Source organism: Nocardia sp. CWNU-33, from assembly GCF_046764895.1.
GTDB lineage: Bacteria > Actinomycetota > Actinomycetes > Mycobacteriales > Mycobacteriaceae > Nocardia.
Window position 1 is genome coordinate 57672 of the sequence record NZ_JBKOQN010000021.1, and the last position, 91547, is coordinate 149218.

88 protein-coding genes and 1 pseudogene are annotated in these 91547 nt (G+C 66.1%); 40 read left to right on the forward strand and 49 right to left on the reverse strand.

Annotation, left to right across the window (positions count from 1 at the left end):
- Positions 1-95: 95 nt before the first annotated feature.
- On the forward strand, positions 96-809 hold the full coding sequence (locus tag ACLMAL_RS25745) for a methyltransferase domain-containing protein (RefSeq protein ID WP_412001500.1): 714 nt from the start codon (positions 96-98) through the stop codon (positions 807-809).
- Here the strand turns inward: ACLMAL_RS25745 and ACLMAL_RS25750 are convergent.
- Complete coding sequence (locus tag ACLMAL_RS25750; protein ID WP_412001424.1) at positions 806-1114, reverse strand: hypothetical protein; 309 nt, start codon at positions 1112-1114, stop codon at positions 806-808. The two genes, ACLMAL_RS25745 and ACLMAL_RS25750, sit on opposite strands and share 4 nt — an antisense overlap.
- A 208-nt stretch (positions 1115-1322) precedes the next feature.
- On the opposite strand from ACLMAL_RS25750, the gene ACLMAL_RS25755 reads away from it, so the two are divergent.
- Complete coding sequence (locus ACLMAL_RS25755) at positions 1323-2768, forward strand: aldehyde dehydrogenase (protein ID WP_412001425.1); 1446 nt, start codon at positions 1323-1325, stop codon at positions 2766-2768.
- Here the strand turns inward: ACLMAL_RS25755 and ACLMAL_RS25760 are convergent, their stop codons facing one another.
- Together ACLMAL_RS25760 and ACLMAL_RS25765 are read right to left on the reverse strand one after the other, a co-directional pair.
- Positions 2769-2969 (reverse strand): hypothetical protein, encoded by a 201-nt coding sequence (locus ACLMAL_RS25760; protein ID WP_412001426.1) that lies wholly within the window; start codon positions 2967-2969, stop codon positions 2769-2771. It abuts the gene before it with no gap.
- A gap of 316 nt (positions 2970-3285) precedes the next feature.
- Positions 3286-4236 (reverse strand): GlxA family transcriptional regulator, encoded by a 951-nt coding sequence (locus tag ACLMAL_RS25765; RefSeq protein ID WP_412001427.1) that lies wholly within the window; start codon positions 4234-4236, stop codon positions 3286-3288.
- 68 nt (positions 4237-4304) lie between these two features.
- Between ACLMAL_RS25765 and ACLMAL_RS25770 the strand changes: the two genes are divergently transcribed.
- The 3 genes from ACLMAL_RS25770 (at position 4305) to ACLMAL_RS25780 (ending at position 6056) form a co-directional block, all read left to right on the forward strand.
- Positions 4305-4445: a hypothetical protein gene (locus ACLMAL_RS25770; protein ID WP_412001428.1), complete on the forward strand. Its 141-nt coding sequence runs from the start codon at positions 4305-4307 to the stop codon at positions 4443-4445.
- Positions 4446-4512: 67 nt separating this feature from the next.
- A complete protein-coding gene (locus ACLMAL_RS25775; protein ID WP_412001429.1) occupies positions 4513-4956 on the forward strand; it encodes an SRPBCC family protein in 444 nt (147 codons plus the stop codon).
- 266 nt (positions 4957-5222) lie between these two features.
- The gene (locus ACLMAL_RS25780; RefSeq protein ID WP_412001501.1) at positions 5223-6056 is read left to right on the forward strand and encodes an HD domain-containing protein; all 834 of its coding nucleotides are present in this window, start codon (positions 5223-5225) and stop codon (positions 6054-6056) included.
- A gap of 70 nt (positions 6057-6126) precedes the next feature.
- Here ACLMAL_RS25780 and ACLMAL_RS25785 read toward each other — a convergent pair whose 3' ends face one another.
- The 4 genes from ACLMAL_RS25785 to ACLMAL_RS25800 form a co-directional block, all read right to left on the reverse strand.
- Positions 6127-7959 (reverse strand): phosphoenolpyruvate carboxykinase (GTP), encoded by a 1833-nt coding sequence (locus ACLMAL_RS25785; RefSeq protein ID WP_328407262.1) that lies wholly within the window; start codon positions 7957-7959, stop codon positions 6127-6129.
- Positions 7960-8214: 255 nt separating this feature from the next.
- Complete coding sequence (locus ACLMAL_RS25790) at positions 8215-9771, reverse strand: hypothetical protein (protein WP_412001430.1); 1557 nt, start codon at positions 9769-9771, stop codon at positions 8215-8217.
- Entirely contained in the window at positions 9758-10897 is a 1140-nt protein-coding gene (locus ACLMAL_RS25795) for a hypothetical protein (protein WP_412001431.1), read from the reverse strand. Before ACLMAL_RS25795 ends, ACLMAL_RS25790 begins: the two co-directional genes overlap by 14 nt.
- A 66-nt stretch (positions 10898-10963) precedes the next feature.
- Positions 10964-11746 (reverse strand): SDR family oxidoreductase, encoded by a 783-nt coding sequence (locus tag ACLMAL_RS25800; protein ID WP_412001432.1) that lies wholly within the window; start codon positions 11744-11746, stop codon positions 10964-10966.
- A gap of 174 nt (positions 11747-11920) precedes the next feature.
- Between ACLMAL_RS25800 and ACLMAL_RS25805 the strand changes: the two genes are divergently transcribed.
- The 5 genes from ACLMAL_RS25805 to ACLMAL_RS25825 all read left to right on the forward strand — a co-directional run bounded on the left by ACLMAL_RS25805 (position 11921) and on the right by ACLMAL_RS25825 (position 18358).
- Complete coding sequence (locus tag ACLMAL_RS25805; RefSeq protein WP_412001433.1) at positions 11921-13267, forward strand: lipase family protein; 1347 nt, start codon at positions 11921-11923, stop codon at positions 13265-13267.
- A 154-nt stretch (positions 13268-13421) separates the two neighbouring features.
- A complete protein-coding gene (gene trmB / locus ACLMAL_RS25810) occupies positions 13422-14231 on the forward strand; it encodes a tRNA (guanosine(46)-N7)-methyltransferase TrmB (RefSeq protein WP_412001434.1) in 810 nt (269 codons plus the stop codon).
- Positions 14232-14343: 112 nt separating this feature from the next.
- Positions 14344-15024 (forward strand): NYN domain-containing protein, encoded by a 681-nt coding sequence (locus ACLMAL_RS25815; RefSeq protein WP_328412511.1) that lies wholly within the window; start codon positions 14344-14346, stop codon positions 15022-15024.
- Positions 15024-18020, forward strand: a complete 2997-nt coding sequence (locus tag ACLMAL_RS25820; RefSeq protein ID WP_412001435.1) for an MMPL family transporter — start codon at positions 15024-15026, stop codon at positions 18018-18020. Before ACLMAL_RS25815 ends, ACLMAL_RS25820 begins: the two co-directional genes overlap by 1 nt.
- 23 nt (positions 18021-18043) lie before the next feature.
- Positions 18044-18358, forward strand: a complete 315-nt coding sequence (locus ACLMAL_RS25825; protein ID WP_412001436.1) for a putative quinol monooxygenase — start codon at positions 18044-18046, stop codon at positions 18356-18358.
- Positions 18359-18407: 49 nt separating this feature from the next.
- On the opposite strand, the gene ACLMAL_RS25830 is transcribed toward ACLMAL_RS25825, so the two are convergent.
- Both ACLMAL_RS25830 and ACLMAL_RS25835 read right to left on the reverse strand, forming a co-directional pair.
- The gene (locus ACLMAL_RS25830) at positions 18408-20027 is read right to left on the reverse strand and encodes a DUF2339 domain-containing protein (RefSeq protein ID WP_412001437.1); all 1620 of its coding nucleotides are present in this window, start codon (positions 20025-20027) and stop codon (positions 18408-18410) included.
- Between the two features lie 1300 nt (positions 20028-21327).
- Positions 21328-21786 (reverse strand): hypothetical protein, encoded by a 459-nt coding sequence (locus ACLMAL_RS25835; protein WP_328407283.1) that lies wholly within the window; start codon positions 21784-21786, stop codon positions 21328-21330.
- Between the two features lie 346 nt (positions 21787-22132).
- Here ACLMAL_RS25835 and ACLMAL_RS25840 point away from each other — a divergent pair, with 346 nt between their 5' ends.
- Positions 22133-23323, forward strand: a complete 1191-nt coding sequence (locus ACLMAL_RS25840) for a helix-turn-helix domain-containing protein (protein WP_412001438.1) — start codon at positions 22133-22135, stop codon at positions 23321-23323.
- Positions 23324-23373: 50 nt separating this feature from the next.
- Here the strand turns inward: ACLMAL_RS25840 and ACLMAL_RS25845 are convergent, their stop codons facing one another.
- The gene (locus ACLMAL_RS25845) at positions 23374-23760 is read right to left on the reverse strand and encodes a MerR family transcriptional regulator (RefSeq protein WP_406234495.1); all 387 of its coding nucleotides are present in this window, start codon (positions 23758-23760) and stop codon (positions 23374-23376) included.
- A gap of 152 nt (positions 23761-23912) precedes the next feature.
- On the opposite strand from ACLMAL_RS25845, the pseudogene ACLMAL_RS25850 reads away from it, so the two are divergent.
- Positions 23913-24575: pseudogene (locus ACLMAL_RS25850) on the forward strand (alkene reductase); the annotation flags it as partial.
- 303 nt (positions 24576-24878) lie between these two features.
- On the opposite strand, the gene ACLMAL_RS25855 reads toward ACLMAL_RS25850, so the two are convergent.
- The 4 genes from ACLMAL_RS25855 to ACLMAL_RS25870 form a co-directional block, all read right to left on the reverse strand.
- A complete protein-coding gene (locus tag ACLMAL_RS25855; RefSeq protein ID WP_412001502.1) occupies positions 24879-25553 on the reverse strand; it encodes a DUF1707 domain-containing protein in 675 nt (224 codons plus the stop codon).
- A gap of 288 nt (positions 25554-25841) precedes the next feature.
- A complete protein-coding gene (locus ACLMAL_RS25860) occupies positions 25842-26474 on the reverse strand; it encodes a response regulator transcription factor (RefSeq protein WP_328412515.1) in 633 nt (210 codons plus the stop codon).
- 65 nt (positions 26475-26539) lie between these two features.
- Positions 26540-27715, reverse strand: coding sequence for a MacS family sensor histidine kinase (macS, locus tag ACLMAL_RS25865; RefSeq protein ID WP_412001503.1), 1176 nt, complete (start codon positions 27713-27715; stop codon positions 26540-26542).
- Positions 27696-28916: an AI-2E family transporter gene (locus ACLMAL_RS25870; RefSeq protein ID WP_412001504.1), complete on the reverse strand. Its 1221-nt coding sequence runs from the start codon at positions 28914-28916 to the stop codon at positions 27696-27698. Before ACLMAL_RS25870 ends, macS begins: the two co-directional genes overlap by 20 nt.
- A gap of 306 nt (positions 28917-29222) precedes the next feature.
- On the opposite strand from ACLMAL_RS25870, the gene ACLMAL_RS25875 reads away from it, so the two are divergent.
- Both ACLMAL_RS25875 and ACLMAL_RS25880 read left to right on the forward strand, forming a co-directional pair.
- Positions 29223-30785, forward strand: a complete 1563-nt coding sequence (locus tag ACLMAL_RS25875) for an adenylate/guanylate cyclase domain-containing protein (protein WP_412001505.1) — start codon at positions 29223-29225, stop codon at positions 30783-30785.
- 114 nt (positions 30786-30899) lie between these two features.
- The gene (locus tag ACLMAL_RS25880) at positions 30900-31313 is read left to right on the forward strand and encodes a DUF3054 domain-containing protein (RefSeq protein WP_412001439.1); all 414 of its coding nucleotides are present in this window, start codon (positions 30900-30902) and stop codon (positions 31311-31313) included.
- A 97-nt stretch (positions 31314-31410) separates the two neighbouring features.
- On the opposite strand, the gene ACLMAL_RS25885 is transcribed toward ACLMAL_RS25880, so the two are convergent.
- Together ACLMAL_RS25885 and ACLMAL_RS25890 are read right to left on the reverse strand one after the other, a co-directional pair.
- On the reverse strand, positions 31411-32910 hold the full coding sequence (locus tag ACLMAL_RS25885; RefSeq protein ID WP_412001440.1) for a serine hydrolase domain-containing protein: 1500 nt from the start codon (positions 32908-32910) through the stop codon (positions 31411-31413).
- A gap of 440 nt (positions 32911-33350) precedes the next feature.
- Positions 33351-35030, reverse strand: coding sequence for an NTF2-like N-terminal transpeptidase domain-containing protein (locus tag ACLMAL_RS25890; protein WP_412001441.1), 1680 nt, complete (start codon positions 35028-35030; stop codon positions 33351-33353).
- 397 nt (positions 35031-35427) lie between these two features.
- On the opposite strand from ACLMAL_RS25890, the gene ACLMAL_RS25895 reads away from it, so the two are divergent.
- Together ACLMAL_RS25895 and aroQ are read left to right on the forward strand one after the other, a co-directional pair.
- A complete protein-coding gene (locus tag ACLMAL_RS25895; RefSeq protein WP_412001442.1) occupies positions 35428-36027 on the forward strand; it encodes a hypothetical protein in 600 nt (199 codons plus the stop codon).
- 24 nt (positions 36028-36051) lie between these two features.
- Positions 36052-36504, forward strand: a complete 453-nt coding sequence (aroQ, locus tag ACLMAL_RS25900; RefSeq protein ID WP_412001443.1) for a type II 3-dehydroquinate dehydratase — start codon at positions 36052-36054, stop codon at positions 36502-36504.
- A gap of 38 nt (positions 36505-36542) precedes the next feature.
- On the opposite strand, the gene ACLMAL_RS25905 is transcribed toward aroQ, so the two are convergent.
- Entirely contained in the window at positions 36543-36989 is a 447-nt protein-coding gene (locus tag ACLMAL_RS25905; RefSeq protein ID WP_412001444.1) for a nitroreductase/quinone reductase family protein, read from the reverse strand.
- Between the two features lie 296 nt (positions 36990-37285).
- On the opposite strand from ACLMAL_RS25905, the gene ACLMAL_RS25910 reads away from it, so the two are divergent.
- Positions 37286-38557 (forward strand): glycosyltransferase 87 family protein, encoded by a 1272-nt coding sequence (locus tag ACLMAL_RS25910; RefSeq protein WP_412001445.1) that lies wholly within the window; start codon positions 37286-37288, stop codon positions 38555-38557.
- Positions 38558-38584: 27 nt separating this feature from the next.
- Entirely contained in the window at positions 38585-38866 is a 282-nt protein-coding gene (locus tag ACLMAL_RS25915; protein WP_412001446.1) for a pyrimidine/purine nucleoside phosphorylase, read from the forward strand.
- Positions 38867-38953: 87 nt separating this feature from the next.
- Here ACLMAL_RS25915 and ACLMAL_RS25920 read toward each other — a convergent pair whose 3' ends face one another.
- On the reverse strand, positions 38954-39313 hold the full coding sequence (locus tag ACLMAL_RS25920; protein WP_412001447.1) for a winged helix-turn-helix transcriptional regulator: 360 nt from the start codon (positions 39311-39313) through the stop codon (positions 38954-38956).
- Between the two features lie 89 nt (positions 39314-39402).
- On the opposite strand from ACLMAL_RS25920, the gene ACLMAL_RS25925 reads away from it, so the two are divergent.
- Entirely contained in the window at positions 39403-40341 is a 939-nt protein-coding gene (locus ACLMAL_RS25925; protein WP_412001448.1) for an NAD(P)-dependent oxidoreductase, read from the forward strand.
- 23 nt (positions 40342-40364) lie between these two features.
- Here ACLMAL_RS25925 and ACLMAL_RS25930 read toward each other — a convergent pair whose 3' ends face one another.
- From ACLMAL_RS25930 to ACLMAL_RS25940, 3 genes are read right to left on the reverse strand one after another with little or no spacing between them, the layout of a single operon-like run.
- Entirely contained in the window at positions 40365-40604 is a 240-nt protein-coding gene (locus ACLMAL_RS25930) for a helix-turn-helix transcriptional regulator (protein WP_328407314.1), read from the reverse strand.
- Positions 40594-41445 (reverse strand): ABC transporter permease, encoded by an 852-nt coding sequence (locus tag ACLMAL_RS25935; RefSeq protein WP_412001449.1) that lies wholly within the window; start codon positions 41443-41445, stop codon positions 40594-40596. The genes ACLMAL_RS25930 and ACLMAL_RS25935 overlap by 11 nt, the downstream gene beginning before the upstream one ends.
- Positions 41442-42371 (reverse strand): ABC transporter ATP-binding protein, encoded by a 930-nt coding sequence (locus ACLMAL_RS25940; RefSeq protein WP_412001450.1) that lies wholly within the window; start codon positions 42369-42371, stop codon positions 41442-41444. The genes ACLMAL_RS25935 and ACLMAL_RS25940 overlap by 4 nt, the downstream gene beginning before the upstream one ends.
- 101 nt (positions 42372-42472) lie before the next feature.
- Between ACLMAL_RS25940 and ACLMAL_RS25945 the strand changes: the two genes are divergently transcribed.
- The gene (locus ACLMAL_RS25945) at positions 42473-42799 is read left to right on the forward strand and encodes an SRPBCC domain-containing protein (RefSeq protein WP_412001451.1); all 327 of its coding nucleotides are present in this window, start codon (positions 42473-42475) and stop codon (positions 42797-42799) included.
- Here ACLMAL_RS25945 and ACLMAL_RS25950 read toward each other — a convergent pair.
- Both ACLMAL_RS25950 and ACLMAL_RS25955 read right to left on the reverse strand, forming a co-directional pair.
- Complete coding sequence (locus ACLMAL_RS25950; protein WP_412001452.1) at positions 42681-43802, reverse strand: glycerate kinase; 1122 nt, start codon at positions 43800-43802, stop codon at positions 42681-42683. The genes ACLMAL_RS25945 and ACLMAL_RS25950 overlap by 119 nt on opposite strands.
- Before the next feature lie 37 nt (positions 43803-43839).
- Entirely contained in the window at positions 43840-45429 is a 1590-nt protein-coding gene (locus tag ACLMAL_RS25955) for an alpha/beta hydrolase (protein WP_412001453.1), read from the reverse strand.
- A 158-nt stretch (positions 45430-45587) separates the two neighbouring features.
- On the opposite strand from ACLMAL_RS25955, the gene ACLMAL_RS25960 reads away from it, so the two are divergent.
- A complete protein-coding gene (locus tag ACLMAL_RS25960; protein WP_412001454.1) occupies positions 45588-45899 on the forward strand; it encodes a GNAT family N-acetyltransferase in 312 nt (103 codons plus the stop codon).
- On the opposite strand, the gene ACLMAL_RS25965 is transcribed toward ACLMAL_RS25960, so the two are convergent.
- Positions 45893-46654, reverse strand: a complete 762-nt coding sequence (locus ACLMAL_RS25965) for a lysophospholipid acyltransferase family protein (protein WP_412001455.1) — start codon at positions 46652-46654, stop codon at positions 45893-45895. The two genes, ACLMAL_RS25960 and ACLMAL_RS25965, sit on opposite strands and share 7 nt — an antisense overlap.
- 141 nt (positions 46655-46795) lie before the next feature.
- Between ACLMAL_RS25965 and ACLMAL_RS25970 the strand changes: the two genes are divergently transcribed.
- From ACLMAL_RS25970 to ACLMAL_RS25980, 3 genes are all read left to right on the forward strand, one after another.
- Complete coding sequence (locus tag ACLMAL_RS25970; protein ID WP_412001456.1) at positions 46796-47440, forward strand: YqgE/AlgH family protein; 645 nt, start codon at positions 46796-46798, stop codon at positions 47438-47440.
- Between the two features lie 62 nt (positions 47441-47502).
- Positions 47503-48012, forward strand: a complete 510-nt coding sequence (locus tag ACLMAL_RS25975) for a sigma-70 family RNA polymerase sigma factor (RefSeq protein ID WP_328407329.1) — start codon at positions 47503-47505, stop codon at positions 48010-48012.
- Complete coding sequence (locus tag ACLMAL_RS25980; protein ID WP_412001457.1) at positions 48009-48725, forward strand: anti-sigma factor family protein; 717 nt, start codon at positions 48009-48011, stop codon at positions 48723-48725. Before ACLMAL_RS25975 ends, ACLMAL_RS25980 begins: the two co-directional genes overlap by 4 nt.
- Positions 48726-48792: 67 nt before the next feature.
- Here ACLMAL_RS25980 and ACLMAL_RS25985 read toward each other — a convergent pair whose 3' ends face one another.
- The 3 genes from ACLMAL_RS25985 to ACLMAL_RS25995 all read right to left on the reverse strand — a co-directional run bounded on the left by ACLMAL_RS25985 (position 48793) and on the right by ACLMAL_RS25995 (position 51180).
- Positions 48793-49563 (reverse strand): ABC transporter permease, encoded by a 771-nt coding sequence (locus tag ACLMAL_RS25985; RefSeq protein WP_412001458.1) that lies wholly within the window; start codon positions 49561-49563, stop codon positions 48793-48795.
- Positions 49560-50537, reverse strand: a complete 978-nt coding sequence (locus ACLMAL_RS25990) for an ATP-binding cassette domain-containing protein (protein ID WP_412001459.1) — start codon at positions 50535-50537, stop codon at positions 49560-49562. Before ACLMAL_RS25990 ends, ACLMAL_RS25985 begins: the two co-directional genes overlap by 4 nt.
- A gap of 124 nt (positions 50538-50661) precedes the next feature.
- Complete coding sequence (locus ACLMAL_RS25995; protein WP_406234532.1) at positions 50662-51180, reverse strand: EXLDI protein; 519 nt, start codon at positions 51178-51180, stop codon at positions 50662-50664.
- Positions 51181-51378: 198 nt separating this feature from the next.
- On the opposite strand from ACLMAL_RS25995, the gene ACLMAL_RS26000 reads away from it, so the two are divergent.
- From ACLMAL_RS26000 to ACLMAL_RS26020, 5 genes are all read left to right on the forward strand, one after another.
- On the forward strand, positions 51379-53070 hold the full coding sequence (locus tag ACLMAL_RS26000; protein WP_412001460.1) for a thiamine pyrophosphate-binding protein: 1692 nt from the start codon (positions 51379-51381) through the stop codon (positions 53068-53070).
- A complete protein-coding gene (locus ACLMAL_RS26005; protein WP_328407341.1) occupies positions 53067-53729 on the forward strand; it encodes an SRPBCC family protein in 663 nt (220 codons plus the stop codon). The genes ACLMAL_RS26000 and ACLMAL_RS26005 overlap by 4 nt, the downstream gene beginning before the upstream one ends.
- A gap of 8 nt (positions 53730-53737) precedes the next feature.
- Complete coding sequence (locus tag ACLMAL_RS26010; RefSeq protein ID WP_412001461.1) at positions 53738-54796, forward strand: 3-oxoacyl-ACP synthase III family protein; 1059 nt, start codon at positions 53738-53740, stop codon at positions 54794-54796.
- A complete protein-coding gene (locus ACLMAL_RS26015; RefSeq protein WP_412001462.1) occupies positions 54793-55854 on the forward strand; it encodes an aminotransferase class I/II-fold pyridoxal phosphate-dependent enzyme in 1062 nt (353 codons plus the stop codon). The genes ACLMAL_RS26010 and ACLMAL_RS26015 overlap by 4 nt, the downstream gene beginning before the upstream one ends.
- 109 nt (positions 55855-55963) lie before the next feature.
- On the forward strand, positions 55964-56347 hold the full coding sequence (locus ACLMAL_RS26020; RefSeq protein WP_412001463.1) for a cupin domain-containing protein: 384 nt from the start codon (positions 55964-55966) through the stop codon (positions 56345-56347).
- A gap of 114 nt (positions 56348-56461) precedes the next feature.
- Here ACLMAL_RS26020 and ACLMAL_RS26025 read toward each other — a convergent pair whose 3' ends face one another.
- The gene (locus ACLMAL_RS26025) at positions 56462-56869 is read right to left on the reverse strand and encodes an SdpI family protein (protein ID WP_412001464.1); all 408 of its coding nucleotides are present in this window, start codon (positions 56867-56869) and stop codon (positions 56462-56464) included.
- Positions 56870-57220: 351 nt separating this feature from the next.
- On the opposite strand from ACLMAL_RS26025, the gene leuS reads away from it, so the two are divergent.
- Positions 57221-60064, forward strand: coding sequence for a leucine--tRNA ligase (leuS, locus tag ACLMAL_RS26030; protein WP_412001465.1), 2844 nt, complete (start codon positions 57221-57223; stop codon positions 60062-60064).
- Positions 60065-60177: 113 nt separating this feature from the next.
- On the opposite strand, the gene ACLMAL_RS26035 is transcribed toward leuS, so the two are convergent.
- The gene (locus tag ACLMAL_RS26035; RefSeq protein ID WP_412001466.1) at positions 60178-60966 is read right to left on the reverse strand and encodes a polysaccharide deacetylase family protein; all 789 of its coding nucleotides are present in this window, start codon (positions 60964-60966) and stop codon (positions 60178-60180) included.
- A 165-nt stretch (positions 60967-61131) separates the two neighbouring features.
- Complete coding sequence (locus ACLMAL_RS26040; RefSeq protein ID WP_412001467.1) at positions 61132-61827, reverse strand: SDR family oxidoreductase; 696 nt, start codon at positions 61825-61827, stop codon at positions 61132-61134.
- Positions 61828-62108: 281 nt separating this feature from the next.
- Here ACLMAL_RS26040 and ggh point away from each other — a divergent pair, with 281 nt between their 5' ends.
- Together ggh and ACLMAL_RS26050 are read left to right on the forward strand one after the other, a co-directional pair.
- Positions 62109-63446, forward strand: a complete 1338-nt coding sequence (gene ggh / locus ACLMAL_RS26045; protein ID WP_412001468.1) for a glucosylglycerate hydrolase — start codon at positions 62109-62111, stop codon at positions 63444-63446.
- 98 nt (positions 63447-63544) lie between these two features.
- Positions 63545-64291 carry a glycoside hydrolase family 25 protein gene (locus ACLMAL_RS26050; RefSeq protein ID WP_412001469.1) on the forward strand — a complete coding sequence of 249 codons (747 nt, stop codon included), beginning with the start codon at positions 63545-63547 and terminating at the stop codon, positions 64289-64291.
- An 89-nt stretch (positions 64292-64380) separates the two neighbouring features.
- Here the strand turns inward: ACLMAL_RS26050 and ACLMAL_RS26055 are convergent, their stop codons facing one another.
- From ACLMAL_RS26055 to ACLMAL_RS26065, 3 genes are all read right to left on the reverse strand, one after another.
- Positions 64381-66444, reverse strand: a complete 2064-nt coding sequence (locus tag ACLMAL_RS26055; protein ID WP_412001470.1) for a PhoX family protein — start codon at positions 66442-66444, stop codon at positions 64381-64383.
- A 165-nt stretch (positions 66445-66609) separates the two neighbouring features.
- Entirely contained in the window at positions 66610-67413 is an 804-nt protein-coding gene (locus tag ACLMAL_RS26060; protein WP_412001471.1) for a hypothetical protein, read from the reverse strand.
- Between the two features lie 137 nt (positions 67414-67550).
- Positions 67551-68096, reverse strand: a complete 546-nt coding sequence (locus ACLMAL_RS26065; protein WP_412001472.1) for a lipoprotein LpqH — start codon at positions 68094-68096, stop codon at positions 67551-67553.
- Positions 68097-68242: 146 nt separating this feature from the next.
- Between ACLMAL_RS26065 and ACLMAL_RS26070 the strand changes: the two genes are divergently transcribed.
- The 4 genes from ACLMAL_RS26070 to ACLMAL_RS26085 are packed head-to-tail and all read left to right on the forward strand — an operon-like array spanning position 68243 to position 73458.
- Positions 68243-69595 (forward strand): hypothetical protein, encoded by a 1353-nt coding sequence (locus ACLMAL_RS26070; RefSeq protein ID WP_412001506.1) that lies wholly within the window; start codon positions 68243-68245, stop codon positions 69593-69595.
- On the forward strand, positions 69595-70614 hold the full coding sequence (locus ACLMAL_RS26075; protein ID WP_412001473.1) for a hypothetical protein: 1020 nt from the start codon (positions 69595-69597) through the stop codon (positions 70612-70614). The genes ACLMAL_RS26070 and ACLMAL_RS26075 overlap by 1 nt, the downstream gene beginning before the upstream one ends.
- Position 70615: 1 nt before the next feature.
- The gene (locus tag ACLMAL_RS26080; protein WP_412001474.1) at positions 70616-72193 is read left to right on the forward strand and encodes a tetratricopeptide repeat protein; all 1578 of its coding nucleotides are present in this window, start codon (positions 70616-70618) and stop codon (positions 72191-72193) included.
- On the forward strand, positions 72190-73458 hold the full coding sequence (locus tag ACLMAL_RS26085) for a CHAT domain-containing protein (protein ID WP_412001475.1): 1269 nt from the start codon (positions 72190-72192) through the stop codon (positions 73456-73458). Before ACLMAL_RS26080 ends, ACLMAL_RS26085 begins: the two co-directional genes overlap by 4 nt.
- A gap of 37 nt (positions 73459-73495) precedes the next feature.
- Here ACLMAL_RS26085 and ACLMAL_RS26090 read toward each other — a convergent pair whose 3' ends face one another.
- The 10 genes from ACLMAL_RS26090 to ACLMAL_RS26135 form a co-directional block, all read right to left on the reverse strand.
- A complete protein-coding gene (locus ACLMAL_RS26090; RefSeq protein ID WP_412001476.1) occupies positions 73496-73744 on the reverse strand; it encodes a type II toxin-antitoxin system RelE family toxin in 249 nt (82 codons plus the stop codon).
- Positions 73741-74013, reverse strand: a complete 273-nt coding sequence (locus ACLMAL_RS26095; RefSeq protein WP_412001477.1) for a type II toxin-antitoxin system Phd/YefM family antitoxin — start codon at positions 74011-74013, stop codon at positions 73741-73743. Before ACLMAL_RS26095 ends, ACLMAL_RS26090 begins: the two co-directional genes overlap by 4 nt.
- A gap of 62 nt (positions 74014-74075) precedes the next feature.
- The gene (locus ACLMAL_RS26100) at positions 74076-74915 is read right to left on the reverse strand and encodes an alpha/beta fold hydrolase (RefSeq protein WP_412001478.1); all 840 of its coding nucleotides are present in this window, start codon (positions 74913-74915) and stop codon (positions 74076-74078) included.
- A gap of 132 nt (positions 74916-75047) precedes the next feature.
- A complete protein-coding gene (locus tag ACLMAL_RS26105) occupies positions 75048-75476 on the reverse strand; it encodes a hypothetical protein (RefSeq protein ID WP_412001479.1) in 429 nt (142 codons plus the stop codon).
- A 337-nt stretch (positions 75477-75813) separates the two neighbouring features.
- On the reverse strand, positions 75814-76170 hold the full coding sequence (locus tag ACLMAL_RS26110; RefSeq protein WP_412001480.1) for a nuclear transport factor 2 family protein: 357 nt from the start codon (positions 76168-76170) through the stop codon (positions 75814-75816).
- Between the two features lie 135 nt (positions 76171-76305).
- Entirely contained in the window at positions 76306-76779 is a 474-nt protein-coding gene (locus tag ACLMAL_RS26115; protein WP_412001481.1) for an N-acetyltransferase family protein, read from the reverse strand.
- A gap of 124 nt (positions 76780-76903) precedes the next feature.
- Positions 76904-77200, reverse strand: a complete 297-nt coding sequence (locus ACLMAL_RS26120; RefSeq protein ID WP_412001482.1) for a hypothetical protein — start codon at positions 77198-77200, stop codon at positions 76904-76906.
- Positions 77201-77310: 110 nt separating this feature from the next.
- Positions 77311-78036 (reverse strand): amino acid ABC transporter ATP-binding protein, encoded by a 726-nt coding sequence (locus ACLMAL_RS26125; RefSeq protein ID WP_412001483.1) that lies wholly within the window; start codon positions 78034-78036, stop codon positions 77311-77313.
- Positions 78037-78041: 5 nt separating this feature from the next.
- Complete coding sequence (locus ACLMAL_RS26130) at positions 78042-79835, reverse strand: ABC transporter substrate-binding protein/permease (RefSeq protein WP_412001484.1); 1794 nt, start codon at positions 79833-79835, stop codon at positions 78042-78044.
- Between the two features lie 161 nt (positions 79836-79996).
- Positions 79997-80791, reverse strand: coding sequence for an LLM class F420-dependent oxidoreductase (locus ACLMAL_RS26135; RefSeq protein WP_412001485.1), 795 nt, complete (start codon positions 80789-80791; stop codon positions 79997-79999).
- A 360-nt stretch (positions 80792-81151) separates the two neighbouring features.
- Between ACLMAL_RS26135 and ACLMAL_RS26140 the strand changes: the two genes are divergently transcribed.
- Complete coding sequence (locus ACLMAL_RS26140; protein WP_412001487.1) at positions 81152-81793, forward strand: HemK2/MTQ2 family protein methyltransferase; 642 nt, start codon at positions 81152-81154, stop codon at positions 81791-81793.
- 10 nt (positions 81794-81803) lie between these two features.
- On the forward strand, positions 81804-81986 hold the full coding sequence (locus ACLMAL_RS26145; protein ID WP_412001488.1) for a CDGSH iron-sulfur domain-containing protein: 183 nt from the start codon (positions 81804-81806) through the stop codon (positions 81984-81986).
- A 96-nt stretch (positions 81987-82082) separates the two neighbouring features.
- On the opposite strand, the gene ACLMAL_RS26150 is transcribed toward ACLMAL_RS26145, so the two are convergent.
- From ACLMAL_RS26150 to ACLMAL_RS26170, 5 genes are all read right to left on the reverse strand, one after another.
- Complete coding sequence (locus ACLMAL_RS26150; protein WP_412001489.1) at positions 82083-83093, reverse strand: iron-containing redox enzyme family protein; 1011 nt, start codon at positions 83091-83093, stop codon at positions 82083-82085.
- 359 nt (positions 83094-83452) lie between these two features.
- Positions 83453-84202, reverse strand: coding sequence for an ABC transporter permease (locus ACLMAL_RS26155; protein WP_328407394.1), 750 nt, complete (start codon positions 84200-84202; stop codon positions 83453-83455).
- Positions 84199-85140 carry an ATP-binding cassette domain-containing protein gene (locus ACLMAL_RS26160; RefSeq protein WP_412001490.1) on the reverse strand — a complete coding sequence of 314 codons (942 nt, stop codon included), beginning with the start codon at positions 85138-85140 and terminating at the stop codon, positions 84199-84201. The genes ACLMAL_RS26155 and ACLMAL_RS26160 overlap by 4 nt, the downstream gene beginning before the upstream one ends.
- Before the next feature lie 370 nt (positions 85141-85510).
- The gene (locus tag ACLMAL_RS26165) at positions 85511-88138 is read right to left on the reverse strand and encodes an ATP-binding protein (RefSeq protein ID WP_412001491.1); all 2628 of its coding nucleotides are present in this window, start codon (positions 88136-88138) and stop codon (positions 85511-85513) included.
- A gap of 246 nt (positions 88139-88384) precedes the next feature.
- Positions 88385-88693, reverse strand: coding sequence for a hypothetical protein (locus ACLMAL_RS26170; RefSeq protein ID WP_412001492.1), 309 nt, complete (start codon positions 88691-88693; stop codon positions 88385-88387).
- Between the two features lie 271 nt (positions 88694-88964).
- Between ACLMAL_RS26170 and ACLMAL_RS26175 the strand changes: the two genes are divergently transcribed.
- Complete coding sequence (locus ACLMAL_RS26175; RefSeq protein WP_412001493.1) at positions 88965-90038, forward strand: ABC transporter ATP-binding protein; 1074 nt, start codon at positions 88965-88967, stop codon at positions 90036-90038.
- Positions 90039-90141: 103 nt separating this feature from the next.
- A complete protein-coding gene (locus tag ACLMAL_RS26180) occupies positions 90142-90789 on the forward strand; it encodes an NADPH-dependent F420 reductase (RefSeq protein WP_412001494.1) in 648 nt (215 codons plus the stop codon).
- A 22-nt stretch (positions 90790-90811) separates the two neighbouring features.
- On the opposite strand, the gene ACLMAL_RS26185 is transcribed toward ACLMAL_RS26180, so the two are convergent.
- On the reverse strand, positions 90812-91330 hold the full coding sequence (locus ACLMAL_RS26185; protein ID WP_406234594.1) for a winged helix-turn-helix transcriptional regulator: 519 nt from the start codon (positions 91328-91330) through the stop codon (positions 90812-90814).
- Positions 91331-91547 lie beyond the last annotated feature (217 nt).

Sequence of the window (91547 nt, forward strand, 5' to 3'; positions counted from 1 at the left end):
AAAGTACGCCAGCGGAAGCCGCGGCGGCAGGCTCGCCGCGGCAGGCCGGGCGCGCCATATCCCGGTTTGCGCGGCGGGCGACATTGCGGCGGTCGATGCGGTTACTCAGCAGCTTCCGGTTCGAGCAGAGCGATCCCGCGCTGTTCTACGGCGAGCTGGCCGCCGACAGTGCGGCGATGATCGGCGACTTCTATGCCGACGTCACCGGAAACGGGTTACAGGACGCGACCATTCTCGATGTGGGCGGCGGTCCCGGCTATTTCGCCGACGAGTTCATCAAGACCGGCGCGCGGTACATCCCGGTAGAACCGGATCCGTCGGAGATGCACGCCGCCGGGTTGTCGGTGCCGGGTGCGGTCCGCGGGTCGGGGATGGCGCTGCCGTTTCGCGATGACGCGGTGGACATCTGCTTTTCCTCGAATGTGGCCGAGCATGTGCCGCACCCGTGGGCGATGGCCGACGAAATGGTGCGGGTGACCCGGCCCGGCGGGTTGATCGTGCTCTCCTACACGGTGTGGCTCGGACCGTTCGGCGGGCACGAGACCGGACCGTGGCACTACCTGGGTGGGGAGTACGCGGCACGCCGGTATCGGCGCAAGCACGGGCGGGAGCCGAAGAATCGATTCGGCAAGTCGATGTTCGCCGTCCCAGCGGTGGACGGATTACGTTGGGCAGCAAGCACTCCCGCCGACGTCCGGACGATCTTCCCGCGCTATCACCCGCGCTGGGCCTGGTGGCTGGTCCGCATACCGTTGCTGCGCGAGCTGTTGGTGAGCAACCTGGTGGTCGTCGCCACCAAGAGCCGTTAAGGCTGCCGCTCCAGCCAGCCGCGCCGCCAGCTGCGCCTGCCGCAGGTTCCGTACGACGACTCGCCCCAGGGCGATTCCTGAATGGCGAGGCCGACAGTCTCCAGCGTCGTTAGCGCAAGTAGGTCGGCCAGCATCTCCACAGTTGCCACCGCCTCCGCCGCCTGCATGGCCGCGGTGGCCTGCTCGATTGTCAGCGTGCGGCCCGGCAGGAACGAAACGACCCAGCCGCCTGTGCCAACGCTTTTAGCTTGATGCTCGGTTTGATCGCTCGTCATCAGCGACCGCCCGATCACTTGCACCGCCATGGCTCTGACTCCCCAACTGCGATATCGGTTCATGAATCGAGCGAGCTGATCAGTAGCTAAAGCATCCTCTTTCCAGCAACAGAACGCAATAGTGCGTTCTCTGAAAAGCGAACCGACAGGTTGGAATTCGCGCTGCTCAGCGCGACGATCGAGGAGAAAACTGGAACAGGTTACAGACAAGTGAGCCACAAAACTGTAACGTGTTCTCATGCACTACGACAGCTTGTTCATCGGCGGCCAATGGACCGCGCCAGCCGGCACCGAGCGGCTCCAGGTCATCTCGCCCGCCACGGTCGAGACGGTGGGCAGCGTCCCGGTGGTCGTTCGCGACGACGTCGACGCCGCGGTTGCCGCCGCCCGGCACGCCTTCGACCACGGCCCATGGCCGTCCACGCCGCCGGAGGAGCGCGCCCAGGTCCTCAGCCGCGCCGCGCGCCTGATCGAGGAGCGCTCCGCCGACCTGCTCGCCACGCTCACCGCGGAAATGGGCGCACCGGCGATGATCGCCATGACGCTCAACCAGATCCCCGCGGTCGCCGCGCTCGACGCCTACGCCGCACTGGCAAAGTCCTTCCCCTGGAACGAAACTCGCACCGGAGTGTTCGGCACCTCCCGGGTCTCGCGCGAGCCGCGCGGCGTCGTCGCGGCCGTGACCGCGTGGAACGTTCCGCTTTTCCTCGCGGCCAACAAGCTCGCCCCCGCGTTGCTGGCCGGCTGCACCGTGGTGCTCAAGCCCGCACCGCTGACCCCGCTGACCGCCAACAAGATCGCCGACATCTTCACCGAAGCCGGCCTGCCCGCCGGCGTGCTTTCGGTACTGCCCGCGGAGGCGGAGGCCGCCGAGTACCTCGTCTCGCACCCCGGCGTCGACAAGGTCACCTTCACCGGGAGCACCGCGGTCGGCCGTAAGATCGGCGCAATCGCGACCGGCCAGCTCAAGAGCGTGTCCTTGGAGCTCGGTGGCAAATCCGCCGCAATCCTGTTGCCCGATATGGATGTGGCCGCCAATATCCCGGTGCTCGCCTTCTCCGGCCTGATGAACAGCGGCCAGGGCTGCGTCGCGCAGACCCGCATCCTCGCGCCGCGCAGCCGGTACGACGAAATCCTCGAGGCGCTGGTCGAGCACGTGCGCACGATGAGGGTCGGCGATCCCACCGACCCGACGGTGATACTCGGCCCGCTGATTTCGGAGCGGCAGCGCGAGCGCGTCGAGGGCTACATCGCCAAGGGTAAGGAAGAAGGCGCGCGACTGGTGCTCGGTGGCGGCCGTCCCGCCGACCTGGATCGCGGCTGGTTCGTCGAGCCGACGATCTTCGCCGATGTGGACAACTCCTCGACCATCGCCCAGGAGGAAATCTTCGGCCCCGTGCTGTCGGTGATCCCCTACGACACCGAGGACGAGGCGGTGGCCATCGCGAACGACTCGGTATATGGCCTGGCAGGCTCGGTGTGGACGACCGATGTCGAACACGGTGCCGAGATCGCGGCACGGGTGCGCACCGGCACCTACGCGATCAATTGGTACGCCTTCGATCCCAGCTCGCCTTTCGGCGGATACAAGAGCTCGGGCCTGGGCCGCGAGAACGGCCCCGAGGGTCTCGACTCCTTTTGCGAGCAGAAGTCGGTGCTCATGCCGCTCGGCTGGACGGGGTGATCAACTCCCCGCCATGACCACCCGCAGCACGGGCTGGTGATCACGCCCCCCGACAGTCGGCGTGTCGACGATCTCGACGCGCCAGCCGGGGGGTAATACCGCCTGCAGTCGGCCGGCGGCTCGCCGCAGCGGCGTGCTCGCGGTCGCCGGCTCGATTCCGGCAAACCGGGGCGCCAGCCCACTGGTCTCCAGATTCGTCATGCTCCCAACCACCTCTCGCGCTTCGATGTCCTCGTTGGCCACGCGCATCGCGGAGCCACGAGTCGATCAGAGAAAGTCGATCAGCTAACTGTTGGCAATCAAAACGTAAGCCACCTACCGGCGAAACCTCACACTCCAGGCAACCACCCGAAGCGCGATCCGGCAAGCTTTCACAGCTACCGGTCCGCGACTATCTCGGCGAGCAGGACCCGCCATCGCGACCGTCTCATGGGAGGTTAGCGCATCCGTGCGTGACGGCCGCGCGCATTGCGCAGGCCCGCGCAAACCGGCCTGCCCGCACCCCCGCCGCCCCGGGTCATCGGCGCAACGACCTGCGATACCCCGCGGGCGTCGTGCCCGTCGCGGCGCGCAGATGCACCCGCATCGCGGTGACGCTGCCGAATCCGGATTGCGCCGCAACGACCTCGACTGGTAATTCTGTGGTTTCCAGCAATTTCCGGGCACACGCCGTGCGCTGCGCCTCCAGCCATCGTCGCGGCGTGGTGCCCACCGCCGTCTTGAATCGACGAATGAAAGTGCGCTCACTCATCAAGGCGTGCGCGGCCAGCGCCGAAACATCTGACACAGCAGCAGGATTCGCCGTGGCCCACGCCATGGTCGCGGCAAGCCCACCGCCGAAACCATTGGTGCTCAAGGCATCCGGGATGTACTGAGCCTGCCCGCCTTCGCGATGCGGTGGTGTCACGTTCCATCGGGCCAGCTCCGCTGCGGCGGCCGCGCCCAGCTCGCGGCGCACGATGTGCAGGCACAGGTCGAGACTCGCGGACAACCCGGCGGAGGTGAGAACGTCACCGTCGTCGATGTACAGCGCAGCGGGGTCGAGCTTCACCGCAGGAAACAGCTCGGCGAAATCATCACAGTAGGCCCAGTGCGTCGTCGCCGGCCTGCCGTCCAGCAATCCGGCCCAGCCCAGCACGAACGCACCGACACACACGCTGACCATGGTCGCGCCGCGCGCCGCGGCGGCCTGCAGCGCATCCAGCGCAGCGTCCGGCGGCGGCAACGTCGGCAAACCGATGCCGGGCACCACGACGATGTCCGCCTCCCCCATCACCTCCAGCCCGTGCGCGACGTGCAGATCGAATCCGCTCGGCGTCCACACCGGCCCCGGCCGCACTGAGCACGTCTCCAGCTCGAATCCGACCGCGACACCGAATTTTCCCGGCCCGTGCCGGAACGCCTGCACGATGCAACCCAGGTCATAGGTCATAACGCCGTCGAGCGCGAGTGCGACAACCTTCTTCATCGCCTCAGTTTGGCACGAATCCGAGTACTACTGGCATTCTCGCCACTCGCATTCAGGGTCTGCGGTTCTTGCCCGAGTTGATCGCGTCGCGGTATCTGCTGGTCTCGGCGCTACCGATCCTCGTCGCGGTGGTGTGCGGGACGTTCGCGGTGCCGGGGTTTTCGAACCGGAACGCGGCGGCAGACCGTGAGGCCGGCGTCACCGGATGACTCAGCCGGATGGCTGCGACGGTTCGTGAGAATGCCTAGGGCAGAGTGGATTGCTACAGTCTCGGCTGTGCGCACAGTCACTTCCAAGGTCCGTATCGAAGCCCCCAGAGAGATCGTGTGGGCGGTGCTGACCGACCCCGAATACGTCAAGCAATGGCAGTACGGCAGCGTCTTGAGCACTGACTGGTCCGTCGGCTCGCCGATTCGTTTCACCAACGAGTGGGACGGCACAACGTTCGAACAGTGGGGCAGCGTGCTCCTCGTCGATGCCCCCGCGCAGCTGCGGTACTCGCTGTTCGCTCCCCGCCCGGACCTCGAGGACAAGCCGGAGAACTACTTCACGATGGACTATGGGCTCGAGGACGCCGTGGGCGCAACGGAGTTGACGATCACGCAGGAAGACCCCCGCGAGAATGCCGGCGACGAGGACGAAGGCGAGGAGGCAGAGAGCCCCGTGCTCGCGGCCTTGAAGAACCTTGCCGAGTCGGTGGCGGTGAACCAGCAGGCCTGAGACCCGCTCGGTCGGCCCGGCATAGGAAGCGAGCAGCGTGCAATGGGTGATGGCCTACGACGCCATCACCTTGACGCTGAACAGTGCTGCGCCGCACAGGGATGCCGGAACCCATGGGCCAAGCGGTCCGCTGCATCGGCTGACCTGAGCACGCGCGTACCGCATCGACAACGACAAGGCCGGAAGGTGCACCGTGGCGGCTGCACCCAGCGCCGGAACTTCGTCCAGGCTTTTCGCCGTGCGGATTGGCGTAAACCCGAGCGTTACTGGCATTTCCGCCACTCGTCGGTAGTCCGCTCAGCGGCTTCACTGAACAGCGAGAAGCGTTCGAGGAGAAGGAGGGCAACGTGGGTGCGCCTGCTGGGATCGACTGGGAATGGGCGACGCGGACCGGAGGGACGCTCTCCGGAGCACAGCACCGACAGTTGGCGGTTGAACTGGCGCGGACGCTGCCGAAACTGAGTGGTGCGCAGCTCAAACGCGTGCTCGGAAGACACGGCACCGGGCGGCTGGAGTTCGCCGGGTTGCGGGTGCCCGATTCGAAACTCGCCAAGGCGGCGGAAACCGAAGCCCGCGAATCACTTTCGATTCACCTGCTCGAGCATTCGTATCGCACCTATTTCTTCGGGCGGGTGCTCGCCGAGCTCGACAGTATTCGCTACGACGACGAATTGGTTTATGTCGCCTGCCTGCTACATGATCTCCAGCTCGAAAGCCCCACTCCGGGAAGGTGTTTCGCGGTAACAGGTGGCGAACGAGCGGCAGCGTTCGCGGCGCGCGAGGGCGCGGATCCGGAACGCGCACAGGAAATCGGAGCCGCGATTGCCGCACACATCACCCCTGGTGTCGCCAACGATCTGAGCGATCCCGGCGGGTTCGTATCCGCGGGCGCCTCGGTGGATGTGATCGGGGCGCGCTTCCCGGAACTGGCCCCGGACTGGGTCACGCAACTGTTGCAACGGCATCCGCGTCACGATGCGAAGCGTCATCTGATCGCCGCGTTCAAGGCCGAGGCCGAAGCCGTACCGAAGGGCCGCACCGCCTTGCTGAACAGTGTCGGCTTTCTGCAACTCGTCCGGATGGCTCCGTACTCCGAATAACCTGCCGGATAAACGAATTCGCCCGCACCATTGACGAAAATGGTGCGGGCGAATCAGTTTCGGGGCGCTATCAGCCCAGACGCTCCTTCAGCGCCTCGAACTCGTCGCGCACGCCGGAAGGCAGTTTGTCGCCGACGAACTCGAACCACTCCTCGATCAGCGGAATCTCCTTGCGCCACTCGTCGGCGTCGACGGCGAGCGCCTCGTCGACGTCGGCGGCGTCGACCTCGAGACCCACCAGGTCCATCTGCGCCGCGGTGGGCACGTTGCCGATCGCGGTCGCCTCGGCCTCGGCCGAGCCCTCGATGCGGCCGACGATCCACTCCAGCACGCGGGAGTTCTCACCGAATCCCGGCCACAGGAAGCGGCCGTCGGCGCCGCGGCGGAACCAGTTGACGTAGAAAATCTTCGGCAGCTTGTTCGCATCCGCGTTCTTGCCGACGTTGATCCAGTGGTTCAGGTAGTCACCGACGTGGTAGCCCATGAACGGGATCATGGCCATCGGGTCGCGGCGCACGGTGCCGACCTTGCCCTCGGCCGCGGCGGTCTGCTCCGAGGAGAGGGTCGCGCCCATGAAAACGCCGTGCTGCCAGTCGAAGGACTCGGTCACCAGCGGGACCGTGGTCTTGCGGCGACCGCCGAACAGGATCGCCGAGATCGGCACGCCCTGCGGGTCGTCCCACTCGGGCGCCAGGATCGGGCACTGCGACATCGGCGTGCAGTAGCGCGAGTTCGGATGAGCGGCGAGGGTTTCGGTCTCCCGCAGGTGCCAGTCGTTGCCCTTCCAGTCGATCAGGTGATCGGGCTCGCCCTCCAGGCCCTCCCACCACACGTCGTTGTGGTCGGTCAGCGCGACGTTGGTGTAGACGGTGTTGCCCGCGTTCATGGTGGCCATGGCGTTGGGGTTGGAGCTGTAGTTGGTGCCCGGCGCGACGCCGAAGAAGCCGAACTCCGGGTTCACCGCGTAGAGGCGGCCGTCCTTGCCGAAGCGCATCCAGGCGATGTCGTCGCCGAGGGTTTCCGCGCGCCAGCCGGGAACCGTCGGCTGGATCATCGCGAGGTTGGTCTTGCCGCATGCGCTCGGGAACGCGGCGGCGATGTAGTAGGCCTTGTTCTCCGGGGAGATCAGCTTGAGGATCAGCATGTGCTCGGCCAGCCAGCCCTCGTCATGGGCCATGGCCGAGGCGATGCGTAGCGAGTAACACTTCTTGCCGAGCAGCGCGTTGCCGCCGTAGCCGGAGCCGTAGCTCCAGATCTCGCGGTCCTCGGGGTAGTGGGTGATGTACTTGGTGTCGTTGCACGGCCACGGCACGTCGGCCTGGCCCTCGGCCAGCGGCGCGCCGACGGAGTGCAGCGCCTTCACGAACGGCTTGTCGGTGCCGAGCTTCTCCAGCGCGGCGGCGCCCATCCGGGTCATCACGCGCATCGACACGACCACGTACTCGGAGTCGGTGATCTCGACGCCCAGCTTGGGGTCCTCGGCGCCGAGCGGGCCCATGCAGAACGGCACCACGTACATGGTGCGGCCCTTCATCGAGCCGCGGTACAGCTCGGTCATGGTCGCGCGCATCTCGGCGGGGTCGACCCAGTTGTTGGTCGGGCCCGCGTCGGCCTCGGTCTTCGAACAGATATAGGTGCGCGACTCGACTCGAGCCACGTCGGAGGGGTCGGAAAGTGCGAGGAAGGAGTTCGGCTTCTTCTTCTCGTCGAGTCGCTTGAACGTGCCCGCCGCAACGAGTTGGTTGGTCAGCCGATCCCATTCGTCATCGGAACCGTCCGCCCAGACCACTCGCTCCGGCTGAGTGAGTTCTGCGACTTCCTGTACCCAGGCGAGTAGTTCGCTGTGCTCGGTCGGCGTTTTGCCGTCGGATCCACGAAGACCAGGAATGGTCGCTGAGGTCATGAAAAACTCTCCTGAGATGGGCGGCTCTACGATGCTTCCGTCTGGCCTCCAGGCCCATGACCAGCGCGAACACACCGAGCGCCACCATTGGCGGGAAGGCACCCGCTACGACCAGTCGAATGCACGTCCCGGCTGGACGGCGTACATGGACGAAGCGGACGCCCAGGTTCCTGATTAGAGGTTAACGCGATGTGACGACCAGTACGGAATCGGGTACAGATCGGGTTGTCTCTCGAGTACCCAATAGATACCGATTCACTCTGGCGAAATCCGCCGATCGATGATCTCGATATCGCGTTCGCACGCGGCGAGTTGTCCGGGTTGTTCGGCAGCGGTCCGTCGCAAACGCGCCTCCAATTCGGCAACGCGGCGATCGGTCTCGACGATTCGCGCGGTGCTCGAACGCACCACGCGATCGGCGAGGGTGGTCTCCATTTCCACGAGCGCGGTCGCCGCCCGCTGCTCGAGCTGGGCTTTCACATTGACCAACGCGTCCGACACCCATTGCCTGACGTGCGCGCGGTCGGCAACCTGTCTGCGCGCTCGCACCACCCAGCCCGCCGCGCCTGCCCCGAGCAAAAGCGTCACCGGCACGCTCGCGACGTCCAGCGTCGACACCAGCGCGAGTGGCGAAACCAACAGTCGGCCGAGGCCGACACCCGCCGACGCGCCGAGCGCGATCATGAGGTGATCTTCGACACCTCGGTGCCGCGGTTCCGGGTCAGGGCCCACCCGGGGTGCGGGATCACGCCGCCGGGCGGCCGGCTCGACTGTCGAACCGTCGACCCGCACAGCCAGCTCGGCCAGCCTCCGCTCGACCTCCAGGTCCACAGCACCGGTCAGCTCGGTCACCGCCTGCTGCAACCGGTCCGGATAGTCGCCCAGCTGGGACGGGCGCATTCGATCGAGTTCGCCACGCGCGGCGGTGTGCAGCGCCCGCACCCGAGAGCCGACATCGGTCATCAGGTCGACCCTGGCCAGGTGCAGTTGGCTGCGCAGCGTCGACAGCACCGTCGCCCGGCCACCGTCGCGGCCCGCGAGCAGCGTGGTTCGTTCTTCCCGCCACTGCGCGGGTTCGGCGCCGGAACGCAGCGCCGCGACCTGATCCACCACCCGCTGGCGGGTATCGGCCAGCACTCGGGTGGTGACGGCCGCGAGCCTGCCCTCGCTATCGGCTTCGGCACCCGCGGATGCCGCGGCGAGTTCGGCGTGCAGTGCAGTCAGTCCGGAGCGATCCAGCAGGCCGGCGTCGCCGCCCGCGCGGGCCGCCACCGCGAGCCGGGCCGAGACCGGCACGATATCCAGGTCGGCAGCGCCCTGCGCGGCGAGCAGTTCGAGATTGTGTGCGCGGACCGAGCGCCAGTCCTGATAGGCGTGGATCCCGTTCATCGCGAGCAGGATTCGAGCGCCGTCGGCACGCAGCCGTTGCACCAGCCGCAGCGTATCGGCGCCGAGTGAGCTGCCCGCGTCGAGCAGGATCAGCGCGACCGCCGCGGGCGCCACCCCCGACGGGGAGGTTGTTTCGACGGCCGCGCTCGCGTCGGCCACCGGATCCGACAGCAGGATCCGAGGCTCGAACCGCGCCAATTCGGTGCGCAACAGCGTGGTGTTGGCGTCATTGGGCCCGATCAACGTGACCGCCGATGCGCCGCCGGTTCCGACAACGGCGCGCATGAGTGCCATGCCCTGCGGATTCCACCGCGCAACCACTGCCTCGACATCGGGCGGCAGCGGCGGCGCATCGGGCGCGCGCGATGTCTGCGGCTGATCGGCCGGTGAAAGTGCCTGCTCCGGTTGCTCAGAGTCCGGCACTGCTCATCCGCTCCCATAGTCGGATGTAGCAGTTGTGGACGCGCAGGGCGGCGCGACGGGCAGCGGGCGACATATCGCTGGAGACAACCGCCCGCCAGCGCGCGGCCCTGGCCAGCGCGTCGTCGGCATCGGCGGGCGAGGGCGAACGGTACCCGGCCGCAAGGTGCGCGACATCGGGGCAGGCGAGTCCGGCGCACAGACCCATCCACAGCGCGTCGTCACCGAAGAGATAGTCCTCGAGGATGTCGCGGGCGTGGCCACCTTCGCCGGGCACCGCGGCGGCCGCGAGCCGGGCCAGCTCGTCGAGCAGCACGCCACCGCGCAGCGCCGAAACCTGCTCGTAGCGGCGGTGCAGGGTCTGGTGCAGCGCGTCGATGCCGCTCACCGCGTGCAGGATTTGCAGCAGGGCGTGCGGGGTGAGCTCGGGGTCCTGGCGCAGTGCGATGAGTGCGGAGCTCACGCCGTAGAGATCCCAGCGGTGCAGTAACTGCTCCCGTTCCGCGACATCGGGCCCGGCCGATGGCGAGACGAACAGATCGGGAGACAGCGTCAGCGCGGGATCGGTGGCGCCTGCCAGTCGTTGCAGCGTCGCCATATCGGCATCGTTCAACGCGCCGGCCCTGGTGCGCACCGCCAACGAAGCAACCACCGGCAGCGTGAGAATGCCCAGCTCTCTGCTGTATTGCTCGGCGGCGGCGACTGCATCGCCCCAGCGCGAACCGACCGCGTCGGCCTTGTTCAACACCACGACGGTGTGTTCGGGCGGCAGGGTGGCCAGGATGCGGCGGTCGGCGGGCAGCGGTGCGCCGGAGAGGACATAGACGATGATGTCGGCGTCGAGCACCGGGTCGGACGCGCCCGGTTCGTCCACCGGACCGGTCTCCACTGCGGACATGAGCGCCAGCGCATGCAGGACCGTACTGCGGCCGGCGTGCGCGCGACCGGTCACCTGGATCCGCGGCGGCCTGCGCCACCGAGCGCTGACTACGCCGACCTGATTCGACAGCTGCGGATCGTTGCCTGCGCCCGAGCGCAGCATGGCGATCAAATGGTCGAGTTGGTCGAGTTCACGCGCGGGTCCGCCGGGTCGGGCGGCAGGCCCGTTGGTTTCGGTGGCTGTCGACATAGCTGCACACCCCCTTTACGGTGCGCAATTCTGTCAGACGCCGGGCCGGAAGACGGTGCGGACCGCTCAGCTTCCGCTGAAGTATTTGTTCGCGGTGCGCACGGCCCAGTTCGGTGCGTACTTGGCGGCGACGGCGAGCACCTTTGCCTGGGTACCGATTTCGTAGTGCACCCTCGGCAGCCGTCCACGTTTGCGGGTGACTTCCCAGATGCCGGAGGCGACATCTGCTGCGGTGAGCCGCACGCCGAACGACTTCGTCGACGCGGTCTCCATACCGTCCACCATCGCGGTCGCCACGAACAACGGCCACACCGCAATCACCCGGATATCGTGCCGCTCCCATTCGAGATCCAATGCCTCTGTGAGGCTCTTGACCGCGGACTTGGTCGCGCCGTAGCTGGCGAGCTGGGGTTGGCCGTAGATCGCCGATGCCGAGCACAAATTCACCACCTGCGCGCCGGGAGTGGCCCGCAGCAACGGGAACGCCGCGTGCGTGCCGTTGATGACGCCGCCCAGATTGACATCGACGATCGCCTGATGGGTGGCCAGATCGATGGACTCGAAGGGACCTGCGCGCAGGATCCCCGCGTTGTTGATCAGGATGTCGAGCCGGCCCGCATCGGCGGCGAACTCCGTGAGCCGCTCGGCCCAGTGGGTGTTGTTGGTCACATCGAGCACTCCGGTTCGCACAGTGCCGCCTGCGCCCGTGATGTCACCCGCGAGCCTGGTCAGCCCCACCTCGTCGATGTCGTAGGCGCCGACGTGATACCCGTGCGCAGCGAAAAGCAGCGCCGTCGCCCGCCCGATTCCGGCCGCCGCGCCCGTGATGATCACCGTCGGTCCGCTCATGTCGGGGAGTCTAGTGCGGTGCCGAGCCCCCTCCCAGGTGCTTCACAGAGTTAACGTCGTTCGCTTACGCTGCTGTGATGGTCGGCACCATACTCGCTGCGCAGCTATGCTTTTCGATCGCGGCAAGCCGGCCGGCGCAGACGAGCCGTCGGCGCTGCTCGATGAGGAGGTGCGATGACCGTCGACGTCATCGGCGTTGTCGACCCGGACCCGAATCACGGATTCGACCGCAAGCCGTTGTTGCCGAGCAACGATCCGTTCCTCCGGCCGCCGAAGGGCTTCGCCGCCAAAGCGGCGGGCACCGTCCTGCGCAGTCGCAGGGTCGATCTGGCCCTGCTCGGTGTTGTCTCGCAACAGGTTTCGGCGTGGCAACTGCTCTACCGCAGCTGTGACATGCACGGCACACCCGAGGTGGCGATCACGACGGTGCTGCTACCGCTGGGCGCCGACCCGAGCGAAGATCGGCCACTGCTTGCTTTCCAGACCGCCATGGACGCGGTCGCGGAGAGATGTTCGCCCTCCTACGCGCTGCGGCGCGGATCGCACGCACTCGGATCGGTGACCCAGCTCGAATGGCTGCTCGTCGCGAACGCGCTGCGGCGCGGCTGGGCGGTGACCATCGCCGATCACGAAGGCCCGCACGGGAACTTCGGCGCCCCACGCGAACCCGGCTACCGCGGGCTCGACGGCATTCGCGCGGCACTGAATTTCGGGCCGCTGGGCCTGCGTCCCGACACCAGGGTCGCGGTATGGGGTTATTCCGGTGGCGGCATGGCCAGCTCCTGGCTGGTCGAGATGGCGCCGACCTACGCGCCGGAGATCGATATCGTCGGTGCGGTGCTCGGCGCACCGGTCGGCGACCCAGGCCAGGTCTTCGCCCGGCTCAACGGCGGCCGCTACGCCGGGCTGCCCGCCATCGTCATCGCAGTGCTGCGCAGGCTGTACCCCGCCCTCGGCACGGTGTTCGACAACGACCTCGCCCCCGAAGGTCACCGGCTCATCGCACGCGCGGAACGGGCGACGCCGTTCTCGGCCATCACGGGCCTGACCAAGAAGGACGTCGGCGCCTACCTGACCCGCCCGCTCGACGAGGTGCTCGCCGCCCCCGATCTGCAAGCCATGCTCGACGACCTGAAGCTCGGCTACGCGACCCCGGCCTGCCCGTTGCTCGTCGTGCAACCGGTCCATGACCAGATCATCCACGTGGACGGCATCGATGCGCAGGTCGATCGGTATCGGCGCGGTGGCGCCACGGTCACCTACGTGCGCGATCGTCTCAGCGAACACTTCTCGCTGCTGCCGCTCGCCACCCCGATCAGCCTCAATTGGCTGGCCGACCGACTCGAAGGTCAACCGGTGCGCGACACCGGCGACTCGACGGTCTGGTCGGTCGCGGCCTCACCCGCCGGACTGCGCGGCCTGCTGGAAATGGCCGTGACCGCGGCCAAGGTCGCGCTCGGCAGGCCGCTGATGCAGGAGGCAGAACCCACATCCCGAATCCCCCGCGAACGCGCCGCCTGACCACCCGGTCACCGCCGCCACAGTGTCGCGTCGGGCGACCGACAGGCAGTGTGGTTCGAACGACCTGCAAACCAGCCGCTAGCGGCGCAGTTTCGACCGGCCCGCAAGCGACCGCAAGCGGCCGATTGCCGCCCCGATCACCCGATGCTGGACAATGGATACCGTGAACGACGCCGCGAACCACACTGCCGAGTCAGTTCCGGAACCACCGTCCACACCATCGGTACCGGCTGACAACGAACCCCGACGGGGCACCGCCTCCCGCCTGTACCCCCGCGTCACGAGCTTCCGCTCGCGCCGGGGCGCGCTGACCCCGACCCAGCAGCAATCCTGGGCTCGCACCTGGCCGCGCATCGGCGGCGAGGTCTCCGACGAGCGCCTCGACGACACCGCCTGGTTCGGCCGTGCAGCCCCCCTCGTCATCGAGATCGGTTGTGGCACAGGCACCGCCACCGCCGCGATGGCACAGGCCGAACCGCACCTGAACCTGATCGGCATCGAGGTCTACAAGCCGGGCCTCGCCCAACTCGTGCAGCGGATCGAGCGCGAGCACATCGAGAACATCCGGCTGCTGCGCGGCGACGCCGTCGATGTGCTGGAAAATATGATTGCCGAGCAGTCGCTGACAGGCGTCCGAGTCTTCTTCCCCGACCCGTGGCCCAAGGCGCGCCATCACAAGCGGCGGCTGCTGCAGCCCGCCACCTTCGCCCTCATCGCGAGCAGGCTCCGCCCCGGCGGCGTGTTGCATGTCGCCACCGATCACGCCGACTACGCTGAGCACATCGCCACGGTCGGCGCCGCGGAATCCCAGCTCATCGGCCTGAACGAGACCACGGGTGGGGTCAGTGCCGAGCATCGGGACAGCGCCCCGATCGGCTTCGAGCGGCCGGTTACCAAATTCGAAGGCAAAGCGCATCGCGCTGGAAGTGCCATCACCGAGTTCATATGGGGGAAGATCGAATGATGAGCGAGCGAACAATTAGCTCAGCCGTCATGGCGGTCATGACGGAGTTGTGCGAGGCGGAGTCATGAGCATCAGTGAGATAGCCCCCGAGGTCGTGGATGTTGTCGGGGAGATGCACGGCACCGGACCGGAGGTGCTCGGCGGTGTGACTTCCGATGTGCGCCGAGTCCTGCTGGTGTGGGACGCCCCCAACCTCGACATGGGTCTGGGCGCGATCCTCGGTGGCCGCCCTACCGCTGCCTACCGCCCCCGTTTCGATGCGCTCGGCCGCTGGCTGCTCGCGCGCACGGCTGAGCTGTCGGTGGGCAGCACCTACCGGGTCGAGCCGGAAGCGACCGTCTTCACCAATATCGCCAGCGGCACCGCGGACGTGGTCCGCCCGTGGGTCGAAGCGCTGCGCAATGTCGGCTACGCCGTGTTCGCGAAGCCCAAGATCGATGAGGACTCCGATGTCGACGCGGACATGCTCGCGCACATCGAACTACGCAGCCGCGGCGCCGGACTGGCAGGCATCATGGTCGCCTCCGCCGACGGCCAGGCATTCCGTGAGCCGCTCGAGGAGCTTGCCGCACACGGAGTCCCTGTTCAGGTACTCGGCTTCCGCGAGCATGCGAGTTGGGCCGTCACATCCGATACCCTCGAATTCATCGACCTCGAGGACATCCCGGGCGTGTTCCGTGAACCGCTGCCCCGGGTCAGCCTCGACTCGCTGCCCGATGAAGGTGCTTGGCTGCAGCCGTTCCGGCCGCTGTCGGCACTGCTCACCTCTCGCCCCTCGCAAGGAGTCGCTTAGTGTTTACACGCTGGGGCGATCTGGTCTATCGGTGGCGCTTCGCCGTAATCGGCGTGGTGACGGCCGCTCTCTTGGCATTGGGCGGATACGGCCTCGGCCTCGAAGACCACCTCAGCTCCAGCGGGTGGGACGATCCCACGTCACAATCCGCGCAGGCCGCGCGGTTGTCCGACCAAGCGTTCGGCCGCGATCACAACAGCGACGTGATCGTGCTGTACACCGCGCCGGACGGTCGGACGATCGACGATCCCGAGTTCAGGCAGAAGATCGTCGACAGTCTCAACAGCCTGCCACGCGAGCACCCGAACGAGATCACCAAGATCAACGGTGCCTACTGGCAGACAGAGACCGGCCCCGCCTCACCGATGACGTTCGGCTCGAAGGACAAGAAGTACACCTTCGCCTCGATCGCCATCCAGGGCGACAACGACACCGATATGGTCCGGAACTTCCGGAATGTGAAGGACGTCTTCGCCATCCCCGGTATCGATGTGCAGGTCGCCGGTCTGCAAGCGGTGGCAGGCACACTCAACGACACCATCAAGAGCGACTCCAAGCGGATGGAGATGCTGGCCATCCCCGCCGTCGCGATCTTGCTGTTCTTCATCTTCGGCGGCGTCGTCGCGGCCGCGCTGCCCTTGATCGTCGGCGGTCTCACGGTGATCGGCGCCAACGGCATCGTGATGTTCCTGACGAGGTTCACCGAGGTGAACTCCTTCGTCTCCAGCGTTGTTTCCATGATCGGCCTCGGTCTGGCGATCGACTACGGCCTGTTCATCGTGAGTAGATACCGCGAGGAACTCGCCGAGGGCTACGACACCAAGGCCGCGGTACGGCGCTCGGTGATGACTGCGGGTCGCACCGTCGTGTTCTCCGCGACGATGATCATCGCCAGCCTCGGCGGCATGCTGCTGTTCCCGCAGGGCTTCCTGAAGTCGATCGCCTACGGCTGTATCGCCACCGTGGCGCTCGCGGCGCTGACCGCCATCACGATCCTGCCCGCGATGCTCGGCGTTCTCGGGCCGAAGGTCGACTTCCTCGGACTCAAGCGGTTCCGCAAGACCAAGACCGCCGAGGAAATCGAGAACGGCTTCTGGGGCAAGTCCACCCGCTGGGTGATGCAACATCCGCTCAAGATCGCGATCCCGATCTGCATCGGCCTGCTGCTGTTGATCATTCCGGTCAAGAACCTCGCCTTCGGCGGCATCAACGAGCGTTATCTGCCGCCGGACAACACCACTCGACTCGCGCAGGCGAAGTTCGATTCGATCTTCCCGCTACGCAAGTCCGATCCGATCCAACTGGTGTTCGTCTCCGACAACAGCACCGATGTCGGCAAGGTGTGGGCCGAAGCCAAGCAGGCGCCGGGGTTGACGGGCACCTTCGAGGTACCGACACGGTCGAATAACGACCCCGATATCTATCGCACCGCCGCGACGCTGGCGGACTCCGAGAACGCGGATCCGACCATCGACTATCTGCGCTCGCTCGAAGTACCCGACAACGTGCAGATGTACGTCGGCGGGCAGCCGACGATCCAGAAGGACAGCATCGACGCGCTGCTGGACCGGATGCCGTGGATGATCGCGCTCGTCCTCTTCGTCACCACGCTGCTGATGTTCCTGACCTTCGGTTCGCTGGTGCTTCCGATCAAGGCCGCGTTGATGAGCGCGCTCGGATTGGGTTCCACGCTGGGCATTTTGACGTGGATTTTCGTCGACGGGCACGGTGCGGGCCTGCTGAACTTCACGCCGCAGCCGATCATGTCGCCAGTGCTGGTGCTGATCATCGCCGTCATCTACGGCTTGTCGACCGACTACGAGGTATTCCTGTTGTCGCGCATGGTCGAAGCGCGAACGCAGGGGGCATCGACCACCGAGGCCGTGCGCATCGGCACCGCGCAGACCGGCCGCATCATCACCGCCGCCGCGCTCATCCTGCTCGTGGTCACCGGGGCGTTCGCGTTCTCCGATCTGGTGATGATGCAGTACCTGGCCTACGGCATGATCGCCGCGCTGTTCATCGACGCCACCATCCTGCGCATGCTGCTGGTGCCCGCGACGATGAAACTGCTCGGCGACGACTGCTGGTGGGCCCCCGCCTGGATGAAGAAGGTGCAGCAGAAGGTCGGCCTCGGCGAGCCGATCCTCGACGACGAGCGCCCCGGCGGGGGCGAGGTCGTCGACCTGGTCAAGACCACGCCGATCACCGACCCGGTCACCATGCTGATGCCCGCGCTCGCGGAAGGCACGCGCCTGCCGAAGTCGCCGCGCCGCCCGCGCACGGTGGAGGAGATCGAAGCCGAGGCGCCGACACAGCATTTCCGCAGTCTCGGGCATGTGCCGCCGCGATCCGCGCCGACCAACCCCGAACACACCGGACCCCGGGTCACTCCGGTACACGACCCGAGCAGGCCGAGAGCCGCGCACTCCGCGCCTGCATCGCCCGAGGTGCCCGCGCCTCGGCCGATGCCCTCGGTCCAGGTGCCGCAGGACCGGACCGGACCACGGCCCGGGGCTGCCACGCCACCGCAAGCACCTGTTCCCTTGCTGCCGACCACGCAGTCACCCGCTCCCTCGGTGCCCACAGCACAGACACCGACGCCGAGCACACATGCGCCCGTTCCTTCGCCTCCGGTCGCGCAGGCGCCAATGCCGTCCTCCCAGGCACGGACGCCATCGATAGCAACCACACCGGTGCCCATGCCGTCGACTCGTGCCACACAGCCACCGGTTCCGCCGACGCCCGCAGCACCGGTACCGACGGCAAACACTCCGATCGATCACCCGACCCACCACGCCGCACCCGAAAATCCTGCGGCGCCACATGACGAACCGGACAACGGGCCGCCGACCACACGCAGCACCATCGAAAACTGGATGGCCGAACTACGCTCCTCGCGCCGCACCGGCAAGCCCGACGAAGGCCGCCATCACGGTGGAGACGGCCGCACCGTCAGCGTCAACGAACTTCTGCGTCGCCGCGACCAGGAGTAGCCGCCCCGCACTAGGGTGGGCACGTGAGTTCACATGTGCTTGTCGTCGCCGATGTTTCGTCGAGTCCGGAGAATGCCGAGGAACTCGGCCGCGCCTTGCGCGAGTTCGCGCAAGCCTGCCGCACCGAACCCGGCTGCTTGTCCTACGACGTGTTCCACTCCGTCGAACAGCCCGAGCGCTATGTGAGCATCGAAAAATACGTCGACTCCGCGGCATTCGCCGCGCACCGGGCCGCCGACCATTTCCGTGAGATCGGACTGGCCGAGGTGATGCCGCTGGTCACCCGGCGAGACGTGCAGATGTACGACCCGGCAAGCAATATTCCCGCCACGCAGTAGCTGCCATCCCGCGGCCGCACTCCAGGTGCGGCCGTGATCGGCCCGTGGTTCAGTGGGCTGCGGTGTCGCCCGAATCTCGGGTTGCCCCGCCGGCTTCGGCGAAGGCTCGGGCGTAACGAGTGCCCACTGTCAGAAGCAGGACGCCGACGACCAGGAAGGCGGCGACTCGGACCAGGCCGTCGAGGGTGGCGAGGTCGAAGAGGAAGAGTTTGGCCAGGGCGGCGGCGGTGACGAGGAGGCCGGAACCGAGGGCCAACTTGGCCACCGAGGCCGAGCGGGCCAGGTTGCGCAGACCGAACAGCAGGGCGCCGGTTGCCGCTGCCATCCACAGGATGGTGGCGGCGCTGTGTCCGACGACGAAGCCGTCGGGCAGGCCGGTGGCGACGCCGACCGATACCGTTGCGGCCGTCACCGCGTAGAGGGCAACGACACTGGCGGGTATCCACAGGATCGATTCGGTGGTTTCATCACCGGTCCGAGTCGCGAACTTCCGGACGCACCACACGCCTGCCGCGACCACCGCAAGGGCGAGCACGGCGGCCAGCGCCGTCGAGATGCCAAGCTGCTCTTCCGCGTAGCGCTGTGCCGCAAGCGTTTCCGAATTCACGGTGGCGAGGTAGACCAGCGCGCCGACCACCGCGAACGCCGCCGCGATGCCCGCGGCCACCCGCGACCGCTGCTGCCCGGCCATGCCGAGGAAGCCCGAGGTCACCAGGAACAGCGCTATCGGCAGCGTCTGAACTTCGGTCACGCCGATGCACGCCTCCAACAGTGCGAACGAACCCGCGACCGCGGCGACCAGCCCGACATGCCCCGGAATCCGTACCAGCTCACGCAGTTTCGACACGGTCGACACTGCAGCGACGAGCAACAGCACCACGGCGAAGACCGCAGCGACGATGGCGCCCGTGTGCCGCGCGAACAACGCGGGCGCGGCCAGCAGCGGTATCGTCGCCAATCCGAAAGTGATTGTGGCGGTGAGGTCTCCCGGCCGCCGACGAACTACCAGAATGTTGCCGATGAGTCCGACAACGGCGACTGCCACGGCTGCGGCGAGCAGCTGATACACCCGGTCGTGGGCCGCAGCGTCGAAAGCGGCCGAGCCGATGGCCAGCAAGGTCGCCAGCACGGCGGGCAGTGTCCGCACCACATGCAGCAACGGCCAGTCCCGGTCCAACTGCACCGGCACGCAGGCCAGCTGCAACACGATCAGGAAGGCCGGCAACACCACCTCGGTCGTCACCACCGGCGACAACACCGCCGCACCCGCGACGACAAGCACCGCAAGCGGTTGCGACTTCCAGTGCATCGCCAGCGCGACACCACCCGCGGCGACCGCGAGCGCCACCGCGAGGCCGAGCGGCGGATACAACCAGTCGTAAATCGCGCTCACCGCAACAACATCCAGATAAGCACCGGCAATACCGGTGGCCGCCAAGGCAATTCCACCCACGCGACCACCGGCGCGCCCGAACACTCGCATCCCCGCGCCCACCAGCGCCACCGAGAACACCGCCCCGGCGACAACTCGTGGCACCGGCCCGAACAGGCCCGCCTGCGCGGCGAGCACCAGCAGCATCACCACACCGATCAGCGTCACGCCCACCCCGGCCACCGCCAGCATCCGGCTGATCATCCCTTCCTGCTGCCACCACGGGGTGTGCGGCACAGCAGGTCCCCGCCGCACCGGCGGACGCATCCCAGGCGGTACCGCACCCATCGGGGGCATCGGCCCGCTCGGAATTCCGGTCGCCTGGACGCCTGGCGCAAGCATCCCCGCAGGCCAAGTGGGCCGGCCCGCCGGAGGCATTCCCGCAGACCCCCCAGCCCAATTCGGCTGCCCCGCCACCGGCATTCCCCCTGACGCACCAGCCCAATTCGGCTGCCCAGCCACCGGCCCGGGGGTAAACCGCGGAACATACCCAGGCGCGCCACCTGGCACCTGACCCGTCGGTGGCGCGCCGGCACCACCTGCCGGCATCGTCTGCGGCGCAGGTGGCGGTGGCATGGGCGCCTGCGGAGCCATGGGCACTGCTCCAGGCTGCGGCACCCGCGCGGATTCATCCACAACCCCGGCACTTACCGGTGCCGAAACACCGGATGCCGCAACCGAACCCGCGGTCACCTGTGTCCGCAGCAACTCCAGGTCCCGACCGAGCACACCCATCTGTGTCCCGAGCGCAGCGAACTCCCCCGACAGTCGCGAAATAAGCGCCGGATCGATAGATGTAGTCATAACCCAATGCTCGGTCCACACACTCCACTCGAGCATGAGTAGAAACCCCCGCTGACGCCCCGATATCTACCCGAACTGCCGAGACACTATGAGCGCCCGGACTTCCCCGCACCAGTCGAACGGTCGATTCACCTCGGTTTCGATCACCGATTTCTGATCGACTCGGACCAGATCGAGAGCATTCATCCCTGAGCACACAACTCGACGAGATAGGACAACGAAATGAGCGTTGTACCAGTTGAACCCCGACCCTTGTCGCAACTCGAGGCTGCAGTTGTGGCAAAGCTGCTCGCTGTTGATTTCGAGGGCGCTGCTCAGTTCCGGACGCAGATTCCATTCACGCAGGTTGTCGCGACATGGGGCGCAGACGCACCGAGCGTCGATCTGGAGGTAGCGCCCGGTTCGGAGCAAGCAGGTCTCATCGGCGGAGAACTACCGCGCGTGGTGAGGTCCGAAACGAGCGGGGTTCGTACATCGGAGAAGTCACCCTATGGGCAACCGACGGTTTCCTGTCTGCGATCGAATACGGGTGGGTGACCGAGGACCGGCCGACCTCATTGCCGGCCCCAATGCTGATGACGGTATCCGCCTAGGTCGGTCCGTCCTCGTGATGAGTCACCTGCGCCACTACGACGACCGGCTGGGCTGGAGCCGCGTACGTTGACGGCTCCAGCGGTGGATTCCACTCAGCTCCCACCCGAATCTCGGGTGGGAGCCTCGTGATCGGATGGCTTCAGGCGGCCGGTGCTCGCACGGTGGTCACCTGGTGAACGGCGTTGATCACCGCCGAGCGGGGTGGCATGCGGAGCACGCCGGGGGCCGGTTCGCCCGCCCAGTGCCAGCCGAGTTGGGAGTCGGTGCTGGGCAGTAGGACGTGACGGCCGCCGGGGATGACGGTGACGTGATGGCCTGCCAGGCAGCGACGGATGGAGATATCCACCGGGTTGGCCGGGCTGGGCTGGGTGACCAGGAAGGTCCAGGTGCGCTCGCCGGGATCGGCCACCACCGGGGTGGTGTAGGTCCGGTCGAGCGTGGCCAGCACCTTGCGGCCCAGTTCAGGGGGCATCACCAGGGCGCCGAGGATGGAGCCGGTGGTGATCATGGGGCGGCCTGCCAGCAACTGGACCGGTAGTCCGTAGCGATGTCGCAGTAGGTGCGCGACCTCGTGGGGTGAATGACAGCGTTCGAACATGGCTCTACTCCTCGCCGAATCCAGTGCATCCTGGGGAGACTGCGCGGGGTAGTGACACCGCGCGCGGTCCTCGGCGTAGCGGGCCGTGCTGGTCGTGCACACGCTGGGTGTGGCGTGCGGTTCCGATGAAAGATATCCCCTGCTCCAGTGCGCGATCGGCGCTTCGATCCCGCACGGCCGTGTTCGGCATGATTGTCATTGCCGCCGCCCTTTGCTGTGAAAGTTGCAGAAAGGCAACGGTATTCCAACTACGGGTGAACGAGTCGTACGCAATGTCCCACTTTCGATGAGCGCAATCCTTTAGCGTCGTACCCTGAAACGTGGACGTAACAAAGGACTCGGGTTCATGGATGATTCGTCGATCGGCGTGCGGATCCGGCTGTTCCGCGGTAAGGCGCTCACCCAGCGTCAACTCGCCGATCAGGCCGGTGTGAGCGTGGATTTGGTGCGCAAGCTCGAACAGGGCGGACGCCAGACCGCCTCGATTGCCAGCCTGCAAAAGTTGGCGCGCGCGCTGGACGTCGATATCTCCGACCTGGTCGGAAAACGCCATGGCATTCCCTCCGGAAATCCCGACGCGGGCATCGTCGCGATCCGCAGGGCACTCACCCCCGTCGACGATCTGCTCGGCGAGATCCCCGAGGAGCACGCGGTCACCCACAACGAGGGCAGTCGCGCAGTCGATTACGCATGGGGCGCGTACTGGGCGGGCCGCTACGAGCTGCTCAGCTCGATTCTGCCCTCGGGCCTGGTCCAGCTCCGCGCGACCGTGCACGCGGCGCGCAACGGCATGGTCGCGCCCGCGAACGAACTGCTCGCCAGGATGTACTGGGTCACCGGCTGCACGCTGGTGCACCTGGGCCAGACCGACCCGGCCTTCCTGGCGATCCGGCAAGCACTCGTGGCGGCCGAGCAGGGCAACGACCCGTTGCTGCTCGCGACTATTCGCGGCTCGGTGGCCTGGCAGCTACTGGTACAGGGCAGGTACGACGAATCGCGCCGGGTCGCGCTGCGTGCGGCCGCGAACCTCGAGCCCGAGGGTGCGGAAACCCCGGCGCACCTGTCGGCCTACGGTTCCCTGGTATTGCAGGGCGCGACCGCGGCGGGACGAGCACAGAGTGTGCCCGAGGCACGCACACTGATCGAAGCGGCGGGCGAGGTCGCGTTGCGCATCGGCGGTGATCGCCACGACTACGAAACCTATTTCGGCCCTTCCCAGGTCGTCATGCAGACCGTCGATGTCAACGTATCCTCGGAGCGCTATCCGGAGGCTCTCGCCGCCGCGAAGGACATGCCGGCCAACTGCGGGCTCCCGCAAGCCTCCCGCGCCCGCCATCTCACCGACACCGCGGTCGCCTTGACCCGTACCGGGCAGACCGAACGCGCCCTCGACGCGCTGCTCAACGCGGAGCGGGTCGGCGGCGCGGACTGGATCAAATACCAGTCCCTGCCCCGGCACATCGTCTCCGAACTCCTCGATCATGATCGTCGAGTCCCGTTGCGCGCCTTCGCTCGTCGCATCGGGGTCAATACCTGAGCGCCGAACGGCACTGATCAGGCGGCGGCGATGCGCCACCACACGTGTTTCTAGTCGGACACCGAATCGGGGACCCGGAACCGCTCCGAGGCTCGCTCGAGGACCTCGTCGAGCACCTCGCGTGAACGCATCAGATCGGTGATGGTCCGAGTGATCCGGTCCCGCTCGGCGGCAAGTTCGTCGACCAATTCCGGCGTCGCGAACTCGTTGGCACCGCCGTCCACGTCGCGCATGCACGGCAGCAGCTGGGCGATCTTCTTGCTGGACAAGCCCGCCGCGTAGAGCTCTTGGATGTGGATAACCCGGTCCACCGCCCATTCGGGATAGTCCCGATGCCCGCCAGGCGTGCGCTCGGCCACCAGCAATCCCTGCTCCTCGTAGTAGCGCAACGATCGTTCGCTGACTCCGGTGTGCTGCGCCAACTCGCCAATTCGCATCCGCTACCTCGCATTTCGCCGTAGGACTTGAACTTCACATAGATGTCAGGTTTTACCGTACTCGCATGAAGAACACAGCAGCAGTTCCGAACCTCTTCGACCCCGCCGAAGTGGGCGCCCTGCAACTACCGCACCGCCTGGTGATGGCGCCGATGACCCGAAACCGCGCCGAGGCCGACGGCACCCCATCCACCCTGATGACCACCTACTATGCCCAGCGCGCCGGCGCCGGGCTGATCATCGCCGAGGCCGCCACGCCGAACCAGGTCGGCCAGACTTACACCAACATTCCCGCCATCCACACCGCCGCACATATCGAGGGCTGGCGGCGAGTCACCGACGCCGTCCACACCGCGGGCGGCCGGATGTTCCTGCAACTCCAGCACGGCGGCCGGGTCGGCCATCCCGACAACAGCGGTCTGACCCCGGTCGCACCGTCGCCCATCCCACTCGGCGAAACTATCCACACCCCGACCGGACAGCAGGACGCGGTTATCCCACACGCGCTGACCATCGACGAAATCCACTCCACCATAGCTGATTTCGCTACCGCGGCGCGCAACGCCATCGAGGCAGGTTTTGCGGGAGTGGAAGTGCACAGCGCCAATGGCTATCTGCTGCACCAATTCCTGGCCGAGAACACCAACCACCGCACCGATGGCTACGGCGGCGCGCTCGCCAACCGCATCCGGTTCACCGTCGAGGTGGTCGAAGCGGTCGCCGCCGCGATCGGACCCGAACGGGTCGGCTTGCGCATCTCGCCGGGAAACACCGTCAACGATATCGACGAGGGCGATACCGAAGCCATTTATCCCGCCCTTCTCGATGCGCTCGCCGACAAGGGTCTGGCCTATCTACACATTGTCTGGGCCGATCCCGACCAGCCCCTTTTCCACCAGCTCCGGAAGGCCTGGCCGAGCACGGTGATCGCCAATCCGAACCTCGGCTGGGGCGTCCCGCTCCCTGGTCGAACGACTCCGCACCGGTGCGGCACTGAACCCCGTCCGCGATGCCCACCTCATGTACGTCGGCGGCGCGGAGGGCTACACCGACTACCCGACGCTGGCCGCTCCCGAGCAGCGCAGCGCACTGCTCGAACGAACCGGCGCCTGAGGACCTCAGCGCTCCATGAGCTTGCGCCAATGCGCGCTCAGCGGGTGCTTCGCGGTGACGGAGCCGAAGCGGACCCGGCCGAGCACGACCAGGTGCAGTGGACCGAACGGCGGACCGGTGCGGACCTTGTTGTTGACGCTGGAGCCGATGAGGTCGAGGGCATTGAGATCGACGGTGGCCTCGGCCGGGACGATCAGGGTCAGCGAGCTGCAGTAATCGTCGACATGCAGCTCGACTACCTGCGTGGACATGATCGCCTCGGTGAAATCCAGCGTGACGCCGGAGAGCCATGTGTTGGTCTGCAGCGACGGCGCCACGTGCCAAGGCCCACGGCGATGGACGCCGGACAAGCGGCTGCGGATCACATGGCCCGGCGTCGCAGGTGAGGGGCCCGGCACCGGGGTCACTGGTCCGCGCTTGGTGAACGGCGACGCGGAATTCATCAACGGCGCAGCGCTACCGAAGGTCGACGGCGCCGCGGCAGGATGCCCGACCAGCCGAACACCGGGCAGATCGATGAGCACGACATTGAGTTCGCCACGAGTCTTGGCAGCCAGCGCGGTGTCCATCCGCTCGGTGAACTCGCCGAGCGACAGCATCCCGAGCCCGACCGCGCGTTGCAACAACTGGCCGACATGCTCGCGCTCGGCATCGGAGACGCGCAACTCCCTGTTGCCCACCACATCGCCGCGGCCGACACCGTCGGCTACCGATTCGGGTCCGCCCATGAATCCGAGGTTACCGATCCCCCACCCCCCACACATCAGGGCGATCCCGGATTCTCAGCACGACTTCAGTCACACCAGCCCAGCTCCGCACCCGCTCACGATCCACACCACGCAACGGCTACGGAGTCGTAGGCCACGCACGCGCCCAGCTCGTTCGGTGGCGGGCCAATGCGCGTAATGACGCAGCCAGGTACCGCTCGAGCCAGGCCGCAGTCGTTCCCGCTCTGGCGCGGCTAGGTGCTATTCGAGGCCTTGTTCGATCGCGTAGCGGGTGAGTTCTACACGGTTGGCGAGTTGGAGTTTGCGGAGGGTCGCCTGGACATGGTTCTCCACCGTGCGGTGGCTGAGGTTGAGGCGGGCGGCAATTTGTTTGGCGGACAGGCCCTTTGCCACCATGCGCAGCACCTCGGTCTCCCGTTCGGTGAGCGCGGGCCGGTGTAGTTCGTCGGGCTGTGCGGGAGTTGTGGCCATGCGGCGGTATTCGCCGAGGACCAGGCCGGCGAGCCCGGGTGTGAACACGGGCTGCCCGGCAGCGGTCGCGCGGACCGCGTCGATCAGCTCGGCGACCGAAGCGCTCTTCACCAGATAACCCGAGGCGCCCGCTTTGATCGCATCCAGGACATCGTCGCGTTCGGCGGATGCGGAAAGCACAAGCACCCGGCTCTGCGGTGATACCCGCAGCACCTCGGCGGTGGCCTCGGCGCCGTTCCCGTCGGGCAATTGCATATCCATCAGCACCACGGTCGGGCGCACCGCCGCCGCCCGCCGGGTGGCGGATCCGACTCCGTCGGCGGTGGCGGCCACCTCGAATCCGGCCTCGGCGAGATCTCGGGACACGCCGTCGCGCCACATCGGGTGGTCGTCGACGACCATCACCGAAACAGGCTCGGCCGCTTGCTTATCGGTCACGCCATACCTCCTGTGTCGGCACTGTCCGCTCAGGCACGCGGCACCCGGAATTCCCATTCGGTACCGAAGCCGACCCCGCCATCGGCCTCGGTCAGCAGGTCCGCCGCCCCGCCGAGCGCGGCGATCCGGCCCACGATGGATCGTGAAACACCCATCCGCCCTTCGGCTTCGGCCTCGGCCAATCGCCCGGCCGGTATCCCGACACCATCGTCGCGCACGCTGATGATCAGCTGGTCACCAGTGTCCTCCAGCAGCACATACGCTTTCGCGTCGGCCCCGGCGTGCAGCGCGACATTGGACAGCGCTGTCGCCACAGCCGCCGCGATCTCCTGCGCGGTCCAGCGTCCGATCAACACCGGCTGGCCCGGCGTCGAGACGAACACCTTGGGCGTCGCGTGCACCGTCAACAGCGGGCGCAGATCGATATCCGCACCGCCGGCGTCCTGGCGCCCGCCCTGCTCGGAGATCAGCACCCGCAGCGCCACCTCCTGTTCCCCGGCGCGCTGCGCCAGCTCCGCGGTGGGACCGCCGATTTCGCTGCCGCGCCGCTTGATGTAGCTGAGCACCTGCAGCACGCCATCGTGCACCTCACGCGAAAGTCGGTCGCGCTCTTCGGCGGCCGCGGTCAGTCGGACCGCCCGTTCGAGCTGGCCCTGGGCGCGGCGGGCGGTATTGGCGGCAAGCCCGAGCGCCAAGCCGATGGAGACCAGCACCGGCGCCGTCGCATCGGCCCACACATCCTGGCCCCACTGATCGCGGACCGTCACAATCACCGCCGCGATCAGCATCCCCGAAAGCACGCCGCCGATCGGACCGCGCAGGATGGCGGCCGAGATCACCGCATTGGCGGCCCACAATGTGGTCGGCAGCGTCTGATGTCCGTGGTACCAGCCGTAATCGGCGACCAGGCGGGTCGAGGCGACCAGTGCGATCACCACGACGTGGTCTCCGACGACCACCCACCAGCGCAGCCGCGCCACATCCGGAAAATGCCACACCGAGAGCATCAGCGCCGATGCGCCGGACCACACCGCCATCAAAGCGATCAGCACCCAGCTCAACCGCTGGTTCTGGTAGTAGGGCACCGACGCGATCTGCTGCCCCACCGCATAGAGCAGGGTCACCAGCCGCAGCGCCTGCGCGGCCCGCCACAGCGGTCCGGTCGCCGCATCGGTCGGGCTGAGGTCAGTCGTCGACGGCCGCATCATCGACTTCGTCCACGTAACTGCCTCGCCGGCGCTGCGACTCGGGCTTGTCCGACGACTCGGCCTGCTCGTGTTCGACCGCCTCGGCCAGCATCGCCGCCACATCGAATCGGCCCGGCTCGGGTTTGTCCGGCTCGGCGGCGTATATCCGGCCCGGTTCCCCGGTCTGCAATTCCTCGAAGACTTCCTCCGGACTGTCGGCGAGCAGTGACCGGATCGCGGTATTCATCACCGCGACAAACGGCACCGCGAGCAGACCACCGGCGATGCCACCGAGCACCACACCCGCGGTGATCGCCAACACCACCGCAAGCGGATGAATGCTGACCGCACGGCCGAGCAGCAGCGGCTGGAGCACGTGACTCTCCAGCTGCATCACCGCGATGATGATGCCGAGCACGATGAGCGCAGTGACAAAACCCTTGGTCACCAGGGCTATGAACACCGCGACGGTGCCCGCGAGGAACGCACCGATGATCGGGATGAACGCGCTGATGAACACCAGCGAGGCCAACGGCAGCGCGAGCGGCACCCCCAGAATCGCCAGCCCCGCACCGATGCCGATGGCATCCACCGCCGCCACCGCGACGGTGGCGCGCACGAACCCGACCAGCGTCCCGAACCCGAGCTGCCCGGCCGTGCGGACCCGCTCCCGGTGCGGCGTCGGCACGATCCTGGTGACGAACTCCCAGATCTGGTCGCCGCTGTAGAGAAAGAAGATAAGGATGAACAGGGTCAGGAAGGTGCCGGTGAGAATGTGCCCGATCACCGTCGCGGTGGTCAGCGCCCCGCTGGTGAGACTGTCCTGATTGGACCGGATCGCCTTGACGATCGTGTCACCGGCATTGCGGATCTGTTCGTCGCTCAGATGCGGCGGACCGTTGATGAGCCAGTCCTGCACCTGGTGGATGCTGTGGGTGATCTCGTCGGACAGCTGCGGCACACCGTCGACGAACTGTTCGACGACAAAGGTCAGCACGCCCGCGACCAGGCCGAGCGACCCGGCGAGCGCGACGAAAACCCCCACCGCCCGCGGCACCCCGAGCCGCTGCATCCAGTCCACCAGTGGCGCGAGCAACGCGGCGGCCAGCAGCCCGATAGCAAGCGGGATGGCCACCGTCGCGAGTCTCTGCACAATCGCCGACAGCGCGAGTACCACCGCGAAAATGACCAACAACCGCCACGACCATGCCGCGGTCATCCGGACCAACGGGTGCACCGCCTCGGCAGGAGAGCGACTGGCAGTGCCTGTCCGCGGCGAACTCGGATTCGGGTCGGTCACGATCACGAGCGTAGTGCGCGACGGCGGCCGATGTTCGTCCTTGACCGTAGGCCGGGCCGGGCGAACGCGGGGGCGACCGGAGGCGAGGTGGCTACCGAATGGCCGAGCAGCGCCGCGAACATGCTCACATGATCGAAACGCTAGATTGGTGATCGTGTCAGCGCCACTGGAAGCAAGTCCAGCCACAGTACCTTCATGGCTGGACGCGCGACTTCTGGGCACAACATGACTGCTGGACGTGACCCTTTGGAAGCGGTCAAACAGACCATGCGAACGCGCTGGCCGCTGTACCTGACATCGATGCTGTTGGCGAATGCCTTCGGCGCGGTCCTGGTCTGGGCGTTCATCCAGTACGGACTTCCGGTCCCCGAGGGCGAGTCTGCCGGCGCGCGGCGCACCGGTCTGCTGATCCCGGTCCTGGTCTTCGTGACCGGCGGCCTGCTCAGCCTCGGCGCATCGGCGTTGATGCTGCGCCCGGTGATGCGCTGGCAGATGCGCGGTGGTCCGCCGAGCAGACAGGAGCAGATGGCCGCGCTGCACGCACCGCTGCGGCAGGCCATCGTGCACCTGACACTGTGGCTGGTCGGCGGCGCCATCCTGGCCGCGACCATCATCGTCGACGCGCCCGAACTGGCCGGGGCCGTCATCGTCACCGAATGTATGGCCGCCACCATCGTGTTCGGCTTCACCTACATGCTCGGCGAACGCATCCTGCGCCCGGTCGCCGCGGAGGCGCTGACCGAGGGCACCTTCGATCACACGCTGACTCCCGGCGTCGGCACCCGAATGGGCATGACCTGGGGCATGGGCACCTTCGCGCCCACCATCGCCATCGTGCTGCTGTGCGTCACCCAGATTTCCTCGGACGTGAAGTTCTCGGCGCAGTCACTGGCCATCTCGATTCTGCTGCTGTGCGGCGTGGTGATCATGCAGGCGCTCGCGCTGTCGATGCTCACCGGTTCCAGCATCTCCGACCCGGTGCGCCAGCTCAGCCAGGCCATCGACCGGGTGCAGGAGGGCGCCCGCGACGTCCAGGTCGAAGTCTTCGACGGCAGCGAGATCGGCCTGCTGCAGGTCGGGTTCAACCGGATGATGGAAGAGGCCGCCAAGCGCCGCCAATTGCAGGAGCTGTTCGGCCAGCACGTCGGCGAGGAAGTCGCACAGCGCGCCCTCGACTACGGCACCGAACTGGGCGGCGAAACGCGATTCGTCGCCGTGCTGTTCGTCGACATGGTCGGTTCCACCGCGACCGCGGCCGAGCGGCCACCGACGGAGGTGGTGAGCCTGCTCAACGAGTTCTTCCGGGTCGTCGTCGATGTCATCGACCGCCATCACGGCTTCGTCAACAAGTTCGTCGGCGACGCGGCCCTGGCCATCTTCGGCGCCCCGCTGGACCGCCCCGACGCGCCGACCGCCGCGCTCGCCGCCGCCCGCGAATTGCGCGAAGCCCTCCGTGAAGTTCCAGGACTCGATATCGGCATCGGTGTTTCGGCGGGGCTTGCCGTCGCCGGAAATATCGGTGCCGCAAACCGTTTCGAATACACGGTGATCGGTGATCCGGTCAACGAAGCATCACGTCTGACCGAACTGGCTAAAGATCAACCGGGGCGCGTACTCGCCTCCGGGAGCGCGCTGTATTTCGCCGATGAGAGTGAGCAGGACCTCTGGGAAACCGGCGACGAGGTACAGCTGCGCGGACGGCGCAGAAAAACTCGATTGGCCTGGCCGCAGGATGGCATCGACCCGCACGCCGCCACAAACAGCGAAACGGCCGATTCGTTGGGCTGACCGGGTTGCGGCCGACGGGCGAGCCTGCGCTGTAGCCGGTCCATAAGCCGGAGCGTGGCACATTTCACGCGGTAACTCTCGGCGGCACTGCGCCGGGGCAGGTGTCGCGGCGCGATGTGGCACCGCTGCCCGATTACGCTGGCGCGGGTGAACAAACTGGTGCCGTTGGCGGTCGATGCACTGCTGGTCATCCTGTTCTGCGCGATCGGACGGCGCAGTCACAACGAGGCGATACTCACCGGATTGCTGAAAACGTTGTGGCCTTTCGCCATCGGTCTTGCGATCGGCTGGGTGATTGCGATCGTCGTTTCCAGTCGCATGTCCGGTGCGACGGAACGTGCCGGCCGCTTCGACGGAACCGCCTTGTGGCCCACTGGGATTCTGGTCTGGCTCGGCACCCTCTGCGGCGGCATGCTGCTGCGGGTAGTCAGTGGTCAGGGCACGACCATCAGTTTCGTCCTGGTCGCGGCAACCGTGCTCGCCTTGTTCCTGCTGGGTTGGCGAGCGGCGATCAAGGCGCTGAACTAGCACGTCGATTCGCATGGCGCACCGCCCACCGGACCGCCCGGCTGAACCGACCCCAGCCCCGCCGAACTGGTCGGCGGGGCTGGGGTTTCACACTCGATCAGGCGGTCTTGGGCGTGGCCCGGGTACCGACGTAGACGCAGGGGATGCCATTGGCCAGGGTGGAGAAGATCACCGGCATGTAGCCCTCACTGAAGGAGGGGCCCGCGCCGGTTCCGGCCCATACGGTCTCCGACACCGGGATCAGGTCGATATCCAGGGGCGGCGACATGTCTTTCATGTCGTCGACGAATTCATAGAGCATGTGCGCCTTGCCGTCTCGCTCGCTCACGGTGATGACGACGCCCGCACGCTTGTACGTGCCGATGTGCGGCGCGATGTCGATCGCGGGCGGCGCTGCGGCGGGCCCGAACGGCTCGGGCATGGTCACCCCGGCAAGCTCCCGCAGCAGTTCCCGGAACAGGTCGGCATACAGCTGACGGGCGCCGCCGCCGTTGGTCAGCAGCACCACCGCCACCCCGGCCGACGGGACAATGCGTAGGTAGCCGTATTGGCCGACGGCCGCGCCGTCGTGACCGAAGCCGCCGACACCGTTCCAGTCGTTGAGCACCCAGCCGAGGCCTTGGCCGTCACCACTGACGGTCCACTTGTCGGGGCAATCGATCTCGCGCCGTCGCATTGCCGCGGCGGACTCGGCACTGAGCACACGGGTGCCGTCCGATGCGGCGCCGCCCGCGAGATGCATCTGCGCGAACCGGACCATATCGCCTGCACTGGAGATGATTCGGCCCGCGGGGCCCGCCGAACGCGGCATCAGATCCCAGGCCGGCGCCGGGTCCGGGTCCACGCCTGCCTCGCCGAGGTGGCTCATCGCGGTGCGCAACCGCAGTGCCTGCTCCGGCAATGTCACGGTGCGTTCGAGACCGAGCGGGGTGGCAATTCGATCCTGAACAGCCTGATCCCAGGTCGTTCCGGTCAGCACCTCGATCATGCGGCCCATGACGACATAGCCGACGCCGCCATAGGAGAACGCGGTCCCCGGCGGGCAGTCCAGTGCCACCTCCCGGGCCGCCGCAACATATTTGGTCAGACAGTCGTCACCGCGGCCGGTGTCCAGGTTGAAGTCGTTGGTCAATCCGGCGGTGTGCGACAGCAATTGCCGGGTGGTAATCGTCTTGGTGGCCTCCGGATCCGGCACCGCAAACTCGGGCAGCACGTCGATCACCGGCGCGTCCAGGTCGAGCTTTCCCTCATCGACGAGCTGCATGATCATGGTGGCCGTGTAGACCTTGGCGATCGAACCGCACAGGAACACCGAGTCGGTCGTCACCGCCACGCCGGTGCCGCGATGCAGCACCCCGCTGGCCAGCTCATAGACCTTTCCGTCGACCAGGAACGCCAACCCCGCGCCGGGCACATGATGGGCGGCGCGCAGCTCATCGAGTCGCGCCTGCCAGTGGGCGAGGTCCAAGCCATCGACGGCCGTCGCGGGACGGTCGACCGGCCCGGCGGCAACTACCTGGTTCCCGGAGCTCGCGGTTCCCCAGTCGCCCTTGGCCTCCCAGTTACCGGTGGCGTCCCAGCTGATGTTCTTCGACATGATCTCTCCTCTGCTCCCCATCGTTGCGCACGATGTTCTCGTTCTGCGAACACTGTACGCACAATGGAACGACGTGCGCAATTGCGCACGACGTTTTCCTCGAATCGGCAGGTCAGAACGACATCAGCCAGGACGAGCTCAGATGCGCTCAGGCCCCGCAGCTCCGCGAAACCCCGGCGACGATCTCTGCGCGAACGCCACAGACGTGCACCAGGTCTGCGCCTCGAAGGCCGGCACGGGCAGCGCGGCGGGATAGGAGAGGCGACGAGCACAGCCCGTACACAGTGCGCAGCACGCCTACTCGTCGCGCAAGAGTTCGCCCGGACACCAGACGCCCGAGCGAAGCCACCCGGCACAACCACAATCCCGCGGATACGAGTGACCGACCGGCGGACTCGGCTGCTATGAACGCACGAACCGACCGACCGCCTCGGCGATCCTTACGTTTCGGGACTGACCAGTGCCTGGAGCAATCGAGCAGCCATGCGTGCCGTGGCGTCACTGCTGTCGACATCGTTGATATGAATCGCGAAGGCCAGGTCGCCCATGTTCGCGATCAGCCAGCCGTCCGGTCCGGCAGTCGCGGCGAAGCCGGTGACGTCGCGGTAGCCGCGCAGGCTCGCGACCTCCGGCCGACCCGCGGCGTCGCGCAGGAAGCCGCGCAGTCGATCGGTGATCTCCGGGGTCAATGCCGCGAATTGCGCGTCGGTCGTGCCGGGCCGCGCAACCTCGATCATCGGCGGCGGCACCGCGCCGCGCGCGATCGCGGCGGCGGCGATGGCCATCCCGAACGGGCTGGCGAGCACCGCGTCGTTGCCGCCGCCCTGACTCACCTGTTCGGCGCTGCGGCCCGCGATCGCCAGGCGTCCGGTGACCTCGTCCAGTCCGGCAACCTTGAAATCGACGCCGACGCCGAGCATGGTCGCGGACTCCGCCGCATCCTGCACCGAGATGTCCTGCGGCGCCTTACCCTTGGTCACCGCGGCGATATTGCGGAACAGTTCGATGTTCCCGCCGACCGGGTACAGGCCGGTGAACGCGACCGGGCCGTGCTCGCTGGCCTGACTGTTCTGCGCGGCCGCGACAACCGCGCCGGTGGACGGCTGAATCGCCACGATGGAGGCCTGTGTCGCCGCGCTGACCACCGCATCCTCGGCGGCACGCTGCAGACGCTGATCCATGGTGGCCGCGATATCCGGCCCCGGCGGGCCCTGCTCGCCGGCGATCTGGCCGACCAAGCGGCCGTCCTGCTCGAAAATCTGCACGCCCCATCCGGAGTGCGCCTCCTGGCTGTCCTGCTGCACCTTGCGCAGCGCGTCCAGCAGTGGCGACCACACCCGGCGATCGGCGGAGATGAGCCGTGGCTGCTTCTCCATCACCACGCCCGGAATCGGGGCCATCAACGGTTCCAGGATGGCAAAGTCGGGTTCGCGCAGGTTCACCGCGACGATCGGCTTGCCCTGCGAGCTCGACAGTTGCTGCATCAGCGACGGCCCGGTGATCAGCGGCGCGACCGGCTCGATGGCCTTGGCCAGCGCGTCGGAGGAGGCGATCGGGTTGGGCAACTTGGCAGGATCGAGCTTGATCACGTTGATGATCTGCTCGGTCATCAACGGTTCACCGACAATGTCGGTGACACGCGGGGCAGGCAAGGGGGTGGTGCGCACCAACCGGACCGTTCGGTTGTGACCCAGCTGCGGCATGACGACCGCGGGATCCCAGGAGATCCGCCAACCGATCGCCAATTTCCGCACATTGCCCTGCAGGCTGTATTTCCAGCTCTTCTTCTCGCCGAAGTTCCAGTCGACATCCATACTGAAGAGCGCCTCATCGGCGTCCAGGCTGATGAATTGGGTCTTTTTGTAGTCGACCTTGCCCGGCCGCAGGCCCTCGAACATTTGCTTCAGCGTTGCGGAGGCCGCGTTCGGGTACGACGTCAGCTCCGATGCCTTGACGTGGTCCTGATTGTCCAGGAGGTCGGTGAAGCGCTCGACAACCGCTTCGGGTTCATTCGGAGTCTGTTGGGATCCACACGATCCCATCGTGAAAGCCAGCACCGCTGCCCCCGCGAGTGCGATAGCGCTCCGGACGCGAAAGCGGCGGGATCCCCTCACATCCATGTCGCCCACTCTTCACTCTTGTCACTCCGGTAACAAGACCACCGTACCTGAAGGTAACTGCCTGCGGTGCCACCGCAACCGAGGACGTTACCCATGCTCAGCATCCCAATTGTGCCCGAAGTCCTGCGCTTGGGAGGCCAATCATGGACGGTGTTCTGTCACAAGACGACAAACCGGCGCCGCTACCGTACCGGTCGGAATGAAAACTCGCGCGATAACGGCTCACGTCGGCGTTTCGGGACCCGACCAGCCCTGCCGACCAAGCGAACCCGCAGCCGCAAGCACTCGATGGACACGATTTGAAACCTGTTCGCACAGAGCGGAACCACTTTCTCCGTTTACGTCGTAATCTTGTAATCAAGTAACCACAGCAGCGCAGTAAGTTAGGTGATTCCCAATGAGAAACGAACATCGGGGACGAGGTTTCGGACGACCGGGCGGCTGGCAGCAGGCCGATCTGCCCGATCCTGCAGACGTTCCGGACTGGTTCGCCGGACGGTTGCCGAGCGACTGGTTCACCGGATCCCCCGTCATCGAAATCGACCGCGACGAGATCGTCGTTGTCGGCGAACTCCCAATCCCCCAGCCCGAGAAGTCCACGGACTCCGAGTCCGAGACGGACACCACAGGCAAGGTTCCGAATGCGACCAAAGAAGGCGCCATCGCCCGGTTCCGCGAATCGACCCGGTCTGCTCGGATGCAGATCGCCAATGAGGCACAGCAGCGGTACGGCCGCAGCGTCGCTTGGGGTGTCTCGGTCGATGGGCAGCGATACCTCTTCACCCACTTGGCCGTTCCGGTCATGACCCGGCTGCGCCAGCCCGAGCGCAAGGTGCTCGACACACTGGTCGATTCGGGCGTGGCGCGCTCGCGCGCCGACGCACTGGCCTGGACCGTGAAACTGGCGGGCAAGCACGCGGAAGCCTGGCTCGAAGAGCTGCGTGGCGCGATGCGCAAGGTCGACGACCTGCGTTCGGAAGGTCCGAAGGGGCTCTGAGCGGTTCGGACTATGGTTGCCTGCATGGCAGCCACCGCCTCGACGGACCAGGGTCCGATCCTGGTCCTCAACGGCCCGAACCTGAATATGCTCGGCACTCGCCAGCCGGAGGTCTACGGGTCGGCGACACTCGACGATGTCGTCGAACTGTGCAAGCGGACCGCCGCCCGGTACAGCCGTGAGATCACCGCGTTCCAGTCGAATTCCGAAGGCGCGCTGATCGATCGGATCCACCGGGCGCGCGGCGCCGAATCGGCCATCGTCATCAATCCCGGCGGGCTGACGCACACCTCGGTCGCGCTGCGGGACGCGCTGGTGATTCCGGAGATCCCCATCGTGGAAGTACACATCAGCAATGTGCACGCCCGCGAGGAGTTCCGTCATCACTCCTATATTTCACCGATCGCCACCGCGGTGGTGGCCGGGATGGGCATCCACGGGTACGCCGCGGCCATCGAATTTCTGATCAACGGTTAGTACTCCACAACTATCCACACGCTGTGGACGGCGGTGCCTCAGGAGAGCCGGAAGACCGGGAAGCCGGGGGCGATGGCGGCGAGTTCGGCGTCGGTGGCGCCCTTGGTGACACCCTCGAAGAACTTGCCGACCTCCCAGCCCCAGCGCTGCAGGTAGAGCCGCAGCAGCGGGACCTTGTTCTCGTCCGCCACCTCGACAGCGGTGAATTTCTCGACCTTCCGGCCCAGCCGCAGCTCCCCGTCGCCCGCCACGCGCAGGTTGCGCACCCACTGGGTGTGTCCACGCGGCGCGACCAGGTATCGCGTGCCATCCACATCCGTCAACAGGTTCACCATCGTGGTTCGCCATTCACCACTCTTGCGCCCGCGCACCGCGAGCAGCCGCGATCCCAGCACGCTGATCCCGAGCCGAGGCAGCCAGTTGAAGACCTTGTTCATGATCGGATCGATGCCGGTCGGGCCGATGTAGCGGGTGCTGGCGTTCATGACGACTCCCAATTGTGAGCACTGCTCTCCATTGAGAAGAAGTGTGCCACCGAACCGACGGAAAAACAAGAGCACCGCTCTCAAAAGATTGAAGTGGCATGGCTCACAACCAAGGCCGTCGAGGCATGGGCTGGGCGTGGTCCTTCAGTACGCTGAGCGTCGGGAAATGTTGTGCAGCTATGAATGCGGGATCGAAGGGTTGGATCAGTCGATGATGAGGCGTGACCACTGCCGGCAGACCACCATCGAACAGACTCCGGATCCCTGGGCGGCGCTGGTTATTTCGTAGGTCGCCGGTGCTGAACTCGCGGCCGCTGGAGTTTCCGCGAAAGGGCCCAGCGCTTTTCGTACTCGCCGGCAGCGCACTGTTGGCGGTGATCCTGATTTTCGCCACCGTCGATCCATGGCTCGAGCGGGCGGGGATTCTGGCAGGCGGGCTCGACGTGCACGTCTACCGAGACGGCGCCTGGCGAATCCTGCACCGGCTGCCGCTCTATGACGAGCCGACCATGTTCGGGCTCCTGTACACCTATACGCCGTTCTCGACCATCGCATTCATCCCCGTCTACTTGGTGCCGTGGGCCTACGTCACGAACACGTGGCTGGTGGTGAACCTCGGCGTGCTGTTCGCGAACGTCCTGATGGCGTGGCGGATACTCGGCTATCGGCTCGACGCCCGACTCGCAGGCGTCAGTGCCCTCCTTGCACTCACCTGTGTCTTCATCGAGCCCGTCCGCACCACCCTGTACTACGGGCAGATCAACCTGGTGCTGATGCTGTTGGTGCTGTGGGATTTCTCCCGCGCCGATCGCGCCAGGTTGCATGGCCTCGCTGTCGGGCTGGCCGCGGGAATCAAGCTGGTCCCGCTCTACTTCGTCGCGCAGTTCATCGCGCTCCGGCAATGGCGCTGTGCTGCCACCGCGTCGGTGGTTTTCGCGGCGTCCATCGGGCTCACCTGGATCGTCCTGCCCGCCGATTCCGAGCAGTACTGGACTTCGACGTTCTTCCAGTCCAATCGGATTGCCGTGGACAACAACCCGGCCAATCAATCCCTTCGCGGTGTCATCGCACACCTCACCGGCCAGCCCGCGCCGGTGTGGCTGTGGCTACTCATCGCGGGCATCGTTGCGGGCGTGAGCCTGGCCGTCACCGCGGGCCTGCACGAACACGGCGAACGCCTACTCGCGGTCACGCTCGCCGGGCTCACCGCCTGCGCGATATCACCGTTCTCCTGGGGCCACCACTGGGTGTGGTTCGTGCCCTTGTTCGTCTACCTGCTCCACAAGACGTTGTCACAACCACGGTGGTGGCTCGCCGCGACAGCCCTGTTTCTATCGATCGGCGCCTGGGCCTACCACTGGAGCGCAGACTTCGTGACGATCGGGGTATTCATGCTTCCGCCGTCATGGCCGGTCGCACAAATCCTGATGAATGCCTACGTCATCGCCTACTTCGCCGTGCTCGGCGGCGCGATCATCCTGCTCGCCCGCCTGCCCCGCACCCTCGCAACGCCACGCCCCCTAGGCCTCCTGAAGCGTCGGATACGAAAAACACCCCAGGTATCCTGACCGCTCACCCGAGTTCGAGGAGCCGCATTGTTCAAGGTCAACGAGTACTTCGACGGCAACGTCACGTCGATCGCCTTCACGACGCCGCAGGGACCGGCGACCGTCGGCGTCATGGCCGTCGGCGAGTACGAGTTCGGCACCTCCCAGCTCGAGATCATGCAGGTGGTCTCCGGCGCACTCACCGTCCAGCTGCCCGGCAGCGATGCGTGGGAAACCTTCGCGGCGGGAACACAATTCACCGTGCCGGGCGATAGCAAGTTCCAGGTGAAAGCCGAGGTCGAGACGGCTTACCTGTGCGAGTACCGCTGAGTTAGGCGGTCGGCCCCCGCCTGGTCTCGCCGGTTTCCGCAAGGTCCGGGCTTCAGTTTGCGCTCACGTCCACCAGACGCACCGCGCTCAGCCGACAGCGGCCAAGAGGTTTTCACGCAGCTCGTGACGGTTCTTGTCCCCCCACGCCTCCAGCGGGCGTAGCGCGACATTGAGTTCCTCGCCGAGCGGAGTGAGGGAGTACTCCACGCGTGGGGGGATTTCGGGGAAGACCTCGCGATGGACGATGCCGCTGGACTCGAGCTGCCGGAGGTTCTCGGCGAGGACCTTTTCGCTGACGCCTTCCAGTAGGCGGCGGATCTGGCCGAAACGCTGCGGGCCCGCGCCGAGGACCCACATCAGATGCAGTTTCCACTTGCCGCCGACCACGTCGATCGCGAGGGACATGCCACACACGTCATCGTGATCCGTATCACTACTCATGTCCACCGCGCTCCTTCTGACCTTATTTCGAACCTTTAGGTAAGCAACCCCACCTGAACGTTCGGTCTTCCCGACCCTACCTGCGGCAACGACTATTGATCACGGCGCCGACAGCAAACGATCGAGAACAGAAGAGGCACATAATGTCCGAGCAGACAAGCATTCGCTCCGTGTCCGTCGTCGGCCTCGGGCCGATGGGGCAGGCGATGGTGCGGGCCTTCCTCGCGGCCGGCGTCGAGGTGACGGCGTGGAATCGGAGCACCGCCAAGGTCGACGCAATGGTCGCACTCGGCGCCAAGCGCGCCGCCACCGTTGCCGAGGCGCTCGACACCAACGAGGTGACCGTGCTCAGCCTCACCCACTACGCCGCCATGTACGACGTGCTCGGTCCGGCCACCGACCACCTGGCGGGCAAGGTCATCGCCAATCTGTCGTCGGACTCACCGGAGAAAGCACGGGCAGGCGCAACCTGGGTGCGTTCGCATGGCGCACAGTTCATTTCGGGTGGCGTGATGTCGGCGGGTGACAACATCGCGCACCCCGCCTCCTACATCTTCTACAGCGGTCCGCGGGAAGTCTTCGAGGCCCACGCCGAACTCTTGCGTCCGCTGAGCCCGCAGGAGTACCTCGGCGCAGACGATGGTCTGGCCCAGATCTTCTACCAGGCGCTGCTGATCATTTTCCATCCGTGGCTGCTCGCCTTCGACCAGGCAACAGCCGTGATCGAGCGCTCCGGCCACGACATCGACCAGTTCGTACCGTTCGCCATCCGGTCCAGCGAGGCGTTCCCCTACTTCATGACCGAATTCTCCGCCGCCAACAAAGCGGGTGGCTGGGCCGACCTGGCGAGCCTGAAGATGATGGATGCCGGCGCGCAGCACATCATCGATGCCAGCGAGGAAGTCGGTGTCGACGCGACGTTCTCGCATACCGCACAGGCCTACTGGCGCAAGGCCGTTGCCGCCAGCGAGCAGGCAGGCAAGCCGGTGTCCACCTACGAGCTCATCCGCGGCACGCAGGCAGCCGAGGCGTAGGGCAGGACCGGTGCGGGCTCGGCTCAGGCGGAGGCCGCAGAGCCGAGGCGCGGGAAGGGGGCGGTGGAGAAGACGACCTCCACCGCCACTTCGAAGTACGCGGCGATGCGCAGCGCCAGATGCAGGCTCGGGCTGTATTCGCCGCGCTCGAGATAACCGATCGTCTGGTAGTGCACGCCGAGCGCCTCGGCAAGCTCCCTGCGGGAGATGCCGCGCTCGGCGCGCAACATGGCGATCCGGTTGTAGATGACTTCAGTAGGCACGCGCCATAGCCTTCTCCCGGCGGGCGGCGACCCTGGAACCGGACTCGCCGCGGGCCATCCGCCGCAAGACGATCGGCGCGACGGCCAAGCCGAAGATCGCCCAAATCACCAGCATGCCAATGGTTTCCAGGTGACGCCAGGATTGCTGGAGTTCGATGGCGACCGCGTCGGCGGGGAGCATGGCCGAGCGCATGCCCAAGCCGAGCCAATAGACCGGGAAGAACTGCGCGATGCCTTGCACCCAGCCGGGCATCGAGGTGATGGGGTAGAAGATGCCGGAAATCGCGGTCAGCCCCATGATCGGCATCGAGACGAAGCCGATGGCGCGGGGGCTGTTGAATGCCGATCCGATGATGGCGCCCAGTGGCAGTGTCGCGAGCATCCCGAGTGCGAGCACCCAGGCCAGGGTCAGCCAGGCGCCGGCGGTGTTCATCGCCAGTCCGTCGGCCAGGAACAGCCCCGGGATCAGCACGATGAGGAACGGGATGAGCACCCAGCCGGTCACCGTGACGATCTTGCCGATGAGATAGCCGACCATGCCGTTCGGGATTGCCTTGGCGCGCAGCAGAGTTCCGTCTTCACGTTCCAGCGCGAGCAGCTGTGCCATGCCGAAGATCCCGTTCACCGCGACCAGCATGCCGAGGATGCTCGGCAGCGCGAAAGCGCCCAGCGTAACCCCGCTTGCCTCCAGGGTTCCATTACGCATGAAGAACAGCACAACGATCATCACCACTGGCCAGAACAGCAGGCTGAACAGGTCCGGACCGCTGGTGAGCGCCTGGCGCAGTTCGGTAAGGCCGCGCGCCACTCCCGCGCGGACCGCGGTGTTCATCGGATTCATCGCGTCACCTCTGCCAACTGGTGGACCTCATCCCCGGCCTGGCCGGATTCGAATTGCTGCACCAACGTCATATACGTGTCCTCGAGTGAGGCTCGCCGGACCTCCAGCTCATCGATCTCCTCGCCGTGCTGCTTGAACAGCTCGTAGACGAACTTGGTCGATTCGGTGGTGGTGTGGACGAAACGCTGTCCGTCCCTGGTCCAGCGGATCTCGGCTTCGCCTGCGATGCGGCGCGAGAGTTCGTCAGCAGAGCCGTCGGCGATGATGCGCCCGCCCGCGAGGATCAGGATTCGATCGGCGAGTTTTTCGGCCTCGTCCAGATCATGGGTGGTGAGCAGGATGGTGGTCTGGTGATCGTCGGCGAGGCGGTGCACCAGGTCGTGGAACTCGCGCCGCGCCTCGGGATCGAATCCCGCGGTCGGCTCGTCCAGGAAAAGCAACTCGGGGCGGCCGACAATGCCGATCGCCACGTCCAGCCTGCGTCGTTGGCCGCCGGACAGGGTCATCACTTTGCTGTTCGCCTTTTCGATCAGCCCGACCGCCGCGACGAGTTCGTCTGCGTCCCAAGGGCGTCGGATGCGGTCGGTGCTGTAGGGCGCGTAGTAGGAGCCCAGATGTGCGAGCAGTTCACGGACCCGCCACTTCCCGTGATCACGCCACGATTGCAGCACCACGCCGATGCGCGCTCGCCAAGCTTCATTGCCGCGCACCGGGTCTACGCCGAGCACCTCGACGCGCCCTGTCGAGCGCATACGGAAGCCTTCCAGTATTTCGATGGTGGTGGTCTTACCTGCGCCGTTGGGTCCGAGCAGCACCAGAACTTCGCCGTGCTGCGCCCGGAAACTCACCTCGTGCAGGACATCTTTCGTGCCATACCGCATTCGCAGTTTTTCGACGTCGAGCACGACGCCGTCACCCACTGTCATGCTTTCTCCCCATAATGAGAACTAGATGCTTTGTAGCATACCTACTACATAGCGCCGCGACAATGCTCTTGCGGGCCGAGCACCGCTGGATATGCAACCGAATGGCTACCGAGAAGCTGTGGCAGGCCTTGACCGACCCGACCTTCACCGACCGCTACTGGGGCGCGAGCTTCGAAACCGATTGGCGACCGGGCTCGGAGATGGCCTGGAAGCAGCAAGACTGGACCAGCAAAGACCCCGAACAGGTTGTCCTGGAATCAGATCCGGACCGGAAGCTGTCCTACACCTGGGTATGGCGCAGCCCGTTGATCAGTTCTCCAGATGGTCGACGGCGATCTGGGCACCGATTCGCTCCAGCAGCGGTGCCGCCTCGGCCATCGACCGCGCGCTGTCCGGTTCCAGGTCGGCCAGGGAATAACAGGCCGTGAAGCCGCCCGCGCGGATCTCGGTCGGGGTCAGCAGCGTGCGACCGACCGCGGCGACCGTGGGGACACCGGCTTTGCGCGCCGCCGCGCAGACGCCGATCGGGGCCTTGCCGTGCAGGCTCTGGGCATCGAGGGCGCCTTCACCGGTGACGACGAGGGTCGCGCCGTCGAGGCGGCTCGGGAAATCGAGCAGCTCGAGGATGACCTCGATGCCGCTGCGGACCTGAGCGCCGAGCACGGCGAGTGCGCCGAATCCGGTTCCGCCCGCAGCGCCCGCGCCGGGGTGGTCGGCGAACTCGGCGCCGACGATGGTCGCCCAATTGGCCAGTGCCGCTTCGAGAATCAAAAGGTCGTCGACTGTTGCACCCTTCTGCGGCGCATACACTGCGACTGCGCCGGTCGGGCCGAGTAGCGGATTGTCGACATCGCAGGCCACGGTGAATTCGGTGGCGGCGATGCGAGGATGCAATCCGGATCGGTCCAGCCGTGCCGCATGGGCCAAAGCGGCTCCGCCGGAGGGTAATTCGTGGCCGTCACGGTCGATCACCCTGGCCCCGAGCGCTCGCAGCATGCCTGCTCCGCCGTCGGTCGACGCGCTGCCGCCGAGACCGAGCACGATATTCGTGACACCTCGGTCCAGCGCGTGCGCGATGACGATGCCGAGCCCGTCGGTGCTCGCACCGAGTGGATCGAGCTGTCCGCCCGGTAGTTTCACCAATCCGACGGCTGCGGCCAATTCGATCACCGCGGTCGCACCGCGCACCGCGTAGGGCGCGGTCGACGGTTCCCCCGTCGGGCCCGGTGCGGGCACCACGATGCGTTCCCAGCCCGCCGCGACGAAGGCGTCGACGGTGCCGTCGCCGCCGTCGGCGACCGGGACCTGTTGGATCTGCGCCTCCGGCGCGGCGCGGGTGATGCCCGCGGCCAGCGCCGCCGCCACCTCGGGTGCGGTCAGCGATCCCTTGAACTTGTCCGGGGCGATCAGCACTCGGGGCGCGGGGGTCATCTCCACATTATCGCCGCGCGCACCGGGCGCTCGCACGTCAACTGGTCGGCAGCGGGGCCTGATCGGCGTTGCTGATGGTGACCTGGCCGGTGCGCAAGTAGGTCATGACGGCCTCGTCGAGAACGGAGTTACCGCGCCCGAAGGTGCCGTGATCGCCGCCTTCGACGGTGATCAGCGATCCGTTGAGTGCACGGGCCATCGCCGGTCCGCCCTCATATTTCGTCAATGCGTCGTGCCTGCTCTGCACCAGCAGCGGCGGGGTGCTGAGGTCCCGGCCCGCGATCGGCACCGGTTTGGTCACCGGTCGCCAGGATCCGCAGGTCATTCCGGAACGGACCATATCGGCGCGGGCATCCATGGCATTGCCGCCGGAGGCGATGGTGCCGACTGCGGCGCCGAGCAGTTCGGGCCTGCCGGGCACGGCGTTCTCGTTGCAGGTAATGGCGGCGAAGACGAAGCGGCCGGTGGGATCGGTGCTGGTCGCGCCCTCGATCGCGCGCAACTGCGCCACGTTGGCCGGATCGGCGTTCGCGTCGGCCATCGCCTTCGCAAAGACGGGCCAGAAGGTGCGGGTGTAGGTGGCGACCGCGGTCGCGCCGACCAGCGGCACCTGCGCGGAAGCGCCGCCGGAAATCAAGGTGCGCAACAGATTCTGCACCTTGCCCGCCTGTTCCATGCTGCCGTTGAAGCCGTCGCGGGCGATCTCGGCAATCGGCTCCGGCAGCGTGCCCGGCAGATCGGAGACGCTCGCGGGCGGCGGGGTCAGGTTGGCGTACCAGCCACCGCCCTGGTCGGCGACCAGTCGCACCCAGTTCTGATAGACCTGGAATGCGGTGTCGCCGAGGCGGTACCGGTCGTTGTGCTCGGCAATCCAGGCGAACAGGTCGTCGAGGCGCTGCTTGCCGGCAACCTGTTGCTGGGCGAATTCCTCGGTCCACACCCAGTCGGGATTGACGTTGGAGTCCAACACCATCCGATCGACGTGCGCGGGAAACAGCGAGGCGTAGACCGCGCCGAGATAGGTGCCGTAGGAAATGCCGAGGTAGCTGATTCGTTCCACTCCGAGCGCCGCGCGCACCGCGTCCAGGTCGCGGGCCGTGCTCTCGGTGGTGATGGTGTCCAGGTAGCCGGGCAGTGCGGCGTCGCAGGCTTTCTTGATGGCGTCGCGACTCCCGCCGCCGAGCGAAACCTGCTCGCCCTCAGCGGCATTCGAGTCGGCGGGGCAGCGAAGCGGGGTGGCCCAGCGCAGGCCGCGCGGCTGCACGGCGACGCGGTCGTAGTGGGCGTTGAGCTCGGCGGGCATCGTATCGAGCCGCCGCGCCCAGTAGTCGAGCGTGTCCGCGCCGGGCCCACCGGGGTTGGCCATGATGACGCCGTGGCGCTGCTGTGTCGCCGCGATCCGGCTGACGGTCAGTTCGATCTGCGGCCCGTCCGGGTCCGTGTAGTTCATCGGCACCGAGACGACGGCACATTGCACACCGCGCTCCGGCATGACCGACCCATCCGGGCAGGCCCCGAAGGCTGCGGCGGGCGCGGCGTCGGCAAGTCCCGTCGCGATCGATCCGCCGAGCAGGCTCGCCGCGACCAGTGCGGCCGCCACTCGCGAAATACGCAGTGTCCTCATCATCTTTCGTACCTCCGCCGAGCCGCCGCTCCTGGCGGAGCGTCCGGTGCGACCAAGAGCATTCTGCCAGTCCGGGCCCGGCAGACAAGTCGAGGGCGAGATTTCACCACGCGAGTGGTGCGAAACATGGTGATTCGCACACATCAGAGTAGCGTCGAGCCATGTCGACTGAGGTCCGTAACAACACGGCACTGGAGCGCTACGAGATTTATGTCGACGGCGCCATCGCCGGTTACGCCGAATACCAGGACACCGCTTCCGAACGTGCGTTCGTGCACACCGAGATCTATCCGCGGCACGAGGGCCAGGGCTACGGCCGCGTGCTGGTCGAGGCCGCGCTGCGCAACACCCATGAAGAGGGCTTCGGCACCTTGCCGATGTGCCCGATGGTGCATCACTTCATCGAAACCCGGCCCGAGTTTCTGGTGATGGTGCCGCACTGGGCGCGTGAGCGACTCGGATTGCCTCAGTAGGCGGCAACGGCGCCGTCGAGCGCCCGCTGTAGATCTATGTGCGCCAGCCGGGCGATCTCCGCGGGACGGGCGGGCAGCTCGGTGATCGGCACCCCGAAGTAGACGCTGGCCGACTTGGCCTCCTCCTTGGTGACCGCAATGGTGGGATCCGGTCGCGTTCCGTAGCTCAGACCCATACTGACCAGTGCGGGCTCGGCCCCGAGCTTCATTGCGCGGAAGGCGATGTGCCCGATCCCGCTGCCGACGGCCTGCACCTGGGTCTGGTCGACCTCATTGCAGGTGCCCTCGGGAAAGACGGCGATGCCGTCACCGGCCGCCATCCGCTCGGCGCAGATATCTATCATGCGCTGACCTGCCGCGTTCACCGCCCGCAGGCCGTGGTCCTTGCCGCGGAACACCGGGATACCGCCCATCATGTCGACCTTGCGGCGCTGGTCGGGATCGAGGAAGAGCTCGTCCTTGGCCAATACCCGGACCCGACCGATCACCCGGCGCAGTTCGCTGCGCCATGCTCCGGCGGCGACGGTATATGGATCGGATTCCGAGAGATGGTTGATCGCGACGAGCAACGGTCGCCCCTGGGCGATCAGGTCGTGCAGCAGCTCACGCGCACCATCGGCGTAGGCGACCCGGGGATGGTATCGACGTCCGAGTAGTGCGTAGGCGCCCCATGCTTTGAGGCGGTTCTGTCGGTGATCGCGATAGAAGTCGTACACAGCATCCGCATTGTCGAGGAGAACCTCGGGTCTATCCATGTCGCCGACTCTAATGCCACTGCTGGACGGAGTCCGTTGACAGTTGCGTCGGGCCGAGCGAAGGCAAGGCGCCCGGGTGTTCCCCGAATCGGGCACCCCGCTTGACCGACGAATGGTCCGCGCCAGTGCGATGATGGCTGGGTGGCACGCGCAGATGACCCGGATGAGAGGCAGACTCGCGGCGGGCACGGCGACCGAAAGCGGCGCGACGCCCGGCACGGCGAGCAGGTCGTTCGTGCGGGCACTCTGCTGGTCTCGGCCACCGAGCTCGTCGAACCGACCTTCCGGCGCACTGTCGTCTACATCATCGAACACAACGAGGCGGGCAGCTTGGGCGTCGTGCTCAACCGCCCGAGCGACACCGCGGTGCACGACGTGCTCCCCAAATGGACCGACGCCGCGGCGGCGCCGCGCACCCTGTTCATCGGCGGCCCGGTCAAGCGGGACGCGGCGCTGTGCCTCGGCACGGTCCGAGTGGGCGCCTCGATCGACGGGGTACGTGGGCTGCGCCGGATCGACGGTCGGGTGGTGCTCGTCGATCTCGACGCGGACCCCGAGCAGATCGGCCCGCTGATCGAGGGCCTCCGAATTTTCGCAGGCTACGCGGGCTGGACCTTCGGGCAACTGGAGGGCGAACTGCAGAACGAGGACTGGATCGTGCTTTCGGCACTGCCCTCGGACCCGATCAGCACCGGCCGCCCCGACCTGTGGGCCCACGTGCTGCGCCGCCAGCCGTTGCCCCTTTCGCTGCTGGCCACGCACCCGATCGAACTAGAGCGCAATTGATATGTGCCCTCGCATTGAACCAAAAACCCGGCCTGTGTCGTGGGTTGAGCGGGAGGTGACAAATGCCCGACGACCAGGCCGAACTGCTGCGGGTGCTTTATCAGGAGCACGCGTCGGCACTATGGAGATACACGCTCGGTCTGGTTCGAGACCCAGGCCGGGCCGAGGACATCGTGCAGGAAACGTTGTTGCGGGCATGGCAACGACCGAACGTGCTGGATCAGTCGACAATGTCGGCACGCGCGTGGCTGTTCACCGTGGCCAGGAATCTCGCCGTGGATGAACACCGCAGCGCTCGCAATCGCCGCGAGTTCCGCACCGACAGCCCGCCGGAGCAGGCCGCGCCGGACCAGTCCGATCGGGCCTTGGACGGGTGGCTGGTCGCGGACGCGTTGGCCAGGCTCAGCGCCGATCATCGCGAGGTGATCGTGCGTGCCTACTATCGAGGGCTGTCCACCCACCAGATCGCGGCGGAACTCGACATTCCCGCTGGAACGGTGAAGTCCCGGATGCATTACGGCATGCGGGCACTACGGCTGGCACTACAGGAGATGGGGGTGACGAACCAATGACGGATACCGCACATGACTACACCACGTGGGATGCGCCATATGTACTCGGCTCCCTGACCCGGACCGAACGCAGGGAATACGAGGAGCATCTCGCCCGCTGCCCGGCCTGCCAAGCCTCCGTAGCCGACCTTGCCGGTGTACCGGGAATGCTCGCCCTCGTCGACACCGAGACCGCGCTCGCAATGATCGCCGGACCGGAGACCGCTGCGCCGCAGTCGAATCCGCCGGTGCCCGAGTTGCTGCCCCGGCTCGCGGACGCGGCAAAACGGCGTCGCAGCCGCGGCAGGTGGGTCTCCATCGGCGCTGCGGTGGCCGCGGCCGCCGCGGCAGTGGCCATCGCGGTCCCGGTGGTCTACACCGTCGCCTCTTCGGACAACAACCCGACGACCACCGAACAGGTATTCGCGGAGCGCAGCATGCAACCGTTGCAGCCGACGCCGATCTCGGCAAGCTTCAAACTCGTTGCGGCCGAAGGCAAGACCCGCATCATCATGACGTGCAGCTACGGCGCGAGCGACCAGAAGTACAACTGGAAGTTCGCCTTGTTCGTCTTCGGCGCCGACGGTAAACAGACCGAGCTCGATCAGTGGCCTGCCGGACCCGGCACCCAGCTGACCATCGACAGGACCGTCGACAGCGCACCCGACCAGATCCGCAGCGTGGAGATCAGGTCCGTCGCCACCGGCGAGCGGGTACTCGTCGGAACGGTCTGACAACGCACCGATCCCCCGCAGCCGGCGGGGGATCGGAACTGTTGTCTCGGAAGTGACACAGTCGAATTCAGCGGGTCTGCTTGCGGAAGACCGAGGACGACCAGAGGTAGCCGACCAGCGCGAGACCGATGCACCAGGCGACCGAAATAATGCCGTTGTTCCCTATCTCGGTGCCCATGAGCAGGCCGCGCACGGTCTCGGTGATCGGCGTGAACGGCTGATACTCGGCGAACTGGCGCATGCCGACCGGCATGGTGTCGGTGGCGACCAGGCCGCTGCCGAGGAACGGCAGCATGATCAGCGGGAAGGGCATATTGCTCGCGCTCTCCGGACTCGACGCGACCAGGCCCATCCCCACCGAGAGCCAGATCAGCGCGAAGGTCAAGAGGGCGAGCAGCACGAACGCAGCGATCCATTCGACGGCATTCGCCGACGGCCGGAACCCGATGAGCACTGCGAACCCGACCATGGCCACGACACCGAGCATGGCCTGGATCAATGCGCCGATCACATGCCCGGTCAGGAACGAAGACGGTGCGATCGCCATGACGCGGAACCTGTTGACGATGCCCTTGGTGGTGTCGGTAGCGATGGACACCGCCACCGATGCCGTTATATACGCCGGAATCATCAACAGCATGCCCGGGGCAAGGTAGTCGATGTAGTTGCCGCCGGAGGACTTCTCCAGTGCGCCACCGAACACGAAATTGAAGACCGACAACAGGACAATCGGCATGATGATGACGCCGAATGTCAAGCTCGGGTAGCGCCTGGCATGAAGTAGGTTGCGCCGCAACATCGTTGCCGAGTCCGTCAGCGCAAGCGACATTGTGGTCATCGCGCAGTCTCCTTTTCCGCGGTGGGCCGGCCGGTGAGGGTGAGGAAAACGTCATCGAGGTTCGGGGTGTGCACCGAAAGGCCCTCGACGTCGATCTGTTCGAGGTCGAGCCGGTCGAGCACAGCGCGCAGCGACTTGACGCCGCCGTCGCTGGCAACCACCAGCGCGAGGTCGTCGTCCCCGGCACCCTCGACAACACGCGCGGTGGGACCGAGTACGCGAGCGGCGGTGTCGCGTCCGGACCGGTCGGCGAACTCCAGTCGGATGTGACCGCCGGGGACCAGTCGTTTCAGTTCCGCCGCAGTGCCTTCGGCAACGATCTTGCCGTGGTCGAGGACCGCGATCCGGTCGGCGAGCTGATCGGCTTCATCCAGGTACTGGGTGGTGAGGAAGACGGTGACGTTGTAGTCGTTGACCAGGCTGCGGATGATGTCCCACATCGCCCGCCTGCTGCGCGGGTCGAGGCCGGTGGTCGGCTCGTCGAGGAAGATGATGCGCGGGTCGCCGACCAGGGTCATCGCCAGGTCGAGTCGCCTGGTCATGCCGCCGGAGTAGGTGGCCGCGGTCTTGTCCGCGGCCTCGACGAGGTCGAAGCGCTCGAGCAGGTCCGAGGCAAGGCGCTTGCTGTCCCGACGCGGCAGATGGTGCAGATCGCCCATCAGGATCAGGTTCTCCCGGCCGGTCAACAGTTCGTCGACCGCCGAGAATTGCCCGGTGACACCGATCACGCCGCGGACCGCGTCGATTTCAGCCGTCAGATCGTGGCCGTCGACCCGGATCTCACCGGCGTCGGCGCGAATGAGCGTGGTCAGGATCTGCACCGTGGTGGTCTTGCCCGCCCCATTGGGACCGAGCATCGAGTAGACCGTCCCCTGCGGGACCGTGATGTCGATCCCGTCGAGCACCACGTGCTCGCCGAACGATTTACGCAGACCCAGCGCCGAAATGGCGAGGGCGCGGTGACCATTCGTCATGGCCTTACCTTTCTGAATTCATGAATCAATGCGTATGTGAGCATGATTCACCCGCACCGCTCCCGGGGATCCGGTGCGGCGAAACGCCTATCGATGTATTTCGTTGTCCCCGAGGGAGATTCGGCTAGATATCGAGCTCCTCGACTGGTGGACGATCCGCGATGCCCGCCACCCGCTCATACAGCTTGTCCGGGATCTTCCCCTTCAGCTCGCCGAGTGTGTCGACGATCTCCAGGATGAAATCGCCCCAATCCTGATCGCCGACGCCGAGCATGCGGCGCCAGTTCGTCAGATCCTTGAGCCAGTTCTTGCTGCTCTCCGGATACTCGTCCCAGTTCGAATACTGGGCATGCATGACGAACTTGCCCTTTCTGCTGCGATAGACCTGGACGTGCTCGATGCGCTGCTCGTTGACATCGCGCCATTCGCCCAACAGCGCGCCGGAGAATCGGACCTGACGCACGCCGTTGTGGCCGACCCGGAGCACTACCTCGTCGTAGCCCTCCAGCCTGCCCTCTTCCAGCTCGATGAACCGGCGCAGTGCCGTGGTCACCGCCCCCGAAAGATTGCCCCCGACCAGCTCCTGCGCTCGCTGAAAGAGCGCCAGATCGTCATCGGAAACATAGATCGTCTTGTTGGGCATGACTCGACTATACGTAGATGTATACGTACACGCAATACCCGCGTGTCCTCCCGCGATTCCCCCCGTGCGACCACGCCGATCTACATCTTGCGCGATGCGTTGAACCGCGGGACGACCCGGCTCGTATTCCAGGTGTACGCGATGTGTGATCGCCCGTGTGCGCTGCACATTCCCGGTCGCCGCGAGAAGGAGTGTCGAATGCCCGGCAGGGTAGTGGATTATCTGGTGCAAGCGGTTTCGGCCCTAGGAGTACGGCACATCTTCGGAGTCGACGGCGCGAACATCGAAGACCTGTACGACGCCATCTTCGATGCGCCCTACGACGTCACCGGTGTGGTCGCCAAGCACGAATTCTCCGCGGCGACGATGGCCGACGGCTACGCCCGTTCGACCAGCGGGCTCGGCGTCGTCTGCGCGACGTCCGGTGGTGGCGCGATGAATCTCGTTGCGGGGCTTGCCGAATCGTTCGCTTCGCGGGTGCCGGTACTGGCGCTGGTCGGCCAGCCGCCGACCGGGCTGGAAGGGCACGGCGCATTCCAGGACACCAGCGGGCATGCGGGCACCATCGATGCGGTCCGGATGTTCAGCGAGATCAGCCAGTACTGCGCACGCGTGCAGGCCGGCGCCGACCTACCCGAGCAGCTCGCAAGAGCGGTCGGCGCCGCCCGGCGCGGCGGGCCTGCCGTCCTCCTGCTGCCCAAAGACGTGCAGCAGTCGAGCATGGACGGCATCCCGCCGTTCCGGTGGGAACCAGAAGGACTACGCGACGACGAGCACGGCATCGCCGAGGTGCGCAGCGCGCTCACCACCGCGCGGCGGACCGGGAAGATCGTGATCATCGCGGGCGATCAGGTGGCGCGCGACGATGCCCGCGGCGAACTGGCCTGGCTGGCAACCACATTGGATGCGGCCGTCGGCGTCGCACCGGATGCCAAGGACGTCTACGACAACACCGATTCCGGGTACTGCGGTGTCGCCGGCAGCATGGGACATCCGGAACTCACCGCGGCGATCCGCTCGGCGGCGCTGTGCCTGCTGATCGGCACTCCGATGCCGATCACCACGCGCACCGGATTGGACGAGCTGCTCCGAGACTGCCCCGTGGCGAGCATCGGCGTCAGCGCGCCACACTTGCCCGCGATCCATGCCACCAGCACCAACCTGGCCAGCACGCTGGCGGAACTCGCCGACGTGTTCGCTGCCGTCGCGGCGACCGCCGACGGGGCACGCACCGCCACGAACCCGCCGACACCACTGCAGGTTCCCCAGGCGAGCGGACCAGGACTGCGCTACCGGGAGCTCGTCGAGACGATCGATGCGGCATTGCCGGAAGGCACCGATGTCTTCGCCGACGCAGGCAACACCGGTGCCGCGGTAGTGCACCACCTGCGGGTGCCGCGCGGCGGCCGGTTCGTCGTCGCCCTCGGCATGGGCGGCATGGGTTATGCCTTCGGCGCGGGCATCGGCTCGGCCTTCGCCCGCCATCGCGGACCGGGCGGACCGAGGCGAACGGTCGTCATCGCAGGTGATGGCGCGTTCTTCATGCACGGCATGGAACTGCACACCGCGGTCGAGCACGCACTGCCGGTCACCTTCATCGTCCTCAATAACAACGCACACGCCATGTGCGTCACCCGGGAGCAGCTCTACTACCGGGATCGATACAGCTTCAACCGATTCCAGCCGACCCATATCGGAGCAGGCATCGCCGCCATGTTCCCCGACCTGCCCGCCTACTCGGTGCGGACACCGCAAGAACTGGCCGCCGCACTGGGACCGTGCACCGAAACCGAAGGGCCGTCGTTCATTTCGATCGACTGCGACCCCGACGAAGTTCCGCCCTTTATTCCATTCTTGTCCACCTTGGAAGCCTCTAGGAGCACACCTTGACCACCACCCGAGCCCTGCCTGCACTCAGCGATATCCCGGAGGAAGTCATCCCCGGCGTGCTGCGAATCGAGAACTCCGACAAGGACGCGACCACGCCGATCATCATGGATATGCTGCGGTCGGTCTATCCGCACGATCAGATCTTCGGTGAGTACTGCCCGGTGCAGGCGTATATCGCGGCGCCGCCGCAGGAGGTGTTCGAGTACCTCGCCGACACCAGGTCATTGGAAGAGTGGACCTACAGCCTGCGCGGGTTCGTCGAGACCGAGGAACCGGGCCTGTGGCTGGCCTACGACCGCCTCGGGGACGCCACCAAGATCTTCACCCGCACCGTTGCGCATCAGGACGGCATGACCGTCGACTACCACTGTGCCTGGGACCAGGGCCGGCACCTGTGGATGGTCTATCTGCTCCGGGTGATCGACGCGCAGGTGGTGTTCAACAAGCCGGGTTCGGTTGTCCTGTGGGTCAACTGCAAGCACCCCTTTTACGACGAAAATCCCTATCCCGAAACCGCGCCTGCCAAGCGCCCGGTGTGGGTCGGCGATTTCTGGGAGATGTTCTCCGCGGGGCATCAGCTGGAAATGGACAACCTCAAGGCGATCTGTGAATATCGCGCGGCCAACGGCCTGCCGATCAAGCCCGACTGGATGAAGTGAGCATGTCGATGGCAAACGCGAGCACCAACGAACTAAACCCTGACGCCCCCCGACTGCCGACGGTCAGTCTGGTCGATGTGGCCAGCTATCTGCCCGGCGATCCCGTCGGCACCGAATACTTCACCCAGTTCAGCCGCTCGGACCGGATGGCGAAGAATGTCATGTTCCGTTCGCCCAAGGCACGCCATCATGTGGACCGGGACGAGACCGCGGTGGACATGGTCGAGCGCGCCGTCGCGCCGCTGATCGAACGCCATGGCGCACAACTGCTTTCGAATATCGACGTGCTGATCACGCACACTCAGCTGCCGGACAACCCGGTCATGGGGTGCGGGCCGGAAGTGGCGCGCAGGCTCGGCGCGCGGCCCGGATTCGTCTACGACGTGCACAACGGCGGCTGCGCGGCATTTGTGCACATGATGGCGATGGCGCGAATGATCCTGCAAACCACCAACGCTCGCACCGCCCTTATCGCGGCCACGCAGAACTGCGCCGGCCCGGTGTTCACCCAGCCCGATATCCGCAAGCTCGCGCAGGCTCCGGTGCCCGGCGACGGATGCGGCGTCGGGCTGCTGGTGAAGGACGACAGCGCGCCGATCCTCGATATCGAATGCCGCACCTATCCCGAGTTCGCCGGGGATATGTCGTTCTCCACCAATGGCGATCGCAAGTACTGGGAGCCGGGTGAAGGCCAGGGCTGCGTGAGCTTCACCGAATCGAAGATCACCAAGGTGTTCGCACGCGGCAACCGCCTGGTGCCCGAGGTGGCACTCGAGGTGTGCGATCGGATCGGTGTGAAGGGGCGCGATATCGACACCTTCGTCACCAATCAACCGAACCGGCTGTTCCTGCGCAACTGGCACGACGCGCTCGAACTGCCCGCCGAACGCCACCCCGACACCTTCGATCAGTGCGGAAACCTGTTTGCCGCGGGCATTCCGGTCACCCTCGATGCGGAGAACCGGGCGGGCAGACTGCGCAACGGGTCGGTGGTACTGATGTCGGCGTTCGCGCACGCGGGCGACTTCGCGGGTGCGGCAGCGGTGCGCTGGGGCGCGGCGCAATGACCGTGGAACTGGCCGACGGCACGCTGCCGTCGCGACAACACCACCAGGAGCGGGCGCTGCCTCGATTCGATCTGAGCTTGAGCGAGAATCCTTTCCCGCCACTGCCTTCGGTGTTGTCGGCGGTGAACGGCGTACTCGCGCACGCCAATCGGTATCCGGAGTTCTTGCCGCTCCGGTTGCCGAAACTGATCGCCGACCACGTCGGTGTGCACTCCGACCAGGTCGTCGTCGGTTCGGGTGCGACGGGGGTGGCCATGCAGATCATCCAGGCGCTGACCACGCCGGGCGCCGGGATCGTCTACGGATCGCCGACCTTCGACGGTTATCCGATCATGGCCGAGATGGCCGCGCTCGACGTCGTCCCGGTGCCGCTGGACGCGGGTGGCAACCAGGATCTGCCCGCCATCGCACGGGCCGTCGACAAACGGACCGGGCTGGTGGTGGTGTGTCGGCCGCACAATCCGACCGGTACCGTGATTGCGAGCAGACTGTTGCAGACCTTCCTGCGCGCCGTACCGCAGCGGGTGCCGGTAATCCTCGACGAAGCGTATGCCGAATTCTTGGGCCACGCCGATCGGATCGACACCGTCGCGCTGCTGCGCCGGCACCCGAATCTGCTGGTGCTTCGCACCTTCTCGAAGGCGTACGGGCTGGCGGGGCTGCGCATCGGATACGTCTTCGGGAGCCGGGAGCTGATCAGCCGAGTGCGCAGGCTGCAGCTGCCGTTCGGGATGAGCTCGGCGGCGGTGGCCGCGGTAGCCGCGTCCTATGCCGCCGAACCCGAACTCGCCGCGCGCATCGTGCGCATCACGGCCCGGCGGGAGGCACTGCGGAACGCGTTGTGCCTGCGCGGTGTCGCGGTGCCACACAGCCACGCCAATTTTCTGTATCTACCCGGTCCCGGTGTCGCGACGGCGTTGCGCCGGGGCGGCATCGCCGCGAAGTCCTATCCCGACGGGAGCGCCCGCATCGCGGTCGGGGATCCCGAAGCAGACAACGCCGTCTTGCAAGCTCTCCGGCCACGCGGTGCCTGCAATCCGATACCGGAGGCTTCGTAATAGAGACCGGCCCACGCAGGCCCCCTTGTGCAGCGCCGCGCAGGGGCGGCCGTTGCATGGGATCGTCGAGCGCCGCTCGAACAACTGCGGATGGTTCCATGGAGCTGTGATGATCCGGCGTGATCGCGGCCTACGCCCGAATGCGGCACCGGCCCACCGCACGGCCAGCCGGGTGCTGGCCCGTTTCACCATCGGCCGGCGCGAGGTCATTGCGCGGCAGACCGTCATCGAGCCCGGTGGCACCAGCGGCTGGCACTACCACGACGGCACCCTGGTCGTCTTCGTCGCGCGCGGCACCCTCGACCATCCCTACGCGGACTGCGTGCCGGTCACCTATCGACGCGGCCGGCTGTTCAGAGAACCCAGCGGCCCGGACCATCCCCATGTCGCCCGCAATCGTGGGACCACTCCGGTCACCCTGTTCGTGCTCTATCTCAACCCCGCGGGCAGTCCGCTCGCACACAGCGTGCCCCCGCCGGGCTGCGCCGACTGAGCAGACCACGGCGCAGCAAAAGACTCGGTGCAACGTCAGCACAGGTAAGGCTTCGGAACAGCGACAGTGCCGGAAAGTGCGATCAGCGCAGGCTCGGCCGCATTCGCCCGACGATCAGCTTGCGGGCAAGCAGGCGTCGCGCAGCGAGCACGCACCACAGGACTGGCCACAACCGCCGACTTCCTCGGCGGGAACCACGGCGGCGACCGCCTGCGCGGCAGCATTGGCACCCGCACCGAGGGTGAAGAGCGCGACGACGGCAGTGCCCGCCGCCACGATGAGCGCGGGGAGGGTGCTCGCGGCCATGGCGACGAGACCACCGGCGAAGAGCAGGGCGCCTGCCGCCACCGAGGTGGGTGCGGCGACACGGTTCGCGATGCGGAAAGTCTCTTCGTCGTGGAGAGCGGCTTCGGTGTGCACCCCGACGACGCGATTGCGCGGGAGCTTGCCGGTCAGTCCGAGCACGCCGGTCGCGATGGCCACGAGGGCCAGCACGAACAGGACAAGAGCGACGACGAACACCCGAGAAGGCTATCGCACTGTCATCGAGCGGCGACGGGCCGCTCCCCCGCAACCGCCCAGCACCTGGCGCTGCACCACCCCGGTCAGGCGCATTCCACATTGCCGCCCCGCAGCCGGCGGGCACAGCAACCACCCGAGATCACCGGGTGCCCGGGATTTCGTGCCGACCGGTGGGGATGTCCGGAAACCGCTGCGGCACAAGAGCACCAATGCGTCCGGCCGAACGCCGCGCGGCGCGGCGGGTGCGCTGCGGGAATCCCGGTCCGGCCCGATTTTCGGTCCTGCGACCCGGACGTTCTACCCTGATAGACGGTAGTTATGTCGGGGATCGGCGAATAAGAAGGCAGGACCGTGCAGGACACTCGTGCAACCGAAAGCGCTGTACCGGAGCACAGGTATAACGCTGGCCTCGCCGTCCGCATCGAGGATCGGTGGCAGCGGATCTGGGCGGAGCGCGGAACCTTCCACGCACCGAACCCGGTCGGTCCGCTCGCGGGTGCGACCCCGGCGGACAAACTCTTCGTCCAGGATATGTTCCCGTATCCCTCCGGCGCGGGCCTGCATGTCGGGCATCCACTCGGCTACATCGCCACCGACGTCTTCGCGCGCTACCACCGGATGCACGGGCGCAACGTGCTGCACGCGCTCGGCTACGACGCCTTCGGCCTGCCTGCCGAGCAGTACGCAGTGCAGACCGGCGCCCATCCGCGGGTGACGACCGAGTCCAACATCGCCACCATGCAGCGGCAGCTGGACCGGCTCGGGCTCGGGCACGACCGGCGGCGCACGTTCGCGACCACCGATCCCGAGTACTACCGCTGGACCCAGTGGATCTTCCTGCGTATTTACAACGCCTGGTACGACCTGGAAATGGACAGGGCCCGCCCGATCGCCGAGCTCGAGGACCAGTTCGCCTCGGGTGCACGGCCGACACCGGACGGCAGCGCATGGGACGCGCTGAGCGGCCGCGAGCGCACGGCGCTGCTGGACTCCTATCGTCTGGTGTACCAGACCGATTCGGTGGTCAACTGGTGCCCCGGCCTGGGCACCGTGCTGTCCAACGAAGAGGTCACCGCCGAGGGCCGCAGCGAGCGCGGCAACTTCCCAGTGTTCCGTAAGCGCCTGTGGCAGTGGATGATGCGCATCACCGCCTACGCCGACCGGCTGGTCGACGATCTCGATCGGCTGGACTGGCCGGACAACGTGAAGTCCATGCAGCGCAACTGGATCGGGCGATCCCGTGGCGCGCAGGTGAAGTTCGACGCGGCGGGCGAACAGATCGAGGTCTTCACCACCAGGCCCGACACGCTGTTCGGCGCAACATATGTGGTGCTGGCCCCCGAACACGAGCTGGTCGACAAGCTGACCGCGGCCGCCTGGCCCGACGGCACCGATGCGCGCTGGTCCAACGAGAGCGCGACACCCGCGGAAGCCATTGCGACCTACCGCAAGTCGATCGCCGCCAAGTCGGATCTGGAGCGCCAGGAGAACAAGGAGAAGACCGGCGTCTTCCTCGGCACCTACGCCATCAATCCGGCCAATGGCGCACAAGTGCCCGTCTTCATCGCCGACTACGTGCTGAGCGGCTACGGCACCGGCGCGATCATGGCGGTACCCGGCCACGACCAGCGGGACTGGGATTTCGCCTCGGCGCTCGGGCTGCCGATCGTCGAGGTCATCGCGGGCGGCGACATCACCGTCGCGGCGGTGACCGGCGACGGCGCACTGGTGAACTCCGGCTATCTCGACGGCCTGTCGGTCGAGGAGGCCAAGGCCACCATCATTGCCAAGCTGGAGACCGAAGGCCACGGCAAGGGCACCATCCAATACAAGCTGCGCGACTGGCTGTTCGCTCGGCAGCGGTACTGGGGCGAGCCGTTCCCGATCGTCTACGACGAAGACGGCGCACCGCACGCGCTGCCGGAATCCATGCTGCCCGTGCAGCTTCCCGAGCTCGACGACTTCGCGCCGGTCACCTTCGATCCCGACGACGCGAACTCCGAGCCGTCCCCGCCGCTGGCCAAGGCCGCCGACTGGGTCAATGTCGAACTGGATCTCGGCGATGGCCCCAAGATGTACCGGCGCGACACCAATGTCATGCCGAACTGGGCGGGCAGCTCGTGGTACCAACTGCGCTACGCCGACCCGACCAACAGCGAAGCGTTCTGCGCCAAGGAGAACGAGGAGTACTGGCTCGGTCCGCGCACCGGCGAGCACGGTGTAGACGATCCAGGCGGTGTCGACCTGTATGTCGGTGGCGTCGAACACGCGGTGCTGCACCTGCTGTACGCACGGTTCTGGCAGAAGGTGCTCTTCGACCTGGGCGATGTGACCGGTTTCGAGCCGTACCGCAGGCTGTTCAACCAGGGCTACATCCAGGCCCACGCCTACACCGACGAGCGCGGCGCCTACGTGCCCGCCGCCGAAATCACCGAACGCGACGGCAAGTTCTTCTGGACCGACCAGACCGGCACCGAGATCGAGGCGTTCCAGGAGTACGGCAAGATCGGAAAGTCGCTGAAGAACGCCATCTCTCCCGATGAGATGTGCGATCTGTACGGCGCCGACACCTTCCGCTTCTACGAGATGTCGATGGGGCCGCTCGACACTTCCCGGCCGTGGGCGACCAAGGATGTCGTCGGCGCGCACCGCTTCCTGCAGCGCGTGTGGCGACTGGCGGTCGACGAGGAGACCGGTGCGCTGCGGGTCACCGACGCCGCACCGGCCGATGAGACGCTGCGCCTTGTGCACAAGACGATCGCGGGCGTGGACGAGGATCTGGCGGCGCTGCGCGACAACACGGCGGGGGCCAAGCTCATCGAGCTGACCAACCATCTCACCAAGACCTACCCCGATGGCGCGCCGCGGTCGGCGGTGGAGCCGGTGGTGCTGATGCTGGCGCCGATGGCCCCGCACATCGCGGAGGAGTTGTGGGAACGTCTCGGCCACACCCGGTCGCTTGCCCATGGCCCCTTCCCGGTCGCCGATCCCGCGCTGCTGGTCGACGCGTCGGTCGAGTACCCGATCCAGGTGAACGGCAAGGTGCGCAGCCGGATTCAGGTGCCCGCCGATGCCGACAACGCGGCCATCGAGGCGGCCGCGCTCGCCGACGAGAAGATCGCCGCGCTGCTGGGCGGCAATGCGCCGCGCAAGCTGATCGTGGTGCCGGGGCGTCTGGTGAACATCGTCGCGTGACCTCCGACTCCCGCGCCGCGCCGGAATTCCTTTCCGGGCGGCGCGGGAAGGTCGGACGCGCAGTCGATTGCGGTGCTCGGACCGACCGAAGTGCGGCAGTCGATTACGTTCGGTCAGCGCGGCGGGAGCAGGACGTCGTTCAGCGTGACCAGTGCGAGGTTGCGCTCCTTGATGATGTCGACCAGCTGTCCGTAGCAATGTGTGACCGCAGGTGCGTTCGCGTGGCCGATAACAATGGTCTGCGGGTTGAAATACTTACGGGCGCACTCGATCAGGTAATCCTCGGTGATCACACCGGAGTCCGACAGCGAGCCGTACCACATGGTCGGCACCGTGTATCCGAGGTCCGCGGCCACCCGGTCCACCGTGCCGTTGTGCCTGCCGAACGGCGGCCGGAAGTACGGCGTTCCGTCCACGCCGAAGTTGTTGTGCAGGTAGCTCTTTGCCTGATTCAGCTGGGCAGCAACGGCCGAGCCGGACAGTTTGGTCAGATCTGGATGGTCCCAGGTGTGGTTGGCCAGCTGGATCTGCCCCGACTCCACCAAGGGCCGCAACGCATTCCGGTGCATGTTCCACGAGTCGTAGTAGGCGGTCACGAAGAAAGTGAACCGGGCGCCGGTGTCACGTGCGAATGCGATGTAGGCGGCGACCACGTCGGGGCTGGCGCCGTCGTCGACGGTCAGCGCCATGGTGTTGCCCGGTCCGGGCAGCGCGGTGATGGTCGACGCCGGAATCGGCGTCTTCGGCCCACCGGGCGGGGGTGGCAACCGCGGCGCTGGTGGCAGGATCGGCCCGCCGCCCGCGGACCCGCTGTCGATCGGCGCGCCCTCCGCAACCACACCGCCGGTCAACGCGACCGCGGTGCCGGCGGCGAGCATCGACAACAACCGACGTCTGTCCACCTTGGAACCCTCAGCTCTGCTCGAAACATGTAACCAGTCGGGACTGTACCGAGCGAATCTGTCCTGGAGTTGAATTCCGCGCACACGTAAATAAACCGTCATGATCTGGGGCGATGTGCACTAGAGTCGTCGACTCGATACCGACGGCACCCGGCCCGCCTGCACTCAGTAGGGCCGCAGCACGATCTCCGTCGGGTGCCCGTCGCGCGGGGTGTCGATGGCATTGCGCACCGTCGCGGCGACGGTCTGCGGGGTGAGGAATTCCTCGGGCCGGTACTCGCGACCTTCACCGGCGATGATCTCGCGCTGCATGTCGGTATCGATCCGGCCGGGGTGGATCGAGGTCACGCGCAGTGCGGGTTCCTCGAGCCGCAACGCGTCACCGAAGGCGCGCAGCGCGAACTTGCTCGAGGCGTAGGACGCCCAGCCCGGGTTCGCGCGCAGCCCCGCCCCCGAATTGATCAGCACCACATGGCCGTTGGCCACGCGCAGTGCGGGAAGCAGCAGCCTGGTGAGCTCGGCAACCGCAATCACGTTGGCCTCCAAGGTATGTCGCCACTGCTGCACCGAGGATTCGGCGATGGTGCCCAGATCTGCCACACCAGCGTTGTGCACCAGCACATCCAGTCGTTGCAGGTGCGCGACCGCCGCGGCCACCGCGGCATAGTCGGTCAAATCGACGGGCCACGCTGTGGCGCTGGGAAGTTCGCGCTGGATGTCGCCCAGTGCCGCGGCGGAGCGGGCGCCGAGCAGCAGATCATGCGTCGGTGCGAGCGCACGCGCGATGGCGGCACCGAGCCCGCGGCTGGCGCCGGTGATCAGCGCGGTCGGCTTCGGAGTGCTGGTCACGACGGAGGTCATGGGCCCACCGTAGTAGTTTTGCAAAACTCGCCGGAAAACCCGTAGCACGGCCCGCATGCGCAGCGATGCATGGATACGTTGGTATAACAATCTCCACGGACGGGGCACGGGTGAGTTCCACCGAATACGAGTCGGCCAGCGCGACCGGTGCTATTTCGAGCGACCTGCCAGCAGTCGCCACCGGAAATGCTGTTCCGAGCGACCTGCATGGTGCTGTGTCGAACGCAACGCCAGACACCGCCGAGCGGGCATACCTTCCGGTGTCATCGCAGAATAGGGGCATGGCACACCCGGGTTTCACCCCGACACAGCTCGCGGCCCGCGCCGCCTATCTGCTGCGGGGCAATGATCTGGGCACGATGACGAGCGCGGCGCCACGGCTGTACCCGCACATGTGGAGCTGGGATGCCGCGTTCGTCGCGGTCGGCCTCGCCCCGTTGAGCGTCGAGCGGGCGGTCATCGAGCTGGACACGCTGCTCTCGGCGCAGTGGAAGAACGGGATGATCCCGCACATCGTCTTCGCCAACGGCGTCGACGGATACTTCCCCGGCCCGGCCCGGTGGGAATGCCGGAAGCTGGCCGCCAACGCGCCCGACGGCCCGGACACCTCCGGCATCACCCAGCCACCGGTGCACGCCATCGCGGTGCAGCGGATCCTCGATCATTCGCGCAGGCACGGGCGCAGCACCAGGGCGGTGGCCGAGGAATTCCTCAACCGTCGCTGGCCGGATCTGGTGCGCTGGCATCGCTGGATGGCGCACGCCCGCGACCCCAAGGAAAGTGGCCGGATCACGCTGTACCACGGCTGGGAATCGGGCATGGACAACTCGCCGCGCTGGGATCGGGCCTATCAGAACGTGGTCGTCGGCGACCTGCCGCCGTATCGACGCAAAGACGTGCTGGTGGTCGCCGACCGGTCGCAGCGACCGAGCGACCGCGAATACGACCGCTATCTGTGGCTGGTCGAGCAGATGCGCCGAGCCGGATACGACGACTACCAGCTGTCCTCGACGATGAGCTTCGCGGTGGAGGACGTGTTCGTCACCGCGATCTTCGCGCTGGCCTGCGAGGTGCTCGCCCATATCGGCGAGGAGTACAAGCAGCCGAACGCCGATGTGCGTGACCTCTACACCTGGGCCGAGCGCTTCCGCGCCGGCGTTGTCGCGACCACCGACGCGCGCACCGGCGCGGCGCGGGACTTCGACGTCCGGCTGCAACGCTGGATCGGCACCGAGACGCTGTCGATGTTCGCACCGCTGCTGTGCGGTGGTCTGCCCCGCGACACCGAACGCAGCCTGCTGCGACTATTCGAAGGCCCGCGCTTCTGCGGCCATCCCGACCTGCGCTACGCACTACCGCCGTCGACCTCGCCCGTCTCGAAGGACTTCCGCTCCCGCGAGTACTGGCGCGGTCCAGTCTGGCCGGTGATGAGCTGGCTGTTCTCCTGGGTCTTCGCCCGCCGCGGCTGGGCGGAACGCTCGTTCATGCTCCGCGCCGAAGGGCTGCGCCAAGCCAGCGACGGCAGCTTCGCCGAGTACTACGAGCCGTTCACCGGCGCACCGCTCGGCAGCATGCAGCAGTCCTGGACGGCCGCCTCGGTTCTCGATTGGCTCGGCTGACCCAACCGGACACCGTGAACAGTCTTCGGTGAACATTGCGCAAATGCATCATGCGCAACACTGGCCACATCAAGAGCTTGCCGCTATCGTCGAACAGCATGGATAGCACTCGTTGGAGATCGACTCACGCTCTTGCGTTGTCCGCGATCGCTGTGGGCGGCATCCTCACCGCAACCATGCCGGGCACCGCGACGGCCGCACCGAGCGGACCGGATGTCTCGTCTTGGCAGCATCTCGACGGCCGGTTCATCGACTGGTTCGCGGTCCGACGCTCCGGCCACGACTTCGCGATGGTGAAGGCCACCGAGGGTCTGAACTACGTCAATCCGTACTTCATCCAGGACAGCTTGCTGATGCGCGCGGCAGGCGTCGCACGCGGGACCTACCACTATGCCCAGCCGAGCCTGCCGCCGCAATCACAGGCCGCGCTGTATGCGGCGACAGTGCTCGGACAGAACGGTCCGCTGGATCTGCCGCCGGTGCTCGACATGGAGAACGCGGGCGGCCTCGACCCGGCGCGGCTGATCAACTGGACCCGCCGCTACCTGGAAACCGTCGAGCTGCTGACCGGCCGGACCCCGATCATCTACACCTATCCGAACTTCTGGAAGACCGCCATGGCGAACACTGATGAGTTCGTCCACTACCCGCTCTGGATCGCCGACTACCGCGGCAACGACCAACCCGAGGTGCCCGGCGGCTGGCCGACCTGGACGTTCTGGCAGACCACCGACCGTGGCAAAGTTCCCGGCATCGCGGGCGGCACCGATGTGAACGTATACAGCGGCGCCCAAGGCGATTTCGCCCGCTACGCGCACATCAGCGGCCTGCTCGGCAGCAGCTGAGCGGCCGCGGCAGAAAAAGACGAAACCGCTACTCCCTGCAGGATGAGTAGCGGTTTCGTTTCCTTCACAGCAGGCGGCCTGCCGATCGATTAAACACCGATGCGGCCGCCGCCCTTCCTCCATACCACCGCGACCGAGGGCCGCGGCTGCTTGTCGCCGCCGTCGGGCCAGTGCGACAACGGGTTCTCGGGGGTCGCGTCGTCGGCCTCGCCCGGATGCTGCACGCACACCATGACTCGCGATTCGGTGACGATCGGACCACAGGTCTCGGCGCCGCGCGGCACCGTGAGGAATTGCTTGGTCTCACCGCGATTCGCACCGTCGAGCACCACGGAGAACAGACCGTCGTTCGACTTCAGAGCATTGCCGTCGGTGGAGATCCACAGGTTGCCGTAGGGGTCGAACGCGAGATTGTCCGGGCAGGAGATCGGGCTGACCTTGGTCTTGTCGAAGCCGGCGAAGTAGGTGTCCGCTGCGGCGGGGTCACCACAGACCAGCAGCAGCGACCAGGTGAACTTGGTCCCGGTGTGGTCGTCGTCGATTTCGAGGATCTGACCGTTCTTGTTCAGGTTGCGCGGGTTGGCCTCGTCGGGACCCTGCTTGCCTTCCTTGCCGCGGTTGTCGTTGTTGGTCAGCGCGACATACACCTTGCCGGTGTAGGGATTGGCCTCGAAGTCCTCCGGGCGGTCCATCTTGGTGGCGCCGACCTTGTCGGCGGCCAGCCGGGTGAACACCGCGACCTCGGCCGCGCTCATGCCCTCGACGAGCGATTTGCCCTTGCCGTCGGCACCCGTCTCCAGCAGCGGAAGCCACTCGCCGGTGCCGGTGAAGCCCTTGTCCGAAGGCACCGTGCCATTGCCGTCGACCTTGTCCGGATGGTTGCCGGTCAGCTTGGCGACATACAGCGTGCCCGCGTCCAGAATGGTCAGGTTGTGGCGCCTGCTCGCCTGGCCGGTCCCCGACTGGATCTTGCGCGAGGACACGAATTTGTACATGTAGTCGAACTTTTCGTCGTCACCGGTGTAGGAAACGACGTCGCCGTTCTTCGTGACATAAATGGTGGCGGCCTCGTGCTTGAGGCGGCCCATAGCACTGTGCTTGATCGGGGTGGAGGTGGGATCCCACGGGTCGACCTCGACGACATAGCCGAAACGGTTGGCCTCGTTGGGTTCCTGCGCGAGATCGAAGCGCTTGTCCGCACGCTCCCATTGGTTGGGGGTGCCGCCCTTGGTGAAACCGTATCGCTTGACCCGCGGCTTATCCGCCGATTCCGACACCTTGTCACCGTTGGCGAAGTAGCCGTTGAAGTTCTCTTCGCCGGAAAGCACAGTGCCCCACGGGGTCACGCCGCCGGAGCAGTTGGCGAAGGTGCCGAGCACCTTGGCGCCGGTCGGGTCGGCGGTGGTCGTGACGAACGCGCTGCCTGCGGCCGGACCGGTCAGCGCGAACTCGGTGGTCGCGGTGATGCGGCGGTTGTACTTGCCGAAGACCGGGGTCAGTTTGCCGGTACCCGCCTCGCCCTTGACCTCGACCACGGACAAGCCGTGCGCGGCCATGGTGATCGCGATCTGCTCGTCGGTCGGCGACTCTTTGTTGTAGCCGCGGAACATGTGCGGGCCGGTGGTGTACTCGTGGTTGACCACAAGCAGATAGCTGTTGGCCTGGCCCTCGATCGGCAGCAACGCGGCGAAGTCATTGTTGTAGCCGAACTGTACGGCCTGCGCGGCAGCGGTCTGCTTCTCGAAGTCGAAGGCCGGCGCGTCGGCGAAGAGCGGGTCGCCCCAGCGGATCACCACGGACTGCTCGTAACCCTCGGGGATCACGATCGCGTCTTCCTTGTTCGGCGCGACGGCGGTGAAGCCGGTTCCGGTACCCACCGGGCCCGCCGGGGTATTGGTCGGGGTGAGCGTGCCGGCCGCGGCGTCGTCACCACAGGCCGCGAGCACACTGCCCGCACCGACTGCCAGCACCGCCGCGGCGCCGCCCTTGATCAGCCCACGACGGTTCAGCGAGCTGACGATGTCACCGAAGTATGCACCGCCGGAGGTGTTGGGCACCTCGTGGAAGCACGCGTTCGCGCATTTGTATTCACAGGTGACGGAAGCGCGCGACGACTGGCCGTCATGCTTCACGAAGAGGGCGAGAGGTTTCACGGCGACTCCTGGATTGGTCCGACGCGCGCACGGTAAACGCCGCAGGCTATTCCCAGGAAACGCTCAGATGAACGATCGACCAATTAGGTGACCCTCAGTGCCGGCGAAAACACGAATGTCGCTCTCGCTCTCCGGAATGGAGCGACAGCGACATTCGTACTGCGGTCAGGCATTGACTTGCAGGGCGATCACGACCTCTTGTTCGTTCTCCGGCAGATAGTGGACCTGCAGGATGCGGCCGACCTGAACTCCGGCCACGCTCGCCGGTGGCAGGAATTTCTCGACTCGGGTGGCGAATGTTGTTCCGTCGGGCCGGGTCACGACGAGCCCGAGTTCGATTTTGGAGTGGCCGTTGCGGATTTCGCCCGGCACGGCGAGCGATTGCACCACCGCCTGGGCCGTGATGCCGCGGGCGGCGATATCGAGTTTGCCCTTGGTGGTGAATCCCCTTCGGATCATGGACTCGTTCATCGCCTGCTGCGCAGCCGAGGTGTCCCCCGAGCGATCCACCTCGACCTTGTCGGTTCGACCCGGCAGATAACGCACCGGCAGCACGACGCCGGGCTGCAGCAGGGCGAGTTCGGTGAGCGGGACGATCAGCTTCGCTGCGGAATCGAAGATCTTGCCGTCGACGCCCTCGACGCTGAACTCGATGCGCACCTGCGGCTGATCGTTGACGCTCAGCCCGGTCTGCCGAAACGACTTGATGGTGCCGATCCCGACGAGACCGTTGCGGAACGAGGAGCTGTTGCCCCCGGTGAACGCCTCCAGGATGCCTTCGCCGGTGAACGCGAAAACGAGCGGGACAACGGTGAGCGCGATGATCGGCAGCGCCATGTGGGGACCGACCCAGGCGAGCATGCCGTCGTCGTACGCCCCGGAGGGGACATAGGTCAGGCCGTGCCAGAGATAGAAGCCGACGGAGAAGATGCCGAATGCGGCGGCGAGAGAGCGGGCGATGGTTTTCATGATGTGCCTTCGGTGGGTAAGCGGGTGTGTGGATGACCCGTCGGCCCGCGCACGCCCGGGCCGCCCCGCCACCCCTCGCAATGACGGGGCGGCGGCGGACGTGCCGGGCATGAGCGGAGTCGGCGCCTGGTCGCGGATCAGCCGCCGACGACCGTCGAGCAGGCGAAGGTGATGTCGAATTTCGCCGTCGTAGGGCCCGCGAGCGGGTTGCTCATGTCGGGGCCGCCGACGCCCTCACCGGTGATCTTGTAGGTGTTGCCGTCCTTGACGAGCTTGGCCGAGCCGCCCGGCATGCCGTTGCCGAAGCCCAGCGCGTAGGGCAGACCGTTGGAGCCACCCTTGCTGCCGGCGATCGCCACCGCGTCCACGGTGTCGGTGCCGGAAATGGACGCGCTGACGCCGAGAGTGCCGTAGGTCGCGTTGTTGGTGTCGTTGAGCGTGAGGGCCAGCGTGCCGCCCTGCTTGGCGCAGAGGGTTTCGAACTTCCCTTCGAGCGCCTTGCCGTCCACCGCGGCCACCGACTTGCCCGCTGCCGGACCGGACGGCGCCGCGGAGGTGGCCGGCTTGGCCGAAGGAGCGGCGGGCGAGGTGCTCGCGTCGTCGCTGCAACCTGTGACGAACAGGGCGAGCGCGGCGGCGGCGGTAAGAGCGGCGGCGGAGATGCGAGCCGGCTTGGTGTTCATGATTTCGTTCCTTTGCTTCGTCCGGCCCCGGTGTGGAGCCGATACGAGAAAGGTAGGAACCGGTCGCGCCCTACCGATCCCAGGTTTTCCGGTGTCTGAAATGGCTGATATTCCGATAACCTGGTCGAATGCGACGGCCGCGCGCGATGGTGCTGGACGAGGTTTGGCGCCGCCTCGACGGTGTCGAGCCCCTCAGTGGGCCGCACGGCGGGCCACTGCGCCGCACCGTCAAACTCATTCTCGATCCATTGGTGATCCGCCCTGTCCAGAACCCGCTCTGCGCGGGCCCGATACTCACCGCGGACGGCGCGACCCTGCTCGCCACACGCATGCACGCCGCCGCGGATGTACTGCGCGCGACCGCGTCGTGGTTCACGCTGCTCAAGCAGGTCCGGCGCGCCCTGCGAATCACCGAAGGCAATCCACAGGATCTGTATTTCCAACGCTGCTTCGAGCTCGCGACGACGACAGGCGCACCGGATCAACTGCGGGACAGAGCAATTGCCGAAGCCGCGCTACGTGATATCCACGAATTCACCGCCGGGCGGACAACGCAGGCACTCAAGGAGCACCTCACCGACGGCACACACATCGGCGCGCTCGGCGCGCTGATCGATGTCGCATGGCAGCGACGGCCGCTGGGTGCGCCGACGGGTGATCACAGCCTCGTGGTGCGCTCGCTGCTGGAGGCGTGCGCGGCCGCCCGACTCGGGCAGGCACCGCACAATGGACAAAAGGAGTTCGACCGCCTGCTCGCCGCCCATGCGGGCACGCACGGGGGAATTCGGCTCTGGGACAACGTATCCACACCGACCGCCCACGAGCTGGGGCTCACCGCGCGTCCCGCGCCACAGCCACCCGAGCTCGGCACCTCGGCCTCGACGGCCAACCTCGGCCTGCCATTCGACCGCACCATCTATGAGCGCGTCTTCACCGTGCTGCAAGCCTCCAGCGAACGTGCCGAGCTGCCGCCGATTCCGGAGCTGGTGACGACCGAAATCGCCCGCAGTTGTGCGCCGTGGGCGCTGCTCGACGAGTCGCTGCGCGTCGTGGCGAGCGCGGGAATCGCACTCGCGCAAGGGTTGAGCCCCATTGCGACGGTCGCGCGGCTGCCACGTCATGGTCAGGTCGTCAGTGCGTCGCACGATGCGGAGACGACGGCGCATCGCGTGATCAACAGCCGCTGGCAGCGGGAGGCGTATGTGCTGCAGGCGCGGCGGCTCGCGGTGAGTTCCGACCATTCCGCGACCATTGGACCACTTGCCGCCATCGCCGCCGAACTGCGCACGCCATGGCGGCCCTACCTCCGGCGACTGTGGGTTCGCCTGCACGGCCGCGATGTCAGGGAGTTCGGCATCTACGAGCCCGACGAGCTGTGGGATCTGCTCGATGGTGTCGCTCGCTCCGTCATGCTCGATCACCGGATGCGGGTCAAGCGGGCGCTGAGCGCGAGTTCCCTTGCCCAAGAGCCGGACCCAGCGGAATCGAGGGCGAGCTGATGACCGGGACCGTGACCGTACGCCGGGTCGAGGGCGGCCTGTGGATCATCGCACCCGAGGGCGCACCGACCGTGCTGGACGATGCGGCGGATGTCGATATCGTGGTGCTCGAAGTATCGGGCGGGCATCTCACCTGGAGTCTGTCTTCCGGACAACCGATTCCGGCCGCGGTCATCGAGGACATGACGCTTGCCCAGGAGTGGATATGGGCCGTGTACGGCGCAGCCATCGCGCTAGCCGTCGACGAATTCGACAGTGAGACAACCGAACTCACGGTGCAGCCGGCGCTCCCTCGGCTTGCCGCGAACGTATGGCGACTGGGATACGCACACTGGGCGGCGCGGTGGTGGCCGGCCTCGACCATCGACGGCATCGCACCACTCGACGAACGGCTGCTCGACCAGGAAATCGCCGCCCTGCGAGAGGAATGCGAATTGATTGTCGACGACGATGCCGAGCCGGTGTCGAGCGAGGACCTGTCGACGTTCGACATCCCCTCTCGCGCGCAGGACTACGCATTGGCGGCGGGCTCCGCCTCCGGAACGTCGGCAAATGCGCTCGTCCTCGCGCGTGGCAGCGGTGGCTGGGATTGGCACCGCTGCCCACCCGGGCTCATCGATGCCTCCGAGCACGCGGTGTCCTGGCAGGTGTCCCGGTCTCCCGGCACGACGACCATCGGGGTGGAGGTGGTTGCCGCGCCCCGTATGGCCGCCGATATTCCGGCGCACCTGCATCCGCGCGCACTGATCGCCGTTGCCGCGGAAACGGTCGATACCGAGCTGAACCTCGTCGGTGATACCTGGACCGGACAGGCGAGCACGTCCTCGGAGGCGGTGTCGTCGGTGGAGCTCTATGTGCCCGGCGTCGGCACGCCCGGCCTCGGGGACTCGGGTGTCCGCCAGCAGGTGCGCGACATCGCCGCAGCACGACTGCGGCGTGCGGCAGCCGACGACGACGCAGCCTTCGACGCGCCATTACTTGCCGAAATTGCCGCCGCCGCTTCGGAATCGGACTTCTGATATGGCCGAAGGCGCGGATGACGGAAGCAAGCTGCTTGCGGAAGGTGCGGCGGCCTACAGCCGCGGCGAGGTTGCCGAAGCGCTGCGCCTTTTCGAAAATATCGCGGCCACCAGCACCGCGGGTCTGCGCGTGAGCGCACTGGTCAATGCCGCGAGCATGCGCGATGAGATCGGCGATCACGCGGGGGCGGTAGTCATGTTTCGCGAAGCGCTGGACGAGATGCCCGCGGATGCCATCGAGAAACGCCCCGCCGCACTGGTCAATCTGTCCCAAGCGTTGCAACATGTCGGCGACCTCGACGGAGCGCAACAGGCTTTGGAGCAGGCGCGGACGATACTCACCGAGCACAACAACGAGACTCACCTGCGCGTGGCCTGCCTGGTGTCGTTGACCGCCGTCGCCTTCCATCGCCAGGACTGGGCGTACGCGATCGAGCTGGCCACCGAATCACTCGACGCAGCAGTACGTTTCGCGCCCTACCTGGCGGGACATCCGCTGTCGACCCTCGGCGGCATCTACTTCGAAACCGGCCGCCGCGAGCTCGCGCTCGACTTCGCGCAACAGGCGCTCGCCGCATTCGACACCGCGGGCGACCACAATGCGGTCGCCGAGACCGAACAGAATCTGGCCATCATGTACGTCAGGCTGGACCGCTTCGACGAGGCGGAACAACCGTTGCAGTCCAGCCAGGAGTACTTCGAGCAGGCCGGGCTCGGGTATCGGGCCGGCGTCGGCCTCAAGACCATGGGATTTCTCGCCGAGGGCCGTGGCGACGCCGATCGGGCCTACGAGCTGTACGGCCGCAGCCTGGCCTACTTCCGTGCATCAGGAGCGGCACTGGACGCGGCCGATGTCCAGGCGCGCCTGGCGACCGTGGACTACAAGACCGGTCGATTCGATGCGGGCGAGGCGCTGCTGGCCGCGGCTTTCACCGCTTACGCCGAGCGCGGCCTCGGATTGCAGTGCGCGCAACTCGACTTCTGGCACGCGGCGCTGCTGGAGATGGTGCTCGAGCAGTCCGAGACTCCCGATCCCGAGCTGCTTTCTCGGGCAGTCGATCTGGCCATTTCTTCCGCGCTCGCCATCGATGCCGTGCGCCATACGCTCCCGAACGGCAATCAGCGTGAGCAATGGAACCGCCGAATCGCCGACCCGGCGATGCGCATGGCCTTCCGGTTCGCCTACCTGTCGGGCAATGGCCCCCTGCTGGTAGATCTCATCGAAACACAATGCGCTGGTACGGCATTGCCGGCGACTGCACCCGCACCCGACACCGAACACGTAGCCACAAAACAACTTCCACTCGAACTGCTCGATCCGCAGGAAGCCGCGGACGAACCGTCTCCTGCACCGCAACTCGGTATGCCGATGCAATTGGGCACGGGCCGACAATCCGGCGGCGCGCCACAGCTCGCAACGGCATTGGCCGCGGTCGCGGCGAGTGCGGGACTGCCGGTTGCGCCACCGCCGCGCCTGGCCGTCGCCCCCGACGGACATATTGCGCTCGCCGCCTACATCACCGCCGCCGAACAGCGCTACGGCCGGCCGGTTCGGGACAGTCGGGTGCTGCCCGCATGACAAACCCACCGGAACAACCGACGGTCATCGTGCGCATGGCCGATGCCGGCGATCTCTACATGTCATGGCGCTGGATCGGGAATGTCCACAGCCAGGGCGCGAGCATGCTGCCCGAAGCGGCGATCACCGATGCGGTGCGAAGGTTGGCCGCTGCCCTGCCCAACCCTGCCGAGCCGGACGCACTCGAACGCGCCGTAACGACCGGGGCTTTCGCCGCGCATGACTCAGAATATCTTGTCGCGCAAGCTCTTTCACGGGCGCTGCTGCCCTACGGACTGGCCGTCCAGTTGTACGACCTGTACACGCGGGGGATACGTCCGCATATACGGCTGCAGCCGTCGCCGCGGTTGGCCCAGGTGCCCTGGGAGATCATCGCTCCGGACCCCGCGCTGCGCCTCGTCGATATCGCGGACGTCAGCCTGCTCGCCCCGGCCGGCATCGTGCACAGCCGAGGACGCACGGCCCGAGCCTGGCACGACATGCGGGAACAGCCCGTGGTGGCGGTACTGGATCCGCGCATTCCGGGATACCGCGCCGATTCCATCCTCGGATCGGTGCTCGGCCGGATGGACGCCGATACTCCGGTCGCTCGCCGCTTCGCCGAATACCACACGCTCGGCCGCCTCCTGCCCGCCGTCGAGGACGCGATCGAAGCATTTCGCCGCACCGATGTCGATCGCGATTGGCTCGGAAAAGCCTTGCGAGAAGGCGCAAGTCGATTGGTCTACGTGGGTCACGTCACCGCGGCCGCACCCGAATCCGGCCAAAGCGAAGACGCCGAACTGCATTTGTCCTGCACCGCCGACACCGTCGGCTTCGCCGCACCCACCCGCGCACACCGCCCGCTCTCGGCCAAAGACCTGCTGCTCGGCACCCACACCCTCACCCAGGATCCCCTCGACGGACCGCAACTCTGGCCGATCCCGAGCCGAGTCGCCCTCATCGCCTGCGAAAGCGGCGGCGATATGCGCTTCAGCGAAGCACTCGGCCTCGTTGCCGCCATGATCAACGGCGGCGCCGAACTGGTTACCGCCAGCAGATGGCCCCTCCCCACAGATCTCGCCTTCCAACGCCTGGCAGGCGCACCTCCCGAAGCCCACCCGCTACAGGACGCCATCTGCGCCATCGATGCCGCCCACGAACACCCCGACCCGACAACCGCCCTCGCCGAGTGGCAACGAGCCCGCCTCACCCAATGGCGCACCGACCGATCCATCGAACACTCCCCCATACTCTGGGCCGCCTTCGCCACCGTCAGCACCTGAGCGCCACCATGCGGAGATCCCGAGCCGCCGAACCCTGTCAGCGATAGGCGTCGGAGCGTTTGGCGACGGTGAAGACCGTCAGGACCTGCTCCTTGTCGTCGATCTCGTACACGATGCGGTACTGCCCGATGCGGATTCGCCAGTCCTGACTCCCGACAAGCTTTTTCGAGCCGGTCGGTCGCGGATCCTTGGTCAGCGCGATGATCGCGTGCAAAGCGACCTCGAGTACGTCACGAGGCAGCTTCTGCAGTTGTTTCAGGACGTCGGGATGGAATGCAATTCTCACGAGGCGAGCACCGATGCCGGGTCCACACCCAGTGCATCGAGCATCTCCGACATCGACATCGTCTCGTATGCTTCTTCACGCATGTGACGCAGCCGCAGCACGTCCACGAGATCTGCATGCTCGTGCAGCCGCTCGTAGTCGGCCATCGAGATGATCACCGCGACCTCGCTGCCACTATCGGTGACGATCACCTCTTCACCTGTCGCAGCGACCCCACGGACGATGGCACCGAGTTGCATCCGCAGATCCCGCAGGCTGTGCGTACTCATGTTCAACATGTTACACATTCGACGATGGTGCCGAGATGGATGGGCGGCAGGACCTGGCTGATCTAGGCGCGGTGGGTGAGGAGGTGTTCCATGATGAGGCGGGTCAGGGCTTCGGGGGCTTGTTCGGGGATCCAGTGGGAGACGTCTTCGAGCATTTCGAAGCGGTAGGGGCCGGTGACGTGGCGTTCGGTGGCCATGGCGGCGGTGGAGCCGATGGTGCTGTCCTCGGTGCTCCACACGTAGAGAGTCGGGACTGCCACGGCTTCGGTCGGGGCCGCGAGATGCATGGCCCGGTACCAATTCAGGGCCGCGGTCAGGGCATCGGGCTGGGTAAGGCGGTGGACGTAGTCGTCGATCCGCTCTTCGGGAATTTTCCATTCGAAGATCTGGCGGAGTGCGGCCGCATCGTCGGCGAGCAGCACGCGCTCGGCAACCCGGGGTCGGCGCAGCAGCGCGAAGTAATTGGAGCGTTGAGCCTGGTCTTCGTCCTCGGTGAGCGCGCGAAGGAAGGCGGCAGGGTGCGGTAGCGACACCGCGGTCCAGGTGCGAATTCGCTCGGGCATGGCTGCCGCGGCGGCCCAGCCCACATAGGCGCCCCAGTCGTGGCCGACGAGATCGAATCGCTGCCAGCCGAGCTCGTCGGCGATGGCGGCGACATCGCCCACCAATTCCTCGACTCGGTAGTCGGCGACGTGTTCGGGACGCGCACCGGGGGAATAGCCGCGCTGATCAGGGGCGACGACATGGCAGCCACCGTTGCCGAGTGCGTCGATCTGGAACTCCCACTCGATGGCGGCTTCCGGAAAACCGTGCAGGAGCATGACTTCGCGACCACCGGGTTCCCCGCAGGCCAGCGCATCGAAGGTGCCCGCCGCGGTGGGAATCTTGATTGCCTCGATCACCCCGTCGACTCTAGAGGCCGACCCCGACAGCTCCACAGGGCCGCGTCAGAACCCCGGAAACGACGAACGCGGCATCGGCAGGAAGCCGATACCGCGTGGGTCGATGGTGGTTGTCGTCGTGGTGAGTTCGGGTCACTTATTGCGGCGCAGTCCGAGGTACTGCAGAGCGGCGAACCCGCCGACGGTGGCGGCTTGCATGACCGTCCAGACACCTCCGATCGTGTTGACCTCGAGTGCGCCTTCGATCAGGGCGGCGAGGCTGATGACGGCCCAGGCGGCGTTCCCCGTGATGACGGTTCGAACCAGGCCGGTGTTGATGGTGGCGGGTGTGCTGATGAGGGCGACGGCGATGCCGTAGAGGGTCAGAAAGATCCCGATCGGGATCCCGATGCGGGTGTCGAGGCCGAGCAGGGTTTCCAGTGGTCCGGAGAGGGCGAGGTAGGCCACGCCGTTGACGCCGGTGATGACGGCGTCCAGTCGCAGCGAAGTGCGCAGCAGTTTCGGTCCGGGTGCGAGCAGGGTGTTCAGGTAGGACGATGCGGCGGTGGTGGTGGTGGACATGATCGTGGGTTTCCTTCTGGTGGAACGGTTTTGGGGGTGAGGGTCGTGCGAGTGGCACATCGTGGAGTGGGGTTGTGGGTGTTTGCCTCGGTGATGCGCCACTCGTGGGCGACGGCCCGGTAGGGTTCGGGCTGCGGCGGGGTGGGTGGTGTCCGGCGGGATTCGGGCCGGGCTCGGCTGTGCCGGGCAGGTTCGGGTTGGTGTCCGGCCCTTATCAGCAGGACAGAGACCAATTAATGGCGCTGTCGGCCGGAGTCCGACAGTCGGCTCCGGCCCGGATTCCGGTGGGGTGGATATCCGTCCACGCCGGGCTGGGTTTCGGACTCTGCCGGGGGTTTCAGACTCCGGCGGGGACTTTGTCGAGGAAGCCCAAGACCTGGGTGATGCGGTTGTCCTCGATGACTGCGACGTCGAAGCCGACGACGACGGCGGGGCCGTCGGCGGGGCCGAGGTTCCAGGTGAAGCGGACCTGGTTGTGGTGGGCGTCGACGGGGCCTGCGAGGGTGAAGACCCAGTCGGGGAATTGGGCTTGCACGCCGGCGATCGCGGCGTCGAGTTCGTGGTGGCCGGTGACGGTGACCAGGGGGTCGGTGTAGGTGGCGGTTTCGGTGAAGACGCGGGCGATCGCGGCGGTGCGGGCGGTGGGGTCGGTAGCGTTCCAGGCTTCGAGGTACTGGGTGACGATGGTGTTCATGATGGCCTCCGAAAGGGCTTGTGGTCTGCGGTTTCTCGGTGTCCGTGTTGGACGAGAACTACGTTATGACCTGGCCGTGGGGTGGCGAATCAGTCGTCTATAAGTACTTTCCGCAGCGGGGCTACCTACATCGGGTCACAGCCTCCGCACCATCTCGAATTCCAGGCGCGGATCGCCTTCCGCGATCGGACCGTGCACGCCGGTTCGGACGAACCCGTGCCGCAGGTAGAGCCGTTCGGCCGCGGTGTTGCCGTCCGACACCTCTAGCCACACCGCGCGATACCCCGCCTCGGCGGCCCACGCGATCACCGCGCGCACGAGCAGACCCGAAACCCCGGTGCCGCGCGCTTCAGGAGCAACCCACATCGAAATCAGATGGGCGCCATCGCGTTCCACGTCCTCGAGCCCGCCGACCGTGCCGATGTCCACACCATCCGCACTCGCGAGGAACTGCGCGCGCTGCGCCAGCAATCTGCGCCAATCCTGTTCCGTCCGAGCCTGCGCCCACGCCAGCGTCGACCCGAACGCCGACGGCGCATCGGCCAATGCCCGCAACCGGATGTCTCGAAACCCCGCCCAATCTTCGGCCGTCAGACGCCGAATCCCCACTTCCCCCAATGCGACCCCCTCCATCGAGTGGCATCAGGCCACAACAACCGTGCCGAGTGCCCCGTTGTACCACTCGAAAAGTAACCCCATCGCCGCACCCGAAGGCACGGCGATTCAACGGGTTTCAGTGTTCGTCGTAATGACCGTTGTGGGCGGCGTGACGGTGACCATCGTGCAGGTAGTCGACATGGTCGCCGTGCTGGACCGCGTCGTGGCCGCAGCCTTCGCCGTGCACGTGATCGTGGGCGGCGCACTCCGTGTGGCCTGCGGGCTCGCATTCGTCCCAGTGGCCCTCGTGCCGGCGGTGCAGGTGGCCGTCGTGGGCATAGTCCACGTGGTCGCCGTGCGCCACCTCGACGTGGCCACATCCCGGGCCGTGGACGTGCTCGTGTTCGGTGTGCTGCCGGTGTGCGGTGGTCATCAGACTTCCTTCCCGATAGCTGGACAGGTGGAGCCGATTGTGCCGAACACATTAGCAGGTGCGCATCTATGCAGTTTGCTCAGGGTGTGCTACAGGTCACATCGACCGGGTCACAGCACCTGGGAGAGGAAACGCTGCAGGCGTGGGGTCTGAGGGTCGTCGAACAGCGATTGCGGGGTGCCGATCTCGACGACCTGACCGGCGTCCATGAACACCACGCTGTCGGAAACACTACGGGCGAAACCCATTTCGTGGGTCACCACGATCATCGACATACCGCCCGAGGCCAGCTCGGCCATGACCGCGAGGATGCCCTTGACCAGCTCGGGGTCCAACGCCGAGGTCGCCTCGTCGAAGAACATGATCTCCGGCTTCATGGCGAGCGCGCGGGCGATAGCCACCCGCTGCTGCTGGCCACCGGAGAGGTTCGACGGACGTGAATCGGCCTTTTCGGCCAGCCCGACAACCTGCAGCTGTTCGATAGCCAGCGCCCGCGCCTCGTCCTTGGACAGCCCGCGCAGCTTGCGCGGGCCGAGGGCGACATTCTCGGCGACCGTCTTGTGCGGGAACAGGTTGAAGTGCTGGAACACCATGCCGATGCGCTGGCGCAGCCGGTCGGGGTCTTCGGTCAGCACCGACTTCCCGTCCAGCAGCACGTCGCCCCGATCCGGCTCGTGCAGCCGGTTGAGCACCCGCAGCAAGGTCGACTTGCCGGAGCCGGACGGGCCGATGACGGTGGTGGTCTTGCCCGCGTCGACGTGCACGTTGATACCGCGCAGCACATGGTTGCGCCCGAGCGTCAGATGCAGGCCGGTACCGGTGAGGGAGGCACTCATTTAATTTATCCGCGCCCTTCCGTGATTGTGGCCGCCTCGACCTGGTCGATGGGTTGGTCGGGCCTGCCGGTGCGCATGCGGCGGTCGATGTAGTTGACGAGGTGGGTGAGCGGGACGGTCAGCAGCAGATAGACCAGGCCCGCCGCGACCAGCGGGGAGAGGTTTCCGGTCTGCGCATTGAGGTCGCGGCCGACGGCGAACAGTTCGCGCTGGGTGGCGAGCAGGCCGAGGAAGTAGATCAGCGAGGAATCCTTGATGAGCGCGATGAACTGGTTCATCAGCGCGGGCAGCACGCGCCGGACACCCTGCGGGATCACCACCAGGGTCATCGCCTGGCGGTAGCCGAAACCGATGGCGCGTGCCGCCTCCAACTGACCGGGCTCCACCGACTGGATGCCGGAGCGGAAGATCTCACCGATATAGGCCGAGGCCAGCAGGGCCAGCGCGATCGCGCCGAGCCAGTAGGGATTGTTGCCGGTGACACCGCGCACCACCGGGCCGATGCCGAGGCCGATGATCAGGATGATCACCACGGCGGGTAGACCGCGGAAGATATCGGTGTAGACGCGAGCCGGCCAACGCAGCCATCGGGTCCTGGAGATCCCGGCGACCGCGAGCAGCATGCCGAGCACGGTGCCGAGGACACCCGAAACCAGCGCGAGGATCAGCGTGTTCGGCAGGCCGGTCTTGAACAGGTCGGGAAAAGCCTTGCGATACAACGACCAGTCGAAGAACGTGTCCTGCAACTGCTGCATCGTCGACTTGGGCGCGCTCTGTGCGGTTTCGGTCGGCTTCTTCTCCGCAGCGATGGCGGCGAAGTCCGGAAGCTGCGGCGCGGGTGCGGCTTTCGAGCCCGGCTTCCAGCCCGGCGGCAACTGCCTCGGCACCCAATCGGTGTAGAGCTCGGCGTAGGTGCCGTCGGCGATCACTGCGTCGAGGCCGCTGTTGAGCGCGTCGATGAGCGGCTGGTTGTCCTTGGCGACCGCGTAGCCGACGAAATTGTCCAGGCTGAAGGTGTTCTGGATGATCGACGTTCCGTCACCCGGCTGCACCTGCCCCTCGGCCTGCGCCGACGGCGCGACCCAGGCATCGACCTGGCCGGACTTCAAGTTCGCGTAAGCGGTGGCGTAATCGGGAAACTTCACCGGATCCAGGTGCAGCTGGTTGACCACGTAATCGTCCTGCACGGTGCCCTGGACGACGGCGATCCTGGTGCCGCGCCCCAGGTCCGAGAAGCCCTTGATGGCGCTGCCGTTGGCCACGACGAGGGAGAAGTAGCCGAAGTCGTAGCCGTTGGTGAAGCCGACGCGTTCGCGGCGCTCCGCGGTGGTGGTGATGTTCGACGAGCCGACATCGAAGCGGCCGCCGGAGACCTGCGACAGCAGCGGTGCGAACTCGGTGCCCGAGAACTCGACCTGCAGACCGAGTTTCGCACCGATCGCACGCAGCAGCTCATTGTCGAAGCCGGTGAAAGTGCCCGTCGAGTTCAGGCAGATGCTCGGCGGCGCGTCCGAGAGTGTGCCGACGCTCAGCTTGCCCGGTGTGATCAGCCGCAGCTTGCCGGTGTCGATGGACCCGACCGGTGCGGCAGTCGCCGTGGTGTACCGATCTACCCCGGCGGACGCCGCCGACCCGAGGTTCGTCGGCGCCGCGGACGCGGCACTGATCCCGGGTGGCGAGCATTGATTGCGGTCGGACGACGAATCGTCGCCGGAACCGCACGCCGTGGCCGCGAGGCCAACGGCGAGCAGCATCACGGCGATCAATGCACGAGACCGCACAGCGGGCAGACCAGCCATGATCCAGAACCCTAGACCGGAACTACCGCAATCCCACAGTTACACCAGTGGCTCCGCGAGGTCCACATCCCGCAGTTTCGGCGGTGTATCCGGCGCTGCCGAGTTCGGATCACCGTGATCCGAACTCGCCGTCGCCATGGAGCTGCATGCCGGGCAATCGGTCAGGCGAGGCCGCTGACCGGCTCCGGATTGATCTCGTCGCGCCAGCGGATCGCCCGCTCGACCTCACCCAGATCGTAGTTCGGGCCGCTGACACCGATGGTGAACAACGTCACGCCCGCGGCGAGGAGCGCGGGGGCGTTCTCCGCCCCCGGCCAGTGCACCGAACGCTCGATATGTCCTTCGTCGGTGCCGACCGTCGCGCAATGCTCGGCGAGCACCTTGTTCTTGTGCGCGAGAACCTCGAGGTCGGCAAAGGTGTGCCAGATGTCGGCGTACTGGGCGACCAGCCGCAGCGTCTTCTTCTCGCCACCGCCGCCGATGAGGATCGGGATGTCGCGGGTCGGCCGCGGATTCAGCTTCCGCAATCGGGCATCGATGCGGGCCATGTTCTCCTTCAGGAGATCGAGCCTGGTTCCCGCGGTGCCGAATTCGTAGCCGTATTCGTCGTAATCCTTCTGGAACCAACCCGCGCCGATCCCCAGGATCAGTCGACCGTCGCTGATGTGGTCCACGGTGCGCGCCATATCGGCGAGCAGGTCGGGGTTGCGGTAGCCGCCGCCGGTGACCAGCGCACCGAGCTCGACGCACTCGGTCTGCTCGGCGATCGCGCCGAGCATCGTCCAACACTCGAAGTGCGCGCCGTTCGGATCACCGGTCAGCGGGTAGAAGTGATCCCAGTTGAACACGATGTCGACACCCGCGTCTTCCGACCGCAGGACGGCGTCGCGGATGAGTCCGTAATTCGGTGCGTGCTGTGGTTGTAGCTGAACTCCGATACGAACCGGTCGGGTCATTTCCATGCTCCTCGTCGCTCGGTCTAACTCCCCGATCGAGGCTACCGGCGATGGCCCGATCCGGTCGGCTACCTTCCTCATGAGCGATCCAGCCCGAAGGCGGTCGATGCCATCCGCCCCGTTTCCGAAATCTAGGAAACGGGTACAGGCCAGCTACGTGTCGGCTAACTTTGATGTGGGCGACGCGAGGTACCGCCGAGCAGATTCCATCTGCGCGGCGGCACCGTCGAGCGCGGGAAACGACTTTCAGCACGGCGATGAGTCTGCCGGGCGATTCCGCAGCTGCCTGTTCGAGTAATTCGGGTTGCTGGTGATTAACCTGCCGTCAGCGGGTATCCACGTCCTGTGAGGCTGATACGAATGCCAGGCGTGTATCGACCGCAGGCCGATACGACCTTGCTCATGCAGGCAATGCTCACTGCCACGATTCCACTCGACAAACGAGTCCTCGACATATGTACCGGCACGGGCGCTCTGGCCATTCGAGCAGCGATGGCGGGCGCTCGCAGCGTGACAGCCGTGGACATCTCTTGGTCCGCGATCGTTTCGGCGTGGCTCAATAGTCGAGCACGAGGTATCCGACTCGAATTGCTGCACGGGGAGCTTGCGCACATTCCGCACCGCAGGTTATTCGACTTGGTGCTTGTCAATCCGCCATACGTGCCTTCTCCGAAAGAAGTGCCCGCCCGCGGACGAGCGCGCGCATGGGAAGGCGGAGCCGGCGGCCGAGCTGTGCTGGATGTTCTATGTCGGATGATGCCGCGCATGCTCGATAGCCACGGCATCGGGCTGATGGTCCATTCGGCGCTTTGCGAGCCAGAGGCCACACTGTCTCAGCTACGCGATGGTGGGCTCAAAGCTGCAGTGGTGGCGCGCGAAATAGCGGCTTTCGGGCCCGTAATGCGTGAACGTGTGGACTGGCTGGAATCAGTTGGGCTCATCGAGCCAGGACAACGACATGAAGAGTTGGTGGTGATCCGTGCCGACCGAACACAAGAATGAGCGCCGCAGAGTGACCCTCACTCGAGACGGGCCCGCTTTGATCGAAGGTCCCGTGGAGTTGGTTATGGATGACGGCACCACCGTCACGTCGGACCGGTTCCTGGTCGCCGTCTGCATGTGCCGCCGATCAGGCAACTATCCATTCTGCGATACCAGTCATCGCAAGCACCGAACCAAACCTGTCGCAGAGTGAAAATGTCCCGCTGCCTTGCTATCTCATGGCGCTGGTTTCACCCTGACGATCCGTATCACGCGCACCAGAAATGGCGCTCACCAGGGCAATCATCTATTAGTCCCTGGACATCCGACCACCTGAGTCGAGCTCGCGCAAGGAACTGCGTCCGGACTGCCAGCTTCCGAGCACCTGCTCTGCGAACCGATCCTCCAGCAGATTCGTTGCCTGGATACCGAAGACGACCGACGCCGTCAGCTCAGGTTCCTGAGTGAGTAAATTCTCGATGACGTCGCGGCGCATGACCTGTTCGTGTACAGCGTCGGCCTCGACATGTTCGGTGTAAAAGAGCACACAAGCAGGATCCGCATCCAACCGCTCCAGTGCATCCACCATCCGCCGCGCTCCAGGTGGCGAGGCGATCTCTACTGAGGCGAAATGACCGACCAATGCTCCCCGCAGGTCACGATGCAGCCCGAAGAGCGACATCATATTCACCACCGCAAGCATTGGAGCAGGAACGACGTTCAGATAATAGAGATAGCCGGATGCCAGCCCCGCCCCCGCTAAAAGATCCGCAAACAGCCGGGCATGTATTCGATCGCCGCGCCCACCGCCGAACTCGTCGAATTCAACAGCAACCAGGGATGCCTTGGCCTGTCCGCGCAACCGCGGAATCACCCAAGCGTATGGATCGGCCTCCTTGTGGTGATAGATCGAGCGATGCACGAAATATTCACAAACCTGCCACCATTCGCCGTGATCGCGGAGGTGCTGACTGACTCCAGTCGAGTCGATGGGCTCGAGGAGCAAGGCATCGAGCTCCTCTTTCAGCTCTTGGCCGCCCGCGACATCCCGCCGGAGAGCTGCCAAAAATCGGTGCTCCAGTTCCGCGCGGAACCCGAGCAGGCCGGGATCCCATTCCCAGCCCGGATCAACCGACTCGAAGCCCTGATAGTGCAACTCGTAACACATATTTAGCGCCAGCTGCAGATCTTCGCCGTAAGGATCAACGTCATCAGGGATGACGGCGATAGCGGCGCCGGTTCGGCCGCCCAGCAGGTCCACGACTGCGCGCGAGAGCGGGCCGCGCGGCCGCGGCAGGGTGGGGAACTCGATGCCGATCATGCTCGACGCTTACCCAAAACACCCCTGGTTACGCCGGGACCACGTCAGTGCGGTTGAGGCGACAGCCGCCGACTGCAGATCCTCGCCGGAAACCTGGCCGAACGCGTGGTGTCCGGACTGTCGGACACCGGTGTCGAAGACCGCTGACCGGCTGAACGAGGAGACATGAAGCCCTTCTTGCGGACCGCGGACGGTAGCCTACGACCTCCTGACCACACGGCTGTCGCGAATTCGCCACGCTGCACGTGTTCGGTGGCCCGGATCGAGAAGCAGGACACGCGAAGTCGCCTCGGTGACACGGGGTTCACCGAGGCGACTGGAGCCGGGGGCACAGACGAGCTGGCGTGAGTTGGTCGCGGTCACGCTCGCTTGTTGAATGTGGAGGATGCCCACAGGTACCCGACGAGAGCGATCCCGACGCACCAGGCCACGGCGGCGACCGCGTCGCCGGTGTCCGGTGCGCCGTTGAGCAAGCCGCGCACGGTTTCGATGATCGGCGTGAAGGGTTGGTACTGCGCGAACTGCCGCAGGCCCGGCCCCATCTTCTCCGCCGGTACGATCGCGCTGCTGAAGAACGGCAGCATGACCAGCGGTACGGCGGCCAGACCCGCCGTTTCCACAGACTTCGCCGCCAGACCCAAGGCGACCGTGAGCCAGCCGGCCGCGACACCGAGCAGCACGACGATGCCGGCCACGCCGAGCCAATCGAGGAAACTCGCCGCCGGGCTGAATCCAAGCAGGAAGGCCACCCCGATGAGGGCCGCGATGGCGACCACATTGGTCAGCACACTGGCGACGACATGACCGGTCAACACCGCACCACGGGAGACGTCCATGACCTTGAATCGGTTGATGATGCCCTTGGTCATGTCGGAGTTCACCGCGGTCGCGGTGGCCCCCAGCCCGTAGCAGACGGCCAGCAGCATCAGTCCCGGCGTCGCGTAGTCGATGTAGTCGACACCGACGTTGAACGCGTCACCGAACATGTACACGAACATCAACATGATGATGATCGGCATCAGGACCGCGTTGAACACCGATGTCGGGTTCCGGGCGATGTGTTTGAAGTTGCGGCGCAACATGACAATCGAGGGGGACTTGGTGCTCATTTCGCGGAAACCTCCGTGGTGCGGCCCGTCAGGGCGAGGAAAACGTCGTCGAGGTCGGGGGTGTGCACCGAGAACTCCTCGGCGCTGAGTGAGTACTCGTCGAGCCGGTCCAGCAGAGCCCGCAGCGATTTCGTCCCGCCGTCGCTGGGAACCCGCAGGGTCAGTGCCTCGTCGTCCCGCGTGGAGTCGGGGAAGATAGGCGCCGCCGCATCGAGTTGGGAGACGTTGGTGAACCGGAGCCGGATGTGCGTTCCCGGGATCTGGCGCTTGAGTTCGTCGGGAGTGCCCTGGGCAACCAGGCGGCCCCCGTCGAGCACCGCGATCTGATCGGCGAGCTGATCGGCTTCTTCGAGATACTGCGTGGTGAGGAAGATGGTCACGCCGTCGGCCACCAGGTCACGGATGATCGACCACATCGTGCGACGGCTGCGCGGGTCCAGTCCCGTCGTCGGCTCGTCCAGGAAGATGATCTTCGGGTTGCCGACGAGGGTCATCGCCAAGTCCAGTTTCCGCCGCATACCGCCGGAGTAGGTCGAGGCGGGCTTGCGCGCCGCTTCCACCAGATCGAAGCGTTCCAGCAGCTCTGTGACGATCCGCTTGCCGTCTTTGGCGGGGACCCCGAGGAGGTCCACCATCAGCTGCAGGTTCTCCTGCCCCGTCAGCAGCTCGTCCACCGCCGCGAACTGACCGGTCACCCCGATCGCCGCGCGCACCGCCTTGGCCTCGGTCGCGAGGTCATGGCCGGCAACGCGGACCGACCCGCCGTCCGCCTTCATCAACGTGGTCAGCACGTTCACCGTCGTCGTCTTACCCGCGCCGTTCGGGCCGAGCAGGGAAAAAACCGTGCCCGCAGGAACATCCAGATCGATGCCGTCGAGCACGACCTTGTCCCCATATGTCTTCCGCAGCCCGGAAACTGCGATCGCTGAATTTCTCATGTGACCACCATCGGCACCCGGCCTGACACCGACCTGTCACGCCCCTGACATGACCACTGACACGGTGTACTACCTCGTCGCGCCAGGTCAGGACGCTGCGCGGCCTGATCGCCGACGAGGACGCTCCGGGAGGACGGCCATCGTGGACACTCTCGTTCCGCGGATCAAGGTCATCGTGCCCGTGAACTGCCGTTTCGGCTCGAGGTGACACGGAGTCAGAGGCGTGTCAGCACGGTGACGGTCCGGTGTCAGGACGGGGGGCGATTGTGGTTTCCGTTGAACACCGCACCAGAGACGAGGAACCATGAAAACCCAATCCCCACTATCGATTCCAGGTGGTTTAGAGTCGCTGGACCTGGTTGTCTGTTCGCTATCGTTTTGTGTGTTGTTGGTATGGTTGCTCGTTGCGTCGCCGGGGTCGGCGTGCTGCTTCTGCTTGGACCTGGTTCTGGCGGTCTTGGGGAACGAATCTGATGATCTCCTCACGTGAGGTGATCATCAGCTTCTGCAAGATCGCGGCCATATGCGCGTCGACAGTCCGGACCGAGTTCCCCCGACGCACCGCGATCGCGCTGTTGGTCCACCTCGCCGCTGCCAACGTCGCCACTTCCTGTTCGGCGCCGGTTAACTCGTGCCATTTCACCAGAGCGGCCTTGCCGGTGGGGCGCTGCGCGTAGCGCTCGTCTATCGACAGTGTGCCCATCGCGAACCGCTGCACCTCGTCCAGTTCGGGACGCAACAACAACCCCTGGTTTTCCGCTTCAGCGTATGCCCTCCGTCCCAGCACCTCGCGGGCGACTGCGACGGCCTTGCCGCTTTCCACAGCAAAGGGCGGTCCCCCTTTGATCTCGATACCGAGCCGGGCTCCCAGTGTCGCAGAGCCTCCGGCGAGCCGAGCGATTTCGGTGGCCAACGCGACCAACTCGTTTCGGTCGGCGTGTCCGGCCTCGATCGAATCGGTAATCAGTTGCGCCAAGGACCACGTCCGAATTTGCACCGACTGGATCGCACTCCACTGATCACGGGTGCGGAGTTGATGTGTTAACGCGTCACGTCCGACATGCAATGCTTCGGTGGGGTTGCCGTGCTTGGTCAAGGTGATAGCCAAGGCCAATTGGGCCCAAGATTTCGCCATCGACGCTGCGGAAGCGTCGAGACTATCCATACAATGCTGCGTGAGCTCATAAGCTTGGTGCGCGGTTCCTGACAACCCTGCCGCCATTGCCGCGAATGTTTCGGTCGTCACCGCGGCACCAGTATCGCCGAGGCGATAGAACTTGTCCCGCGCCCGGGTAAGGACCGTGATGGCCTCGGCGTCGCCGCGGGCCGCAAGTACCAGGCCATGGGCCATGTCGACGTGGACGGGCAGCCCGATATCGCTCTCGAGAGTCTGCCGCCAGTGCACTCGACTGTCCGGGTCCGGCAGAATGGCGCAGACACACTCCTCGAGTATCGACTCGGCATCCTCGAGTAGGCCCTGACTCAAAACGACAAATATGGTCCAGGCCATGGCCTGTACTTGGAGCTCGGTGGGTTGCGGGGTCAGCGCGTGGGTAGCCGCCAAGGCGCGTTCGGTCGATCGTCGTGTTTCTCGGATTGACCCTTTGAAGAACGGCAAGCGCAGCGCGAGCAGCCCGACGCAGATCTCCAAACCGAGAGCGGAGTCGCCCGGGGTGGTGATGCTTCCCTCGACTGCGGTCAGAATGTTGTCCCAAGCCGCTCGGGCCCAGTACAGAAATTCCTGCTCGGCGGGGCCGAACCAGTTGGCCGCCGCATACACGACTTTGTCCCGGTAATACCGGCGGTGTCGTGCAGCCAGCCGCGCTGGTTCGTCCACCTCGCCGGCGGTGCGTTCTCGGAGTCGTCGCGCAGCGAAGATTCGCAGGCTTTCCAGCAGGAAATACCGCGTGGTGGTCGATGTGATGTGCGCCGACACTAGCGACTGATCGACCAGCCGCTCGAGCAGACCCTCGATCTCCCCCCGCGCGAGCCTCACACTCACGCCACCGTCGTGCTTTCTGTCGCCATCTGGCCTCTCATCGTCGCAGCAGACGACCTCGATTGCCTCTAGGTCTACTCCCACGAGAGCACGGTTGTCGTTCTTGTCTTCGGGGCTGGTGTCGTATCCGGCGGCGAACACCGACATCCGGTCCAAGAGCAGACGTTCCTTGTCCTGACACAGGTCGTAGGACCAGGCGATGACGTCACTGACCCCCCGGTGGCGTGACTCGGCGCCCACTCGCGGACCATGCGACCACCGCATCCGCTTATCACCAGTCTCTTCACCACTCAATTCCTCTAGGATCACCGCGAGCGGCTGGTGTATCAACCGCGCAGCGGCCAACCGGATATACAACGGATGATTGTGTATATGGCGACAGATCTTGGTAGCCGTGGCGATCTGGTCGTTATCGGCGACGGGATGACCAGTGAGCTCAGAACGCTGCCGAAACAACGCCACAGCCTGCTGCCGCGACAACGGCGGAACCTCCACCAACTGCTCATCAACCCACCCGATCGCCTCACGACTGGTCGCCAGGATGCTCAACCCTGGCACCGACTCGAGCAACCGGGCGATCACGACACCGGCACTGTCGATCACATGCTCACAGTTATCCACCACCAAAACGGTCTGCACCGTCCGCCCGACCGCATCCGTCTCGGTAACCGAATCAACCAGCGCATCCCACGCCGATCTCCCCGAAAAATCCGTATCGACCACCCGCTGAGCCATCTCCTCCTCAACCGCGGCGACGTCGGCACCCTTCACCAAACGCGCCAGCCGCACCCACCGCACCGTCACATGCCTGGCCCGCTGATAACGACCCACAACCTCAGCCGCAAGCCGGGTCTTCCCGACCCCACCCGGCCCGATCAACGTCACCAACGGCACCGAACGCAGCAATAAGGTGACGATTCTGTCCAGCTCGGCCTCACGGCCGACGAAACCATTCGCCGCCGACACGTCACCACCCCGGTCCACCCGCTTGACGGACACATTATGGACAGTAGTCCCCCTGCGGGAGATACTGTCAAGACTGGTCTATCGACAGTTTTCAGCAACCTCCATTCTCGGCGTTGCATTCTTCTTTTATGGCGCCAATCTACCGGAATGGGCGGATTTCAATAGTGCGGCAAAGACATTCGACTGCTTGTGAAACCAGCGGCGTAGTTCTCGGGCCACCGGGCAAGGTCGGCGCTTGGGCGCCGAAGCCAAGGAACAGGGTAAGGTCCGGCACACCAATCAGGGGGATGGCCAACTACAAACTAAAAGCTGTCGCTGCGGCGGCGCGCGGCGAGCAATGCAGATCGGCGTGGGGTTCAGGCCGTCGACGAGAGCGATCGCGCAGCGGAGAAAATTGTTGCATTGCTCATTAAGCAGCTCTACCACACCGCGATCCACGACATCGGCGACAATGTCCGGAGTCCAGACGAGATCCGTTGATGCATTACCGTTGTGGCCGATTGCGGTGGCGGCAATGTCGACCTCACCACGTACCGACCAGCACGATTGTCGAGAACACACGCCGACACGTCCGGTCAGCAACCGCACGACCCAGTGTTGGCCGTCTGCGCCGATCGAGCACACAGCCGCTGCGTGCGCGCGAACTCGAGCATTTCGAGCACGAATCGAGCAGATCCAGTAATATCGCCGCTCAACCCCTTACTCGGATCGTCCGGCACGTTCCTGCCGGTGAGAGGACAACATGAACCACTTCCGTCATGCGCAACCAGCAACGGTAGCCTTCGACCCCGTGACCACGCTGCTGTTGCGAAATCGCACCCTTTCGCGTGTTCCAACCGGCGAAGGGAAGTGATCTGCCGTGGCTACGGTGACCTTTGAAAGCGCTACCCGGCTCTACCCGGGCAGCAACAAACCAGCCGTCGACGCCCTGGATCTGGAGATCGCGGACGGTGAATTCCTCGTTCTGGTCGGTCCGTCCGGCTGTGGCAAGTCGACCTCGCTGCGCATGCTCGCCGGTCTCGAAGAGGTCGACGGCGGGCGAATCCTGATCGGCGACAACGACGTCACGCACGCGGAGCCCAAGGAACGCGATATCGCGATGGTGTTCCAGAACTATGCGCTCTACCCGCACATGACCGTCGCCGAGAACATGGGCTTCGCGTTGAAGCTGGCCAAAGTCGCCAAGGCGGACAAAGAAAAGCGGGTGCTGGAGGCGGCCAAGCTGCTCGACCTCGAGCCGTATCTGGATCGCAAGCCGAAGGCGCTCTCCGGCGGTCAGCGCCAGCGCGTCGCGATGGGCCGCGCGATCGTACGCCAGCCGCAGGTGTTCCTGATGGACGAGCCGCTGTCGAATCTGGATGCCAAGCTGCGGGTGCAGACCCGCACCCAGATCGCCCAGCTGCAGCGTCGCCTCGGCACCACCACCGTGTACGTCACCCACGACCAGGTCGAGGCGATGACCATGGGCGATCGGGTCGCGGTGCTCAAGGACGGGCTACTGCAGCAGTGCGCGACGCCGCGCGATCTGTACCGGGATCCGGCGAACATGTTCGTCGCCGGGTTCATGGGCTCACCAGCCATGAATCTGTTCACGCTGCCGGTCGCCGAGGGCGCGGTCTCTCTCGGCGGGCACCCGGTGCCGGTCCCCCGCTCGGTCGCCGACGCGGCCGAGGGCTCGGTGGTCGTCGGCATCCGGCCGGAGCATCTCGAGCTCGGCGGTGACACCGGGATCGAGCTGGAGGTCGACGTGGTGGAGGAGCTCGGCTCCGACGCCTACATCTACGGCCGCGCCGTGGACGGGGACACCGGGGAAACCATTGTGGCGCGGGCAGATTGGCGCAGCCCGCCGGCGAAGGGCGACCGGGTGCGGTTGTCCACCTCCGCCGAGCACACCTACTTCTTCTCGGCCGCAGACGGACGTCGCCTCTCCTGAGCCCGCGAAAGCCCCGTTCGCCCAACGCGGAACAGCTGGTGAACGGGGCACCGCGTTCTTACACTCGGGTCCGCGGATACGTCCCCCGCGGTAGGAGCAGGCAATGAAGGTAGCGGTCCTCGGCACCGGAGAAGTCGGCAGGAGGCTCGCGAGCAAGCTGGTCGAGCTCGGTCACGCGGTGACGCTCGGCTCCCGCACCGCCGACAACGCCGCTGCCACCGCGTGGGCGGGCGAAACCGGCGGCGCGCACGGCACCTTCGCCGAGGCGGCGGCGGATGCCGAGCTGGTGATCAATGCGACGTCGGGCACGGTGTCGCTGGCCGCGCTCACCGCCGCAGGCGCGGCGAATCTGAGTGGCAAGGTCATCGTGGATGTATCGAACGCGCTGGACTTCTCCGGCGGGTTTCCGCCCAAGCTGGTCATCCCCGAGGCGGGCAGTGTGGCGGAGCAGCTACAGCTGGCCTTCCCAGCGGCGCGGGTCGTGAAGACCCTCAACACGATGAACAACCAGCTGATGGTGGACCCGTCCCGAATTTCGGGTCGGCACAACGTGTTTCTCAGTGGCGATGACGAGTCCGCCAAGTCCGAAGTGGCCGCCCTGCTCAATTCCTTCGGCTGGACCAGCGAGCAGATCATCGATCTCGGCGCCCTCGAAACCGCCCGCAGCACCGAGCCACTCGTGCTGTTGTGGGTGTCGCTGCACAGCAAGCTGGGCATCGAGGACATCAACTACGCGGTCGTCACCGGCTGACGACCGGCTCGGCAGGGCGGAGCTACTCGGCCCGGCGGGCCCGGCCTGCGCGCGCATAATCCGGATTGAGCCGAATGCCGAGCTCCTCGAGCGCGATCTCATTGCCCGTCTCGCTGCGCACCTGAACCCGGACCGGCGCGCCGCTCGACCCCTCTACCAGCAGCAACGGTGCTGGTCCTGGCTGCAGGTACGTGTCGCCCCACTGCATCAGTGCGAGCACTGCGGGTAGTAGGTCGCGGCCCATGTCGGTCAGCACATACTCGTGGCGCGTGCGCCTGCCCGCTTCTCGGTACGGCTGCTTGGCCAGCAGACCCGCCTCCGTGAGCTTCCGGAGCTGGCCCGATGCGGCCGCGTCGGTGATGCCGACCCGTGCGGCGAAACCGTCGAAGCGCCGGGTGCCGTAGTAGGCCTCGCGCAGGATCAGGACCGCCGAGCGGGTGCCGACAAGATCCATCGCCTTCGCGATCGAGCATTCCTCGGGTTTCCACGAGCTCAGATCGGCCAACGGTCCTTCCATCACGGCTGCCATGACAAACATCATAGCGACAGCTGGCTTGAGTCGACTATATCCAGGCGTTAACCTGACTATAAGCCAATAGAGCCAGACGAAGGGGTCCGGCTCGCGGTCCGGAAGGACTCTCAATGACCGTGTCAAGCCGTGGTGACCACCGATGCCGGGTTTTCGGCGCTGAATTCGCGTCCGTCGCGCAGCAGTGCCCACAAGACATCGACCAGCCGTCTGGCCAGCGCTAGCAGGG

What these genes read in the sequence shown, in the direction of transcription:
- ACLMAL_RS25745 (WP_412001500.1), top strand. Translation starts at nt 96, where the DNA reads ATGCGGTTACTCAGCAGCTTCCGGTTCGAGCAGAGCGATCCCGCGCTG.
- ACLMAL_RS25750 (WP_412001424.1), bottom strand. Translation starts at nt 1,114, where the DNA reads ATGGCGGTGCAAGTGATCGGGCGGTCGCTGATGACGAGCGATCAAACC.
- ACLMAL_RS25755 (WP_412001425.1), top strand. Translation starts at nt 1,323, where the DNA reads ATGCACTACGACAGCTTGTTCATCGGCGGCCAATGGACCGCGCCAGCC.
- ACLMAL_RS25760 (WP_412001426.1), bottom strand. Translation starts at nt 2,969, where the DNA reads ATGACGAATCTGGAGACCAGTGGGCTGGCGCCCCGGTTTGCCGGAATC.
- ACLMAL_RS25765 (WP_412001427.1), bottom strand. Translation starts at nt 4,236, where the DNA reads ATGAAGAAGGTTGTCGCACTCGCGCTCGACGGCGTTATGACCTATGAC.
- ACLMAL_RS25785 (WP_328407262.1), bottom strand. Translation starts at nt 7,959, where the DNA reads ATGACCTCAGCGACCATTCCTGGTCTTCGTGGATCCGACGGCAAAACG.
- ACLMAL_RS25795 (WP_412001431.1), bottom strand. Translation starts at nt 10,897, where the DNA reads ATGTCGACAGCCACCGAAACCAACGGGCCTGCCGCCCGACCCGGCGGA.
- ACLMAL_RS25800 (WP_412001432.1), bottom strand. Translation starts at nt 11,746, where the DNA reads ATGAGCGGACCGACGGTGATCATCACGGGCGCGGCGGCCGGAATCGGG.
- ACLMAL_RS25805 (WP_412001433.1), top strand. Translation starts at nt 11,921, where the DNA reads ATGACCGTCGACGTCATCGGCGTTGTCGACCCGGACCCGAATCACGGA.
- trmB (WP_412001434.1), top strand. Translation starts at nt 13,422, where the DNA reads ATGGATACCGTGAACGACGCCGCGAACCACACTGCCGAGTCAGTTCCG.
- ACLMAL_RS25815 (WP_328412511.1), top strand. Translation starts at nt 14,344, where the DNA reads ATGCACGGCACCGGACCGGAGGTGCTCGGCGGTGTGACTTCCGATGTG.
- ACLMAL_RS25835 (WP_328407283.1), bottom strand. Translation starts at nt 21,786, where the DNA reads ATGTTCGAACGCTGTCATTCACCCCACGAGGTCGCGCACCTACTGCGA.
- ACLMAL_RS25840 (WP_412001438.1), top strand. Translation starts at nt 22,133, where the DNA reads ATGGATGATTCGTCGATCGGCGTGCGGATCCGGCTGTTCCGCGGTAAG.
- ACLMAL_RS25845 (WP_406234495.1), bottom strand. Translation starts at nt 23,760, where the DNA reads ATGCGAATTGGCGAGTTGGCGCAGCACACCGGAGTCAGCGAACGATCG.
- ACLMAL_RS25860 (WP_328412515.1), bottom strand. Translation starts at nt 26,474, where the DNA reads ATGGTCGTCGACGACCACCCGATGTGGCGCGACGGCGTGTCCCGAGAT.
- macS (WP_412001503.1), bottom strand. Translation starts at nt 27,715, where the DNA reads ATGCGGCCGTCGACGACTGACCTCAGCCCGACCGATGCGGCGACCGGA.
- ACLMAL_RS25870 (WP_412001504.1), bottom strand. Translation starts at nt 28,916, where the DNA reads ATGACCGCGGCATGGTCGTGGCGGTTGTTGGTCATTTTCGCGGTGGTA.
- ACLMAL_RS25875 (WP_412001505.1), top strand. Translation starts at nt 29,223, where the DNA reads ATGACTGCTGGACGTGACCCTTTGGAAGCGGTCAAACAGACCATGCGA.
- ACLMAL_RS25880 (WP_412001439.1), top strand. Translation starts at nt 30,900, where the DNA reads ATGTGGCACCGCTGCCCGATTACGCTGGCGCGGGTGAACAAACTGGTG.
- ACLMAL_RS25885 (WP_412001440.1), bottom strand. Translation starts at nt 32,910, where the DNA reads ATGTCGAAGAACATCAGCTGGGACGCCACCGGTAACTGGGAGGCCAAG.
- ACLMAL_RS25890 (WP_412001441.1), bottom strand. Translation starts at nt 35,030, where the DNA reads ATGGATGTGAGGGGATCCCGCCGCTTTCGCGTCCGGAGCGCTATCGCA.
- ACLMAL_RS25895 (WP_412001442.1), top strand. Translation starts at nt 35,428, where the DNA reads ATGAGAAACGAACATCGGGGACGAGGTTTCGGACGACCGGGCGGCTGG.
- aroQ (WP_412001443.1), top strand. Translation starts at nt 36,052, where the DNA reads ATGGCAGCCACCGCCTCGACGGACCAGGGTCCGATCCTGGTCCTCAAC.
- ACLMAL_RS25905 (WP_412001444.1), bottom strand. Translation starts at nt 36,989, where the DNA reads ATGAACGCCAGCACCCGCTACATCGGCCCGACCGGCATCGATCCGATC.
- ACLMAL_RS25935 (WP_412001449.1), bottom strand. Translation starts at nt 41,445, where the DNA reads ATGAATCCGATGAACACCGCGGTCCGCGCGGGAGTGGCGCGCGGCCTT.
- ACLMAL_RS25940 (WP_412001450.1), bottom strand. Translation starts at nt 42,371, where the DNA reads ATGACAGTGGGTGACGGCGTCGTGCTCGACGTCGAAAAACTGCGAATG.
- ACLMAL_RS25945 (WP_412001451.1), top strand. Translation starts at nt 42,473, where the DNA reads ATGGCTACCGAGAAGCTGTGGCAGGCCTTGACCGACCCGACCTTCACC.
- ACLMAL_RS25950 (WP_412001452.1), bottom strand. Translation starts at nt 43,802, where the DNA reads ATGACCCCCGCGCCCCGAGTGCTGATCGCCCCGGACAAGTTCAAGGGA.
- ACLMAL_RS25955 (WP_412001453.1), bottom strand. Translation starts at nt 45,429, where the DNA reads ATGATGAGGACACTGCGTATTTCGCGAGTGGCGGCCGCACTGGTCGCG.
- ACLMAL_RS25960 (WP_412001454.1), top strand. Translation starts at nt 45,588, where the DNA reads ATGTCGACTGAGGTCCGTAACAACACGGCACTGGAGCGCTACGAGATT.
- ACLMAL_RS25965 (WP_412001455.1), bottom strand. Translation starts at nt 46,654, where the DNA reads ATGGATAGACCCGAGGTTCTCCTCGACAATGCGGATGCTGTGTACGAC.
- ACLMAL_RS25975 (WP_328407329.1), top strand. Translation starts at nt 47,503, where the DNA reads ATGCCCGACGACCAGGCCGAACTGCTGCGGGTGCTTTATCAGGAGCAC.
- ACLMAL_RS25980 (WP_412001457.1), top strand. Translation starts at nt 48,009, where the DNA reads ATGACGGATACCGCACATGACTACACCACGTGGGATGCGCCATATGTA.
- ACLMAL_RS25985 (WP_412001458.1), bottom strand. Translation starts at nt 49,563, where the DNA reads ATGACCACAATGTCGCTTGCGCTGACGGACTCGGCAACGATGTTGCGG.
- ACLMAL_RS25990 (WP_412001459.1), bottom strand. Translation starts at nt 50,537, where the DNA reads ATGACGAATGGTCACCGCGCCCTCGCCATTTCGGCGCTGGGTCTGCGT.
- ACLMAL_RS25995 (WP_406234532.1), bottom strand. Translation starts at nt 51,180, where the DNA reads ATGCCCAACAAGACGATCTATGTTTCCGATGACGATCTGGCGCTCTTT.
- ACLMAL_RS26000 (WP_412001460.1), top strand. Translation starts at nt 51,379, where the DNA reads ATGCCCGGCAGGGTAGTGGATTATCTGGTGCAAGCGGTTTCGGCCCTA.
- ACLMAL_RS26010 (WP_412001461.1), top strand. Translation starts at nt 53,738, where the DNA reads ATGGCAAACGCGAGCACCAACGAACTAAACCCTGACGCCCCCCGACTG.
- ACLMAL_RS26015 (WP_412001462.1), top strand. Translation starts at nt 54,793, where the DNA reads ATGACCGTGGAACTGGCCGACGGCACGCTGCCGTCGCGACAACACCAC.
- ACLMAL_RS26020 (WP_412001463.1), top strand. Translation starts at nt 55,964, where the DNA reads ATGATCCGGCGTGATCGCGGCCTACGCCCGAATGCGGCACCGGCCCAC.
- ACLMAL_RS26040 (WP_412001467.1), bottom strand. Translation starts at nt 61,827, where the DNA reads ATGACCTCCGTCGTGACCAGCACTCCGAAGCCGACCGCGCTGATCACC.
- ggh (WP_412001468.1), top strand. Translation starts at nt 62,109, where the DNA reads ATGGCACACCCGGGTTTCACCCCGACACAGCTCGCGGCCCGCGCCGCC.
- ACLMAL_RS26050 (WP_412001469.1), top strand. Translation starts at nt 63,545, where the DNA reads ATGGATAGCACTCGTTGGAGATCGACTCACGCTCTTGCGTTGTCCGCG.
- ACLMAL_RS26060 (WP_412001471.1), bottom strand. Translation starts at nt 67,413, where the DNA reads ATGAAAACCATCGCCCGCTCTCTCGCCGCCGCATTCGGCATCTTCTCC.
- ACLMAL_RS26065 (WP_412001472.1), bottom strand. Translation starts at nt 68,096, where the DNA reads ATGAACACCAAGCCGGCTCGCATCTCCGCCGCCGCTCTTACCGCCGCC.
- ACLMAL_RS26070 (WP_412001506.1), top strand. Translation starts at nt 68,243, where the DNA reads ATGGTGCTGGACGAGGTTTGGCGCCGCCTCGACGGTGTCGAGCCCCTC.
- ACLMAL_RS26075 (WP_412001473.1), top strand. Translation starts at nt 69,595, where the DNA reads ATGACCGGGACCGTGACCGTACGCCGGGTCGAGGGCGGCCTGTGGATC.
- ACLMAL_RS26080 (WP_412001474.1), top strand. Translation starts at nt 70,616, where the DNA reads ATGGCCGAAGGCGCGGATGACGGAAGCAAGCTGCTTGCGGAAGGTGCG.
- ACLMAL_RS26085 (WP_412001475.1), top strand. Translation starts at nt 72,190, where the DNA reads ATGACAAACCCACCGGAACAACCGACGGTCATCGTGCGCATGGCCGAT.
- ACLMAL_RS26095 (WP_412001477.1), bottom strand. Translation starts at nt 74,013, where the DNA reads ATGAGTACGCACAGCCTGCGGGATCTGCGGATGCAACTCGGTGCCATC.
- ACLMAL_RS26105 (WP_412001479.1), bottom strand. Translation starts at nt 75,476, where the DNA reads ATGTCCACCACCACCACCGCCGCATCGTCCTACCTGAACACCCTGCTC.
- ACLMAL_RS26110 (WP_412001480.1), bottom strand. Translation starts at nt 76,170, where the DNA reads ATGAACACCATCGTCACCCAGTACCTCGAAGCCTGGAACGCTACCGAC.
- ACLMAL_RS26120 (WP_412001482.1), bottom strand. Translation starts at nt 77,200, where the DNA reads ATGACCACCGCACACCGGCAGCACACCGAACACGAGCACGTCCACGGC.
- ACLMAL_RS26125 (WP_412001483.1), bottom strand. Translation starts at nt 78,036, where the DNA reads ATGAGTGCCTCCCTCACCGGTACCGGCCTGCATCTGACGCTCGGGCGC.
- ACLMAL_RS26130 (WP_412001484.1), bottom strand. Translation starts at nt 79,835, where the DNA reads ATGGCTGGTCTGCCCGCTGTGCGGTCTCGTGCATTGATCGCCGTGATG.
- ACLMAL_RS26135 (WP_412001485.1), bottom strand. Translation starts at nt 80,791, where the DNA reads ATGACCCGACCGGTTCGTATCGGAGTTCAGCTACAACCACAGCACGCA.
- ACLMAL_RS26140 (WP_412001487.1), top strand. Translation starts at nt 81,152, where the DNA reads ATGCCAGGCGTGTATCGACCGCAGGCCGATACGACCTTGCTCATGCAG.
- ACLMAL_RS26150 (WP_412001489.1), bottom strand. Translation starts at nt 83,093, where the DNA reads ATGATCGGCATCGAGTTCCCCACCCTGCCGCGGCCGCGCGGCCCGCTC.
- ACLMAL_RS26155 (WP_328407394.1), bottom strand. Translation starts at nt 84,202, where the DNA reads ATGAGCACCAAGTCCCCCTCGATTGTCATGTTGCGCCGCAACTTCAAA.
- ACLMAL_RS26160 (WP_412001490.1), bottom strand. Translation starts at nt 85,140, where the DNA reads ATGAGAAATTCAGCGATCGCAGTTTCCGGGCTGCGGAAGACATATGGG.
- ACLMAL_RS26180 (WP_412001494.1), top strand. Translation starts at nt 90,142, where the DNA reads ATGAAGGTAGCGGTCCTCGGCACCGGAGAAGTCGGCAGGAGGCTCGCG.
- ACLMAL_RS26185 (WP_406234594.1), bottom strand. Translation starts at nt 91,330, where the DNA reads ATGATGTTTGTCATGGCAGCCGTGATGGAAGGACCGTTGGCCGATCTG.